Consider the following 114,200-nt stretch of genomic DNA (forward strand, 5'->3'; position numbering starts at 1 on the left):
TCGCGGTGGGTCATTCGCTGTTCGCGAGCGTATCGAACGCGTTCTCGCTGTTCGTGCACAAGGCGGGGATGAAGCTGGTGGCGGCTGCAGGCAAGGTGCGCATCGAGGCGCAGACCGACGGCATCGACATGAAAGCCAAGCAGTCGGTTGGCGTGATGAGCACCACCGACAGCATCGAGCTCCATGCCGCGAAGGAAATCGTGCTGCACGCGGGTAGCACGCAGATCCGCATCAGCGATCAGGGCTACACGGTCCATACCGCTGGCGAGCACACAATCCACGCCGGCAGCCACCAGACCGACGGGCCGCAGGGACAGGGCGGAGGCTTCCCGCCGTTTCCTAAATCCGGGCCCGGACAACTGGAAGTGCTGCGCCGCTACGTGACCGATGCACCGGTCGACAAGAACACCATTGCGGTGACGGACAGTCTTGGCGCGGTACACAAAGGGACGCTGGACGCATCCGGTCGAACCATCGTAAGCGGGTTGGCGCCCGGTGCGGTCACTGTGCAATACGGGCACGACCCGCACGACTCCTGGGCCATGTCCAGCTACTTGAAGCAGCCTCGCTGGAACCCGGCAGGCGCTGCCTGACGTTTATCGGCCAGTCTCCCAATCCATTTCACAGTCCGAACAAGATCATGGCTGACAAACAGCAGTCCCTTCCGTCTGTCGACGCGGCGATCGTCCCGCTCAACCAGGTTCACATTGCCGATCTCGAGGCCGGCGCTTCGCACTTCGACAGTTGGTTGCGCACCGCCAGCGGCGGATACGTGACGCTAGAGCGGATCAAGGAAGTCTCGGCTGCAATGCCCGTTCTCGGCAACATCATTGCGGCCGTCGACGTCTGCGGCGACATCTCGAAGCTGATCGAGCACCGAAACGTCCAACCGCGATCGGAGGCCGAGAAGCTCGACCGTATCCTCGATTGGGCAAACCTGGCGATCAACCTGATCGGGGTACTGCCGATTCCGCCGGGGACTACCGCGGCACGCATGTCGTTGCGTCCGACGTTGGGCCTGGTACGGCAAGCTGTCAAGCGCGGGGCAACGGATCTTGCGACTGCGTCGGTCGCCGTGATCGCAGGGCATTTCACGGCAACCTTGATGGGCGAACTCAAGCCGTTTGTTGAGGAAGCCAAGGCCCGATTGACCGAACTGCTGAAGGATGCTGGCAGTGAGGCCGAGAAACGGCTGAACCAATTGGCTGACGGATTCGACGCGTTGGCTTCCGGGAGGCTGACCGATCCAAATGCGAATCTGGCAGCCGCACGGAACAAGGCATCGCGTGTTTCGGCCGGCTCGCTGATCCACGATCCGACCAAAACGCTCGGAGATCTGTTCGGCGCCGTGTGGGAGGTATACAAGGCGGGCGCGAAGGCAGAGGTGAACTTCGTTCTTTCGCTTACACCCGACGAGGCGCGATCAACCATTCGGCGTCTGGCTGCCGACATTCGTACAAGCATTCCGGACGTCAAGAAGCGCATCCAGAGCTTGTCAAGCGATGATGTGGGTTCGGTGATGTACATGCTGAACATCCTGATTCGGGCGATTCAGGTGTACGAGGAGAAGAAGCATCATCTTGCTGCGACTGTCGACAGTAATAAGCGAAACCAGGCGAAGCGCAAGGAAGACGGGAAGCAAGTTACCAATGTCGGCAAGGAGGCCAAGACTCAGAAGCCGGGACCTGGTTGCGTCTGCGGAATTGGTCAGCCCCCAGCCCGAGTAGGCGGTTCGATCGGCCTGGGTCTGGGAGACGAGTCATTCACCCATACGGATTTTGTATTGCCCGGAATCGTTCCGGTCGAATGGGCGCGCACATATCGCTCGAACTTCGATGCCCATGATGAGCACGGGCCGCTCGGACCGCGATGGACAACACCGTATCACGTTGCGTTCGAGGCAAAGGGCGACGGGTTCGTCTATCACGACGCGTCCGGACGAAGCCTCACCTACCCGGCGCTGAAGCTGGGCCAGCCGCATCGCGATTCAATCGAGTCTTGCACGATCACTCGTGAATCGGACGATCGAATCCGGCTCGTCCGCGGCGAAACCCTGACCGAGACGTACGAGCGGTACGGGACACGCTTCGTGCTCGGGAAGATCGAGGACCGCTCTGGCAACGAGGTGGCGCTGGAATGGGTGGAAGGCTTGCTTGCCCGGATCGAGGTGGCGGACCTCGTCGCGGCGATAACGTACGACAACGTTGGCCGCATCATGCGCGTCGCGCTGGTCGACAGCGCAGGCACCGCTATCCGCACACTCGCGCGGTATCGCTATGACGAGGTGGGCGATCTGGTGGAAGCAAACGATGAGAATGCGGCGTCGTGGAGCTACGCGTACTCGCATCACCTCGTGACGCGCTACAGCGACCGCACCGGACGGGGGATGAATCTGGAATGGGACGGTACGCACCTCGACGCGAAAGCGATTCATGAATGGGCCGATGATGGATCTTTCGACACTCGTCTGACTTGGCACGATGATCTGCGCCTGACCTTCGTGACCGACGCGCTTGGCAATACGACGCAGCAATACTACGACATCGACGGGTACGTATATCGCACCGTCTATCCTGACCGCACCGAAGAATGGTTCATGCGCAACGCGGACAAGAATTTGACGCGGCATGTGTTTCCTGACGGAACCGAGGAATCGTTCACGTGGGACGACGCGGGGCAGATGACTTCGCATACGCAGCGCGATGGACGCATTGCGTACTACGTCTACGATCGGCACCACAATCTGACGGGATTGCAGGACCCGGAAGGTCATCGCTGGGAGCGCTACTACGACAGCAAAGGCAGGGTTACCGAGGCGATCGATCCGCTTGGCCACGTAACGAAGTACGAATACGATCGCGCGGGCCTGCCTGTCGCGATCACGGATCCGAAGGGCGGCACGACGAAGATCGCGTGGCGCCCAGACGGACAGATCGCGAGCTATACCGACTGTTCCGGCAAGACTGCCACGTGGAAGTACGATGAACGCGGGCGGCTTGTTCAGCAACAGAACGCAGCTGGCGAGATTACACGCTACGGCTACGAGGCTGGACAGCTTGCATGGGTGACGCGGCCCGCGGGCCTGCGTGACACTTTTGCACGCGATGCGGAGGGCCGGCTGCTCGAGCACGTCGATGCCCTGAATCGATCGACGCGTTATACCTACACGGCGGCCGGCCTGCTCGCCAAGCGGATCAATGCCCGCGGCGATTCACTCGAGTATGGCTGGAACCGACTCGGACAGATCACGGTGCTGCGCAACGAAAATGGCCGGGAATATCGGTTTGGCTACGACACGGTGGGGCGCCTCAACAGCGAATCCGACTTCGATGGACGCGAGACGCGGTACTACCGTGCGGCCGGCAGTGGGCTCGTGACGAACCGGTTGTACGGCGGCGTCATGCAGGCGTTCGAATACGATGCGATGGGTAGATTGGAATCCCGACGCGGCTGGCCGGCACAGTTCACCGACCGGGGGCACGTCTTCCTGGCTCCGCAAGGAGAGACGACGGTCGAGGCCGAGTCCTTCCAATATGACGGTCTGGGGCGGCTGCTGCAGGCGGTCAACGATCAGTCGCGGGTGCAGCGCTTCTACGATCCGGTCGGAAATCTGGCGCGTGAGCACGTGCACATGCGGGTCGAAGGCAAGGCATACGAGTTCGTATGGCGCCACGAATACGACGAGGTCGGTGCGCGGATTGCGACCACGCGGCCGGATGGTCATCGGTTGGAGTGGCTCACGTACGGATCCGGCCACGTGCATGGCGTCATGCTCGACGGGGTGACCATCGCGAACTTTGAACGCGACGATGCGCACCGTGAGACGCAGCGCGAGCTTGGTAACGGTCTGACGCAGACGACGCATTACGACGAGGCTGGCCGACTCGCGCGGCAGCTGCTGCAAGGCACTGGCGGCAAGGTGATGGAGCGCCGCTACCAGTACGACGCCGCAGGGCAGTTGACCCAGATTGCGGACTTGCGTCGCGGTGAGATCCAGTACGCGTACGATCCGATTGGCCGGCTGACACGTGCGCAGTCGTCGCTCGGTGTCGAGACCTTCGCGTTCGATCCGGCAAGCAACATTGTGGAATCGAAGGAGCGTGACGAGCACGGAATTGGCGTGCTGGGTGGGGCCCGGTCTGCCCCTCTGCTGGACAACCTGCTGAAGGATTATGCGAGTACCCACTTCGCTTACGACGAAATGGGTAACCTGAAGCAGCGCACGCGAAACGGCGAGCGCACTGACTTCGAGTGGAGCAGTCTGGGCCGGATGGTGTCGGCACGCGATCGGCACATGCAGGCGACGTACACGTACGACGCGCTCGGCAGGCGCATTGCGAAGCTGACGGATCCGGTGGTGCCGTATCTCGCAGGTGCTGGCAGTGGCTGGCGGGATGCGGAACGGCAACGTCTGAAGCAGGTACGTGGCTACGGCTTCACGTTGTACGGTTGGGATGGCGACACGCTGGCCTATGAGACAGCGTGGGAACGGCGCGAGACGACGCATTACGTGTACGAGCCGGGCAGCTTCGCGCCGCTAGCTCAGGCGACGGGGGCGGCGATGCTTCATGATGGCGCCGCCGAAGCCTCTCAATTTGCGGGCATCGCATACTACCACTGCGATCAGATTGGCACGCCGCAGGAGCTCTCTGACGAGGCGGGAGAGGTAGCCTGGTCCGCGCGCTACAAGGCGTGGGGCGAGGCGAGTGAGGTTATCAGTGAGGCGGCACGCAAGGCTGGTATCACGAACCCGCTGCGCTTCGCGGGTCAGTACTTCGATCATGAGACCGGTCTACACTATAACCGGCACCGGTACTACGATCCGAGTAGTGGACGGTTCGTTAGCAAAGACCCCATCGGGCTCGCCGGCGGCATTAACGTCTTCCAGTACGCGCCAAATCCGACGCTGTGGATCGATCCGCTTGGACTCGCAAGGTGTGGGGTAGACTTTGCCGGAAGTCCAGACCTGTACCCAGTCGGAGAAGGACAAAAGAACATCGTGCAAATTCAGATGCAGGGTAGCCGCACGCGCGACTTCACTCAGGCATATAAAGCCGCGGGTATCTCCCCAACGGACGCCGACGACTATACGTGGCATCACGTCGACGATTTCAATCCAAACACCGGCGCGAGTACGATGCAGCTTGTCAAAACTGAAGCGCACGAAGCTACTTTCCCGCACGTAGGTTCAGTCTCACAGTATGAAAAGCAATTCGGAGTTACCTATGGGTCCGCGGAGTCCGTGAAAATTGCTAATGAAAAGGGCTGGCTACAGGGTCGCAAGCCGAAATGTGGATAAGGAGGGATGCGAAAATGTACGGAAACGAATTTACGAAGGGTGGAGTGAGTCTATCGACGGCCGACTTCGCTCGCGCGGAAGCGCAGATGGGAAAGTCCCTGCCGGAGGGCCTGAAGGAGTTCCTTCTGTCCGTGAATGGTGGTGTGCCCGAAAGGACTTATTGGCCAATTGATGGGGGAGAGTTCTTGTGGGTGAAGCGCTTCCTTTCGCTGATCGACTCACTGGGGCGAGGGCCAACGATTGAGCAATCGTACCTCAATGGGCAGCAGAGGGCATTTCTTCCTTCAGACTTAATCCCATTTGCTATCGATCACGGCGGAAACTTCTTCTGCCTAGACGAAGCGGGCCGAGTATATTTCTACGCGGTTGATGCGTGGAGTCCTGATGCCACATTCGAAGCGAATGTTCAGCATGCTAAAAGCTATCTCACTGTTGAAATTCGAGCGTTTATTGAAGGTTTGGAGCCGGATGAGGCCTAATCTACATCGGTATTCAATTGACATGGGCATAGCTACACGTGGTCGTAGATGGTGCATCTGATTGCTATTCGACGCAGTGATAGCACTGAGAGAAGTACCCTCGACGCTGAAGCACCCGAGAGGCATTTCGATCTAACCATCGCCGGTGGGGTATGTCTGTCGCGCGCGAACAATGATGATGAGGCCGAGGATCCGGTGCTGACCGACTACTTGACACGCGCGTGGCTCGAGTTGACCAGTTCGTCGCCAACTCCGGTGCCGAGGTGCCCACATTGTGACGGGCTCCGTGTTCGATCACGTCAATTCGATGGTCCGAAAAAGCAGCTCCCCGGCTATTTTTGTCACGCGTGTCGGCGGAGCTTTAATCGCCTGACCGGCACGCCGTTCGCGCGCTTACGTAATCAGGCTAAGGTCGGTGGATTAATTCCGCTGCTTTCGCGTCAGACGACATTGACGCAGGTAACTGAGCGGGTTGGCATATCGTATGAAGGGATCCTTTCGTGGCTCTTGGCATTTCGGCGCTACGTGCTCGAGATCGATCCTTCGGGCGCGTGGGAAGCTCGTATTCGGCTTGGGATGCACGCGCTACCACATGCTCAGTGCGTACGCTGCGGCTTCGAGGGCGGCTTCTTTTCCGGGGGCTTCGATGCGCAGCGCCGTCGCCGCATCCGATGTCCGCAATGTGGCCGTCACCGGCTATTGGATGTGACCCAGCGCGAGGGGCAGGCGCTCGAAGCAGTTGTCGTGCGTGATTCAATTGTGCCGGCCGTGCGGCGGCGGAGAAAGCACCATCCGGACATGGCCATGCCGGCAGTTCAACGGGCGGCCCGGGTCGACGACGCGGCGCCGAATCTTGCTGTGCGGTCTTCGCGGAAGTTGGACGATGTCCATGTACCAATGAGGTGTCTTCCGCGGGGAGCGGTACAACGTTGTGAAGACACCGAGCTTTCAGTCTTTTTGCTCGCGCAGATCGACAAGGCACTGAATTCGGATCCAACTCCGGTTCCATGTCCGTGGTGTGGTGGCGACCGTACCAGTTACCACCCGTACCGGCGGCCAAGCGGACTTCCTGGTTTCCGATGCCAGTCCTGCCTTGCGTATTTCACTCGCGTGTCGAATACGCCATTGCTGCTTCCGCGTGCACGCGAACATGCGCGGCAGTTTGCAACCATGCTGGGATGGCGCGAGAGGTTCGACGCGGCCGCCAGAGAACTTGACGTTGGACATAAGGTGGTCAGGCGGTGGGTTCGGGCGTGGCGGCAATGGCTGATTCTGCTTGATCCAAGCGGAGAGATGGAAGCTCGCGTGCGGCTTGGAGTCCCGCCTCTGCCGCGGAGGCAAAAAATTTGACGGACATGCGATGAGGCATTCCGATGTCGCCGAACTTGCGCTGGCGCGTTCGGGATGATCGAAGTACTCTGGGCAAAATCTCGATTGGTTCGAGGAGGCGATTTGACTGATCATCGTTACGTCCAGATCTCGCCTGACGTCATTTTCTCGGCCGACGTCTTCACTTCCACGTACCTCGGGCTGCCGGTGACTCGACCGAGTAAGCGCGCGGAACAGGTTCCTGCCGACAAGCCCGGCATCGACCCGCGTCAGATTGATCTGTGGGCCGACGACGTCGATCATGCACCCGTGTAGCCTCGATGGAGGCGCATAGATCTTCGGTTTCGATTTAAATAGGAATGCAGAGTAAAGTTGACATAACCCCAATGAGCGAACTTTTAGATTAGATAGATTTTGTTGAAAAGAAGGTTGATCGCGGCTAGAGCACCGTGGGCAGGGCTCGTCGTGAGTTTCGTGTCGAGCCACGTCGAACGCACGCGCGCCTCAGGAACGAAGAGAAAGGTTAAAAACGGTTTCAGATTAATAAAATCTACTCGCTGGATACTCTTCATTTGAGAAGCAATAGCCCTTCCCGACTCGATATGGCGCGCAAAGTGGCGTGAGTCCATTCACTCGACACCTGTGACCTTTGCGAGGGGCCGAGCTACGTTCTATCGACTCAAACTTGACTTTTGTTTGGAACCAGTAAGGTAGTCGATACCAACGTCCCAACCACGAATGGAGAAAGCATGTCGACATACCACGAACTTCTTGCAAAACGCGCCGCACTCGAAGCGGAAATCGACGCCGCAAAAGGGGCTGCGCGGGAGACAGCTTTGAAGGAGGTGCGCCAGCTCGTCAGTGAATTCGATATCAGCGCCCGGGAGGTCTACGGGGCGCGCGCAACGGGCAAGCGCGGCCGCGTCCCCGCGAAGTATCGCCATCCCGAAACAGGCGCGACCTGGAGCGGTCGGGGCCGCCCGCCGTCGTGGATTGACGGCAAAGACCGCGCGCTCTTCGAGATCCAGCAAAGCGCCGCCCAGTCTTGAACTCCTGCGGATCACTGGTTACATTTTCAGTGTGCCAGGCGCGGCCGCCACTCGCGATCTGCGGAGCGGCCGGCCGTCGCTCTCTTTCTCCGTTTAATATGAACCACGCCCCGACAGTTGATTGCCACGATCCGGAGTTCGATCCGATTCGGTATGGCTTTGCGCTCGAGCTCGCAACGCAAGATCTGCGACGCACCGCGACTTCGCTCGCAGCACGCTATATCGATGCCGGCCTTGCTCACGCCTTGAGCTGGCCGCTCTTGCTCGAGATCGAAGAGCAGGCATTCTCCGATTTGGCCTTTCAGAGCCGCAACGATCCAGCGATCGTCGACGCGCTGCCGCGCATCGGGCCGGCAACGCTGCCGGGCGTCGATTTCTGCGGTCTCATCGACTGGAGTCAGTCTGATCCATCGCTGCCGATCGTCTATCGGTGCGTCCGCGAGCTTCTGATGGGCGCCCCCATGTTCGAGCGCAGTGAGGAAGCTGCGTGACTGACGTAATCCGTGAGCTCAACGAGCCGTGTACCGGCGTCCACGCGCAAATATGGACGAGGGGACGCCTCTCCCCTCTGCTGACAAAGGACGCGAATCGTAGATTCGCGTTATGCTTGGGGTAGGCAATATTCAGTATATAAGATCGAATGGACGAACCGACTCTCTGGCTGTCGGCACCGACCGAGGCCTATCAACAGTGGCAGCGCACGGAAGCCGCCGGCGCCGATCGGCGCGCGTTCTCGCCGCGGTCGATCGTCCAGCACGAAGCGATGTTCGAACGCTTCATGCGCCACCTCGCCGCCGCTCAGCTGTCGCTGGCCACCTTCGGGCCCGACCACCTCGAATCGTTCTTCGCTGATCTCGATCGCCGGTGCAAACCCGGCACCACGACCCGCCTGCGGTACCAGAAGCTCCTCGATCGGCTCGGCCGGCACCTCGTAGACGTCGGCGTGCGCAAGACCAATCCAGCGGCCGCCTACACACTGACGCAGACGTGGCCGGAGGACGAACCCGTCCCGGTGTACCTGCTCGAGGCCGACGATCTTCGACTGCAGGCGTCGATCCGGGGCATCGACGGGCTCGACGATCGCGCGTTGCGGAACCGCGCCATCGTTGGCTTATTGCTCTCGACCGGCATCACCGCGCAGGAAATCCGACAGGCGGCCGCCGTCGACCTCGACCTGTCGCCGGCGCGGCCGCACCTTCTTGTTCCGAAGCGCGGCCCACGCGAAGCACGTCGCATCAGCGTTGACGAGTTTGCGGAACCGGCGCTCGCGCGTTGGCGGAATCTCTCTGCCGCCGCAGACAGCCCACTGCTGTTCCCGTCTCCTCGTGCAGGCGGGCCGATGACCGACGAGATGCTCGGCCGCATCGTTCGAGACGAACTCCTCGCGATCGACGTTCGGCTCCCCGATATGAGCCCACGCACCCTGCGAAACACGTTCGCTAGGCGCCTGCTGCTCGCCGGCAGAAGCAACGACGACGTCATGCATCTCTTGGGCCTGACGAGCCAGCGCACGGTGATCCGCATTCGGGCAACGATCCCGACCCGGCCTCAAGCGGCACTCCAGACTTGACTTCCGCTCCGCCTCGATAGCCTGAAAAAGCCAGCAAGTTCGCTGGCTTTTCGCTATTGGAGCATTCATTATGGACTACGTATCGCGCTACACGGACCTCGTCTACTCCACCAACGGCGGCATCGCCGTCTGCCGCTACCGGCTGCTCGCGCTCGCGCCGGAACCGACGCAACTCGTCATTCAGGTCGAGAACCACGGCGGTAACAAGGACATCCTGATCACCGATCACATCGTCCGCGACGGAATCCTCAACCGAATCGCCGATCGCGAACTGACGGGCGTCCCGTTCGACATGCTTTGCGTCGCGTTGACCGAGGCCGGCAAACATCACATCGTCTTCGTCGAAGCCGATCTCGAGGACTACATTCATCGCGGATATCCGTATGAGCGATCCGCACAGCCGGCCGCACGTGGCCGGCATATTGAGCGCATCTCGATCAATTCCCGTGACCTGGTGGTCGGCCGGGCCCGCCTGCAGACCGCGCATGCGACTCCTACGCTCGCAGACGACAGTCTCGCGGCCATCCTCGACCGGCCGACGTCCGCGTAAGCGCCTAAGACGCGGGCGTGTAGCCACGGCTGGGCATCACGTACTGAGTCCTATCGCCAACAACAACGGAGGCGACAGGCAGAAAAAAACCCGGTGCAGACGCACCGGGTTGGGTTTCAAAGTGTCGGGCTTCAAGCCGCCTGCGAGAACAGATCGACAGGCGCCAGGTTCTGCATCGTGAGGTGCTCGGTGTTCGATATCGCGCGGTCGACGAGAAATCGATCAAGCTCCGCCGGCGTCAGGTTGTGCCGCTCGGCCAGATGCGCAAAGTATTGCCCGCGCTTGGCCATCTCCTGATACCGGCCCGCCATACCTGCCGGAAGCCGAAGAATGCCCTCGTTCAGCCAGAACCGCGCCGACTCCATCCCCGAGTGCTGCTGCGCCTTCACGGCCCAGCCAGCATCGAAGCTGCAGGTCACGAACGCACACGCTGCCTCGACGTCCACGTCGAACTGATCGCCCTCTTCGAAATAGACGATCTGCTCACCGGACCTCGTGCGCGCATATCGGCTTGGTCGCTCCGGATGGCGGTAGCGATTCCACTGTTCCGCGGCGTAATCGCGAAGTCCATCCGTGGGCACCTCGGCGTCGTACGCGCCGACAAAGAACCACCCATGATGCGGGATGTCGATCTTCGGCAGCGGGTCCACGACCGGCACGTGGTAGCGCCGTCCGAGCCGATGCACGTCGAACCAGACCGACAGCGCTGGAAACGCATGCGGCGCGTAGTGGTGCATCGAGAGATAAAAATCGATCGCCACCAGCTGCGCCGGCGTGATCATCTCGAACTGCACGTCGCAGAGCACCCGGTTCTCCGGCGTTTCAGGTATCTCGCCCGTGGCCAGCGCGGCCTCATGCCGCTCAGCGCGCTCGACCTCAAGCGCGTCAAGCGTCAGCAGGTACTGCAGCAATCGAACACGCTCCAGGTACGAAAGAACGTCCGGCTTGACCGCCAGATACCCGGCTTCGCTCAGCTTCCGGCCGACGAGCTCGCGACGGCCGAGATCCCATTGCACGGCCATCAGGTAGTTGCGGAAGCGATTCAGGCCGTCCAGATGACGGTGGCCAGCTTCCTTCACCATCGACTCCATCGAACGATCACGCTCGCCGGTCACGCAACAGAACGCGCACCCGAATCGAGAACCGCACGCGGCACGCGCGCCGCCCTCTCCCAGAATCACACCGCATGTCCCCTCGTTGCCAGCGCGGTATAGATCCGAGAGCCGCCGGATCGACTCGCTGGACACGGGCGACGGAAAGGGGCGACCTGCATCCTCCGCGAAGAGCGAAAGCATCGTCCAAACGCAGTCGGTGGACCACTCGGCGACCGGCGAAAACGTGAGAAATCCGTCCGCATTCCGGACGGGTCTCAGCGCATTCTCGTTGCGAGCGGCCATGGCCGTTGCGCGACTACCACTTTCCCCGAACCGGTTGCCGAGGATGGTGACGACTTCGCCACTTCCGCCAGCGGCCGCCGAGCGCTCGAGTGTGACGCGCAGGCGATTCTGCGGGTCGACCTTCCAGTCCGCGGCACAGGCACGTATGCGCTTTCCATTCTTCACCCCGTTTTCCGGGGTGCGGGGAAGCGTCCCGCGCCCGATCATCGCAACGACGAACTGAGACGCCAGTGATGGCTTCGCAACATGCACCGATACCGGTGCATCTGCGTGCGCATAACCGTCGCGGATCTCATCCAGCATGGCCTGAAGGTGCCAGTGCATACTCGGATTTTCGATTGTCGTGTCTGCGCTCGTCATGAAGTGCTCGCGCGACACGTCGGTGCCGGCACGCCTGACGGCTTCGAGCATCAGGATCGCCGTACACGTCGAATCCTTCCCACCGCTCAGGGCATTCGACAGGGTATAACCCTGCCGAATCAGCGCGACAAGTGCGTCGATCGCCGATTCCATCTTCACCAAGATTTCAGAAAACATATGCTGCTCCAGGTGCACGGAAACAGCCCCATGCGGGAGCCGTTCCCGCATGGGTTTAGGATAGATGCCGATCAGGGCGCGCGGTAGAGTTCGCCGCGCGCAGAGACCGATTCCCAGTTCTTCAGATAGACGTCGGCGATCCGCGCGTCGCCGCGCAGCACCACGACGTTCTCCGAGTTGTACCGGGCCGCCTGTTGCGAGTAGTTGTAGCTGCCGGTCTGAACCGTGACGTTGTCGATGACAATAATTTTCGAGTGCTGAGCCGCGTAGCTGCTCACGACACGAACCGGAATCCCGGCGTACGTGAGCGTTCCGAGCGCGGCACGTGCTCGGCCGCTGCGATCCTCGTCGAGGTTGCTGCGGGCATCGACCGTCACCGCGACGTCGACGCCTCGCCGTTTCGCGGTGATCAAGGCTCGAGTTACTGCCGGTGCGGTGAACGAGTAGGCCAACACGCGAATCGACTGGCGCGCTTCGCCGATCGTCCGCAACACCAGCGCCTCAGCGCCACCATCCGGCGAGAACGCAATTTCGACCCGCGGCAGAGGCTGCGCCTGCGCGCGGCCGCCCAGCGCGATCGCAACGCAACAGCACAGCCATGCCACCAGCACGGCCCAACCGATTTGCTTCTTCATAGAGGTATCTCCAAAGGAAAAGAAAGGCGCCGCCCCATTCCCGTGCGGGGCGTTGAGAGGCGGCATCGAAACGTTGTGACGAACGAATTAGCGGTTCGCCAATGCTTTCGCCACATCACGCGCGGTGACGGTCAAAAGCCACCGATCGCTGTCTTTCCGCGGCCACTTGGCGAACTCCGCGTACCCCTCTTTCTGCGGAACAGCTGAACTGCCAACCGCAACGAGAAAGTCGAAGCGATCGGCGGGAACGCGCAGTAGCGCGCAGCTGGTTTGGAGCGCGATCCGGACCGCCGAAAGCCCGACGTATGCCGGGGCGTCGATCACCGTCAGCGCATGCAGTGCAACATCACGCACCGACGAGTTCTCTGCTCGATCGGCGATGATCGATAGCGTCGCCAGACGCGCCCGAACCGACATCGAGTCGAACGAATCTCGCGCGCCTTCCGGCACGACACTCGACGCGAGCTGAACAAGATCAACGTTAAGGAGTGGCATATAGCGGCCTTAAAAAAAGGGCCCCACTCTCTTACGAGAGCGGGGCCGTTGGTCAACGGATTAGATGCAGGGCTTCGGGCGCCCTGCGGGAAAAGTGTGGACTTGGCCATCCTTGCAGATGACCGCATCCGTTTTCATCGGCGGCCGCCTATTCACGGCGTGCGAAGCCACCGCGTAGCGCAGGGCCGGCGCCGGCGGCTGCGAGCCGCCGTGCATCGCGATCAACAGCATCACCAGGTTCGTCATCCCGTCCATCGAACATTCCTCCGTCGGCGATTCAGGACACGACGACAGCCGTAGCGGCCACCGTCACCCAGCGCCCATCAATCAGCACGTCGCGCAGCCGCGAGCCGTTCAGCTCGTAGACGTGCTCCGTACCCATGCGGATGGGTTTCGGGCGAACCGAAACCGTCAGGCTTCGATGCAGAGCAACAGAGTTGGACTTCAGTTTCATTGCGTTCCTCGAAAAGAAAAAAGGCGAGGAACGCCCCTGTGGGGAACGGTCCCCACCAGGGTTAAAAATGTGTGCTGCACTACCTCGCGAGTGCGGCCACGTCGATGACCGCATCGGCCTCCGCAATCAGGTCGGGCGTTTGCGAGATGAAAAACTCTCGCGCATACCCGCCCTGACGCAGCACCTCGCGCTTCATACGCATGAACTGCACCTTGCGATCGGGATCAAGCGGACCGTCCGACTCGTCGCTAAAGAGCGTCTCGTACGGTTGTCCCGCGTTACCCGCGATATACAGGGCGACGCCGCGTGTCAGGCATTCGTTGATCCACACCTTCTGACCACCGGACATCACGCCGACCGCTTTGCTGCTGTCGCTCTCGGCGTCGTGCACGAGGATTTCAAATCCCTCGCGCGTGTCACCGTTGGCCAACGTACGCTGCGTCTGGATCTCGACCGTGAACCGCGTGCCGTAGCACGCAAGCAGCAGGTCGTTCACCGTCTGCGTCAGCGCCGGGCCCGCGTCGTCGATCGTCAGCGCGATCACGCCGTCATTGCCCAGCCCTTTCGCCAACAGCTTCCACTTCGCGATCTCGTCCGAGATGCGCTCGGCGAGTGCCTGCGTCGCTGAGAAGCCCTCAAGCTCGCGCTCGAGCGTCACCAGCGTCGTTTCTCCCGTAGCCTGACTCCTGATCAATGCTTCGATCCTGGCATCCAGCCCCGTGCAGGCCTCGCGTCGAGCGGCCAACTGGCGATCGACATCCGCAATCGCTTGCGCGACATCGACAGAAGCCAGACGCGACACCTCCGCCTCGACCTCCCGCAACAAGCCGTTTATCCGCGCCGTCTCGGTCTCCCGACGCTTCGACGCCTCGCCTCGCTCAACTTCGAGCGACGCAAGTTCCGCCTGGCCCTGTTGCATCCCGGTTTCAGCTGCATCGAGCAGCGGCTTTCGTGCGGCAAGTTCGGTTGCACGTTGCAGCGCCTGCCGGGCCGCCGCGATTTCCGAATTGACGCGCTGCAGTTCGGCGCGCTTCGCAGACAACGCCTCAACAGCCGGCGCCAGTTGATCCAGTTCCGCCTTATGGCCGCGGTACCGGGTCCGAAGGTCATTCAACGAGATGGTCTGGACGTCAACCTGCTGTGCCGCGCTCCTCGCCTGCGCGAGCAACGGGCACGTCACGTGAATGTCCATCCCCGCACACGGCACCGATCCGATGACCGCCGATTGCTCGGTCAGGGTCTTGATCAGGTCAGCTTTGGTCGTGCCCTCCGATTGCAGGCTGGAAAGCGTCGATCCGACCGTTGCTGCCCGCAGTCGCTTCGCGTCGAGCTCGTCGATCGCGCGCTGCAAAGGTTCGATCAGTACTTCGGCCTTGCCGAGCCGAAGCTGTGCATCGTCTCGATCCGCCGCGGCGCCAAGAATGGACTCACGCTGCCGAACAACGGCTGCATGGCCGGCGATCGTGTTACGAATCGTCGTCGCGCGCTGCAGCAACCGTTGCTGCTCCGCCTGCCCGTCACGCTCCAAGACATCAAGCGAAGTCCGCAGCTCGGTGCGACGCGCACCCAGTTCCCCGAGTCGCGCCGCCGCCCCTGCGTTCTCGCCTTGCTTGGCAACCAGCACGGCGTGCTGTTGCGTCAGCGTTGCGATCTCTGCCTGGGCTGCCGTACGCTGCTCGCGCGCGGTTGCGACCGCCGAAACGTCCATCGCGATCGCATTGCGCGTCTGATCGACCCGCTCACGCTTTCCAGAAAATGCCGTGAGGTCTTGCTGCACCACACCAAGTTGCCGGGCCAGCACCTTCGCGACCTCTGCAGCCTTCGTCGACAACGCACGGAGGTGATCGATCTTCAGCAGTTCAGCGAGCAGCGCCTTGATCTCGCTCGCTCCGTACGACGCGAGCGGCCGGCGGTTCTGCGCCGAAAACACGCTCGTGAAGAACGACTCGAGCGAACCGCAGATCGCGTCAACACATCGATCGTAGGTTTCGCCCTTGCCATCCGACACGGTTCCATCCGGCAGCGATACCGGCCGCCACTCGCCATCGGTCGAGCGATAGAACAGGAAGTAGTCCGCCTTGCCGGTCTTGCCGGGCTTGCGGAACGCGAAGGTCGACCGATAGCGCAGGCCATCGTGCTCCCATTCGAACTCCTTGCGCGCCTGCACCCCGCAGATGTGATCCCAGTACGAGAACGCATCGACCGAGAGCTTCGACGCGCGCGACGGCATGATCCGGTACGGATGGAGGTTGTCCATGATCGTCGTCTTGCCGGCGCCGTTCGGCCCCGTCAACGCGATCAGTCCGTTGGGCAGTGACTCCAGGTCGAGTTCGACGCTGTCGCGTTTCATCCCGTCCCGTACGCCATGGAACCCTTCGAGTAACAATTTCAGAGGTCGCATGACTGGATCTCCGCAAGCGTGATGGGCTGCAGATAGTCGTCAGGCAGGAACGGCACGTCATCGTCGTCGATCGTCAGCGTCGGCTCGGGCCGGGAAGCCGGCTTGCCCAACGTGCCATCGACGGCAGCTTGCACCGTCCCGCAGAGGCGACGGAACGCGTCCGACGTCTGCTTGAGCACCGCGTCCCAATCGGGACAACCCGTGAGGATCTGCAGCTCGCGCCCCGACCACTGACCCGAGTAGCCCGAGTCGAACGACCAGAGCAGGTTCTGCAGCTCGACGCCCGGAGTGACCACGATTTCAGCCTGGTCGGCTTCGATCACATGGGTCAGGACGAACAGGCCATCGCGTTGCGCAATGACAGCGCCGCGCTGAGCACCGAACGGTTGATGAAAGAGCGCTGCAGTGCACCCGCCATGGTCGACGAGACGCTTCTGCAACGACTTGGCGTCAGTAGACGCGGTATAGGTTTGCGCCCAACGGACGCCGGCAGGATAGAGACCAAACATGAGCACACTCCGGAATGAAGACGGAGTGCGCCCCTGACGGGGAACACGCCCCGTCAGGGTAGAAAGAAAATGGATGCAGCGATGCTGCGTTCGATGCGCCAACGGGCGCGGGGTGAACCTCGTTTCGATAGCCGCACGGGCTATCGGAACACGGCTAGTGTTCGAAAGTGACGGAATGCAAACCGTCCATGGGCAAAGCTACGCCGCAAACAGATCGTCGCCGAGCCAGGATGGTTCGTCAACGACCGGCGAGATAGTCGCCATTGTGGCCAGCGACAAAGCCGGCTCGACGATGGGCGTGCCGGACTGACCACCAGCGGGCTCATCAGCACTCGCTAAACGCGCCAGGATCGCTTGCGCGATCGCGTCGGGTTCGCTGGTCTCGAGCAGCTGCAGCCGATCAACCAGCGGGACAGCATCGACGTCGGCCAGCTCACACCATCGGGTTAACTTCGCGTCGACCGTCGGCGCCGTGCTGATCCCCTCTGCCCGGCTGCGCATGACAGGAAGCACGCGCGGCTCGAGCTTCACGCCGGCGGCCGTCGAGAACATCGCTTCGATCGCCTTGCGGTCGACCAGCTGCTTATGCTCTTCGTCGATCTGCCAGCGGATACGCACAAACTTCCCGGCGGATGCCGCCGCGAGCGTTTCAAGCTCGTTCGTGTCAGGCGGCCCGTCAAAAGCAACAGAGACCATTTCACGAGATGGCGTCGGAACCAGCGCCGCATGGGCTTCGGTCGCCGAGACTTCCCACGAAAGGTAACCCTTGTTGCCGAGCTCGCCGTAGTGGAAACGTCCGATCGAACCCGGATACCCCACGAGGCGGCCCTCGCGCTCCCACGTCTGGTACTTGTGGATGTGACCCAGCATGAACGCCGAGCACTCCGCACCAAACAGCGCACTCAGGCTGAATTCGTGGTCGAATCCTGCCATCGTGACACCCTGTTCCGTCTGACAACCGTTCACCGTGCCGTGCGACACTCCGATTGTCGGGACGCCTGCCGTTCGAAATGCCGCATTGATCCGGCCGGCAGCAGCGAGGAACCCCGCGAGGGTATCCGCGAGATCTGTCGACGCCGCCAGCGACCCGACGCGCAGCGCCAGCTCTGCTTTGTTCATCGTCGGAAGACAGGTAAAGACCGCTTCGGGCTCGCTGTACAGATGGTGTTGCACTTCGTCCTCGTCGAAGACCGGCCCACGCGAGAACCAGAAGTTTCCATTGTAGAGAGCAACCTGACAGACGCGGTCCGCAATGGCCACCGGATACCGCGCGCCCATCAGCGCGAAGTTGTCGAGAGTCCCGGGCGGCTCGTGCGAGAACGTGCCCTGCAGCATCAGCACCGGCATCGCTTGCGCAAGTCGGTGCACCTGAGTCGCGAGTGAGTTCAGCGCCGGCGCATGGGCGTCGAGCCGATGGTCGGTCGAATCACCGCTGATCACCGCCACCTGGGCCTCGCGCGCTATCGCATTACCTACCGCGTACGAGAAGCACCGGTCCGCCTCGTCGAGGTTTTCAGGCGCGTAATGCAGGTCAGAAAAATGCGCGATTTTCATCAACGCCTCCAGAAAATAAAAAGGCCACCCGAAGGCAGCCAGAGATAGGTCTGCGCCGGCATCCGGCGCAAGAAGGAAAGTTACGACCGAGAAAGCGCGTCCCGCACGTGCATGAGCGCCTTGCCGAGCAGGTTCAACCCCTGCCAAGCGGATGGATCAGCGATGCGAGGATCCTGTTCGCCGAGCCCGACGCCCCAGATCCGGTCATACGGGCTCGCCTCGACCAGGACCGACGTCCCCGTCGCACGCAGCGCGATCGCGAGCGCTTCGTTCTGTCGGAACTTCTCACGACAGCCGACGAACATGATCTTCTCGCGCGCCGTAATCCAACGAGCCTCGTCGAAACCGCGTACCGAACGGCCAAGCCGCTTCTGCTCGCGTGGCGATGTCGACGACAGGATTGCCTCCGCTGTTGCGTGGTCATCGAACAGCATGGCCTTCGCGTACATCATGAATTGTTCGCCACAGTTGAAGGTGACTTCGTGGAACGTGAAACTGCACGGGTGCCAATTGCTGAACACGTCGGCGGCGCCGAAAAACGCCGTGATGTTGCCGATCCGGCGCATGGGATCCTCCAGAGGGATGGGTCAAAAAGATAGCCGCTTGCGCGGACGATTTCGATGCGTGGAACACGCGGTCGAAAGCACTTGAGCAAATTGCTTTGCTGAAGGGCTCTCCGGATCGCGCTGTAGAAAAGGACACCGGCCCCAAAGGGCCGGTGAAAGGGGTGTCATTTACGTGCCGTGGTACGACTCGACCGCGGCTCCGATTTCACTTTGAAGTGAAGTCGGATTCTCCAGCGCCGTCGTCAGCCTCGCGATCATCTTGTCGACGTCGGTGGGCCGTTCCACCCAGCCGCGTCCGAATCGGAAGTGGCCGTAGATGCGAAAGGCCTTGCGCTGGTCTTCCTCAACGAAGCGAAGGCGCTGCAGCAGGTCCTGCATGCGATGGCGCTTTTCGTCCATCGATTCGGGTGGACCGTCGCCGGCTACAGCCTGATCAGCACGCATGGCGGGACTTTCTCCCTCCGACGGGTGAAGCTGAATCACCGTGCTGCCAGAGTCGGGCAGTGTGGGCTGCCCGGCGCCTTCGATCGCTGCCGTGGCGTCCTCGGCACCGTCGAGCAGTGCACCGATGTCGATATCCGCATCGAGCACGGTCAGCATCTGCATCTGACGCACCGCGTCGCCCGCCTCGTTGATACGCGTGATGTCGAATTCCCGCTTCGAGATCCAGAACTTCGTGCCCGTCAGCTTGCCGCGAGCCAGCTGGACCGTCTTCATCGCCGCGTATGCTTTCTGCAGGACGTAGATCGAGTTCGTCGGGAGTTCAATCAAACCCAGTCCCTTGATATCGGGAATGGCGAAGATGAACTGGGCACCGAGGTTGCATTGCCGGCTTTGGTACTGTGGGCATTGCTCGGGGTTGCAGATGCCATCGGGAATCGCATCATCCTGCCGGAAAATCACGTCGCGGCCGCCGAAATGGCGAGCCGCACGCTGCGCCCGCGGATCGCGCTCGACCTTCGCATACGTCTTGCAGTAGCGCAGACCATCGGGTCCGTACTGCGAGAAGTACTTCCGACCGCTCGAGCCCCACGCCGCCATCTCATTCGGGATGTTTTGCATCCAGTCGTTGAAGGCGAATAGCACGGGGAAGCGGTAGAGCCGGATGCCCTGCCCTCGATCCTCACCGTAGAGCCGGAGAATCTCGTCGGCGACGTCCGGATTGTTGAAGTCCGAGCGGCGGCACGTGAAGTAGTCGGTGTTGCGCGGCGCCAGCGCATGCTTGAGCCGACAACGGGATTCGATCGCTTTTCCGATCGTCTCGAACGAGTCGCCGGCAGCCACCATCTCCTCGTACAGCGCAACCGCATCCGGATTGCCCCGAGCGGCCGAGGTCAGGACCTTGATGCCGGGGCGGATCTTCCCGATCACGGGCGGCCGCATCGCCCGCTCTTCGACGACGCTCCGTACGGGGCCGCCGATCAAACTGACAACTGCATTCATGAAGGTTTCCTCGCAAGTTGGAAGATCGCCTGGGTGCGCAACGCGTCCGCCGATTGCTCGAGCGCGTTGGCGGCCGCCTCTCCGCGGCGGTGGGCGATACTGGACAGAAAAATCCGGCGGTCGGAGTCGGTGAACATCGCGACCTGGGCCACTTCGCAACGCTCCCGCCAGGCGGGTGTCGTCGTGTCGGTGGTCGACCTTTCCTCGGCGATCGTTTGACTGATCACGTCGGCAATCCGGGAATTGAGACGATTGGGAAGCACACGCACCTCCGGGACAGAAAAAAGACGAAAAAAAAGCGCGTTCCTCGGCAGAGGAACGCGCTTCGTGGATTCGGTTAAATGACCCAAGCACCACGTCCCTTCCGGGGACGTGGTGCTCAGGGAGCCGGTCGGCTCATAGAGAGGACGTTAGGTCGTCCTCGCACAGCATGGTCACGCTGTGCTACAGCCCATTTTCGGAAGTGCCATTCCGACGCAGGTTCACGGCTCAGTCGACTACAGTCGTTCTACCCAGACAGAGGCCTGGAGAGAGACACCCGATGTCCGGGGTCGAACGACGTCGCGGCGCAAATGAATGCGGCCAGCAACGAGTTTTATGACTGAAATGGGGAGCACGGGCGAGGCGCTCATCAGAAAGGAATTCCACACTGGTTGCCAACCAGTCGGAGCATGCCCATAGGCACGGCTTGTACAAAAGATGGACTTCGGCCAGCGAAGTCAAGGTCGATGCGTCAGGGACGCGAGAAGTAGAGTCAGTATCGCGAATATCTCCGCCCGCATTCCCCGAAAAGCTCACGAAAACAGGCTCGCTTTTGCCGGTACGCACATCGAGTGCCTCGCTCAGAATCATCGATGAGAGAGACCACCCGAAAAAATCATGTCTGCCGTTCTCGAACCACCGCACGAAGGGCGCGGGCAACCTGACACGCCCACGCAAAACACCCCGCCCACCGACGAGTCGCCGGTGCGCCTCGCCACGTCGACCGGATTGAAGCCAATCCAGCGTCTGACGAGCGACAGCCGTATCGACAAGATCGTGCCGGATTCCGACGCGGTCACGATCCTGCACTACAGCTCCGTCTTCGCACGCACGTTCATCCGTAGCGACTACAACTTCTGCGCGGCCAAGATCGCCGTTGCGCGCGGCGGCAAGGTACTGGCCGTCCAGACCGCCCTGCGGGAAACCGCCGACTGGATGCGGAAAGCCACCGCGTGGGTCGAACGGCACAACGCGCGCGCGCTCACTTTCCCGTACGAACAGATCGAATTGAAGGTGACGCGGCCGCTGGCCGGCCTGCTGGTCAGGTGCCTGACTCAATACGACCGCCTGTTCGTCGCGTCGATGGAGGCGCAGCTCGCGGAGAAGATCACGCCGCAGGACCGGGCCAACATCCTCAAGAACGCCGAGGGCCGGATCCTGCACGTGAGAACCGTGTGCATCCCGGACAACGACCGATACGACGCCGACGGCTCCGCACGCGACTGACGCGACAGCACCTGCAGCACGACCCCACCGGCTTGACATTGAAATCCGGTGAATAAGCTCGTCTTGAGCCTGCCGCGCCTTCAAACGCTGTCGCGGTATGCCGATCATCCACGGAGGAAATCTTGGACATTCGAGAGATCCAGGCGCTACATGCCCAATACTCGTCGCAACCGGTCGTCATCGACATCAACAGCCACGTCCGGGCGCTTCCTGCTCCTGACCGACAGGAATCGACGCGCGAGCGCGTCACCGCTCGACTCTCTTCTACCGGTCGAAAACTCGGCCGGCCGGCCGCGATCGTCCTTGCTGTCGTAGCGGGGGCGGGACTCACGGGCGTCAGCGCGGCGAAGCTCTGGTACGCGCTCCATCCGCCGCAGGCGGTCGTACATATTGAGCGGTCGACCACACAAACTCCGGTCACTCCGCCGGCGCCCTCAGCGGCCTCGACGACGCGCGGCTCCCAACGGCCGCTCACCAGTGCGGACTTTACCGAGCCGACCGCCGGCATGCCGGCCGACCGGCCCCGCGTCGACGTGCAAGCGCTGCGGACCGGGGACGCTGACGGATCGGCGCCATCGGCTAGCGCCGCTGCGCCCGTGACCGATTTGGAAAGGGCCGCCACGTCGCCGATCCGAGCCGCGCGCGCGGCCTCGAATCCGGCCGCAAGCCAGCGACAGGTCACAGCCGTTCAAACGCCCCCGCCGACACCGCCCGCAGCGACGTCAGCACCCGTCGCGGCACCGCCCACGGCGCAGCCGACTGAGCAGCCGAAACCCGCGCCGCGCAGGCTCCATCGTGCATCCGTTCGGCCGCGCCAGGAGCCGGCTACCACCGAGGCGACAGCCGCCACACCGCATAACGAACCCACGAAGACCGAGCACTCCCCGAAACCTTCGACGCCCGCCAAGACCGGCGACGTTCCACTGTTCTGAAAGAGGCACACCATGAAAGCGAAACCGAACAACGTGACGGTCCTCATGCCCGGCCTGGTCGTCGAAGGCAACATGATCCTCGACCATGGCCTGAGCGTATTCGCCCTCGCAAACGGCGACATCATTTCCACCGAGGGCCTGCTGCACGTCGGGGCCGGCGGTATCGTCAAGGGCAAGGTTCAGGGCGAAATCGTCCGGATCGATGGGCTCGTGGAGGGCGACGTCCATGCTCGCGACATGCTCGAAATCAACGGCCGTGTGCTCGGGAACGTGTTCTATTGCGGCACGATCCGGCTCGGCCAGCACGCCGCACTCAATGGCCAACTCCGTCGCGTATCTCGCGAGCTGGTGATCGAAAACACACCCACCGATCGCGAGGCCGCAGCCGAGCGTCTCGAATCCCGAGGTGCCGCTCAATGACGACGCTCCGCCGGCTTCATCGCGTTACTGACATCACTGTCGCATGTGTATGGACGATCCCGGTGATCATCTTCACGGGATACATCCTGTGGAGTCTCGTGCCCTTCTTCCAAGACGACGTGAGCTCGCAAATCGCCTGGGTCATACAAACCGCAGCGTACTTTTGCGTTCGAGCCGTCACCGGCGTATGGACCAGACAATGGGACTTTTTCCCGATCAGCTTCGATCAATGGGATCTCATCGAATGGGCATTGCTCTACTTCTATGGATTTGTCATCGATCTCGCTCTGGCGTCCGTGGTGCTTCAACTCGGTTCAGTGACAAGCCTTTACCTCAACCGCTGCGCGTTCGCTGTGGCGGTTCGGATCCGGCGCTCGAGACGTGAGAAGGTAAGAGTTTCGTAGCCACATCACGACCGCGGCCGACGCACCTCCCTCCCGGCCGACACCCGCGATTCCGTGCCGTATTCTCGTATCGGTAAACAAGGGCGAGTGACAGGTCTGAAATCGCCCCAGTCCGGCCGCCTCATGCGGCCGAATTCTGTTCGATCCCGGACTCAATCACAAAACGCGAGACGGGGTTCTTCTTGATCGACGAGATGGTCAGGCTATCGCGAGCGCGCGTCATCGCGACGTAGAAAAGGCGCCGCTCCTCCGATTCCGGGCTCTTTTCATCAGGCACCACGCCCTCCTCCGATCGGCTGATCCACACGTGGTCGTACTCGAGCCCCTTCGAGCTGTGCATCGTCGTCAGCACCAGGACGCCGTCGCCAGGCTTGTTGTTGTCGCGCTTCAGGAACTCGATACGCTCGGTAAAGGATCCGGTCAGGCGACTCACTATGTCGTAAATGCACTGGATCGCCCGAATCGCGACGTCACCCTTGGCATACGTCATCATCCATTCGTAGACGCCTTCCAAGGCGAGCGAGTGGAACGATCTCTGGCAGAGCACCTGCCACTCGCCCAGCCGCTTCATGAAGGCCCGATATGCCGTCGCGGTGTCATCGCGCAGCCCGAGGCCGACGAGCTCCTGTTTTTGCATCTGGACGAAGGCGGCGCCCATGCGCTTGTGCAACGCGCCGAGGTCGTAGGAGCTCATGCCCATGTAGCCCAGGACGGCGTCGATGCCGTTCTGCTTGTGGCCTTCGACCACCTGCAGCAGGTTGCACATCAGCGCGGCCTGCGGTTTGTTGAGCACCGATCCGCCCGATGCCCGGTAGTACGGCACGCCGTGCGATCGGCACACAGCCTCGATCGGATCGAGGATCCGGTTCGTTCGCGCGAGGATCGCGCAGCTTGCGCCGGCAGCGAGTCTCGGTTGAAGCGCCTCGACGGCGGCCACCGCGTCGCCATACTCATCGTCGAACCGCCGCGCCGCGATCGCCCCGCCAGCGCCCCGCGCGGCATGAAGGATCTTCGGCATCCGATCGACGTTGTTCTGGATCACCCGGTCGGCGGCCGCCAGGATCTCCGCGCGACAGCGATAGTTGCTACCCAGCACCACGCGTTGCGCCTCGAACGTGCTCGCAAAGCTCTCCATGCCGCGAAAGCCGAGTGCGGCCCGGAACCCGTAGATGCTCTGGTCGTCGTCGCCCACGACCGTGACGTGCGTGCCCGCGCGCGCGTGCAGCTCGACCCACCGGAACTGCAGCGGGTCCGTATCCTGGAACTCGTCGACGAGCAGATCGGTGAACCGATACGGCTTGATGTCCTCGCTCTGCATCCGCTCGACGGCGAGGCGCAACATGTCCTGGAAGTCGATCTTGCCGTTGCGTTCGAGCGCGTCCTGGTAAGCGGTGTAGAGCGTGGCCTCGGCCGAACCCTCATCAGCTCGACCGAAGTTCGTCTTGATCCGCTCGATGATCGGCACAGCCTCTTCGACCTTCCAGTCATACCCGAGCTCGGCAAGCACGCGCCCAAGCATCCCGAGGCGATCGCCTTCCGATGCGATGTCCGGCCGCCCGCGGCCGGGCCGTTGCAGCTGCTTGTACGCGAGCGAGTGGAAAGTGCCGGCGATCAGCCGGCGTTTCGCATCCTGCGGCGCCAGCGCGAGAATGCGCTCGCGAAGTTCGACGGCCGCATCCTTGCTGAAGGTGACGGCGCCAACCACCGCCGTCGGGTCCTGCAGCAAGAACGCGGCCTTCGTCGCACTCATCTTGGTCTTGCCCGCGCCCGGGCACGCGATCGCGAGGCAGTGGCGGCGCAGAAGTGCCACCTCGCGCTGTTGGGGATTCAACTCGTCGAGCATGGCACCGGTCTTCCCGATCAGTTACCGCGAACGGTGTTCATCAGCTTCAGGTGGGTCGTGTAGCCGCGCAGGCCGACCGGGTGGAACTTGCGCAGGAAGCGCGCGGTCTCGTCGTCGACGTCGGACTGGTCACGAATCCCGTTCCAGACGAGGAAATCGAAGTGATCCATCACCTGGTCGAACTTCAGGATCACGGAGAGCAGGCGCATCGAGAACCGCGAATATGCCTCGACTTCGATATCGAGCGACGGTTTCGTCACGGTCGGCGCGAAGACTGTCTCGCCGCGATCGCGCATCTCCGTTTCGGTCTTCACGCGGAAGCCCTGCGCGACGTCGAGCTGTTCGTTCACATAGGCTTCGAGCTGGTCGAGCTGCTTCTCGAACCACGTGCTGACGATCCCCTGCTCGTTCGCGCCGTACGTCGCGCGACCGAATCGCTGCATGTTGATCGTCATCCGGTTCAGATACGGCCACCACTGCTCGAACAGCGGCCGAAGGCGCGTGTGTTTCATCGTGACCCGCGCGGTCACGACTGCGGCGCCCGACAGTTGCTTGTTCATCAGCTCGCGACCGATCTCGCGACGCCGCTGGATGATTCGCGCGCGCTCTGCGGGCGACAGGTCGCGGAACAGCGTGCGGGTGCGCGCCACCTCTTCGAGCTTCTGCTTCGCTTCATCGATGCTGATCAGCCCTTCGCGCTGCAACACGTTGGCCGAATTCTCCATCTCGTCGAGTTCCCGCTCGACTTCACCATCGTCCGCGCCGTCAGTCGTCTGCCGGGCGTCACCCTCAACCAAGCTACCCTTGACTGCTGATACTTCGTCGCCCGCCGGCGGGAGTACGGCCACGTGGCCAGGTGCCACGTCCGCGGTATCGGTGCCGACGTGCGCTTCTTCGTTGATCGTGCTCATGTGGATCCTTTCTGGTTGACTAACCGCACGTGCGGCTTGCGTCTATTCTTGCGGGCCTATGCTGCGACGGACGTCCAAAACGTGAACGATTTCGCGCGGCTTTCGCGGCCGCCGCGAAACGCTGGACGAAAAAAAAGCCCCCTCACAAGGAGGGGGCCAGGCTGAAAGCTCTACGGGGAGTCGAGCTTTCTGAGGACCGTAGACCATTGACTTATTGTGGCGCGGCCGGGCCGCCCAGTTCGGTGCAAATCGTCAGGTATTTCGTCTGCCTTTTCCCGGTGCGCGGCGCGCAACCGGTTGTGGGCCTTTCGGCAGAAAGCTATACGAAAAGCTGGGGCTTTTCCGGGCTACTGGTATGAAGATGCCGCTTTCCAGAGCAACGCGCCGAGACATCCCGCGATCGCCAGCCAGTACGGTGCAAGGAGCGGCACCGGCGCGATCAACACCGTGAATGTCACACCGAATACCAGCAAGATCCCATGACCGGCGAGATGGAACGACAGCGGGCTGACGTAGCCGGCCGCCGCAGCCCTCACCTTGCGCCGGACCGTCCCGTCGATGAACATCGCGATGCCGAACACGAGCGCGCCGAGCAACCAGTACTTCATCACGGTGAGCCGATAGACCATCCGGTACACCAGCCGCCAAAAATTGTGAACCCACCGACTGGCGAAATTCGACATGCCACCATCCTCGATCTGCGAATCCTTCGTCGACTCCATCGACGCCTGCACCAGCCCCGTCTCGACGAAGTAGCGCTTGAACGTACGATTCGTCGCGTCGACAGCATCCGCGGTTCGCGCTTCTCCAAGGCTGGCCGCAACCGATTCCGCTTCGGCATCCGGGATCGCGAACAACGACGGGTCCGGCAGCGCTGGCATCAGCGCAACCGAGAGCAGCGGCACAAAGAAGAACCACATCTTGATGTGACCGACAAAGCGGCTACCGGCCATACAACTCTCCCACGAGGCCGCCGATGAGATAGCTCGGCAGGACGATCAGGCCGGCAAGGCCGACGTAGAATCGCGCCGGCCTGCGATCGATGAACATCGCCAGTGCGTACGCCATCGCGTTGCGGCCCTGCTGGAACTCCTGCGGCGGCCGTCCCGCCGGGTCGTCCTGCGCTGCTGCAGTCGTGATCGCGCGATGCACGGTTTGGTCATCGACCAGCGTCAGTGTCCGAATCAGAATATGCGTGAGCGACATCGTATTCCTCGAAGTACAGTCGGAAGGTTTCACCCGTCAGCGCGCGCGCCGCGAGCTGGAACGCCGCCGATCGCTGACTGATGTTCTCCGGGCAGCGCTCGTCGACCATTTCCGGCACATGCTTGTGGCGCGACTCGAACGCCGTCACCGGCTCGAACATCGGCGACCAGACGTGGCAGCGCTCGCCATCGCGCACGACAAAGCGCCGCGCGTACAGCATATGGGCGGACCCGAACAGGCCTTGCATGAACGCGACGTGCGGATCGCCGGTTTTGCGCACGCGCTTGAACGCAGCAAGGCCGTCCACGAACATCTCCTTGACGAGCGGCTCCGCCTTCCCGATGAAGTGCTCACCGACGAACTCCGCGACACGCGTGCACACCAGCTCCAGCTCAGGAGCAAGGGTGAACACCGGGGTCAGGTGGGCAGAGAGCTTGTGCTCGCGAATGATTTTTTTGAATACGGCAGACATGCTTGGTTGTTTAGCCTGTAAGAATTGGAATACGTCCCTGGTACACCGCGCCGCCGGAAATCCGCATGAAGTACTGCAGGTTCGGCAGGCTCTGGATCAGGCGAGTCGGAATCAACGGCACCGCCTCCAGCTGCTGCGACCGCGTTACCGATCCGGTGAACTCGCCGACATGGCCTTCACTCGCCTTGCTCGTGCTGCTGGAGACGATCAGGTTTCGAATCGCGGTATCCCCCACCTTTTTCGAGAACCACTCAGCCGTGTCGGTATCTTCCAAGCGTAAGATGATCTGGTTGTTCAGGTTCCCCAAAACCTGCAGCATTTTTGCGGCATTCCCCAACTTCGCCTCCAGGTCGGCGCGCGTCTGGAACGCCACGAACGCCTTGAAGCCGGCCCCACGACCCTTGTTCAGAATCTGGATCACCTGCTCGTTGATCGCCTCGGCGATCTCGTCGATGATCAGCACCACCTCAGGCGGCTTGTCGTAGAAGTTGTAGATCGAACCGCACACGGCCGACACGTCGGCCAGGATCATCGACGCGATCGCCTTCGCAACGATGCTGTTGGACAGCGAGTCGAGGCCGATGTGAAGGACCGCCTTCTGGCGAATCACCTTCTCGATCGTCCAGATCTCGCGTTCGTCCTCGAAGTCCTCGACCTTTGGCGCGAGCGTCAGACCGGTTTCTCCCGTGGCGAGCATCTGCAGCAGCGGCAGCGCGGACGCGATGATCCGCATGTAGTGCTCGCGATCGTGCACGTGCGTCGCGATCAGGCCGTCGATCGCCTCGTGTCCGCGATCATTCGCACCAAAGCGGGCCTGGTAGAGCGAGATCATCGAGTCGACGCGCGTGGAGCCCGGCTTGTTCGCGATCTTGACCGTATCGGCCGTGACCAACTCCTCCCAGTCGGTCAGTCCGCTTTCGATGAAGAAGCGCTTGAGCGCCTTCTCGAGCAGCGGGTCGATGCCCAGCTGCGCGTACTTCAGAATCGACCGCAGGTTCGGCTTGTCGCCGATGTACAGTTCGCCGTTCACCGAGCGGCTGATGAACAGGTACGCGAAATCCCGGAACGGCCCTTCCTCCATCAGCTGCGCAATGCGGTTCGGAATTTCGGACGGCTGCGACCAGCTGTCGAGCGGATCAAGACGAATCGACTCCGACGGCTTGGCCTGGTTGTAGTAGAGGAATTTCCGGCCGGCGCGCTCCGCCTCCCGCTTCGCACGCTCCTTCCATTCCTCGTCGTTCTTCGGGTCGATGTCGATCAGTACATCACCGCATCGGATGACCTGTGTCGTGATGACTTCGTATGTACGCGTCTTCCCAGAGCCGGTCGTGCCGCCCACGGCGGTATGACCGCCCATCGCCTTGTAATGGAACGGCACGTAGCCCTTGTTCGCCTCCAGGCCGTGAATCCATGACGCGCCTTGCGGTGTTCGATCCCGGATACTGTCCTTCGGGGCGAAAAGCTTCTCGACCATGTCCTCGAATGCGCGCCCCGCCTTGGTCTTCGGCAGCCACTTCGGCAGCCCGGGGATCTCCGTGCTCGGCATCCGTAAGATGTCGTGCGCCATCTGGCAATGCTTTTGTGTCCACTCGAAGCCGGTGCCGAGATACATTGCGTTGGCCTCGACCCGCATGCGCTCCTGAATCGATAGCAACACTGGTACCGCGAGCGTCGTCAACCATTTCGTCGACAGCCCCATCCGGAACTTCAGCGCGCGCCAGACCTGTCCCGAGCGGAACGTCCACAATGCAAGCGCCACGATCGCGAACGCCCAGCCGTAAGGCATGCCCGAGAACGGAAGAAATAGCAGCGCAACCAGCCACCCAAACGCAGCCCTGACCTCGTAGATCGGCCGAAAGTGGTTGATATAGCCTCTCATGCACCACGCTCCTGAATCAGCTCACCGATACGCGGCGCCAACGTGACTTCCGACGGCTCGTTGGCGAGCAGCAGGCTTCGGCGGCGCATGTGCTCGATCAGGGTGTCGCTCGCGACGCCATAGCTGCCGATGGTCCGTTTCGACAGGACGAGTCCCTGGTCGGTCCAGCGCACCTTCGCCTTCGCCGCCGCGACGTCCTGCTGCAGCGCCGAAAAGAAGTCTACGATCATGCGCGGTGCACCCTTCAGCACCTCATCGAAGTGGTTGCTGCTTGGCGCGGCAGCGGCCGGCTCGCGACGAATCTCGACCGGATTAACGGCGGCGGCCGGCGGCGGAAGCTCGAGCGCCATCTGCCGCGCATCCGGGCCCTTCGGGGCCGTGTGCGCAGCCGGCGCCGCTGGCGTCACCGCCGTCGTCGTACTTTCGAGGGTAGCAGTCGGCAGCGATCCTGAACCAGACGGTGCGCTACCGCCGGCTGCAACGGGCGCCGGCGCAAGATCGGCTGTCGCAGGCTGTGCCGGTGCCGGTGCCGGTGCCGGTGCCGGCGTTGGCGTGGCCGACGCTGCCTCGACCTTCGGCTCCAGTTCCGCCGCCACATGGATAGCAGAGGGAACAGCGAACGTCACCGGCTCGAAGACCGCCTGCTGCGCCTTCCGATCGAAATCCGCAGCCGTCGCGACCGCCTGCCGCACGACCTTGTGGGTCAGCGACTCGACACCCATCGGGCTCTGCGTCGGGTTGATGGCGCCGAATATCTCGGCCTGAACTTCGGAATCGAGTCCGCCGAGCAGCTCGGTGCCGACCAGCGCATGCGCCAGCATGCCGGTCCTCATCCGTTCGACGGGAAGTGGCGTAGCGCGACGCGCCACACGGTAGCTCGCGCCGGCAAGCCAGGGCCCGAGGGCACCGTGGACGGAGGGATTCCAGACCTGGCGGTCCGTCGCGCGCTCCACGTCGAAATGACGATACGGCTCGTCCAGGCCCGAGCAGATCGCCGCGAGGAACACTCCGTAGTTGTATTGCGGCTCGATCCGCCGACGGCGCTCCGACGACAGGTTCGTGCCAAACTTCAGCCCGCCCGACAGCCGCATCGCGTAGAACGCCGTTTCGACTGTCCACCGAAACGCGCCGGCCGGCTCCCGGTACAACTCCGGGCTGAACGGAACGGACGAAAACCAGTCCGCACACCGCCGAACTAGTACCATCCATTTCCGCTCGAACTCATCGCGTGACGACTCGTTCGCACATTGCGCGATGAGGTCGATGCGGCGCGCGTTGCGGGCTGTCAGCTCCGTGGCATCAACTGGCTCGAAAAGTCGTGCGTCCGTCATCAAGCCATACCCTTCGTTGCAAGCTTCGTCAGCCCCTTGATCGCCCCGCCGCTGGCATTCGCACCGCCGCCAAACATCGAAGCGAACTTCGGAATCTCAAACGAGAGGATCAGTACGAAGATCGAAAGATCGAGCGTCAAGGAGCCTGCATACGGCGTCGTCAAGCCTTTCGAGATCGTGTTACTGAATGACGTTGCCAATGTCGCCGTCATCAACCGCTGGAGAATCGCCGCCACCACCATGTACATGCCCGCGCTGACCGTGAAATCGAGCCAGCTCTTGAAATAGCCTCTCGAAAACTCGGACATGCCGAGCGCAAACGCGATTTTTCCCAAGACGATCGCCACCGCCATCTGGATCGTCCCAAGCGAGATGAAGAAGAGGAAGACCAAGGCGGCGACCATCAGCAACGCCCAGGAAATCAGCAATGGCAAAAGATTGATCAGCAGCGCCATGTAGTTCCACCAGTGCTCTGCTTTCAACGCTTCAATCACCGCGTCGAAGATGGCGCCCGCTGACTTCACCATCGCCATTGGCAACGACTCCGCGTCCGTCCCAGATACCGCGACCGCCATTTCATTGAACCACTTGTAGAAGCCAGGCGCCCACTTCCCGTACGACACGTATACCGCCGCAAAGATGCCGAGAATCGCGAGATCTTCGAATACGCTTCCCCAGGCCACGACCGGATCCCGGGTCGCTGCGAACCGAATCCAGGCCAACACGACAGTGATCACGGCGAGGCCGCCGGCCATCTTGTCCGAGTACTTGTCGAGCGTCTTGCTCAGCTCGACAGCGAGATCGATCAGGTCCTTCAGCAGCTTCGTGATCTCTTCGATCGCCGCGGTCGCGCCCTTCGCGACCTCGCCCTTGACATAGCTCGAGCTCCAGCCCGACGGCATCATGTTCTTCAGATCGTCCCAAGTCGACGCTTTCGCGCCGGTGGGCATCGAGACCGCAAGAAAGATCAAGCAACGAATGAGCCACGAACGAATTACGCGGGCACTCATTGTTCGGTGACTCCGTACGCGGCTCGCTCAGCCTGCTGCTTGGAAATGAATTTCTCCGCGTCAGCAGCCTTTTCCTTGTCGTCCTCAACCTGTTGCGCGTCCTTCTGAGCGTCCTTCTGGGCCTTCGCAGCATTCAGCTGCAGGATGTCCGCGTTCTGGCTCGTCACGATGTCGAGGTAGTGCGTGGTGATCTCGGCCGTTGCTTGTTGGGTCGGCGACATCGACAGCTCGGATTGCAGCTCCTGCCGACGCTTTGCCATCTCGTCGGTGTGCTGCATGATGTTCGAGCCCATCTGGAACAAGTTCCGCGCGACTTTGTCGTTTTGCTGGACCAACGTGTTCATGTCCGCGAACCATTGCGCGTTCGACTTGCCCGACCGGGTGACCAATCCCTGCACCTGGGTGACCCATTCACCGCCTTTCTTGAGGTCGCCGTAGAGCCCTTGCAGCGTGCCGACCAGCCCCTTCACCTTGTTGATATCGCCCGTGATCTGGTCATACGCAGCCTTCCACGCAGCCGGATTCAGGTTCTTCGCCTGCAGCAAGTCATTCACCATCATCTGGTACTGGTAGAGGATGTTGGTGTTCTGGTATATCTCGCCCTTGACAGCCTTAGCCGCCGTGATCACGTTCTGCGCAAAGTTCGTCGGGTCGAACACCGTCAGCTGCGCGAACGCGTGTTGGGTAAGGAACATCGAGGCCGCGAAGGCCGCGGCGCGAAGGGTCGGCAAAAGTTTCATCGTGGGCCTTTCAGTCGAGGAATTGAACCGCCGTACGAACGACGCACGGCATCGTGGTTGCGTCTTCCGGCTTTTGCCGGGGTGACGACGGCTGCTGGCCGGTCTGCGGCACCACCAGTCGCATGCGAACGGGCGTCCCGATGACGATGTTGTTGATTTCGTCTGCAGTGAGCGCGAAGAGATCGCGGTACAGCGACTGCACGTTGGGAGTCGGATTGAGCTTCATTCGGTTCCTGTCAGTCGACGGTGGCCATTTCTTGCAGATAGTCTTCGGCCCACGTCGGGGAGCCGGTGGCCAGGTGCTTGTCGAGCGTGCGCTGGGCCGCGCCGTCAGCGCGCAAGATCGCGAGTGCTTCCTTCGGGAATTTGGCCTGCAGCATCCGCGAGTGATCCGGCGTGACCCATAGGTAGTCGCGATTGGGAACGCCCTCGCTGATCATGTCGATCTGGTCGTCGGTCAGCCCAAACACGTCGCGATAGAGGCGCTTGTTGTTCCGGGCATCACGGTTCGGCAGGAAGAAGAAGTTTTGGATGTTCTCCTTCAAGATTTCGAAGTTCGGGACGCGCTCAAGCTGGCTTAGCGATTGAGTCGCCATGACAAGCGTGCCGTTCAGCCCGCGGATCGTCACAGCCCACATTTCCAGACGTGCATAGAAGCGCGGGTACCGGAAGAAGAAGCCGCACTCCTCGACCTCGATGATCGTGACGCGCTTGCCATCCAGCCATTGCGAGATGCGGTAGAAGGCATAGTCCATGAACAGCGCCGCTGCGACCGGGTAACTTTCGAACAGCTCGCCCATCTCGATCGCCAGATCGTCCGAAAGAGAGAACGCGTCTTCGACGTGATCGAAGAATCGGCCGTTCTTCTCTCCCTTCGTCCAGATCTGCAGGCGCTCGCGCAACTCGACGGGCAACAGCGTGGTCAGGAACGAGAGCGTCCAATACTCCCGTTCATAGCCTTGCGCAAGCGTGACGACCCGCTCGTAAATCGTGCGCTGCTGTTGCGGGGTGCAGATAAAGTCCTCGCCGTCGCCTTCGATTGCCATCTGGACCCAGTCCGACACGTACGTGTAGTGCCGAGGGTCGGCCAGCAGGGATAGCGGATTGACCTGTGTCGCGGCCGCAAACTTGCCGGTTGCATCGACGAACTTGCCGCCAGCAAACACCGTCGGGATGCGCGTCGAACGGTTCTTGTCGAACTTGATGCGGCGCGGTTGGAAGCGCCCCGTTTGTGAAACGAGAAAGTTGAGGAAGATGGTCTTGCCAGCGCCGATCGGGCCGACAATCAGCGTATGGGACTTCCCGCTCGGATCGTGCAACGTGACGCGCTGCAAGGTCCGATGACGCGTCGGAAGAAGCGTCAGTGGTCCGACCTTCTGTCCGAGCTGCTGAGTCAGCCATTGATTGACGTCACTCCCTTCCGCAACACCTCGCACGGGCGCAATGTCCGAAACCACCGGCGTTTCGACGAACTGCAGCCGTTTCTGCTGGTCCCACCGGCCGGGCAGCGTCGATGCCCATGCCGCGGCGAGGTTCCGCTTCTCGACGAGCACACCGAAGCCGGCGTTGCCGATGCGGCCGACGATCTCACGCGCGTTGTCGTCGCACTCATCGATCGTATCGCCGTAGACGATTACCGAGATGTTGACGAAGCCGTACTGCTGGCCATCGGCGATCAGGCGCGCCAGTGCGTTCTCCGCCTCCTCGGCGAGGATCTCGCGCCCTTTCTCGTTCTCCATGCTTTCCTTTTTCTCATCCTTCGAGAAAAAGCTCTTCAGCACCTTGACCGGACTGAACGCAGCGACCTTGTAGAACTTGCGCATCTTCTCGATGTAGGCCTGCGCCTTGCTGGTCGACAGGAATCGAAACATCACGCACACATCGAACTCGGCGTCGACGTCGGCGAGGACGTCGAGCGCGGCCTCCTGAAAGCCCATCCACTCTTTCACCGCGATGATCTTCGCGTACCGCGTGCCGTAGGCGGATTCGAACATGATGTGTTCTGCGCCGTACGTCACGAAGCTTTCCGTCAGGTGCGTGTCGAGCATCGTCACGGGGTAACGCACGCGCCGCGGGGGAACCGACGGATTGGCGGTCTGATGGAGGAAGGCGAGCGCGTTCTGCAGTTGGAGCCGCTTCATCTTGAGCCGCGCCACACCACCCTTGAACGCGTCCAGGATCCCTTCGAAGCGCTTGATGTCCGACGCGATCCGCTCCATGTCGAACACGAATGCACTGCGCGCGAACACCATATCCTTGATGGTCTCGAGCAACGCGATCGGGACCGACTTGCCGCCCACCGTGACGTGATAGGCGATCTTCTCGAACAGCTTGTTGATCCCCGTCTCAGGCGTATACGCGAGCGCGAGCGAGTGGGTGTTTCGGAAGTACTTTCCGCTTCCCACGCTCTTCTGGTTGATTGCGTCAACGTGCTGATCCATCGCCGACGCGAAGCGTCCACCGATCTCGCCCCGAACGCGGCGATGCGACATACGCCACCATGCGGTGATTCGATGATCGAAGTTCTTGCAAGCGTGGTCGAGGTTGTCGCGGGCCGCAGAAATCTCGTCAGTGTTCGGGCTGTCCGCATCCACGCCTTCGAACGTGTAAAGCGTCAACAGTGACCCGTCCTTGTTGAGAATATCTTCGGGAGTCACCATCGTCGCCCACGGGGCGATTTCCTGAATCGCTCGACGCTTCGGGTTCGCGCTCATAGCGGCAGCTCCTGATCAAATCCATACGGCCGCCGGAATCGGGCGGCGACATCGGCGGTAGGCAACGGCTCGTGCACATCGGGGTACCGGTTGTAGACGACCAGTACCTCTTTCCACCACGGATCGCTCGACGAAAGCCAACGCAGCACCCAGTGCACGACGATGCCGATCACCAGATAGATCGGCGACATGCTGCTGTAGCAGAGCAACGCCGTCAGCGTGCCGTTGGCGATTGCGAGGCCGCGATCAGCGCCGCCCATCTGGCGCGGCAGCGAAAGCGACCGGCTGACTTTTTTCGGTTCACGCACAGGTGTAGTTGATCTTCAGCTGGTTCTTCACGAGCGCGGTCGCACACGACGCAAAGCCGAGGCCAACGATCACTGTCGACAGCAGTTTCCCGAAATTGCTTTCCGAGTTGGCGATCAGGACGCCACCGACGATGATCAGCACGATGCCGATCCCGAACAGCCACGGCCCACTGACGTACGCTTGAATCAAGCAGATGAAGTTGGCGGCATTGCCCAGGTCGCCCAGGTCAACCGCTCTTGCGGGTAGCGCCACAAACGTGAGAACCAGTGCGATCAAAGTCGAGAGCCGCTGGCCTCGCCCGAACAGATAGCGGGCGGTGTCCACCGCCTTTTTCTTAATCAGCGAACACAACGTTTGAATGTGCTTCTTCATCGAAAAACCCCGTGTGGTTAGAAAACGCGTTCGAGGACGTAGTCCCCGTCTTTGAAACCTTTGATAGCCAGCACTTCGGACACATGGCGTAGCTCGCCCGTGCGACGAAGGTGGATGACGTAGTGGAAGCAATCGGCGATCGCCTTGCGCATGTCGGCGAGCTCCCACCGGCTACCGGGTGGGATGCCCAACATTGCGAGGCTCTCGAGGCGGCTCAGCCCCCCGCGCGCATCGTTCGAGTGAATCGAACCCATGCCGCCGTCATGGCCGGTGCTCAGCGCCTGGATGAAGTCGTACGCTTCCCCTCCGCGCACTTCGCCGACGATGATTCGGTCGGGCCGGAACCGTAGGCAAAGTGCGACGAGCACCTGCGCCGTCACGCCCTTATCCAGATTCGAGAGCAAGCGGACGAGGTTCGGAACCGTTAGCTTCAGTTCCTTCGTGTCTTCGATCGTGATGACACGCTCGTCATCCGGAATCGCGCCGTTGAGTGCGTTGAGGAACGTCGTTTTGCCGGTAGAGGTTCCACCCGCGACCAGGACGTTGGCGCGGCTCCTCACCATTTGGACGAATGCTTCTTCCAGCACCTCGTTCTCAGCGCCCTGGGGGAAGATTGCCCGCTCGGCCTCGCGTCTCGCGTGCACGCGAGAGAACGCCCCCAGCCGGGTGTAGTCGCCCAACGCCAGATTCGTTTCACGATGCCGACGTATCGCGAGCGCATCTCCGTCGATGGCCGTCGGTTTCATCACTGCGGCGATCCGGAGGTTGTCGTGCCCTGCGTTGATGATCCCCTGCGCGGTTCCCCGCAGCGCGGACTTCTCGACGGAGGCCGCGAGCGAATGGATGGCGCCAGTCAATGTCATCGGATTGAACTGGGCGTCCAGACGATGCATCACACCCCGCTCTTCGACCCAGATGTTGCCCGCGTTGTTGATCAACACTTCGGCGACGTTTGGGTTGTGTAGCGGTTCTTCGATCAGCTTCAACGACTCGAAGAACAGCTTCACAGCGTTCTCTTCGAGTCGTGCGACCTTCAGGAAGGGACTTTCGGCAATTTCAGACATGCAGCTATTGTTCAAGCTGGCACATCCGCCAATCGCCCGAAAGAATGGCTAAATTGAGCAGCTTTCGCGCGCCCGACGGACTGCGTCGGGACGCGCTCAATGCGCGGTACCGCGCGCAACCGGTTGAGGGGGCAAACCCGAAATGCTCCAGAAAAACGTATAGCTTTCTCCCCTTTCTAATCTGCACACCGATGGCATGCGTTTGCGAAGGACGAAAAAAAACCCGGTCACGAGGACCGGGTGTGTTTCAGGAAATAGCGCGCCATTGCAGCCGCTCAGCAGACGACTTCGATCGTCTCGCCGAACGGTGCCCGCCGCGCTCGCTTCAGCGATGTCGTCGACGCCCATAGAACCGGGTATGCCGGCTCTGCGGTGGGAAACGTACCCTCCATGTCGGTCAGGTACACGAGAAACGCCGGTTCGATGTCCTCGCCTGTGACCCGTTGAAACGGATCGATGAACGAGGTGCCACCACCGCCTTTCAGCGGCGCTAGCTCAACCGGTTCACCGCGCTCGAATATCTGAACCTGGGTCACGCGCTCGTCGCAATCCATCACGATCAGGCGCCGCGGGCGAACCGCATCGGCGACGGCCAGGATTTCGGCCGCAAATTGCGCCTGCGTTTCATCCCAGACGGAACCGCTGGCGTCGCGCACAAACACTGCGTCGCCAACTACCGGCTCGTTCAGCGACGGCAGATACATCCCGAGGTGCAAGTAGCGACGATTCGGCTGCGCCCACGTATAGTCGGTCGGCGCCGCGTCCTGCGCAAAGCGATGGAGAAGTGAACGCCAGTCGACCACCGCCGCGACAGATTGCTCGACAGCGGCCTGTAATCCGCCGCCGAGCTTGCCGCAGGCCTGCGCAGCCTTGGCCGCCTGCAGCACGGCCACCTTCCACTCCGCCGCTTTCGCCGCCTTGTCAGGCCCGGCATACTGCCGGACTTCACCGCACGACGCTGCCGGGCCACCCGCCTTGTCGTCGGAGGGTCCCGGCGGCTGCGAGCCGGGCGAACCTATCGGTTTGCCCGCCTTACCTCCCGACGGCGGCTCGCTTGCCTGCTTGCCGCCTGGCTGCTTCGCCACTCGGCGTTTCTCATGCGAGAGGATGCCGTACACCTCTTCGGCCGACATCCCCTTGAAGCGGTGATCAATGAGCGCGCCCGACGGAAGCTGCATCCCTGCAGCCTCCACCATCAGATTGACGACGTAATCGCACGCCTCGTTCCAGCCATCGGGGTCGCGATCACCTTGTCGCCAACAGTGCCCGCCGGCTACGTGCCATACCTCATGGGCGAGCACGCCACGGACCTCCAAGTCGTTCAGGCGCTCGGCATAGGTCGGGTTGTAGCCCAGCGTCTCTCCGTCCGTCCAGAACGTCTTGCAGCTCAGGTCTTCGCGGACTTTGAGCCGTAGCGCCAAGGTGCCGATGAACGGATGGTCGAGCACCAGCGCCGTGCGCTGCTTCGCGATGCGTGAGTCCATGACGACCTCATGCAGCGGCGAGGAACGACAGGCCCGTCTCCGACTGAACCGGAATCTGGTCAGTCAGCGGCGCCGCCGGCGCGCCGCCCATGAAGGCGGCCATCAAGCCCTCGATCTCGGTCGCCTTGCTGGCAACCTGCGACCGGAGCACTCGCGACTCCTTCAGATCCGCTCCGTTGTGCGCTGCGAGATGCTGCTTCGCCTCCGTGAGGATGTGCGCGAGCTTCGGGTCGTCGCTGAAATTCAGCTTCGGCAGCAGGTCGCACAACTCTCGCACATGGTTCGCGACGTCGAGACGGACGTTCCCGGTCGCGTACAGGCGAGACGCCATCGTCGAAACGGCCTCGTACAGCCGCCCGACCAAGTCGTTGTTCGCGGTCTGGATCGATGCCATCGCGTGCTCGTCGATCTCCGTGCGCAACGTGGTCAGGACATCGCTCGGCAAGTCAACGCCGAACTGGCTGGCGTCCGGGAATGGCAGCACAGAGAGCTTGACGCCGAACTTGCCCTTCAGCTCGGCCAGACTCGGGTAGTCCGCCTCGTTGTACAGGGTGTTCATCTCCGCCCTCGCCTGCTCCTTCAGGTCGAGGTAGTTCGTCAGGAAGATCGACACGGCGAGATCGAACTCGTCTTTCATCGCACGCAGCCGCTCGGCCAGCTCCATATAGATCATGGTCGGCAGCAGCCGCACGCCCAGCTGGTCGTACTTCAGCGTCCGGCTGTAGTAGTGCGAGCGGATCCGATTGCCGATCGACACCACTTCGGCGTAGCTCGGCGCGTACTCCGGCAGCAGGCGCTTGTTGAAGCGCCCGATGCCGCGCGCGTGATGGCTTTTCTCGACCTCTTCGGTGACCTTCCCGTCATAGCGACGGGCAACCCACGTAGAAATCGTGACCGACGAAAGCATGACCTTGGATTGCAGATCGGTAATGTTCATGAATAGCTCCAGACAGACAGAAAATGGCGAGACGAAAAAAAAGCCACGGACCGGAATCGGCCGTGGCAACAGGGAAAGGCACTACAGGGCTTGAAGGCGGCTATTCGCCGCGGATGATCTTGCCGATCTCACCGCCCTGCGCACGGATGAACGCATGATGGTTCTGCAGATCGGGCGTGCGCGCGATCGAGTCACGGACCAGCACCGCCGTGAACTCCCGTTTCCCCGTATCGGCGAGCCGGTCTGCATACTGCAGAACTCGCTCGAAGTTGCCATCGCTCGCCTTGTGCGCGAGCGCCGCAGTGAGGGCGTACAGGATGCTCGGCTCGTCCGGGATTGCGCCCCGGCTTGGGTCCAACAGGATCGCGTCGACCGACGGCAGAGCGCGGTAGATCGAAAGAAAGCTGATCAGCTCGGCACCGGCACCTTCGCCGACCGTCGCGCAAATTGCGTCAGGCAGCAAATCAGCCGAGACAGCCGGCATCGTCTTCGCGAGAAATCCCCACTTCCGGGGACTTGCCGACGCGACGATATCGCGGCTGCTGCGCGCCTCCCAGAGCAGGTCCGGTCGGAAGCGAAGGAACGCGATCAGCTCGGGCGGAACGTTCTGCCGTACCGCCCAAGTCGTCCAGTCATCGACAGTGGCTTCGAGCTCGACGACCGCCGCAAAACGCGAGATCAGCGGATCGAGGATCCCGCTGACACCCGCGTTGTCGCTGCGGCGATTCGTTGCCGCGACGAACGTGACGCAGTCGGGCAACTGGTGCTCACCGATGCGGCGTGCGAGCAGCAGCTGCATCTTGGCCGCCTGCACCGCCGGCGAAGCCTGCCCGAGATCGTCGAAGAACCAGACCAGTGGACGCGCCGCCGACAGCGCCCGCTCGAGGTCGCCAAAGGGCAAGAATCGGGCATGCGTGCCGTCGGCCGACGGAAACGGCAAACCCTTCGAGTCGGTCGGATCTTCGACAACCGGGTGACTGATGAGCAGGTCGTGCTCCGCCTCCTCGGTGGCAGCTTCGACGATGTCGGATTTGCCAATACCAGGCCGGCCGGTAATCAGCACCGGAAGGCGCTTCGGAATGTATGTGGCGAGCAGCTGGGTGAGGCGTGCGGGAGAGAGTTTCATGGGGACCTTGAATGAAAGAGCCCCACGGGAATCGCGCCCGGCAGGGACGTGACCCTGCGGGGCGATTGGAGATGCTGCGATGCGGCGATTCGATGCGTCCTGAGACGCGAGTTGATGCCTACGAACGAGCGCCGATGAGCGCTGCGGCCTGCGTCGACGTCAGCGATGATCGCGGAACGCACGTGGCGCGGTTCACGATCATGACACCGTAGACGTCGGCGAGAACCCGGGCCTCGGCACAGAGAACGATCAGCTCGTCGGGCCCGGTCGGCGCCGGCGAGCGGTTGCGCCATACATTGATCGCCACCTCGATCTCGGCGATCGACACGGCATCAGGTGGCAAAGGATTGGAAGTTTCAGATTGGTTCACGAGTGACCTCGGAAGTGTCGCCCCGTGAAAGACGCCCGGCGGGACGTGATTCCCTGGGGCTGGAAGTGGCCGCATTGCGGCGGATTCGATGCGTCGGTGACGCGGTGAGTAAAGCCAGTGTAGGAGCCGCCATCCTGCGTGCAGGCCGGAAAGATCGAGAAATTTACGGGGCTTAGAGACCATCCCGTTCCGAATGGACGAAAAAAAACCGGCGCACGTGGCGCCGGTTGTTCAATGTCGGGTGGCGAACCACCTCTTACGTCCCAAGCAGGTCGCCCTGAACGTTCACCATCGGAAGGACTGCATCACGGATCTCAGCGTCGCGCTCACGCATCCGTCGGGTTCGCTCCTCGCCGACACCGTTGTGCTTTTCGACCACATAGATGAAGTACAGTGGCGTTGCCGGTCCGCGCCACGCACTCCATTCGGCCATGATTCGCGCTCGGATCTCCGGCTCGCACGCGAAGTAGGACGCACGACCGGCGCGCCAATGTCTCGCGTCGAGATCGCGCATCACCTGCTCACTCTGGCGCGCTCTATCGATTCTCAGCGCCTTCTCCGCGTCGACGTCGGTCTCGGGTGCCGGCGCGAGCTGATCTGCGAACAGCGGGCAGTCACGCTCGAGCTTCCGAGCAATACGTTTGTGCCGATTGAGAAACGCCTGTTCCTTTCGGCGGGTCCAGACGTAGTCCCCGTACCGCACGGTTCGATCGAATCGCATGTTTCGCTCCTCGATCAAGCCGCGAGCAACGTGAGCCGCGACCGCGCATAGTCCAGCGTGCCGTTCTTCGCGTGGAGTGTCCGCCCTTCAGTCGAACCCGGCTTCGCCAACGCGTATCGCGTCGCCGCACCATGGCGAAAGCTCCGGATCTCCGAGTAGCCGTCGGCGATCGCCTGGTCAACGTGCTCGACGCCCGTGATCAGCACGTTGTCGTGCGTGCGGTACCGGGCGAGGCCTGCCTGTTTCTTCGCGTCGTTGGCGGTCTCTTCGGCGCGACGGTGCGCGCGGGCGGCGTCCTGCTTTGCCTCCCACTCGGCTTGTGCCGCCTCGTCATAGCCGCAGAACGCGAAGATCGCACGCCGCCGGCGCGTCGAGTTCAGGCCGCGCAATGAAACACCGAATTGCTCGCGCAATACACGCTTGCTCTGGTCGTTCCAGCCGGCCGCGTGGTCCAGGACTGACAGCAAAGCGCCAACGTTACGCGCCTCAACATCGGCGGCAAACCGGTTGGCCCCTTCGAACGTCATGCGGCCTCGCTCCAGCTTCGCCATCTCGACCTGCAGGTTGTACTGCCGCAGCGAGATCCGCCCCTTCTGTCGGTCGGCTCCGAGCCTGTCCAGCGACTTTTTCAGGACGGCGTCCCCGATCAGATCACGCAGGCGCTCGGCTACGGGCGACATCGCGGAGCCGACGTCCACCGGACGCTGGTACTGTTCGGGAAGATCCGGCTTGTCGACGAGGCCTGCGGCGAACAGCCGGTCGTCAACCTCCACGTAGGAGATACCGGCCGGCGCGGACTGCAGCGCGGCGACGATACCGGCACCGAGCTCGGCGTCGATCTGCCTTTTCTCGTGACGGTAGATCGCCACCGCGGACTGCATGACGTCGTACGGGAGCGTGTTGCGCAGAACAGGCACGTCCAGGAGAACGGGGAACCACTGCAGGTCGTACTGGAAGCGCTTAGCGTCGCCACGGTAGTCCGCCAGCACCGAATCAGGAATCGGCCGATCCAGAAACAGCGCATAGGCCACATGAACCTCGTGCCGGCCGTTTACCCCGCCTGAGAGCGGGAGTCGCGGCCCTTGCGACGTGAAGCCGAACAGCGCGTTTGCGACGCGCTCACAGACATCCGGCAGGTGGAAGCGCCGACCGGCGCCACGCGCGGCCTCGACTTCGGCCTCGAGTTGCTCGCCGGACAGCATCCATGCCGGTTTCGTCGCCAGCTCGAACATGAACTGGAAGACCTCCCAGCGCTTGCGCGTGACTTGCCAAGGCTGCAGTTGTCGCCCGTCCCGGCTAAACCAGCGGTTGCGGATCTCCTCGAAAAGCGCGGTGAAGATCGCTTCGGCCGTGCCTGGCTGCCGAACGGTCAAGATCCCGTTGTAGCGCAGGATCGGCAGCGGAGAGCCGCCGCACGTGAGTGAGATCTCGGTCGTTTCGTACGCGGATAACGCTGCGTCGTGAAAAAACACGTGGAATACGTGTGCGAGGGTGTCGACGTGGATCGAGGCGTCAGGAGTTTTGATCGTGTACATCAGTGGTTGTCCTTGCGAAAAGGGGCAACCACCCCATCCGGGCAGTTGCCCCGGATTGGGAAAAATTGAAGGTGACTCGTCAGTCGATGTTGAGCAGGTTCGATACCACCGCGGCAACGGCCCAGCCATGGGAACGCGTCAGCGTCTTGATGCGAATGAGCGGTTGAGTTCGCCAGTGGCTGACGCCCAACGCTGCATCGAGCCAAACTGTGTCGAGACGGACAATCCACCCTTCCGACTGACCCCGCTCGATCGACACGCAGCAACGCCGCTTATTCTCGCCAGCAGCCGGCCATTTGGACCATGGCTTTCGACCAAACACGGCCTCGTTTGCATACATAGACCGATTGGCAACGAACACCCATTCCGGCTCGAGCTCCGTAGCACGAAGAGAGTCCTCGATGTATCGAGCAACCTCCTCGACCGTCTTACCTTCGAGTTCAAACGCGTCCTGCGACCGCGATACCGGCCGCTCCAGTACTTCAGACATGGAAACCCTGAAAATAAAAAGGGCCACACCGAAAGGTGCAGCCCTTGATTGATAGGCGGCCGCCCAGATGGGCGACCGTCAGTTCGATTTAATGCGTGTGGTGCCGCAGAGAACGACGTTGGTCGCGCTCCGCCTTACGACCGCGTTCGCATGCGACGATGCCGTAGCCGCAGAACACCAGCGTCAGAAGCAGTGCAACAGGACCGAAGTACATATTCATTCTCCGTTCATGGAATCCATGCCTACGACATAAGTTACCACACCGATCACGACCAGTGCTGCAACGTTCATCGCCGCCCAGATCGAGAACTCCGAGATGGCGTGCACGTAGCCGACCACACCGACGATCGACGAGACCGTCAGCGTATGGCAGAACCGCCCGAACTGCTGCCGCTGGTCCTTGGACCAGGATGCGCGAACCAGTCGCGCGCCCAGCCGGGACCGCGGCGAGGCGGCCGGCGGCTCTACCGAGACGACAGCAAAGCTGTCGACCGTCGATTGAATGAGCTTTGCCTCATTCCCATCCCAGGATGCGGTGATCACCGGCGGCGATTCACTCTCATGCACGACCGCCAGGAAAGCACGAACACGGGCCGAAACATAGACCATGCCGAGTTCCGCGTCATAGGACCCGCGATCGATTATCGAGATCCCCGAGGGGTACTCGATGCAAACGTCGACGAATTGCATCCCGCCCCCTATCGCCGGTCGTTATCGAGACCATCCACGAGCCGCAGGCCGCCAAGCAACGCCTGGTAGCCCTCGTCCGTGTCGAGCTGCGTGAGCGGCACGACGTTGTCACCGCCGCCCGACAGGTCGCGGTGACCGCGCCGGGTGCGAAACGACACCGCGACATGCTGGCGCGATGTCGAATCCGCAATCTCAAGCATCATCCGACTGGTGCGCAGGGTGACGCGGCAGCCGCGGCCGGCCTTCGCCGGCTCGGCTACCACCTCGTGCTCACCTGCTCGCAACCGCAGATCGCGCGCAACACGATGCAGCATCCGCGTCGCATGGTGGGTCAGCGCAGCGTCGGACGCAACGCCACCCGCGCGCCGGTCCGCGTACAGAACTTTCGGTACCTTGAACATCTTGCCCTCGGAATAAAAAAAGCGAGGCCCCAAACGGGAACCTCGCTATGCAGGAAGAAGCCGGCCACTGCCGGCGAATGAACGGCTCAGCGCGTGATGCGCATGCCGGAAGAACTGCTGACGAGCATCACGCGATCGCCAGGGGCGAAGCGCTGCTCGTCGGACTGAACGACGACCAGCGTGCGGCCGGACACCGTGCGCACGACGACCTCAAGGCCAGCGTGGCGCGCGAGCGATTCCGACAGACGCTGCGACACGTAGGCAGCGCCGGCACCAGCAAGCGCGCCAGCGATGTATCGGCCGTTGCCGCCGCCGATCGTGCGGGAGCCGAGAAATGCGCTGACACCCGCGCTCAACAGTGATGCCAGACCGGAACGGTCCGACTCGTTGCTGATCGTGACGCCGCGCACGCTGACGACCGTGGCCGCCTCGATTTCTCCCGCGCGCTGAACGTCGTAGCGCTGGTAGACATCGGGCGAACCGAAGTCATACGAAGCGCACGCGGTCAACGAAGCGAGGAGCAGAACAGAGATGAGAAGCTTGAACATGACGATTGCCTCAAAAAAGAGGGCAATCGCCCGTCAGGGAAATTGCCCTGACTGGGAAGCCGACGTATGGTCGGTGAGAGAAATACGCACGGACAGAGCCGATGCGAAGGGGTCGATGCGCAGACGCGCGGGAAACAGGATCAGTGTAGGCCGGCGTGCCGCCATCACCCGCCGGAATCGTCGAGAAAACTGCCCCGCTTTCCTCTGGACGAAAAAAAAGCGCCTGCCCGATTACTCGGGAGGCGCTGGTATCAGAGAAATTCAGTTTGCCTAGATGTATCCTGCGGCCCGGCTGAAATCGAGATTGCCGGGCCCTTCGTAGATAATTTCGACGTCGATGGCAAGACATTGACCACCTGCAAAGTCGAACCTATCGCCCGCCTTGATCGCGGCTATTCGGTCCGCTGTCTTACCGTAAACGACGAACCCCCATCGCTCCCCCTCGGCCATGCTGAACCGTGGGAACTGAACCGCACGCTTGAAGCGTATCACCGCGTGCGGCAAATCAACGTCCCGCACGGTCTCGGTACCCGAGCGTCCCATAAGTAATGCTCCTCGAACTCGGGCAGCGCCCAACGGGCTACCACCCGTTGGATGAAAAAAAAGCCGCCTCGAAGCGAGGCGGCAAATTCAAACTGCTGCCGTCGCTTTCCGGCTCTTGCGAGCCTTCGGCTTTTTCGGCGGGGGCGCCTCGTAGCCGAAGCGCGCCCACGCGGCGGGATCAATCGATATCGGGCTTGTGCGACCTGTCTCCAGGTTCACAAAGCTGCCCGAATACTTCAGCGACCCCGTCCTGTAAAGCGTCCAGAGCAGGTTGTAGGCCTGTACCGAGATCGCCTGATTGATGACCAGGGACTGCTTGCGCAGCGCATCGGCCATCGAGCAGGACGGTGTGTCGTCGCCCCTGTCATTCTTGGCATTCAGCAGTTCCGGGAACAGATCGCCCACGTGGGGCAACCGGTCGTGCCGGGCCTTGCCGAACTCCCCGAGAATGACCTGACCACGATCCGTCTCATTGCCGCAGTCGAGGTAGTAACGACAACTCCCGCGCTTCGCTGCCTGCACGATGGCGTGCCGCGCGCGACGTGAGTCGACGCAACCCACCACGATGTCGGCGACGATCCGCACCGACGAATCGACACGCCGCGGCTCCGCAACCCAGTTGGTTCCCATCAGGTTGTTGAGCCGGTTCACGAGCAGCAACGCCTTGTAATGCCCGACGTCGTTGGGATAGAACCCCTGCCGCCCGACATTCGTCTCGCTGACAGTGTCGTCGTCGTACACCGTGCACTCGATCCCGCCAGGGTGGCCGAGCTCGATCATGGCGTGATGCAGCCGCGCGAGACTGGGAAGAAATGCGCTCCCGGTCCCGCCGGCTCCAACCACCACAACGCGCCACGGCCGGCGGAGCATGTCGGCGGGAATACTATGAGTGATCACCTCGCTCATCACACCCCCTCCATTGTCAGCGCCGCCGCCCACGTCTCGGGCGCGCGTTCGAACTTCTCGAAGATCCCCTTCGCGCAAAGCCGCAGCGCGACGGACGGCGTACGATCGCAATGGCCCAGCACGAGCGCAAACTTCACGTCATGCTTGTCATCCTGATTGTCCGTGCGCGAGAAGAACGCCGGGCTCGTGCCATGGGAATGGCAATCCACCACCAGCCATTCGCCGTCTGCCAGTCGCGGCCGCTCATAGACCAAATGGCCCGGCCCGTGCGACAGCGAAGGCAACGCAACGATACGGAACTCACTGATCACGCTGTTCCAGACAATCCACGCGCCGACCTCGTTTGGCAACGCCGCCCGGGCCATCGCATGAAACTCCGCGACGAGCGCGGCCGGAATCTGCCCGCACAAGAGCGCCGTCGTCTCTTCGACCTTCCCGTACGGGACAGCTGTCGAGACTGCGTACTGCGCGATGCGACGCACCACGTGGACCCAGGGGCGCAGGACTTCGAGATAGACGCCATCAGATGCGATGAGCAGGCGCTCACCCGAACGCGTCATCGGGACAACGGCCTCCCGCGACGGAACCATCACCGACGGGAAGGACTGCTGGAGAACGGTATCGAGCGGATTCATGCGCCCCTCCCGACTTGCCCGTTGACCAGCTGCTCGAGCGTCCGCTTCATCGGCACCAGCGCGTTGAGCGGAAACGTCTCGCCGAACTTGCCGTCGAGCATGTCGCGCCAGAACGCGTACTCGCCGTCCTTGTACTCGATCCGTTTGCCGCCGGCGTTCGGATGCGTGAAGGCCGAATCGAAGAACCCGGCTTCCCAGCCATCGATCGACGCCACATCCACACGCTTCGGAACCTGCGCACTGCCGATGCAGATCCGGCCCATGTCCCAGGTGTTGAAGTACGGCGGTTCGAACAACGGCGTCTCGCGAACGGGGCGATCGCTGCATGCCACCGCGAACACGCGAAAGCCCTGATTCGAGGCCTGGAACACCAGCCCCGGATGCGGAACAACGGCGCTTCGCTTACCAAGGTTCTCGCATTCGAAGAACACCCGGCGCATCGCTGGCGGACACCACCACGTGACTGCTTCAGGCGACACCCCGAGCACCGTCGCTGGCAAAAACTCCGCCCGCGGTGCGACGTGCTCGGCGAGCTGCTGAAGCGTTTGAACAAGCACCTTCCGGTCGAGCGGCCGACCGGCGCCAATGACGGGTCGGCCGCTTTTGCGGTCAGCGATGACAGCGTGGGCTGTCGCAAAATGCGCACCATCCTTGCCCGTATAGAGCAACAACGCTTGCGACAACGCGACATCCGAACCGGTTCTGCCGGCCGAGATTCCAGACATAACACACTCCTTTAAGTGGGTTGACTCACCAGCGCAAGAAGCCGGTCAAGGTGAGTGAGAATTCGAAACGCCAGTGCCAGGTCGGCGTACTGGCGGCGGATAGCCTTCGGGGTCGACGCCAAACGGGAAAATCCGCTGTAGGTCGTCGCATCACCGGATTGGGATTCATTGTCGAAATGACAATCGAGAAGGTCGCCGACAAACTGGTTGTCCTCAACGATCACCGAGCAAAGCGCGTAGGCAGGATTTGCGGCGTAGTTCACGTGAAGCAGATCTCGACTACGGCTGCGGCGCATCAGCGCGCGGAGCTTGAGCACCTCGGTGCAGACGCGCCTAGGCATGCCCCTGCTGCGAGCGCGAAGACGCATCAGCTCTGGGTCCGTCAGGGCGCTTCGATAACGCCACTTACCGCCGCTAAACACACACGGATCAGCGTCGTCCGGACAAAGCTGTGGCCGAACAACTGACGGCAGATACCCAGAACGGGTTTCGGTGTCGTCGTCGAACCGTTCCTTCAGCGCTTCGTCCGCATCCGTGTCTGAAATGTTCGGATCGCCGTCCCAGTACCAGCACGAAAATTCGTACATGAACCAGTCTGGCAGGCGGATGAACATCGTCCGGGCCGATGCGCGGTACAACGCGGCCATCATCGTCCGGAAGAGCAACGGGTGGGTCGACCGCAGTGTCTCGATCGCCCCTTCAAGCGAGTAAACCCACTCATCTTCAAGGCAGAACCCGAAGAACAGTGGTGTCGAGTCGTCATCGTTGTTCCCGTTACCGAGGCCATCGAGAACATCGCGAACTGCGTGCGCGTCGAACAGACGCGGCGCGAATCGGAGCCGGGAAAGAAGCCCATACTGGCGTCGCGTCCACGCATGAAACGCCTGCTGGAACGCGTCGCCGGCGTCGGCCGGATCCTGAACATCACCTGCGCGCAAAGGCCCATACTGGAAATGCTTCAGGACCAAATCCGACAGGTTCACGTCTTCACGCCACTTCAGCCGAACCGCCCCCGGCACCTCCGTCGAGAAGGACGGAAGCGTCAGAAGATCAGCGGCAAGTCGACGTCGGGCAGGGGCAGCGCGTGGCGGTTGCCAGCCCGCGGCCGAGCCAGCTGCGATGCTTGAATCAGGGAGTGCAGGATCGAAGAACATTTCCGCATTTCCTCGTCATATAAAAAAACCGGCCTTTCGGCCGGTTCCTGTTGGTTGAAGCCACCATCCGGATCGGACAGGGCTTTGAGCAGAACGCGTTTACGCATGGGCGCCCTTGGCACCCGCCGCGCGGACGAATTTGTAGTGCGCCACCCCGCCCTTCATTTCCGGGCCGTCGACCGCAGCGGTCGTCAGTTCGGGATACTGGGCGGTGTAGAGATCGCGTACCTGGTCAGGCGAGAACGTCGGACCGGGATCCAAAAGCGCCATGCCGTTGTAGGTGAACTCGCGAACCAATACTGCGATGCTGATCGACATGGTTCACCTCACAGGAGCAACGACGACAGATCCGTGCCGGCCGGCTTCTCGTCGGCCGGGGGCGTCACCCCGGGCGCGGCGGCGGTCGGTCCGGCCCCTTCCTCATCGGCATCAGCGTCTTCGTCCACAGCCGCATTTGCGGCCTCAGGCTTCGACGCTTTCGACAATGCCTTCTGGGCCTTCGTCGCCTGCGACTGCTGCTGGGCCTCGAGGATCGCATTGGTCGCCGCCACCTGATCGCCGAGCGACTGATGCGCAGCGGTAAAGCTGCTGATCGCCGCTGCGAAGCCCTCGTCGAGCTCTACGGCCGTCGCCCTCAGGATCAACGGCTGTCGCAGCATCGCGTCCTTGCCGCCTGCCGGCGTCAAGAACACGACGATGTTTTCGCCGTCCATCGTCAACGACAAGACGAGTTTTTCCGCGGAACGAAGTAGCGGTTCGAGTGCTTGAAACATTTGAATCTCCAAAAAAATATGCGCCGCTCGAGGCGGCGCAGAATGTCGATGCGACTCGGCCAGGGGCCGCCCGCTGCTTAGAACTTGAGAACCTTCAGGAGCTTGCCCTCGTAGGTGAAACCTTCGACGGCGAGCAGCGCCGTGATGACTTCGGCCTTCGACTTCGAGAAGACTTTCTTGAAGTTGTCGCCCATCGCCGCGCGCAGCCCGAGCTCGTCTGCGATCACCATCATCTCGGCCTTGGTGACGAGGTCCAGGAACTCCTTGTCGAGCTTCCAGTACTGCGTCAGGTCGAGGTTGTGGTGCTTACAGAGTTGCTTGAGATACGTGACGTCGAGACCTTCAATCGCCGCGACAAACATGCCGGTGACCAGCATCGCAGCCTGCTCATCCGACGTGGTACAAGCAAGAAGAAGAGCCTTCGGGAGATCGGCCGCAGGAGCCTTCTCGTCCGTCACCTTTTCGTAGACGGATCGGAAAACTTCGTCCTTGATCTGACGCGCATAGCCCGCGAGGACGATTGCGATCAGGTACTGTCGAGCGAGCGCCGCATTTTTGCCGACGTCGCGCCGAAGTGCCTTCCGCCACAGCGCCTCACGGTATTGCTTCACCCGGTCGGATTCGGCGACCACGGTTACCGCTGCCGGCGCGGAGGCATCGGAGCTCGATGCACTCTTGCCCGCTGCTTTAGTCGGAACAGACGAACCTTTGGCGTCAGAGGTCGCGGCTTTCGCCGCCGCTTTCTCAGCCGTGATCCGGTCCGCAACTTTGCGCATATTGCACACAGTGTCGAAGCACTGGCCGCGGAATGTCTTGCCGAGAGAATCCGGTAGCCCGCTGACCGCAACGCCGTAGTTCTGGCAGCCGTGGCACGCCTTCGCCTGCTCGGCTCCAACGCCGTTCACCCCGTCGACTGCGAGTTGAACCCGTGTGTGATTGTCGCCAGCACGCACGATGCGCACGGTCGGGAACTCGTCGCGCAAACCCGCGGCCGTGACCTCGAGCTGCTTGTCCGTCTTCCCGTTGTAGCACTGGCGATTCGTGCAGTTACCGGTCGCGATCGACTCGCCGAACATCTCGGATTGCATCGCCGAGTTGTGCGGGCACGCCGCGCAATCGGTCTTGTCGAAGATCGCGGCGGCCAAAGAGCATGCCGCACTCTCGACGAGCTTTCGGACGTCGGTCACGGACTTCTTCTCGGAGATGATCACCGGAAGCACGCGATCCTGATTTTCCTTGGACAGCGCGGCAAGCAGCTCCGCGTGACCCAGAAGGATCTGGCGCGTGTTCAGAGCGATGAGGACTTCGTTACTGCAGTTCAGCAACGCGAGACGGCTGTTGAGCGTGGGAAGGCTCCAGCCGATCCGCCTGGCAGCCTCTTCGCGATCCCCTTGACAGCGGCCGAGAAGGCGCGCCGCCTCGACTGCCTCGTCACCGGGGGACATGTCGTCACGCTGGATGTTCTCGGTGAAGGCGATTTCTTCCGCCTCAACCGGATCCACGTCTTTGACGTTCACCGGCATGTCGTAGTCATCGCCGCGCGTCTCGAGCGCGGCTTTGTACCGACGGCCGCCGGCGATGAGTTCGAAGAATCCGTCGTCGAGGGGACGGACGATAACCGGCGTATCAACACCGCGCGCCGAGATCGACGCCTTCATTTCGGCCATCTTGGCGTCATCGAAGTACGTGCGAGGGTTCCGGCCCAGCTTGATGCGTCCGAGCTTGATAGTAGGTTGCTGCAGAGGGGTTTGTTGCATGGCAGGTTCTCCGAAGAGGGAACCTGCCCCCGATCGGGAGTGGTTCCCGATGGGGTTGGAAAGGAATGCCGGCGGCGCCGGCTGAGTCGATGCGTCAGAGACGCGGTAGATGAAGAAAAGATACCGCTTGAATTTTCGGGAACTCGGCGGAAAGCCCGTAAGAACGCGCTAGCTTTCACCGGTTGCCGGTTGCGGCACCCGCAGGGACTGAAGGAAAAAAAAGCCCGATCGAACGATCGGGCCTTGGTGTAAGAGGATGTCGCGCTACCGCGCGTCTTAGAAGAGGGCCAGCTGATCGACGGCCGCAAAGATACTGGCCCTCGACTGCTCGACAGCGTCGTCGAAGAGATCGCAGAGGGTATCGGCAGGAGGCAATGCCGCGACCGCCGGCACTTCGACGGTCGTTGCCACGGCGACCTCACTATCGAACATCAGGTCATCGTCCGGTTCCTGCTTTGCGTCGGCGTCCGGAGCGACCGCGCTCCGGTCCAGCGCCAATACTTCGCGCAGAGCATCTGCCTGCCTGCGCTGCCGAAGCTTCGCCCGCCAACCGCCGAGAATATGCGCCGGGGTGTACCACATGCCCCACACTTCCCCGGTGAGTGCATTCCCATGCACGACAATCGCTGGGATATGCATCATCGACAGCTGCAGGTACGTCATATGGACGCAGCGTGCATCGATGTCGATGCACGTTGCATGCATGGTCTGCTGATAGTTCTGGCCGATCGACAGCAATGCATCTGCCGTCGCGATCACCATCCCACCAGCACCACATGCAGGCTCTTGCATCCGCATGAACCCCTCCTGCTCTATGACCTCGCTGCGGCTACCGATCGAGATGCCGGCCATCAACCGAGAGACGCAGTAGGGCGTGAAGAACTGTCCGGCCCGGTCGTTGCCGATGTCCAGCATCATGTACGTCTCGCCAAGCACGTCCGTCAGGTTTCCTGGGCACGGCAGCGCGCCCGGAGGAAGGCGGTCGTCGACGCCAAGCCGATGCTCGAACGAGAGTGTCAACTCCGCGAACATCCTGGCAAACAGTTGCAGCTCTTCGGCTTTGTATTTTCCGACTATCTCTAGGTAGCGCTTTTCCCGCGGTCCAAACTGCGGCCTGTCCACGCTGTTGCTCAATGCGATAGCGGATATCTCGACGAAATCCGCAAACACAGTATTGATCTGATGGGCATAGCCAAACTGCTTGAGCAGCTTCACGAGTTCAGCCTGATGGGGATCGGCTGCGCGTGCAAACTTTCTTTCCGCGCTCTTTCGGCTCATACGACGGCCTCCAGCGTACGGACGGTTGAAACGGACATGGTGCTCTCCAGATTGATGACGGGAGAGCACGCCCGACGGGAGTGATCCCGTAGGGGTGAAGTTGATGGGCCGCGCGCGGCCGTAGGTCGATGCGTCGTAGACGCGGTGGTTGGAACGGATGGTAAAGCGTGATGCCCAAACTGGGGGCCCGAAATGCCGTCAGGTTCGGGCACGCTTTCGCCACGGTGGCCAAGCAGCCGAGATACCCACAATTACGCTGCACAAGCTTGTGGATAAGTCGCGGCCGCCCAAGCCTAGCGGCGCTCGTAGCTCGATGCTCACTTTTTAAGCAGAACCTGGGCCGCGCAACCGGTTGAGCGGGGTAAGGCGAAAAGCTCCAGCAAACAGATGCGCTTTCGCAGTATTCGTAGCGTTCAGAGGGCTGCATGGTTGTAGTGGGCGCATCCGTCGCCCCCGTCAAACCAACCGGGCACCCGCACAATGACCAGTCAATCCATGCGCGCTCCTCTGGACCGCGCCCGCCATCTCGCCAGCCACACCTTGTTCGTGGGGAAATGGGCCTTCTACATTTTTTTCGTGTTTCCGAGCGTGATTCTTTGCGGCGCTCTCGCGCTGTACAGCAACTTCTCGTTTCAGACGATCCCACGAGAAATCCTGGAGTTCGCCGCACAGACAGCGAACAACCCACCCGCGCAGCCCGGCTCGCTTTCGATCCAGGTATGCAAGGACAAAATTCCCGACCATGCGCTTCCGGCGTCTCCGATCTGCCAGTCGAAAGGGTTCGAGCAGCGGCCGATCGCGGCACTGGCTCGGGATCTTGGCGAACGCCTCTGGTGGGCCTATGCGATTGTCGTGAGTGTTCCGGCAGCACTCGCGATAGGGCTCGGGCTCTTCGGCCGCGATCGCGCCGCGCTTCGCCGGCGACTCGCTAGCTGAAACCGGACGCTTCAGCTTTCGATCGTGTTCTCTTCGACCTTAGCGGCGCTGGCCGCAATCGCCACCGGACTGGTCACCCAGCTCGGCGGCGGCAGGGCCTGGTCATGCCTCGCGATCCTGGCAATAGCCGGGCTGCTTATTGCGGCCGCCAGTACCGTCCGACTCGTCATGGCCACCGTTCGGCACTACGAGCGCAGCCGCGCCGCGCGAATCATGCAGATGCGTCACCCGCACTGCCACGTGAAACGGCTCACCAACGGACAGTGGCTGCTGATCGACAAGGACACCGGAACGGTATACATCCCGCCGCGGCTCTCGCATCCCCCCATCAACGAATGGATATAGACCACGCATGACAACCATGAACGGCAATCCGTCAACGAGTGTCATAACACTCGGCCGCCTCGCAAGGCAACTCGAACGCGACTCACCGGCATATGCAGTTCGGATCGCCGGCATGATCACCACTGGCTTCGGCGTCCTGTCGCTGATCACGCTCTCTGGGCTCGGTCGGAGCACCACAATTGCGGCAGCACTCATTCCGGCCGGGATCGTCACATTTTCCATTGCGTCCCGTGCCGCATCCCGGATAGCGATCTACCGCAACACCCTCACCGATCGAATGCTCGGAGCGATTGCCGATAGCGATCTAATTCCAGAGTGGGCCAAGGAGGAAGTCGCGGTCGAGTATCTGGTCCGAGGCCATGTATCCATCGAGACCCTGACCAAGATCGATCTGCGCATCGTCGAGCAGCGCCGTACCGAACGTCCCGTGGTGAATTCGTCACCGGGCGCGGATCGACTGGTGGCCAGGTACGGCAATGCCGTCGGCAGCACCGCATCATCCGAACGGAGTGCCTGATGACGACCTACAAATCGCCGACCAAGGTCTCGTTCTCGGGCATCGCTGTCCCGGTCGATGACGTTCAGGAAAACCCCGCCGCCTTCGTCCGTCAGCTTGAGCGCGCGAAAATCAACCCTGGCTACGCGCAGTGCTTATGCCGCGGCGCGGCCTCGCCGCTGCGCCTCCAGATCCGCCGATACGGGAGCCTGTTCCATCTTGCCGGGTGGCCGGACGAGGGACCGTTGCACGACCGCCTGTCTTGTTCGTTCCACAAGGGTCCGAATGACGGGAGCAGCGAATCCGGAAAGGCCCTGCCAGGCATCGTGGCCACCGCAGTGGGCTTGCGCGCGACGCTCGACGTCGCCCTCACACAGCGCACCGTCGGTGCGGTATCAAAGGGCCCACGGCAAGCCGGCGCACCCACGACCTCGCGCCGCTCGGCGCCGCTCCTCGGCTTCTTGCAGACGCTCTGGCAAGTCGCCGGGCTCAATCGCTGGTCCGGTGTTGACCGCGCGCGGAACTGGGGCGTCTGCAATGCGCGTGTTCTCGCCGAGATCAGCGACGCGGTGATCAACGGCGAGCCCGCCGAGCAGGTTCTGCACGTCATGCGCAGGTTCCAGGAAGCAGATCGCACCGCCATCAACGCCGAGTTCGATGCTTTTCTCGCACGCGTTGTCCAGCGCGACGGCACGAACCATCGCGGCCTGGTCATCGGCGAGATCTCAGAAATTGGCGTGACCCCTTACGGGCGCTCGATCACATTGCGACAGAGCGCAAAGCGTTACTACTGCAATACCGAGCTGATCGCGCTTGCCGAAAAGCGATACAGCCACGCGATGCGCGCGTTCGGCGACCGCGACGCCCGGGTCGTCGCGATTCTCGTCATAGAGCGCACGCCGAAGGGCCATCACGTTGTAGTCGATCTGGCCGCGATGCTTTGCTCGTCCACGTACATCACATGCGATTCCATCCACGAAGTCGCTATGGCAAATCGGCTCGTTGCCGAAGGCCGCGCCTTCGACAAGCCGATCCGGCTAAATGAAGGCACCGACATGCTGCCGGACTTCGTCCTAACAGACACCGCGGAACCAACCCACATCGAGGTCTATGGCATGAATGGCATCGCCGAGTACGAGGCTCGCAAGCGGGAAAAGCAACGTCTCCGCATGGCGCGCGGAATCCACGCCGTGGAGTGGGATATCGATAGGTGTCAACTGGTCGATGTCCATTTCCCTCCTATTGCGCGACGAAGCGCCAGACCTTGACATCGCGACGACGCCGGCAAGATGAAGGCATCTTCTCAACCTGGACGCCTCCTATGCACGGCAAGTCGCTTTTCCTCCATCGCGCGGTCTCCCGCACCGATCAGTGGGGTCCGCAGTTTCCCGCCCTCTCCATGGCATGCGGTCACCCCGACTCTTTCTCCGGCGGACGGCAGCTCGCCGTCGCGGTGACGGACGCTCGCGGACTGCGGTGTGCAGTCTTCACGAGCTTCGGCGCCATCCTCGAGTTCCGCGCGTCGTGGGACGAACTGGAACGCGCCGGCACCTGGTGGCATTACGCGCGGGCATGGCATTTCTGGTTCGTCGACGATCTTCAATCCGCGCGACGGGTATTTCCTACCGATTCCGGCCAGATCGTCGTCGCATCGTCCGAATCAAGCGACACATCCAACACGTCCACCGACTCGCTCCTGTCCCTTATTCGCGTTGCGGAACTACGGGCTTCACGCGATTAATTCAGACGAGTAAGGAATTACCGGAAGGAATATTCGCGCTTTTCTCAGTTTTGCCGGCATGCAAAAACAGCAATAATGCCGGCGACGAGAAACTTACAACCTTCCGACAAATGATCGAACAGCTCTATCCATGTGAGCACTGTGGCGGCCGGCCGACCGTCGGCCGATCGCAACGACTCGTCGAGTGCGACGAGAATCGCCGATTCGATTTCAGCCAGTTCGGCCGTTTCGGCGGCCCCCCGAACATCGGTGACGTACTTCCCCGCCCGCCCGAGGCTCCGCTGACCGAACCATTGGTCTGCATCTATTGCACAGGTTGCGGCATGTCGACGCAGTGGGAAACGATCGGCGACGACGAAGCGGCCGCGAAAGACCGCTGCGCCGAAACATGGAACCGGCGCTTGAATCGACCGAAGGCAACGGATGAGGACCTGCGAAGGCTGATCGAGAGAGAGCTCGGCGCCTGCGATGCGCAGCAGGTTCTCGACATGCTGTCCCGCGTAGAAGGAGACTGGAACGAGATTGGTCCGGTCTTCAAGATGTTGGCGCAGCGCATCGTCGACGCGACCGTCGTCACCTTCGATACGTGGCCGATCGCACCGGTACTCGAAGACGCAGCACGATATCGAAAACTCGTCCAGTTGGCGAAGTGGATCGAAGTCGACGGCCAGGACTATGTCCAGTTCCCGAAAATCCACTCGCCGAGCGAGCATCGTGATTTTCTGTTTGAAGATCGGATCGCGATCGCGGTGGACGCCATGCCCGACCGAGATCGGTGGTAGCTGGTGAACGCCACAACACGTCGGGCGACCAGGCGCCGGACGGATATCATTACGAACTCGACCAACCAACTACAAAACCAGAACCATGCGAGGAACCATAAAGTGGTTCTCGAAGGATAAGGGCCACGGCTTTATCCACGGGGAAGCAGCCACCGACTATTTCTTTCACGTCAGCGACGTCATCGGGGCCGAGGCGCCACGCGACGGTGACATAGTCGAGTTCGACGCGACTTCAAACAATCGAGGTCCGCGCGCGGCCAAAGTGCGGATCGTCGAAAGACAATCGCGAGCGCCCGCCTCGCAACATCGCGATGATCGCGTCGAATGCATTGCATGCAAGAAGAAGATGGTCCCGCGGATCATCACGCATCGGGGGCGTCCGGAGCGCTCGGTATGTCCGTACTGCGCAGCCACCTACAAACGGTTCGGCATGTGCTTCATCGCGTCTGCAGTCTATGGCGACTACGACGCACCGGAAGTCCTTGCTCTCCGTGGATTCCGAGACAATGTCCTCCGGACCACGAAGCCGGGCCGATGGGCGATCCGGACGTACTACCGGGTATCGCCGCCGCTAGCGCGATTCCTCCATGCGCATCCGAAGCTCGCGCAACGCATCAAACCAGTTCTCGACGAAGTCGTTCGCAGTGTCCGGCAGCGCCCGCGCTGAACAAAAAAAAGCCGGCTTGCGCCGGCTTAACGAGGGTTCTAGCGATTTCCGAGGGCCAGTGCCAGAACCTGAGAGACACACTCAGTCTATCGAGTCGTGGCTCGACGCGATCCCCGTATCACGTCCGATTTTCAGGTGCATTCTGGCGAACCGATCATTGCGCTGGGATTCGCGCGTATCGCGGCCGCAGTTGCAGTCGCTCAATCCGCGCTTCCCTATCGCGCCCCAAGAATCCTATACAACGCTTGGCGCGAAATGCCCAACGCACCAGCAGCATGTGTCTTGTTCCCACTGGCCGCCTCGAGCGCAGCCTTCGCCTCATCGACGGTCGGCAACGCATTCTTCAGCTCGGCCTGCCGGGTGAAGGTCGACAGGTAGGCGTTCGCCTTCGACACCCGGCTATGCCCGGCAGCCTCGACCACCCGCCGCTTTGCCTCGTCGTGCGCGGCAGGATCGGGCCGCGACGACGAGCCCTTGATCGGCGCCGGCACCTCGGCCACCTGCTCATAGAGCGTCTGCAGATACTCGTGACGCAGTCCGTGACTCGTCACGCCGATGCCGCTTTTCGTCACGCCATGCTTGCCGAGCACGTAGTAGTACCAGTCGCGCCACTGCTTCAACGTCCGGCCGGCGGGAATCGTGGACCCAGTGACACCGTTGCTCAGGCGGGCCGCCTCTTCTAGGATCGCGATCTTCCGCTCAATCGGCACCTGCCGCGGCCGCCCACCCTTGGTTCCGCGAGTCACCGCAAGCATATGCGGATCCCGAACCGCTTCTACCGGGCGCAGCATGAAGCTCTCCTCGACACGCAGCCCGAACGCTGCCTGCAGTTTGAGCTGCACGGCGGTGTACGGACATGTCTGCGCGATCTCTGCGATCTTCGCGACCGCGTCAACCCCGTTCGCCACCCACGACTTATCCTCGGTCGCCACATAGCTGCGCTCGAGGCCCGCCTCACGGCGATCGACGTAGTCGCCGAGCGTGCCGACGAGGTTCGCCTTGCCAAGCCACTGCGCAAGCGCTCGCAAGTAGGTGAGCTTGTTCTCGATCGTGCCGCCCGACTGCTGATCCTTGACCCAACGGTCAACGAGGTACTCGACGTGCTTGGTCTTCAGCGACCACGGCGTTTGCAGCGCGAAACCACCCTCGCGCAATTCGACGAAGGCCTTGCAGATCGCCGTCGCCCGGTATTCCTGCGTCTTGATCGACAGCGATCGTTTGCTGATCCGCGTCGTGCTGTGGATCTCGGCGACATGCTGGTCGAACAACACCAGCAACGCGTCGCGAAACTCGGGCGACAGTCGATAGCGGCCCACAACAGCCCGAACGTTGAGGATCGCAGCCATCCTTCTACTCCTTGCGGTCAATGCCGCTTACACCTGGCGGAATTCACCCGCCATTTCCTATCTTCGATCGATCGTCTGAGCGCCCCGCTTTTCGCCGCGGCGGCAGCCGGCCAATTGCGCTTCGCGAAATCGTCCACCACGATCCCAAGGACCGACACAGACGCCATTCGCGAATCCATCGTACGATGCGCGGCCGTTCGGTCAAGAACCGCTTTGCGCTGCGCAGCGGTGCGCGGCCGATCCCGCTAACGCGATCGATCCGTAATCCGCCGGCGGCCATCGCTTCGCGCAAACGCTCCCCACATCAATCGGTGCGGGTCGGTCTGGAGCGCTCGTGGCGACCCCATAGACGTTCACCTTTACCGTCCGTTGCGCGTCCCTACCTGATGCGACAACGGCTACTTCTCTCGCCCTCGCTCGCGCGTATGGCTCTGCCGGTATCCGCCGGCGCGGTCTTGCTGCTTCCCGTCCTTTAGCGATTCCATCCGATCAGCCCGACGCATGGGAAGTACATGCGTTCCGACCGTCCATCCTGCTGCCATGACCGACGCGGCCCGCGCTTCGCGCAAACCGTCACCGATCATTCCGCGCCCGCTTGTCGGACGCGCTGCGCGGATTGCCTCCGCCCAGTCCAGCTTCGTGGCTACCCTGCCAGCCTGACGCTTGCGCGTCTCGGCGTCGACGAACCTCGCGGTCGCCGCGCCGGGCTACGTGCCGGGCAATTCCTGTTGCGCATTTGGGTTACGGCTGCGCCTACCGTTCGTTCTTCCAATCAGGGAATCGCGACGCCGGTCTCTCCGGTTCGCAAGACTTCCCCCGCCCCCAAGCACGTTCATGTCCGCCGCGGTGTATCGGGCTTCCTGAACGCACCCAGCTCGTTCGCTGAAAGGGCGTGAGTAGACGCAATCGAGGTTGCGTGGACTGTCCGGTGTCCGGTGTCCACATGTCCTCATTGCGTCCCATTGCGGCAAACCGCCGCCGATCGTATGGATATCGCACTGTCCAGGGGTCCTCAAGGTGGACCACTGTGTACTTGATTTGCTTCAGAAAAAGGCCGCGTCAATCTGCGGCCCGGACATTTCACTGCGTTGGAGGCCCAAAGCGGGCCGGAAGGAGAGGTGTGAGCGCTTGGCGCTCGGTTTCGATGCGTCGATGACGCGGTAGGTGATGCCCAGAATAGGCGGTTTTGTCACGCTCAGCCGCGCGAAAGCTGGCGGGAAGTGCGCCGCTTTCCAAAACTTGACTTTGCGTACCGCTCGATAGACTGAATCACGCAATCTCGGACTTTATCCGGGAGATTCAAGGGCTCGCCATTGCAATCTCCCACTTTATGTCCGACTTCGGTAACGGCCCGTTCTCAATGTCCGACTTTATCTAGGACTTTGGTGCAGTCGCTGTGCCGAAGTTCGACTCCGGGTTCGATGTTGCACTTGCCTTCCATGAACCAGTGACCAAAGGAGTCGCCCTTGAAAACTGCAGTCTTTGCTATCGACGTCGGCTACGGCAATACGAAATACGCACACCGTGCCGCGAACAACGCCGTGGCCTCCGGAATGTTTCCGTCGCTCGCGCCGCTTGCGGCGAGCCGTTCGATCGCCGGCTACGGAGACAGCGTGCTGACCACCCGCAAGGTAGCCACCATCGTGATCGACCAGGTCGAGTACGAGGTCGGCCCGGACGTTTCCCTGACTGCCGCATACGGCAATACCGGACGCGCGCTGGCGGACGATTACATTCTCACGAACAACTATGCCGCGTTGCTCCTCGGCGCGATCCACTTTTCCGGCGTAACCCATGTCGAACGCCTGGTGCTCGGCCTGCCGGTTCACAACCTGAAGAAGTACGCAGGTGCGTTGATGGAACGGTTCACCGGCACACTGGATTTCGGCGCGGGCCGCGTGAAGATCGACAAGGTGATGGTGATCCCGCAGCCGCTCGGCTCGCTCGTCCTCGCCTCCAGCAACCGGAAAGGCGGGTTTGGCCGCGACGTTGAACATCTCGTCGTCGACGTCGGCTACTTCACGACCGACTGGGTGTACGCGAGCGGCTTCGCGATGGACGACAAGCGCAGCGGTGGCATGCCGGGCGGCGCATCTCAGATCTATCAGCGCATCGCCCAGCTGATCGCACGCGACCAAGGCGACGCGGTCGAGGACATCGAGCGGATCGACAAAGCACTGCGCGAGCAGACGCCGTTCTTCTTCTACGGGAACGACATCGACCTCGCGCCCTATCTCGAGAAAGCGCAGCCGTTGATTTCGGGCGTCGTGAAGGAAATGCAAAACAACGTCGGCCGTCTGGCGAACGTTCGATCGATCATCCTGTCCGGCGGAGGCGCGGCACTCTACGCGTCCGTCATCCGACAAGCGTTCCCGCGGGTCGTCATCGAGGTGATCGACGCGCCGTGCCTCGCGAACGTTCGGGGGTTCCTGCTGGTCGGGGAATCGAGCGTCGCGCGCGAACGCCGGTAAGGAGGGGGCATGAGCGACAAGATCGAGATGACCATCACGATCAACGAGCTCGTGTCGCCGCTGCTGTTCGAGCGGTTGAGCGCGTGTCCGTCGGCCCGTCGCCGGGCCGCCGTCCTCAAGGCGTTGGCCGAATCAGCGCTTCGTCACGAATTGACCGGGCAGGCGCTCGTCGTAACGCCTGCAGTGGCCGCGCCGCTCGTCGCGCCCGCATCACCCCAGGCTACGCAAGCGCGCGCGACTGGCGCCGACGAGAGCGACGCGTTTCAGGTACTCAGCGTTGGCGATGGGAGTCTTGACGGCGCCGGCTTCGCTGACTCGCTTCACGATCAGCTCGGGGTATGGGCGTGACAGCCCATCGGTCGGTTTTTTCGCGGCTTGCTTTTTGTATAGACCTGAGAGAATTGCTGTACGAGGTAGGTGTTCAAAACGTGTGCCACGTCTTGCACCGATAGATAAGGAGAAGAAGATGCTGGAACTGATCGAGTGGATTCGCAACGGTGAACTGATTCACAAGCTCGCATCCCCCTACTTTTGGCTGGCGATCGCGGCGGCCGCGATTGCTGCCGAATACTGCGTCGAGGCATGGCACGCCCATATGGCCAATGCCAAGGACGAGCAATGAACTCCGTCGCCGGCACCGCGTCCACGGTCATCCGTGGATTCCGGGCCCTTCCGTTTGTCCTGCGTCGCCTCGTTCTGGTCTTGGTGTATTCGCTGATCTTCGTGGCCGGCGCCTTCATGCACAACCACGGCGCGGGCGACATCGCCGGTCTGTTTCTTCTTGTTGGCGCGATCGGCACATTTTGGGCCGCCGGGGCGTGGAGAGTATTCAAGCTCATCCTCCTTCTCGTCCTGGCTATCGTGGGCGACTAAGCAAAAAAAAAGCGACTTCCCGAGGGAAGTCGCTTGTCTTCAGGTTTAGTGAGCTCGGCTCTTCTCTTTTTCTTCGAGCCACGCCATGCAAAAATCGACAGCCGGCTGGAACGCTTCATCCCGGAGGATGTAGCGATCGTCGCCTTCGAGCAGCCGGTCGATCACGTCGAAGCGCGGACCTTCGGTGAAGTCCGCTGCCCCCTCTGAGGCCACCTTGGGCGGCACCTCGATCACTTCAAATTCATCCAGCACCAGTCGAAACGAGCCCATCATTCACCTCGTGATGTGGCCCGGCGCAATACGGCCCGGAGGGGACGTATCCCCACCGGGTAAGAAAAAAATGAATGCCGGCTACTGCCGGCACCAAAGTCACATTGCTGCGCACATTCCACTGGTGCGGATCCGCGTCAGGTTCCTTTTCCGCGTTTCCTCCCGCGCCAGTTGCCTAGCGCGCACATGGTCACGCTGTTGCGCCCGCCGTTGGTACTGCAACTTCCACACGTCACAGAAATCCACGCCCTCGACCACCGACTTCACGATCGAAACGCGCTTGCCGTGCGCACGAATGCGATCAGCAAGAAGCTGCGCATGGTGTTCACCCGGCCTGAAGCCGCGCCGGTGATCTACCTTGTCTCGATCGGCGTAGATGATCACGTGGTCGTAGTCGTTCCAGTTGATATCGGCATGCTCCAGGCCACCACAATTCAGCAGGCAGCGGACCTCGATGCGATTCTCGTACCGTGCGACGACCGCAAAACCAGTCTCGGCGCCCTCCACCAGCGCTAGCGTGCGAGAGCGCGTCGTATTGAGCCGCACCGACGAACCGAAACTGCCGGCCGGCGCGCTCATCTCCAGCTTCGCTCGCGGCTTCCCGTTCTTCGTGAGAAACGGAACCTTCTCGCCATCGGCCGTGAGGTAGGTGCGATGGACACGCCGCGGCTTCCCTGCTTGCGACCGCGCGCGCTGAAGCATCACGGGAAACTTTCCCTGCTTCTTGCCGAAGGCGTCGACGTACTCCAAGCCTGGGTGACAGCGCACGTCGCGCCCGATCCACTCGAGCCGTAGCCCGGGAATCCGCGTCGATAGGTATGTCCAGACAGGCGAATCAACCGTCACCGGAGCGGCGCCGTCCCACGCGGCCTGCATTTCACGACACTTCTGCTCGTCGCTTTTTTCAGGCCGGACCGGGACCGGCTTTGCCTTGCGGACCACCGCGACCGGAATACCACCGTTGTAGTTGCCGGTTCCGAGCTCGTAGTAGATCTCGCGATACGGTTTACCGGTCACTTCGTGAATCAGCTGTACGCCGGTACCGCCCTTCAAGCAGCGCGCACAATGCCAACCACCGCGGGGGTCCTTCTCGGCTGGATAGAGCCGGAAGGTCTCTTCCCCATCGCAAAGCGGGCACGACCACCAGCGCCCTTTTCCGTTCAAAAATCGACTGTCGATGTAGTGCGGAAAAACACTGGGCCAGTCGATGGCTGCGAGATTCAGCTTCTTCAGCTCTCCCATGATTCGTCCTCCGTTCGCACAACGGCGAAAACGCGTGCATTCGCCACCGGTCGGATAGCCAGCACAGATGGATCAACAAACCTTCCTACCGCCGCGGACTCCAACGGCACGTCGAATCGACGCGTCATGGAGAGCCCAGAGCGGGACGAAAGGCAGAAACACTTCACGTTCACGGATCTCTCCAGTTGGACTGCGGGTTTTTCGATGCCTGAGACAGGCGCGGAAACGCTTGCTCAACGAAGCCGCGCGCGGGCGCGTCGGCTTGGTTCAGCAACGTCAGCGGAACAGGGAATTGCGGGTGGGAAGGAAGACGGCGTGTGACGTGCCCGAAGGCACGTCGCACGCTATAGGTGAGAGAAAACGGGAGCGAGTAGCAGGATGGTGAGCTTTTCCGGGATCAGAGCGCGGCCCACGCTTTGCGCGGATACCACGATTCGAACGGAATATCGTCATCCATCTCATCGAAGCCGCCCCCACCGCCGTACGACCGCGTCTGGTCCGCCGGGGGTGCAGCACGCTGGGGACGGGGTGCTGCATTTGCAGGGGCTTGGCTCGGTGCAGAACGTCCGGCCGGTGCTGCTGCCTGCCGACGCGTGCCCTGTTCGAAGCCACCGTCGCCGGCATGATCGCCACCTTCGCCGCGACCACCACCGTTGCGACCGCCGAGCATCTGCATCTGATCGGCCACAATCTCGGTCGAGTAACGATCCTGCCCGTCCTGGCCTTGCCATTTGCGGGTGCGGATGCGACCTTCGACGTAGATCGAGCTACCCTTCTTCAGGTACTCGCTCACGATCTCGGCCAATCGGCCGAAGAACGAGATGCGATGCCACTCGGTCATTTCCTTGTAGTCGCCGCTCGCCTTGTCCTTATAGCGATCGGTTGTCGCCACTCGAGCGTTCGCGACCGCGTCGCCACTGGGCAGGTATCGCACTTCAGGATCGGCGCCAAGGTTGCCGACGATGATCACTTTGTTGACAGATGCCATCTAGAACTCCTTCACTTGGTAATTGACCACAGCCACTTGTCCCACATGACTTGCTGGCCATCTTTGTAAATAGGTGAACCGTCTTCCTTGCGGAACGCCGGCACCTTGATCTTGCGCAGGCGCTTGACCGATACGCGGTCGCCAACGCGGCAACCACACTCGCTGATCGCTTCCTTCAGGCCCTCGCCCTGCAATACCTGTTCGCCCCCTCTCGTCTGGAGGCGAAGGGCAAACGACCGATAGCTCCGAGATTTGCCTGGTCGACGGTCGGGGAAGGTTTCTTCGCCCCAGCCGTTAATCCGGCCTTCGACCGGAGCGGAACGGCCGGTTTCGGCATCGCTACCTCGACGTGAAGAACGGAACCCACCCGATTCACCCACAGTCGTCTGGCGACCGACTTCGCGCTCAACGTCGGCTGGCGTTTCCGCACCCTCCGACGAGCGTGCCGATCGAGCTTCCGAATCTGCGGTTGGCGATGCGATACCCATAGCGCCAGTGGCCGGTACGCTTGTGCGGCGGATCGCTGTCGCGATCGCGTCCTTCAGCGGGGCCGGGTGCTGCTGCAACATCGCCCAGTGCGGCGCGAGCGCCGGAAGGATCTTCGTGCCGAACATCGTGTCGCCAGGGGCGTCATCGAATGCCGGTACGAACTCGACGACACAGTCGCCCTCGTCGACGAACAGATGGACGATCCCCGCGATTGTCACGAGCGTCTCATTTTCGGCGCCAGTGCCAACAGGCTTCGCGCTGCCGCACGCTGACGAAGGCTGCTCGACCGTCGACGCCGATGCCCGCGGACTGCCGGGGAAGGCCTGAGCGAGCACGCGCGTGAAGAACATGGCTACACCGCCCATTGCGCCTCCAGCGACAGTTGACCGCTACACCAGCGGTTGAGTCGGTTGAAGTCATAGTTGAGCAACGGAACTTCGCGGATCGCGTCCTGCATCGCGCGCGGTCGGACACGGCCGAGTGCGCAGACGACCGAGTACGGAATCGCCCCCGTCCAAAGCTCCATGATCCAGCCGAGCGTCGCGTAGTAATCGACCTTGTCCACCGGTCGGTTGCACAGCCGTTGATGGAGCATTTCGGCGCAGTCGATCAACGCCTCGGGGACGTTGTCGCTATGCCGGCTGTCGAGGGCGAAGAAAACCACGGCCTCGGCGAGCTTTTCCCGCACGTGCGGCTCCCAGCGATCGGGATCCGGCAAAGGATCGGGTTTGGGTGGAGTGATGAGAATCGGCGAATCACCGCCGAACATGTCGAGCTGCCAACCAGCTACTTGCGGTTTCATGAGCGTGCTCCGGATATCAACCGGGCACCTCATTCCCCTTACCGGGAACTTGGTTCCCGGTGGGAGATGGGGCGCCTGCGCGAATTGCTTCGCGCGGGCGGACAGGGGCGACTTACTTCGTGCCCGTTTTCAGGTGTTGGGCATTCGTCCGGTTCGACGAAGCCTTGATGGGGATGACAACAGCGGATTTCGCATACTGACGTTGCGGGACTGCCGGTGCCTGAGCTTCGGCTTTCGCCGTCGTGACAGGGCCGCTCTTCGCGTGCCGCGGACTTTCGTCAACATCGTGGCGATCCGCGGTGTCACGATCCGACTGACGCGGGGCACCCTTCGCGCTGCTCTTGAAGTGGTGAACTGCAGCAATAGCCATAAAAACGAAAACGATGATCGAGTGCGCGGCGATATAGGCCGCCAAGCACAGAGCGAGGAACTTGACAGGCGATTTGAACGCACTGCTGAACAGGGACTTCAACATGTTTCTCTCCAGAGAAAATCGAACAAGGGGATGTCCGGACAACGCCCGGTGGTTTCGATGCTCGGAACGAGCAAGGAAATCGGCGCGAAGCGCTTTCGTCCGCGACCTCGTTGGTCAGCGCACGAAATCACTCAGGGCCGATTGCAGGGAAGGCGCGGGCAAGCCGCGAAACGGCAGAGCCGATTGGCTCAGGTAGGTCGATGCGTCGGAAACGCGTGATAGAGGTAGGGTAAGCCGCACCAATGCGCGGCGCACGCGGAATGCTCGCCAATCGCGTACAGCTTTGGCTGCATTGTCCGAACGCAACCAGTTGTGGGGCAAAACCGAGAATGCTCCAGAAAATCGTATAGCTTTCTCCGGAACTTGACTTCGAAAAATCCGAGACAAACTGGACGCGTCACTTCATCAACCGAGGCGCATCCCAATGTTCTGGATTCTCATCCTTGTAGCTGGTGTCTGGGCACTGGCCAAGCACTACGCGAAGGCCCGTCCCCGTCGCCAATCGACTCCCCCGGTTACCCGCAGCCAGGCATCGGGCGATGCTGGCGAGGCGCGCGTGCTCGGCGAGTTGCGCCGCGTCCTGTCACAACTCTGCGGCAATGACTTCTACGTCCACCCCACGGCGCTGTTGTTGCTACACGCGCCTGGCACCGAGTTCCCGACCGCCGAAGTCGACCATCTCGTCGTCACGCCGTTTGGCATCTTCGTGATCGAGACCAAGAACTGGGCCGGCGCCATCGCGCCTGGCAGCAGCGCCGATACGGTCGTGTGCCACCTGCCGAGCGGCAAGCTCGAGGAGCGTCGCTCGCCGATCAGCCAAAACCGGGCGAAGGTTGCCTTCCTCCGCGGCACGTTGCCTTCCGTCTGGAACGTCCAGGGCCTCGGCGTCTTCGCGAACGACACGTGCTCGCTCTCCCCCGACCTCCCGCTTGCCCTCGTCACCCTGCGCGATCTGGGCTACTGGTTGCGTACCCAACGGGATCGACACGCGAAGTCGGGAAATCCGAACATCAACGTGCAGGCTGCGTGGGGCGTCGTGCGCCGCCTGAGCGTGGACGACCCGACCGGATCGGCGCTATCGGCTCACCGCCATAAAGTTGCCGGAGATTCATCCGTAAACAACTGACCACCTCCTTACATTTTCTAACAAACTGAAACAATCCGTTTCATTTTGTCGGCGTGCGCGATTTGGCGAAAGACACATTGTTTCGTGCAGCTTTCGCCCCTTGGCGCCGAAAAGCGCCGCGTAAGCTGGTGCAGGCCGCCAGGTCTCATTTCCGTCGGTCGGGCCTCCCCGATCCGACTAGTCGCCTAACCCGTGCCAGGGAAGGCATCCTCCAACGGAGAACACCTTGTCCAAGAAACCGCCTAAGAAACCCGAAGACGACGAGAACTTCAACCCTACCGTTCCCGACAATGCCACGCCGGCGGACGGCGATCTCGAACTGAAAGCCACGTTCGCGCATGTGCCGGACCAGCTTGAACTCACCACCGCCGCCCGCGAGATGTTCACCGGTCTGCCGGACGGTCTGATTAGAACAATCATTCAGGAAAGTGAGGAAGTCGCCCACTCGACGCGAAAGATCCTGCAGGAACACATGCGGATCGGCGGCAATTTTGCGCACATCCATGCATCCGTCATTGGCCACTTCGTCAGCACCCAAGGCGACAATCAGAAGGTCAAGAACCGGGCGGCCGAGCTCGTCTACTCCTTCCTCACCAAGGTTTTCCAGAAGTCGAAGTCGTCGGTCAGCCTGTACATCCGTGTCTACAACAAGTTCTCGAGCAACATCGGCGCGGTCGAGATGTTGACGTACAGCGATATGTCTCTGCTGGTGCACAACCACATTGGCGACGACATCATCGAGAAGGTCATCGAAGCCAAGCGTGATGACCCGACGCTCACGAAGAGCGAAGTCAAACAGCTCATCGCGACGCTGGAAGACCAGATCGCCGGAAAGGACAACAGCATCGAGGAGGCAACTTCGCAGCTGCATGCCACCATCGGCCGGCTGGACGACGCTCAGAAAGAGATCGACCGCCTGTCGTCCGAACTCACCAACGTGCGGCAGGAGCAAGCCCGGGAGAAAGAGAAAGCGCAGGAAACTCAGGTTTCGCTCGCCTCGACCGGCAAGCAGGTCAGCACACTGCAGCACACGATCGCGACCAAGGAACGTGAAGTCGAGCAGCTCACTGCCGAAATCGTCAAGCTCAAAGCGAACCCGGTGAAGACCGAGGTCCCGGTGCCGACGCTGCCGGAATCCTACGCGACCCTGCAAGAGGCAATGAAGGACAAGCTGGCCGAATTCGAGGCCGCCAGCGCGCAGCTGGAACAAGCGCAAGCCCAACTGTCCGAGCTTGAGGCGCGTGCGCAGGAACACCGTGCGTCGATCGAAGCGAGCGAGGTGCTCGAAAAGCGGATTCGCGGGCTGATCGATACCTTCAGTTCCTTCGTTCAGGACTATCACAGTGCGCAGTTGCTCGCGACAGCCGACGGAAACCCTGCCCGCTTCAAACCGCTGTTCCAGGCCTTCAGTGACCTGATCGGCAAGTTCCACGGTGAGGTGACGGCGGCCGCACGCGCCTGATTTTGCACGGGCCACGCTTTATTGTTGTGCAGTAGAAGAGAGACTCAGAAAAATGGACAAGAAAAACTCGCGCGAGACCTACCGTTCGATCGAGCGACTGTACGTACCCAACTGGTTGGCCGAGCGCATCCAGGTGACAAACTTCGACCTCGTCGATCAAATGAAGTGGCTGCTCGAAATGAATGGGGATTTCAACGACATTCTCGCCGTCGAGCGCAAAGAGATCGACCACGTCAAACATAACGAAGAGTCGCTGCGCAACCTCCTGCGCACGCCGTTCCTGATGGTCGCGCCGACCCTTGAGTCGGTCGAGGACTGGCGCTGCTTCGTCGACGACACCCCCACAACCGTCGCGGTCGACCAGCTGATTCGCAAGCTTCCGCCGCTGGACGCGCTCGCGAAGTTCTCGGTCGAACAGCACAACCGCGTCTTCCTCGACCTGGTCACGAGCGTCATTCACCTCAGCGTACTGGCCGCTCCGCTTCTCGGGGTGACGACCGAAGTGGTCGCCTACCTCGCGTCCGTGCCGACCTACAAGCTGCGTATCGCACTCGGTCGAATGAACGGATTGCCGCTGTTTCGCTGGCGCTTCAACACGCCGACGTTCTGGTATCAGTTCACCGCCAGCGATCTGACCGACGAGATGGTGGCGCACCAGATCATGGCGACGTCGCCGATCAGGATGAACAGCGCGCCCGGCAAGGCCGGCTGGAGCGAACTGCGCTTGCCGCGCGAGAAGAACGAGACGTACGCACATGCCCTGATGGCATACGGTTGCCGCGCGTCGACGGCCGCCAGCCTGTTTCGCCTGAATCAAAACGCGATGCGCCAACGGTATGTCGAGATGCACGGCACCAGCTCACCATGCGGCAACACGCCCAACTCGCTCAACTGGTTTGTCGAGACGCCGACCAATCGCCTGCACGGCACGATCTTCACCTGGCTGTACCGCGCTGCGCTCGCATCCGGCGCCAACGCACCGCAAGCGCTGATCGCAACCAACGACGTCTACCAGCAGATCTTCGGCGGGCAGCACGCGATCTCCGTCGACCGCGGCTGCAACCTGACGCGGGCGATGGCCGCCGACAACCGGCTCACGATCGCACCGTGCCGGACCTGCCGTACGGAATACATCGTCAGCAACAACGATACCAAGATTGAGATGCACCATAGCTTCGACTGCCCGGCCTGCACCGGGCAGCTTGGCGCGAAGCGGCGGAGCACGAAGGCGAGGTTGCGAAATGGCGACTAACGACGAACGCGTGGCACTGCATGCCCTTCCGGAGCTACCGGCGAGCCTGATTGTGATTAACAGCGATCGCCGACCGCAGTTCGCTTGGTATGACGCCGAAACCGAGCAGTACTACTCCGAGGCAGACGGCCGGGTCATCGTCGACGTCCGAGCCGCGCTGCCGTGGGCAGCAGCCTACGTTCACTAGAGGACACATGGACGACCTCGCCTACCTGGTCGCAGAAAGCAACGCCGCCTGGCTCGACGGCCGCGGCGACGGCCGATTCGAGCGATATGAACGGTTCTATCAGGCGCAGCGGGAGACACGGGCGGAGTCGTTCGAACTCGAGCAGGTCAACGAAGCCTATCCCGATTGGGTTGGCAGTCAGCCGCCGCAGGTACTTGGAATGCTGGCCACGCCTTGGTTCGGCAAGGTGCTGGTCGCACTCACCTGCATGTACGTCGGTGCGGCAGCCGTCCCCGCCATGTCTTCGGCCATTCCGTACAAATCGACCGTATTGCTGGGCGTGGCCTTCATCGGGCTGCGCGTGTTCCACTGGAAGCGACACAAATCCGGATGACCTTCAGACCTTGACCCCCGCCCGATGGCGGGATTTTTTTGCCGATTCACCATTAAGTCTGACGAAATCGAACCGTAATCTAGAATTGGCGGTTTTTGGCTCGCCCAAGCCATTTCAAAAAATGGGCCGCCGGCCGCGCGAACTTGACTTCGCCGCCGGGTCGGTAGGATGAAATTAAGGGTTCGCAGGGTGCGCGCCCAACAACAAGACGAGGACTCCAAGCAATGAAGAAGCTCACGACCATCAGCCTTTCCGCACTCGCAGCGGCATCGCTGCTCGCGCTCGCAGCCTGCGGTGGCGGAGGTGGCGATAGTGGCAGCACGAACACGGGATCGAACGGCAACAACCCGTCCAACCCTGGCACCCCGTCGACGACGGTCCCGGGCACGGTCGATAGCGCTCAATACCCGGCCGGCAGCGCCCAACTGGCCGCACTGAACCTGCTGAATCAGTACCGCACGCAATGCGGGTTCCCGGCACTCAAGCAGAACACCGTGCTGGATCAAGCAGCGCAGAATCATGCGAAGTACATGGGTCTCAATGGTGCTGTAACCGATACGGAAGTGTCGACGAATCAGGGATTTACTGGTGCAACGTATGTCGACCGTGCTGCAGCCGCTAAATTTCCTGCAGGAGCCATCGGCCTCGGGGTAAGCGTCGGTGTCGCAACGGGTACTGGCAGTTTCAGCGACACGCAGTACGGTCAGCAAGCGGTCTACTCGCTCGTTGGCGGCGTATATCACTCTGACGTCGCAACGTTCCCGATCGACACTGTTGGCATCGGTGAGTACCAGACGCAAGCCAGCAGTGGTACCTACCAGTTCACGAGCTCTTGGCTGTCCATGAGCCTCTTGAACATCGCGAGCAAAAGTGCCTCGAACGCACCTGCAACCTTCCCGTGCGACGGTGTGACGGGCGTACCGTACAAGGAAACCAGTGAAATCCCGATGCCGCCGAACGTATCGAACACTGGATGGGGAACCCCGATTAGCGTAATGGGCAACCTTTCCGATGTGATCATCCTGCAATCTGCATCGATTACCGGGCCGTCGGGTGCCGTCGCTGTCCAGGTACTCAATTCCGACACTGATCCGAACAAGCTGCTCGGTAAGTATCAGGCCGTTGCCTATCCGACTTCGCCGTTGCAGCCGAACACTGCGTATAGCGTGACGATCAACGGGACGGCGAACGGCACCGCGTTCTCACGGAACTTTAGCTTTACGACTGGTAACGTCGTCGGCTGATTATTCAAGCCGACAGAGCACAAAAGCGCCCATCATGGGCGCTTTTTTTATCCGCCTTGATATCCGGAGATCGGGGTTGCGTAGAATTGGTAGATCGTCCCGTCGTCGATTCGAACGGCACAAAGAAATTCGTAATCCGTCCCTTGGTAGTCACCGTTTACGTAGTATGGCCCGCTACCCCAGTGGCTGCCTATCATTGTCACCACACCAGTCCCAAACTGGTATTGGTGGAAATCTCCCGCCTGAAATGTGACCTTGAACCTACCGCCCGCATATGTCCGGACCGCCGCGTTGCAGATACTCGCCCAATCACGCGTAGAAGGATCTTGCGCGGGCGCCGTGCAAACTGGCGCGGTCCAGTATGTACCGGTCCACGTCGCGGGACTCGCCGTACCCCAACCACTCGGACAACCCGGGGGAGGGGCGGCGTAATTGCACTGCGGATCAGACCATCTCGACCCTTGCCAAACGGACGCTGATACGGTTGTCCAGCCAGCGCTGGTTTGGCACTGTGGCTGCGGGATCGCGCCGTTACGCAACGGAGCCGCGCACGTCGAATCCTGATAGCCCGGGGTGCACGGGATCGGCGCGCAAGCCTGCCGCATCCCGATATACGCGCCGGCCTTGTCGTAGAACGGATACGACCGAAGACCGAACCCCGGCTGGCACGATCCATCCGCAAATGCGCTGCTCGCAGCAACCGACATCAGCGCTGCCAATGCCCATTTCATCCAGCTTTTCACTCACTCTCCCTCAATATGAACAATAGGTTTCGACAACGGCGGTACCGCTGATGCCGTTACCGTTGCCGTCAGTAATGAACACGGTCCACGGGCCGCTGCCCGATGCCGACACGTTGACCGTCGCCGTCGGATTCACGTAGAAGCTCACCGGACTGAAGACGATCTGCGGCGTCCCTCCTGTCGCACAGTTCGGCGCAGGAACGCCCCAACCGTTCTGAACCATGAAGTAGCCGTGCCGTAGGGCCGGCCCGCCGACCGGCAGCCATGCGTGGTCTTGACAGGACAGCAGCTGGCCGCGCCCATCGCTGTTTTGTGCGACCGCCCCGTTCTCTGGGCACCACGCGCGCGGCGTCGCGATCGCACCTGGTGTAATCGATTGGGTCACATGCAGTTGTCCGGTGACCGTGCTGTCCCCTGTCGAGATCGGGGCCGGCGCCGTGCCCGCGGCATTCTGGACAACAAGAGTTCCGGGCGTCCGAACGGCGTTGCTCACCGCGACGTTGGATGCGGCCAACGTAGGCGCCGCGATCGTTCCGGTCGCGTCTATATTGCCCACGTTATGCAGATCGACACCGTTGACGTCCTGACTCCCCGTCCACTTCAATGAGCCATCACGCCGGATAAACACCGAGTTTCCGTCCGACGACGGACCGTTCGTTGCCATCACAATCGCTGCGGGCGCACCAGGCACCGGGTTGACCGCCTGCCATGCTCCGTTCAGCCCCTTGATCGTCGCGGGATTCTGGCTGGTCGAGAACCCGAAGTCGTTGCCGGCTGCTTGTGCCACGACGCCAGCGCCGGACACGTCCGGCTGCCCGAGTCGAGTCACGGGTTGCGACGAATAGAAGACGTAGGACACCTGGCACGAGCCGGATCCGGTCGAACAGTTGTCCGGGCCGACGCTCATCTGAATCATGTAGCTACCGCCCCAGATCGGTCCGGTGGCATAGTCCGCCTTCAGATATCCGCCGGCGCGCAAATCCGCGAACGTCGGCGGAGTGACCGCCGTCGCTTTCGAGCCGACCATCTGCCCCACCAATGACGCGTACTTATCGGTCACCCATTTCGACAGTGCGGCATTGATTACCGCCTGATTCTTCCCCTCGACGCTCAGCACGTCTTGCCGGCGTTTTTCGACGTCGTGCTGGATACCCTGCAACGTCATGAGCGCAGTTGCGACCAGCACGATCACGGCTTCAATGATGCTGAGCATCGTCGTTCCTTAGTTGCCCTTGGTCGCGTACATGATCACGCTCGCGGTCGCGCCTGCAGACGCACACGCCGTGGCAGCAGCGCCCGAGCTGAACGTCGTCGACGGCCCGGAGATCGTGGTGTTGTTCACCTTCACCTGCGTATAGGCCTGCGAAATCGAATCGGCCGACAGTGCGCACACGGTGGCCGGGATCGGATACGTCACCGCGATCGCGTCGTTCGTAGCCGTCACGGTGGCCGGCGCTGCCGTCACCGCGCCCCCAAAGATGCCCGTCAGCGCACCCGAGGTTTTGTTCAGGCGACGTCCGGCCGTGTCGAACGCACGGTTTTGCGTAAGCGACAGCATGGTGACGCTCGAGAAGTCGATCTCACCCGCCGTCGCATCTTGAATGCCGCTCACGAAGTACTGCGCTTCGCTCTTGAATTGCATCGCGTGGATCCGGTCCATCACGTAACCCCGCCCCATGTACACAACGAGCGCAATCAGCGCAGCCGCGGCCATCACGCCCGCCGCTTCGACCAGGGAAAGCTCGCCCTTTTGCTTGCGGCGCCCTTTGCCGATGTACAGTCGTTTGCCCGTGTTCATTTTGTTGGTCTTGTTCATGTCGCTTGCTCCTAGAATTTTTGATTGAGGGAAGTGGACGCACCATCGAATGCGACCGCGCCGGTTGCGAAGTACGAGCCGAGGCCGAACACAAGGAACAGCAGCACCGCTCCACCCAACAGCACGTAGTGCGTGATTTTTGCGTTCCGTTTTACTGCCTCGACCACGCGGGACAGGGAGTGCTGACCAAGTTCCTTGATTGACTCAACGAACTGATCACGGCCAGCCGCGTCGGTCATGATGTCGATGGTGGTCTCCGAGAAGATCCCGGTATCGAGTGCCTGCATTGGTTTGTCTGGATTCGCGGTCAATCTGGTGCTCATCCGCCGTAGGTGCCAACTCATCCACGGGTCAGCCGCCTTCGTCAGCCGGTCCAGCGCCGCGCGCAGCGTCAGCCCCGAGTCAAACAATCCAGCCAGCGATACGATCAGCAGCGCGGCACGAAGGTCGCGCCGATTGCGCCACATCAGTGGCATCGCATCGACCTTGTTTCGCCGCTCACCCGTCCAGCGCTTGAGCGTATAGAAATAGCCCGCCACCAGCCCCGCGACGATGCAGCTCGTCAGCCACCAGTAGTTCGCACAGAAGGTGTCGAAGGCGTAGACGAATTGCCCGAACGCCGACCACTTCTCGAGAGGTTGCACGTCTAGCGTCGCCGGCAGGATCTCGGACCCGAACAGCACGCAAAACGCGTACAGGTAGACGATCAGAAACGCGGGATAGGCGATCTGCATCGACGTTGTCGCCGACAGCACACCCTTCGCATGCGCCGCCATCTCGGCAAGCTCCAGGCCGCGGATCGCGGCGTCGTCGCGCGGCGATTGGCCTGCCAGTTCAAGCAGCACGAACTCGTCGGTGGGGACGAACGGCTTCATCGCCGTTGCGAAATCATCGCCAGCGCGCATGCGCTGCGCGATCTTCTGGAACGCCGGCCACGACAGGTTCTTGCGAGAGCGATGGCGCTGCTCGAGTGTCGTCAATCGTTCGAGCAGCGTTTCGCTGTTCCGCAGCCCTTTTTTCGCCACGTCGAGTCGCGTTTCGCGATAGAACATTTCGCGCAACGCGCGGAACCTCCAGGTCGCAACACGCATGCGTTCCGTCGCCGGGAGCGCCATGACGATCCAATAGACAAGGGCTTTGATCACGATGGAATTACCCCATCCGAATCGGGAAAGACGCGGTAAGCGTCGAACGCGCACATCGACTCATCGATGAAGCGAGGATCGATCAGGCCTTGCGACGCCTTGTACAGCGCGTGCTCATAGACCGTCTTGCCCGTCATGTCAGCGTCCGAGAAATCCGTCTTCCGGCCCGTGCGCCAGACCTGCTCCGCACCTCGCCAGTCGCGCTCTGCGACGCGCTCGAGGAACTCTGGGGTCGGGCGATACAGTTCCATCGCGAGCGTCTGTCCCTTGACGCCGGCGGCTACTTTTCCGGACCGCGTGAACAATCCCGGGCGTCGGCAATGCTCGCACCCGTCCTCATCTCGACATGCCATGGTCGACGGGTCGAGTCCGAACTTCTGCTCGAGCGTTCCAATCTGCTGCGGCGTCAAGACGTCACGTGCCGAGCGCTTGCAATGCGGGCAAAGCTTCGGAATCAGCTTCTGGTTGCCGACAGCGTTCAGGAAACTGCCCGACGCCACTTCGTCCATCGGCAGCTTCAGGCGGCCGCCGACCAGCCGCATCACCGCACCGAGAATGCTGTTGCCGTGAAGCGTCGCGCGAACCGGGTGTCCGGTCAGCGCCAGTTCTGCAACGAGGCCTGCGAGCACGGCATCCCGTACCTCCCCGATCGTCAGGTCGTCGGGGTCCATGCGCATCAGCGTGCGGATCACTTCGACAATCTTCCGGTTCGCGTCCTCTTCGGTCTCGCCCGGTCGGCGCTGAATCGAAATGTCGGACAGCCACGGAGCGGGCACTTCGGACGGCTCATTGACGGCGAACTGCTTGATGCGATCGCGATTCGGGACGAGGTAGGACATCGCGCGCAGAAGCGTGGTCTTCGCCGAGCCGGTCTCCCCGGTCAGGAAAGTGGCGCCGCCCGTGACTTTGCCCAGGCTTTCGATGATCGCCAGCTGGCTCGACTCAAGCCCCATCTCGTGCGGCAGCAACACGTTCACATGCTTGAAGTTGCCGTCGAGCAACCGCAGCGCGACGTCGAATCCACCGACGAGCGGCGCGCTCTGCCAGCGGATATTGACGATATCCATGTGTGCGACGAGCGGGATCATCGCGGACTGCGGCGCAGTCGGCTGGAAAGTCTCGCCCGAGTTGGTATTTCGCTGGACGAGGTCCTGATAGGCGGCCGACAACGAACGGCGCACAAGTGCCTTCGGCATCTGCCGATACGAGTACAGGTCGCCGTCGACACGCAGCCGGAGCTCAACGTCCTCTGCGAAGTCTCGGTATTCCCAGTGCACATCGCCGGCACCATATGCCTTGGCAGCCTCAATCACATCTCGGAAAACCCCAATCGCGCGGGAAGCCTCCGGGACGAACGCAGACGCGCGCTGCTTCTCCATGGCATAGAGGGCCGCAATCACGCCCTCGTCCGCAACCATTTCTTCGTGAATCGAGATATCCGCGCGCGCGAGGTCCTTCAGATAGGTCGCATAGAGCTGGCCGTCGTGGAATCGCTGCGTCGCGACCACGATCGAGATACCGGCCTGCAGCTCGACTGCGATGAACTCGCGCCGAGCCGCATCGCTCACGGCGAGCGCGGCATTCGGGTCGCGCTGGCACAACACGCGTTTGAACGTCAGGGATTCGGCAGACACAAGCCGTGGGCGCCCCGTCTCGATCGCCATTTCCGGCCCCTCGGCGAGATCCATTCCGATGCGCCGAACGGTCGGCGGTTCGTCGTAGCCGCCGCCCTGCAGCATGGTGGCTTCGTCTGCGGATACCTCCTCAACCGGAATGCGCGTCGATTCCTCCGGCACGGCGGACGCGCCCTTGGCAGTTTCAGCACCTGGTTCAATCGCTTCGTCGGGAGCCGGTTCTTGACCGGTTTGGACATTGGACGACGAGGCTGCAAAGTCGCCATTCGCTTCCGAAGCCTGTGCCGCCGCTTCCCGAGCCATTGCGCCACTCTGCATCGCGGCCGCCGCCCCTTCAGAGGGCGACGTACCAACGTTCTCACCCAGAACCTCGACGTCTTCGATTTCCTGTTGTGCCCGGCGCAACATCATGCCCATCGTCATCGGCTGGCTATGATTTGCCTGTCGTGGATTGACTGGCTTGCTCGCGGTCTTGAAACGCGGCTCACGCGGATCCTGCACGGGTGCCGACTCACCATCATCGGTCGGCTCCCGTCCGACGATGGGCATCGCCGCCGCCGAACTATCCACGAAACCCGGCTTCAGCGCCTTGAGGCGGCCGAAGAAGCCGCGCTTGGTCGGCTCCGGCGTTTCCATTTCCGAGAAGAAGCTCATCGGGTGCCTCCAAGGGGGATACCCGGCAGCGGTGCGCCTGGGGGCAATGGCGAGCTCAAGTCCACCAGCGAGCGAACTGCGGCCGTCGCCGGCGACATCTGGACTGGCGCTTCGCCACGAATCGGCTCTTTCCACGTCCGCTTGCCTTCCGCCACGGTAACTGCGTAGCCGTCAACAGCCTTGACGCTCCAGCCGTTGAGCAGCGTCGCACCGACGCGTGCGGGATAGATCGCATCGCGATACGAGTACAGGACATGTGGGCCCGCTTCATCGTTGAATGCGCCGAGAAATGAAACCGGCTCAGCATGGGCTCGAGTCGGCCGCATCGGTTTTTCGACGGGCTTCGGTGATTCGTTAGCGGCAACGCCGCTAGCGGCGATGCCCGGTTGCGGTTGAGACATCGCACCTGGCGGTAACATCCCGGCACCCGGCGCGGTCCCACCCAGACTACGAACAACGTTGGCTCGCGCCAGTTGGTCGATGTCGTCGATCGAGAGCTTGGCGCCGACGGGGTCGGCATGTGCGGACACGGCGAAACCGGCGGCCGCCGCCGCGATGAGGACGTGCTTAATCAAAGACATAGTATTTTCCCTTCGCGGTGAAGTGGACGCCGTACGGCGAATCGCCGGTATCGCTACTGGTCGTCGGCCCGACGCCTTCTTTGAGACGCAACTCCACCTTCAACGACTCGAGCGCCATGTTGGCGGGCAGCTTTTCCAGGAGCGGCGACTGCCAGCGGAAGCCTTCGATCGTCCAGTCGCCCTGTTTGATCAGACGGCCGATATGGGCGCCGGCGCCGGACATCGCAATCAGCGGACGAGCCTCGCCAAGCGAAACGGTGTATCCGTACGAACGCAGCTCATACGGCTGCGCCGACATCCGTTGCGGTGGCGTCTGCAACTGGTCGATGAATGCTTGTGCGGAGGGCCATTTAGTGGATTCGCTTTGTGTCAACGACGCGACAGCAGGCACCGCCGCGCCGCGCGAAGTGAGTGTCAGGCCATCACGCGCAAATGCCACCGGACGCATGCCTGCGGTTGCGGCCTGATCGAAGCCGGAGAAAGTGCCGCCATGACGGCGGAACGTGACCGTGCAATACCCCGCCGTCTGACAGTTCGCTTCCTGAAACAGCCATCCCTTGATGACGGTCTCCGATCCGCCCACGGCTGCCAGTAACGCCGGCGCAAGCGCCGACGCACGTGGTTGCGGCTTAGCGAACGTCTCCTGCACGGCCGCTGCGTACTGTTCAGCGAACGTTGGTGCGCGAGGTGGCGGCGGCGGAGGCGAAAGCACGTCCATCAGCTTCGGGACACCGAGGAATGCACCCGCTACGATCGCCGCGACCGGGAGTATGGTCGGGACCGACACGGGCAGCTTCGAGATGCGACCGAGCTTCCGGCTTGCGAGCAGCTCGCTTGCCTGAAACGGTTCATCAACGTCGCCGATCCTGTCGCCGATGCCGAGCGACACAAGCGACAGGTTGCCCTTCAGGCATTCCTGCTCGATCTCGAGACGGCGCGACTGCGCGGCCTCTGGTGTCAGTACCTCATCGCTGCGCACCGCACCACGCACCACAAACACCGTGTAGACGCGCTGGCCATCCTGCAGCAGGACCAACGCCGCGGCTCGGTTCTTGATGCGATCGTGCAGCGCGACGCGCGCAGCACCCGAGTACAAATGAGCGCCCTTCAACTCCGACATGTCCGGCATCGCGAAGCCGCCAATTTGCTCGGTGCCGACCTTGAATTCGACATAGTGCGTTGCACCGAACGCATCGGCATAGCGTCGACGCTCGGCCTTGCCGCCCTTCACCGGGTAGGCCCGCCAGTCGATGCCGAATACAAGGCGTGCGCGCTTGTCGGTCGGCATGGGTTCCGTGATGTGCATCATCGTCATCACATCGACGGAACGACCGTCGCCTTCAGCATGATGATCTGGAACGTCTTCGCCTTGTTCCAGCTACCCGTGATGCCGGCGATGCCAGTGTTCGTCGTACTGTCGGCCTGATCGGTGATCGCGCCATAGAGCACGATGGTCTGCCCGTCCGACAGTGCGATCGTCTGGTCGTCCTTCGTGCCGATCGTGTGTGCCAGCTGGATCTGCTGCTGGGTCTGACCAGACCCGGCGCCCGCGCTCGTGAACGGGCCGTTGAGTTTCGAACTATCCGCCCAGTACGCGAGGACGATCTGGTTGTGATCGTTGACCGCAGGCAGGACGTTCACGAAATCGCCCGTCGTGATCGTGCCCGGCGTCAGGCCCGGCACACCGCCGGACGTCGCCGTCAGTGAGCCGGACGACGGCGTGGTCGAGCGCAGGTAGTCGTCGCTCTTGAACGACGCCACCGACACCGGCAGGCCGTTGAGCGTCATTTTGGTCATCGTGTTGTCCTGGACCGTGCGACCGTACTGGTTCAGCGCATTGACGACCGCATTGGTGCCGGAGAACGGCGCATCGGGACGCAACACCGACACACCGACTGAGCCGCCACCCGTGGCAAGCGACGTCGGCGACGTGAAGCTGATTGCGTAGCGCGCGAGGCCGGCGTGCATCGCGTTAAACACAACGTCCGCGTTCATGCCCGCCTGGCTGCCCCTGTTCAGCGCAATCTGGATCGTGCGGACCGTGATGGCCACCTGACGCGTCGAGATCGCGTTCTCGTGCTTGAGCAGCTTGCCGATGTTGTCCGCCGCTTCCTTCGTGTCGTACACCATCACGAGTCGGCTCTGCGGGTTCACGCTCACGCGACCCATGGGCGACTTCAACTTGTCGATTTCCGCCGTGATCGCCGCGATCTGATCGAAGTCGCCTTCGCGGCCGGTCGACGTCTGCGCCGAGAACGATCCCGTATTGCCGCCCGAGCTGCCACCACCGCCGCTGCCCGACTGATTGCCGGTCGACGTGTCCATGCCCTTGCTCATCGTCGATTTGATCGACACCTTGCCCGGAATCGCCGCGATCTGGTACATGCGCGTGACGAACCGATTCACGTTGATCGTGCTGCCGTCGAAGGACCAATCGAGGCCGAGATCGGTCGTCATGTTCTTCATGTACATCCCGGCTCGACCGGTAAACGCCTGCCGGTAGATCGGCTCCTCGGATCGCGCGGCGCTGTTCTGGCCTTTCGACTCGGTTTGCCCCGGCACCAGCGAATCGCGCGGCACGAACACGTCCGGGCTTAGGTGCACGGGATAGCCCGTCGCGGTGGAAATCAGCGTGGCGATCTGCTTGATACCGAGGTTCGCCGGAAGGGTGACCGTCTTGTCGCGGAACACCGCGGGCAGCGTCGCCTCATAGGCGAGCGGCACCAGCCGGTCACCGAGGAAAGCGGTCGGCACGTCCTCGACGAGCGCCATCGGCGTCGGACCTTTCCCGAGCGCATCTGAGATCGTGCGGTGTGCGGCGTCGTAGCTGTCGTTGACGTCCTGCTGCGTCACCGCGCAGCCGACGGCCATCAGGGCGGCTGCGATCGCGATCGTGGATTTCAAAAGGTGAACGCGCATGGTTCTCAGTCCTGGCAGTTGCCCGCGCGTGCGATCACGCGGATGACGTTGTTCGAATGGCGGCAAGCGCGCGTCGGCGTACGCATATGATTCGTCGCCTTCATCACCTGCTGTAGTACGGAGGTGAAGTCGCCCGTGAATGACGCGTTGAATTCAAGGGGCAAGTCGTCGTCGATCTTCCATGCCAGTTGCCAGCCCTGCTGCTGCAGCCAGCGGTCAAGCGCGTCGCGAAGATTGACGTCCGCCGGTGTCACGGAGAACGTGAGCGTGCCGCTCGCGGCTGGCGCACTGGCACCCGGCAACTCGACTGCAGCAACGTCGGTCGACGACGCGGGCGCATTCGTGCTCGCCGGCATCGCCTGCGCCCGCTTCGGGCTTTCGGCGGCCGCCGATGGCGCTTTCGGCGCCGATGCCAGTACCTGCCAGCCGTCCGCATCAATCGAGCTCGTCGCTGCTTGAGGTGCCGCAGTCGCCGCGGCGCTGAGCGCGACCAGTGCTACAGCTACGATCGCGCGTGCTCGCGCCTGATTCGAATGTGTCTTCTGCATGGTTACCGACCCTGTTGCATAAAGCGGCGATAGATCGCGCTGGCGTAGACGAGCTGCTTGGACGGCGTCACCGCGTTATAGGCGCCGACCGCCTTCCAGTTCGGCCCGAAGCGGCGCACGTTCGACGCGAGGATCCACGCACCGACATACGCGCTCACGCAGCCATTGAAGAGGTGTTCGCGACGGATGCCATAGCGGGACAGCGTCGGCAGCCACGACGTGTTGATCTGCATGAGCCCGATGTCTTCGCTGCCGTTCGTGTTCCGATTCACGGCATTGGCGCGCATGCCCGACTCGTGTTGCGCAATGACGCGCAGCAGCCTTGGATTGACGCGATGAAATGCGGCCGCGTCATCCAGGCAATCTGCGCGCGCCGGCACCGCGGCGACCACCATCACGGCGGCGGCGATCGAGACGATGTGCTTCACGACGTTGGCCCTCCGCTCGCCTGCAGCGTTGCGTCCGGCGTTTCGCGATAGATGACTTCCTTGCGGCGCTTGACGCGGATCGTGTTGCCGTCGGCCGTCACGGTGAACAGATCGGACGTGCCCTCGAACATGAAGTAGCGCCCCTTCTGCTCGCCGATGCCCAAGTTCCGCACATCCGTCACGCCGACCCGCACGACCGATTCCGCGAACTTGAAGTACGTGCGGCCCTCGCGATCGAACACGGCTTCGAGCTTTGCCGGGTTCGGCTGATCGAAGTCGTAGACCGTCTTCGCGTCGCGCGTCACGTCGACGCGGCTTGTCGCGTCGGCCACGGTGAAACGTTCCGCGCGGTCGATCGTCATCACGCTCTTGATCTCATCCCAGCTGGTGCGCAACGCCTTCCCATCCGGCGTCGTGAACGTGACGGTCTTTGCCGGTTTCGCCGTAAAGCGGATCTGCATATGCGTGTCGTCGCCATCACGGATCGCCTGCGCGCCAAAGCGCTCGGCCAGCCGGGACACCGGTGCAGGCTCCGCGGTGACACGCGCGACGACGCTGTTCAAACCGGCCTCGTCGGCATCGCGGCCGGACGACGCGTAGTTCAGTGCGGCGGACTTCGGCGGATCGCGATGCAACCGCACATGCCGCCCGCCGAAATCGACGTCCGCATACAGCCCGGTTTGCGTCATCAAGCGATCGAGCGCCTGCATCCAGTTCTCGCCATCGCGCGTGGCGAATAACTCCGAAGTCGTCAGGTCGACGTCCTTCTGCGCCGACCCTGTCCACCCCTGCGGAACGAGCGATTTAACGACGTTGCCGACCGGCATCGATGCATGAAGCGCGCGAACCGGCGCGAGCGCGGAGCGCGTGCCGATCAGCACCAGTCGGTTCGTGAAGCCATCGAATCCAGCCGGTTGATCGTCCTTCATTGCAGCGAGTGCGCCGGTGCCGCCGATGAAGGTGTTCGCCTTCTTCCATCGGGCCGTGGCCGAATGGGCACCGACTTTGTACGTGATCGACGCCGGTGTGCCTTCGACGACGACATACGGACCTTCGGTATGGCCGCCTTCGGCGACAATGACTTGTCCTGCGCGAGGCTGGATATAGGTCTTCGCGCCATCGTTGAAGATCAGCGCTGGCCGCTCGGAGATGCTGCCGAGGATGTCGTAGTCGAAATCGAACGGGTCCGTGTTCGCCGCCGATGCGGCCGCGCACACGATCGCCGACGCGGCGCACGCGAGAATCTTGGTCGTGTGCTTCACAGGCCTGCCTCGATCAGGGAAAGGTGTCGAACGAACCGCGTGAGGTACGAACGACCGGGATTGGGATTCGCGCTGTGGTAGTAGGCGATCGCCTTCGCGACCGAGTCGGTTCGCGCAAAGTTCTCGGTGAGGATCGCTTCGGCTACCGCAACGTTGGACGCGGGTGCGAGGGCGTCCCACGCTGACGCGAAGCGCTTGCCGTGATACCGCCAGTTCACCTGCATGAGGCCGACATCGAAATCCGACCGCCCGCGAGCGAGCAGCGCCTCGACCGCCTTGTAGGCTTCCTCGCGTGACTCGAAGAAGAAGCCCTGACCCGCGACGTTCAACGTCCACGGCCACGCGCGGCCACGGTAGTTCGATTCGTTCAGGGCGATACCGGCGAGGATCTTCGGATCGACGTTGGTGTGCAGCAGCTCGAACGGCACGACAGCCCGGGAGCACGCCCATCCACCTCGCCGCTCGGCGAGGGCAGCTTGGGCGCCGTCATCCAGCACGAGTGGCTGCAGCCAGCCCCGGTCGATGAACAGGTCGTCGAGGGCGACGTCACGCCCGTCGATCGAGACAGTGATACCGGCTTCACGTGAGTTGCGCACGGTCTGGCCAATCAGCGGCGACGCCCACTCGATGAAAGCGTCGAGGCCGCAGTAATAGACCGGCTTGCCCGGCAGCATCGCGACCTGGCGCGTCGCGCCGTCTTGAATCACGATGCTCACCGGGCTGATCACCCGCGCGATCACGGCTGACTGAGCATAGGTGCTCGCCAACGCGATCGCCGCAAAGAGAGCCATGCGCTTGATCATCGCGCCCCCCGGTACGGCTCGAGCACCACGTCGCGATTGATCTTCATCATGAAGTGCCGTTCACCCGGCTTCGAGGTGATGGTCGGTGGGATGTTTTTGTAGCGGTCGAGCACCGACTGCGCCGTTTGCGCCGCGATCTGACCAGCCGTGCCGCCTACTTGAGTGACACCAAGCGGGCCCGTCGTCGTGCTCTGATCGCTATTGCTGAACGTGCGAACCAGAATCGCCGTCAAGAACGAGGTCGAGTAGATCTTCAGGAAGTGGTTGTTCACGTCACCACTGAAGCCGGCCGTGCCATCACCGTTAGCACCTTGCGCGCCGTACAGCGGGACGTGTTTGCCGTTCGGCAGTCGCATCTCCGCGCCGGCGACGAGAATGGACTCCTGCCCCGGCTGAATGTCCGAGCTGTAGGGCGCAACGATCGTGGTGCCCCACGGAATCACCAGGCAACGCCCATCGCCATTGTTTGCGTACACGTCGCTTTCGACGATCAGCGATGCGGTGCCGGGACGATCCGAGTTGAGCGCCTCGTTCGAGAGAACCGGGATCTTCGCCGGCGGCGACAGCGTGCAGCCGTGCGACTGGCCAACAAAGCCGGTTCGCGCAAAGTCTTTGTCGCCCTCGCTCAGCTGTGCGACGTCGCGCATGAACGCGTTGTCGCGCTGTTGAGTCGTCACCGGTCCGGCAGCCTGGCCGCCGCGCGAAGCAAGTGCAGCAGCCTGCGCCATCGCTTCTTTCGTTGCTGCGTCTTGAGCGGCCGCCTGCTGGAGCAGCATCTGTTGCGGCGAGATGATGCCGTTCGGCAGTTGCGGCTGCTGCGGCTGGGCGTCCTTCACCTTGACACCCGGGCGGAAGATCGGCGAGACATAGATCGTGTCCTGGTCATTCGCCGCTTTGAGCTCGCCGGTGCTTACGCTCGGCAGGACCGCGTCCGCCGACAAGGTCGGCTTCTTCGCATTCGTGGCAGCAGCGGCGCTTGCGGCCGCTGCTGCTTCCGCAGCGCGCCGACGGGCTTCGGCCTGTTGTTGCTCGATGATCTTGTCGACGTCAGCTTTGTCGGCGTTGCTTTTGTCGACCGCTTCGGCCGCTCGTTCACGCTTTGCCTTCAGCGCTTCTGCCTCTGCCTTGTTGGCTTCGAGCGTCTGCGTGTAGAAGCCCAGCGAGCCGATTGCAACGGCGGCAATTGCGCCGATGGCAATCATGACGTTGCGCGGCACCTTGCCCTTGAACAAGGCTTTCTCTTCCGGGCTGCTCGGGTCGATCTGTTTTGCCATGCCGACCTCAGAACCCGAACAAACCGCGGCGGCCGCGCGTGATCGTGACTTCCTCGCCCGGTCGCGTTAGCTTCACTTCGTCTGCCAGTCGCTGGATAACGATGTACGGGCCGCGGCGGATAAAGTTCGGGCTGACGATGTCGCCGCCGTCCTTGATGGTCGGCACGGCGAACGGCGTGCGCGGCGGCATCCTGATCCAGATAAACGTACCATCGTCGAAAACCGTCTCCGGTTTGAGCGAGCTCGTGCCGGACACGGTGTATTCAAAGTTCAGCTTGTCGGGCGGAACGCCAATCGGCCCGGAATCGGATTGACCAGCATGGTCCGCATCGCGGTCGTCGTCGGGAGCGTTTCCGCGCGTGCGCACCTTCGCCATCAGCGAATTCGGGTAGTTGAAGCGCACGTTCTGGTAGAACAGCCCGCCAAGCGGCGACGAGACGAGCGTCAGCTCGTACTCGCGCTTGTTCGTGCTCAGGTGCAGCGTGTTGACGAGGCCGGGCTTCGTCGGCTTGACGTACACGTGGTTTGCACCGTCCGTGTCGATGACCCATTGCACCGAGTCACCCATTGCCGGCTCGCTGATCAGGCTCTCGCCGCGCTCCAGTTCAATCGTCGTGAGTTTCAGCGGTGCCGTCATCACGCGGTAGATTTGGTCGCGGCTATACGGGAACACCGCCATGCGTGCGTCGCCGGGCATCGTGATGGGATCGGCGCCAGAGTTGTACGGGTTCACCGGGCTCATCGCGTCGCCGATGATGCTGCCGACATCAAACCCCGGGATCGGCGAGACAGGACTCGCGGCAGTCTTTGCGGCGAACGCATTGGCCGACGCCGCGATCAACGCGAGCGCGCCCCAGGTCAGGAGGGAACGTGGTCGTTTCATGCGCCGGTTTTTTGGAGAGTGAAGAACGGGTAATAGAGACCGTACGGATTCGTGCCGAGTACGTCCTCTGCGGTCGGAGGAATGATCTGGTAGCGCATCGTCAGCGCGAAGCGGACATCGACGGGCTTGTCGGTGGGCGATTGCCGGGTCGAGGTCGTAAATTCGACGACGACGGTCGAATCCTCCAGCAGCGAGACGTTGGTGACCTTCGGCTCGCGGACCAGCTTCGGATTGGTCGTGATCTGGTCGAACGGCTTGTCCTCGCTGATCCACGACGCGAACTGGTTCTTCGCGTTGCCGACCATCTTGGCTTTGACGGCGTTGATGTTCTTGGCGAGGCGTGAAGTTCGAATGTCGTCGGTGAGGACCGGCTCGATCGTGAACCAGTGCTCGACGTCCTGTTTGATCGCCGTGCGCTTCGCCTGGTCGTCCGGGTTGTACGCCGCTAGCTGTTTGACCAACGGGTTGCCGCCGGCATCCGACGAAACGCCATAGGCTTTCACGACCGACGGCGGCGGTTGCCGGGTGTACACGGCACCACCGGCGATGATCGCGAGGACGAAACAGAAGGTCTTCCAGTGATTGGCTTCGATCCGCAGACGCGTCCCCTGATCGAAGATGATCTTTTCGGGATCCTCGTTCGAGTAGTGGCCGGGCGCCGGCGACAGGGCGACCTGCTTCTTGCTACGGGGAAAAAGTCTGGGGAGTCGCATCACGGAGTTCCAATTGGGACGGATCAATTGGAACAGCCGAGGCGACAACGGCACTTGGGAAAAGGACCGTGATTTCAGGGGCCTTTTCGCGACGCCGAGAAACGCTGGCCATCGGTGCTACTGCGCGCAACCGGTTGAGGGGTGTACGGCAAAAAGCCCTATGGAAATCGTGAGCTTTTCACCCGATCAAGATTGCGGTTCGGAGATATCGTCTGAGCTCGATGTACCTTTGCGGCTTGCACGTATTGCACGCGATAAATTCACCGTTTTGTCACCGGTGCCTCACGACAGGCACACGCCGCTCCCTGCAAATACAAGGGCTTACGCACGGTTTGAGCGGGAGCGGCGGTGCCCTGGCCTCCCGCCCCCCCCTCAACCGGTTGAGGGTCTTTTTGCCAATTTCGTAACAATTCCGGAGCATAAGGCCGCCTTTTCTCAGATTAAGTTTTCTTTTCGAATCAATATGCAAGCAATTCGTCGCGAACGGTAAAATATCCCGGATTCAATGATAATTTATTTCAGCAAGGATTTTTGCTAGTATTGCGCATATATCCTAGCAACACTACCAGGGACACGTTCCACCTCTTCCCGAACCGAGGCGACCAATTGCCGGGCAAGACATTCAAAGTACAAGCGGCTGCACAACTCTTGGGAACGACCGTCGATACGGTACGACGCATGGCGGATCGGTTTGAAGTCGCCGTGGCTCGAGAAGCAGCCGGCACCAAAACGCGGCTCTTCTCTCTCGAGAACATCTTCGAGATCGCACACCACCGCGCGGCAAGTCGAGCGAAAGTAGCTCGAAGAGGGCCAATCGTCGTCACGACCTACGCCACGAGAACAGGCGTCGGTTCGACTACCCTCGCATCAAACTTCGGAACGGTTCTCGCGCTTCGTGGATTTCGGACGTTGTTGGTTGATTTAGATAGCGGCGCAGGCCTTACCCGCAGTTTCGGCTATCACCCTGACATGTCGGATGCGGACCTCGCAGGAACAAACCTCGACAAATCGATGATTGTCGATCATCACTTCGGAGACCTACTTTTCCAGGGTCAGACGAACCCCGTAGCTCTTACGGATGTGCTTAAGTTTCCGTACGGAAACTTTGGTCCTCACCTTGTTCCCGCAGATCTGCGGCTCTTTCAGCTCGATGCTTTGCAGATCGAAGAGGAGCGCGGCCACCACGATAGCCGACATCAAATTCGGACGTTCATCGAAAGAGGTCGATACGGCAAGAATCCGCTCTTCGATATCTCCAACTACGATGTCGTTCTCTTTGATACGTCTCCGGCCATTTCCGGTGCGACGCTCGGCGTTCTCGACGCTACTGACTACCTCGTTTCTTCGGTGTCGGTGGAGGGGTACGTCGGGAAGGCGTTGCAACTGTTGTCTAGACTCCTTGAAGGTCAACGAGAAAGCCATAGCCGGAGTCCCGAGCTTACGCTTATTGCGAATCGCTTCAGCCTGCAGCGCATGCACGCGATCAGTAGTTTGGCGTCGGTGCCAGACGGTCTTGCACGGGCGTGGCTCAAGGGCGGTATTCCCTACCTAAACGTCTTGCATGATAGCCAGTTTGCAAGCGCCGGCCTGCCGCTAGTCCTCTACGCTCCTGCAGAATCCGGAGCGTTAGATTTGACTACGTGCGTCGAATTGCTCCTCGAGCGTTTCCGTTTGGGCCCGTAGTACGTCCCCTGTTCAGCCATCCTCCGTCCCGTTGAATTTGACAAATAGTGCGCACCGGTATGCTGTTTGTGTCGCCTGACAGTCCACTGCGACGCTCGGTGTAGCCACTCCTCCCAGCGCACGGCCATTGAAAGTGTGCGGCCCTGGACGAGCGGCCCGCTCTATCTACGACACTCCAACGAAATCGATTCGATGACACAAAGTTTCTCTTCTCGTGAAGTGCCGAACAAACGAACTGCAATCTCGCTCCATCGACAGATGCGTGCGGAAGGGGCCTCGATCGTTCGACTAGGCGAGCTTTACATCGCAGTGATCGAACGCGGTCTGTGGCCAAGTCAGGCATCGATGGCTGTCGACTTCTCCGTGTCTCCATCGAACGTGTCCCGGTCCATCACTGCGGCTCGACTTCCGAGATCGCTAGTAGATGCGGTCGGCGGTGACGGGAAACTCACGTTTTCATTAGCAGAACGATTGGATTTCTTTGTCGCTCAGTTAGGCGCCTCTGTCGTATCTGATCGCGCGAGCCAGCTTCCGAGTAGTTTGTCGATTCCCGAGATTGAGCATGCGCTGCTAACCGGTGCTCCACCGCGGCCCGACGAGGTTACGGTCTCGTTATCGGCAAACAGGAATCACCTCATCGTCGAGTCGGCTAGGCTGCCGGCCATCCTTCGCGAGGCGCCGAATATCGCTCAGCTCATCAATTCCATTCTGCGTGCGAAATGAAGCCACGTTTTTCGGTTCCTAAACGGGTGGACGACAAGATTCGCTACCTTAGTCGATACGCGGAGGCGGTTCGATCGAAGCTTGGTCCGGTGGTGATCGGCGAGATCTTCTGCCAAGCCATTGGAGACGGGGTTTGGCAGTCGAGTAGCGAGATTGCTGACGAGATTGGCACACAAGAGCCAACGGTACAAGGCGCGATCGATGCCTACAGATCCGCGGGCGGGTGTTCAGCCAGCGGGTTGAATGCGCGAGTGATGCAATACAAAGTGAGGCGCGATTCCCTGTCGCTCGTCGCGCTCGGATCGGAGATTCTCCGCGCGCGATCATTAGGGTATGCCGCTTCGGTGCCAGCGATCGCCAAGAAAGTGGGACTACCGGTCGACGAAGCGAAGTTTGCGGCGGCATTCGCATCGCTTCCAGCGTACGTGATGGGCTGTGCCCTGATCCTCAGTGATGTCCAACCGTCGGACCTGAAGCGTATTGAGTCGTTGGCGGACCGAGATGGATGGGCGGTATTGGACGCACGAGCGAAGACCTTCGTGATGCAACGGCCAAGCGGGCGGCTATCGAAGGCTGGCGTCTTTCGTCTACTTGGGACAGGCAGGTTTTAAGCGGGAGCCGGCGGTTCGGGATTGGTTGAAGACTCAGTGTCGCGGTCCTATAGCAAACGAAGGTATCGAGCTTTCGGTCAACGTTTATGGTTCACCAGCTCCCGCGAGGTGAATGTCTATGGTTCACCCCTGCTCCTAGCCTGCTTGGGCAGTCCATAGCGTTGTTGCTCCTCGGCCGGACAGTCAGGTGAACGCCTATGGTTCGCTCGGCTAGTTTTAATGGGCTTGCTCTAGCACGGTGATTGTGATGGCCAGGGGGCGGTTTTCTGGTGTTGCTTAAAGCCGACGCTCGTTTACGTGTTTACCTCAACACTTTTAACACCTTTAACTACGTTTACGTGTCTGCAGAGCCTTGCTGGATAAGGCTTTGAAGGATGTTAGGTGCATGGCTATGGTTCAAATGGTGAATGCCTCTGGTTCTAAGGGTGAAGGGATATGGTTCAGATGGTGCACACCCGTGGTTCGTTAGGTACATGGATATGGGGCAAGAGTGAATGTCTGTGGTTCCGGGCTGGGCGGGAGAAAGGTGAAGGTCTATGGGTACTGCTGAAGGTGAACGCCTATGGTTCTAAAGGCACACTCGCCTATCTGAGATTTTGCTTGAATTTCTTGCAACAACTATTTGATTATAAAAAAGATTGCGCTTTTGATACCCTGCCCAATTTGGGACGATTAGGAGAAGAGGTTCAAAGGTGAACGTTTATGGTTCTCTTTGACTGGCGACGGCGGGCTCTCCGGGAAAGGTACCGAAAAGTGAACGTCTATGGTTCCGCGCTCCGGGAAAGAGATATCGAATCCACCCAGCTTTCGTCTGGCGAGGGTGAACGTCTATGGTTCCGAGATTTCAGCGCGTTGCCGGTGACCATGACTCATAATCCCTTGAAATAGAACGTGAAATGGCAAAAGAGCCCACCGAAAGTGACCGGTTGCGTCATTGGTGAATGTCTATGGTTCTCCAAGTGGCTGGCAGCCGCGGTTCCGGCCGTCGACGTCGCGCCTATCCTTGAAGGTGAACAAAGTACAGTGTATTGTTACCGTTCATCTCCATTCGAGCGTATCCCTTCGTGGCAACGAAAAAAGACACGGGTCGCGAACCCATGCAAATCGCCCTCTTCCAAATGCCGGAGATGCCGGATCCATTTCGGAAGGCGGTGCCGGCGATCCACATGGCGCCGAAGACCGGACCGATCTCACTGCAGCAGGCGAAGACTTGGAACGCCTTGATCAAGAACGCGATCGAGCAGCGCAAGGAAGGTGAACGAACATGGTTCGAGTATTCGATCGGGGATCTGATCTCTGACGTCGGGCTGAACTCGAAAAATCGCGAGTACGTCAAGGCAACGATCAACTCGTTGGTTGGCTTTGTAGTCAACTGGGACCAGTTGGCCGCGAAGTCTGAGTGGAACGCTAGCGCGCTGCTTGCCGGCGCGAAGTTATCCGGCGGAACCTTAAAGTATCAGTTCTCCGACAACATCAGCGAGCTGCTACTCAGCCCCGAAGTGTATGCGAGCATCGATATGCGGATCGCCAGGGTGTTCAAGCGCGGTTACGCGCTGACCCTCTGGGAGAACGTCGTGCGCTACGAAGGTGTTGGCCAGACGGGAAAAATGAAGGTCAATACCCTTCGCGATCTTTTGCTGGGCATGGACTGGGCGCAAGGTTCATACGCTGAGTACAAGATTTTCAAGAGCCGAATTTTGGTGCCGGCCCTTAAGGAGATCAACGACATTTCTGATCATGAGTTTGTCTTGAAGGAGCATAAGACCGGTCGCGCCGTTACGGAGGTCCAATTCTTCATCACGCCAAAGCGAAAATCTGAGGCAACGTCCGAAGAAGACCTCGACGTTCTTTCCGCGATGACGAAACTCTCGGTCCCTTTGTCCGAGGCGCGGAAGCTGTTGGGCCACCATGGGCCCGAGGCGGTGCGCCAAGCGCTTGCGTACACCGAGGTCCGGGTGAAGAAGAAAAATGCCCAGCCGTTGGACAATGTCGCATCGTATTTTCGGAAAGCGCTGGCAAACGGCTACCAGCTGGAAAGCGGACGGGGCAAACCGGACAGCAACGTCGTGTCGATCGCCTCTTCGTCGGAGCAAGCGGAGGACAAACTCTTGTCTAAGCTCCTCGCAGATCGAGCCGAGCAAGCTCGTGGGTATTTCAACGAGCTAGATTCTGGCGAGCAAGGGGATTGTGTTAATCGCTATAACGAGAATCAGGTGGCGCCACAGCTGAAGCTCGCGGCGAACAAGAAGCCGAAGAAGGCGGCCGAGCAAGCGTTCTTCTACTGGCTGGCTGAGGACGTTTGGGGCAAGCCGACAGACCGCGATCTCCTGAATTTCGTGCTCGCTGGAAGCGGCGCAAGTTCTCGGTAGTCCTTGCGTTCGTCGGGACTACGCGCTGCCGTGAGCGGCGAACACGGCCAATCCGACAATCAAGAGTATTGATGTGCCGCTCAAGCGAATTGGCCTGAGCGGCTTGAACGCGGGCCGCGCGTTTACGCGTCGGTGTTCAGTGTTCGCGTCGGCGCGTCGACATCGTCTTCACTCAGATCGCGAGCCCAGGATTGCACGACCTCGGTCAGTTTGTCGATCAACCGTTCTTGTGCAACTCCCTTCACTCCCTTGAGGTTCAACTCGGCTCTACCGTCAGCGAACGCCTTCAGTTCGCCGAGTTCGAATCCCCGCGGCGAAGCAAATTTAACTCTGGACTCGTAGTGAGTTCTCTTCGCACCACGGGCGGTCGTCTTGTCACTGGTCGCAATCTGCTCAAGCTTGCGGACCGAAGCCTGTCCGGCGATCACCTGGTCAAGCCAGTGCTCTGCTACCGCGTCGCCTACTTTGTCGCATATGAGCTTGATGTTGTAGGCGTGAGACAGCTTCACCTTGTCGGCGTTGTCGACCATGCGTTGAAGCAGCGTCATCGGTAAGGTGTTGAGCAAGAGGACCTTGTTGACCACACCTTTGTCTTCACCTACCGCTGCGGCCAACTCAATCTGATCGCGATAAACGTTCTCGCTGAGCAAACGCTTCCAGGCGACCGCATCGTCGAAAACAGTCTGATCGTCGCGCTCCTTGTTCGCGCGATACGCTAGAAGGAACAAGGCTTGCGACGATAGGTTCGGTCGATACATACCCTTGATCGTTAGCCGCCCCAATGTCTTCAAGGCCCGCAGACGGCGCTCACCGTCGACAATGATGTTTTTACCGGGATATTCTGGTAAATGCGTAAAAAGAATAGGTTGGAGTTGACCTTCCTTGTCTAGGGTTGCCGCAAGCCCGTCAATGCTCTGGGGACTGTAGAAGGCCCGCGGGTTGTAAGGGTTGGAGATGCAATCGTCGAGCCGAAGGATGTGAAACCGTTCCTCGTCTTCCAGCGATTCACTCGGGGCGATCGCGTCCTGCACGGCATTCTCGTCCAGAACTGCACGCGAGTCCGGATCGAGTATATGAGCAGCTTCGGCCTGGGCGGCCCTCACAACTCCGGACGTGTTCAGTCGCGCATCGACGTCGGAACGTTCGGCGGCCATGCCGGTGCGCACTTTGCTTTTGAGGTCGAGTTTTTTACTCATTCTCACTGTCCTCAGTGTTGTAGAAGGCGATCAGCTCATCCAGAAGCGCGGCCACTTCTTCGCGGGCAGGTTTCACTGCTCTTAGCCCTTTCGCGTCAAATACCGTTCGCCCCAATGCGGCCGCAAGTTTGTAGACTTCCCGGTGCTTAATGGTTGTCTTCAATAGATGCACCTTGCTCTCGGAGAGGAGTTCTCGCATCTGTCCATGGAGCATGGTTTTCGGATTTGCTTTGTTGAGAAGAATCGCGTATTTCCCGTTTGGCTGGATCGCGCGGGTTTGTTCGACCAGACGCATCATCCCCTCGCTGCTCCATAGGTCCAATGGGGACGAGTCGGTCGGGATGATCGTTGCGTCGGCGACCATCAGCACCCTCGCCGTAATTGGGGACTCAATGCTGGGAGGACAATCCACCAGGACGATTTCTGAATCTTCGGCTAATTGGGTAATGACGTTCCCAATCTGCTTACCGTGACCCGCAACACTGACTATCTTGAATGGAAGAGGATTGTCATCGTCAGCAACAGCGTTCCAGCGGAGACAAGAGTTTTGCGCGTCTGCATCTGCCACTAGTGGTTTGTAGCCAGCGGCATGAAACGCTCCGGCGAGGTTGATCGTTGTCGTTGTTTTGCCGGTACCACCTTTTTGATTTGCAACAGCGAACACTAGGCCCATTTCGTCTCCCGCCAATAGCAGTGCATTCAGTTGAGCACCCGGAATCTCCACGTGGAGATCCGAGATGGAGGTGTGCCTGATCTCCACGTGGAGATCGAACGCCTGCAGTATAGCCAACGAATCATGGAATTCAAGAATTATGTTTCGAAAATATCTCCTGCCCGGCGAAAAATCAATGTCTTCGCGATCTCCACGTGGAGACTCGGTGTGGTTGCTGAATGACGGTCAGGATGTCTCGCGCCGGAATGATTTTGCTCGGTGCATGGACAGCTACATCGCGATCAACGGGCCTTCGATCTCCACGTGGAGATTGGGCGTGGGCGACAACGGAAGTTGGTCAAAGCGTGACCGCTGAATTTTCAGTGTTTGGTCTGGCGGGAATCTTATATACCGAATTTCGGTCGACCACTCGAAAGTCGGATGCGCTCTCGACCGAAGTCGGAGATTATCTGGGAGATCTTTTGGAGGGCAAGCTCGAAGTGGTAGTTTGTCTGGGACTTTGTTGGAATTGGCGTGACAAACCCCGACCTAATCTTGGAGTTTCAGTAGGTCAATGTGGCTCACGGGCTTGTGGTCGGCTGATGGCCGAACTGCCGCAAATGTCTGATCGGATCACTTTATTGATGACCCAGCGGGATGCTCGGGTGCGTACGCATGCGAGTCGAAAAATGGCTGTCGAGTTGCAATTTCGCACTATCGCGCGCCGTTTTTAAGGAAGTTCTCCGCCTCTCTGTACTGGCGACCCAGTTCCGCCGTGGCGTAGATCGACGTCGTATCAAGGGAGTCGTGGCCGGCAAAATTTCGCGCGCTCTCGAGACTCATGCCATTGGCCAGCGCATGCGACACGAACGTGTGTCGCAGCCAGTGCGGACTGGCTGCGCTGAAAGCGCGTGCGTGTGGCGAGTCCTCACGTAGTGCCGCGGCAGTTGCCATCGCGAAAAACTGCCTAACCGCCTTATAAAGTTGAATCGGATGGATCGGCCCGGTTTGCCGCGCGCGCGCAGCGAGGTCGGGCGCCGGATCTGTTTTGTTTGCCTTCGCCGCGCGCCGGATTCGACCGATCTCGGCATTCGACAGCAGTGCCGGGATCAACGGAGTGGCGGCAGGGCAGGCGAGGGGATCGCGCGGCAGGCCGCGCGATTCCAGATAGTCGCCCATCATTTCCAGCACCGCCGGCACCAGCGGCACGAAGCGCTCCTTCGCGCGCTTGCCGACCACGCGCAGCAATCGGATGGTTCCCAACTCGGGGCCGGCGTAGCGCTCCTGCACGTCGTCCGTGAAGGCGCCGCACAGCTCGGCACGCCGTAGCCCGGTGCTGTACGCAAAGCTCAGTACAAAACGCATGCGTGTCGCGGCGGCCGTGTCCGGCATCGCGTCGAGGACGCGCATCGCAAAACGCCAGGCATCGGCGGTCAAACCGCGCTCGATCAGCAGGCGCGACTTCGCGGCCACGCGTCGTTCATTGCCGGCGGCGTCGTGGGTCGACCCGGTGAACACGCGCACCTTCGCGAAGGCGTTGTGATCCAGGTACTGCGCGTCGACCAGCTCGCCAAAAAACTTCTTCAGCGCGGACAGCGCGTCTTGCCGGCTCTTGACCGATAACGGCCCGCGGAACGGCCGCCAGCCCAGATCACCGCGATGCGCGGTGCCCGTCATGACCCATTGGCTCGCAGGCTGCGGATCGGTCAGGAAGCCGTTGATGTAGTCGCGCGCATCATCGGTGTCGAGGCTCGACAGCGCCTTGCGCTTCACGAAGATCGCCCAGAGCAGCAGCCGCTCGGCTTCGGTGCGGTAGCGCTGGCGCGTATGCGGGTTCTCGTAGTCGGCGAGCCAGAAATCAATCGCCTCGCGGTCGTTGTTGGCGCGGCTGTTGTTCCTGACGAGATTGCGGTGCGTGCCGTGCGAGCCGTCCAGCTCGGGCGGCAGCAAGAAGCGCTCGAGCGGCACGATCGCGGTGACGGGGCCGGCCGCGGCCAGCGGCGGGCCCGCCAGCGTGTGCTCGGACGGGTGGGTTTGCACGCCGGCGGCCAGTTGCAGGCCGGCGACATCGCCGTAGTGCCCCAGCCACGCGGTGATGCGGCGCGCGCCGACTTCGCCCAGACGCGGCACGCGTCGGTACCAGCGGTAGCCGAGCGCGTTGATGATCTCGACCAGCTTGCCGATCGTGGTGAGGCCGACGTCGGCCAGACGCAGCGCGACGGCGGTTTCGAACCAGCCGAGCACGTGGTGTTCGGGGCGTGGATCCTCGACCACCAGGCGCGCGAGTGCCTCGAGCGCCGCCATCTGCCGCGCGCGCAGGCGGGCGTTGCGCTGCTGTCGACGCAGGGCCGCGCCGGCGTCGGTGTCCGCGCCGGCATGCCGGGCGGCGAACAGGTCGAGCAGCTCTTTCTCGGTATAGAAGCCGTCCGGGTCGTGCTCGGCGGCGAAGTCCTCCAGCGACGGAATGGCCCGCGCCGGGGCGTCGACCGCAGGTGTCGCGGCGAGGGCGGCAGGCCGGATCGCGAGGAGGCGCGCGGTCGCAAAGTCCTGGCGCTTGCGCGCGGCGGCGACGAAGGCGGTGACCAGCCAGGTGCGGGTCGCAGCGGCCTTGCGCGCGTCGCGGCCGAATTCGAGGTACTGATCGGCCAGCTCGGCGAGATCCAGTCCTTCCAGATAGCCTCGGAAGAAGGCGAGGTGCTGCAGGCCGATGCGGCGCTCGGCGGCGGCCTCGCGGCGGGCTGCGCGCGAGCGCGACTTGCGGCGCGCGGCCGGCGTGGTCGCGCGGCGCGGCGTGGCCGGCAGCTCGCGGAACTCGACGTCGAGCACGTCTGGATCGTCGGCGGTCGTCATGGGCGGCTTCAAGGGAATACGGAAACTGTGTTGTTTGATACGCGTCCTGCGGCGCAGCGGCGTCCGCTCGCCTTTGACTTCGTCGGAGGAGGACGGACGGCGAGGGCAACACCGCGTCCCCGGTGGTCGTCGACCGGCCGGCGAGCCTTGCCGGGCAAGCATGAGCGGCAGGCTCGCTCAGAAAATGCGTGAATTTGCCAATAAAGTGAAGGGTAACATAGTAAGGGCTATGTTACCCTTCATTTCGGGACAATATCCCCTGCGTGCGATGCGCGCACCGCTTACACAACTAAATTTGTTACTAGTTTTCAACTAATTTTGTTACCACCGGTCATCGGTAGGGCGCCGATAACCTGTTGTTCAACCTCCTCGCCCACAAAAATGCGGACAGTTTCTGACGGCACAGGAACCTCTACGCATCACGGTTCAGCACGTACTACCTGCGCCTGCGCGAGACGATAGCAACGTGCCGCCTCGGCTAGCTTGCTCGCGTCGTCCCAGAACCCTCGCGCGCCCCGCACACATTCGACGAAAAACCGATAGTCGGCCGCCGATCGTGCCGTGAGCGGCTCGGGCACAACAAGCGGTACCGACGCCGCGGGCGGCAACGCAACTTGGCAGATCCGGCGATAGTCCGTCGCACAACGTCGGAGCGTCATGATCGCTGCGGTGGGCGTGGCTGCCAGCACCTGCAACCGGGCACCGTCCACGCGCGCGACAAAGCGGCCGTCGGCGGACCGATAGAGCCAGCACGAAGGGCGTCCAGCAGGCAGCCCCAATAGTCTGCGCCGCCGCAGATCGCCATCGGCTGGAGCGATGGCGTCGATCACGTGCCATCCAACGTCGTCGGACCAGGTCAGGCACGCGCCCCGGCTGGCCGCCCACATCGTGTCTCGACGCACCTGTCGGCGGGCCGCATCGGTCGCCTGACGCGTCGCTTTGTCGACATGGTTCGCTGCTGCCCAGTTCGCCTGGCTTGAGGAGACGAAGGCAAGCCCGGCGGGCGTCACGCGCGCAAGCCAAGCGCTGTCGCGCCAGGACGTGATGGATGCGGTGGCCGACCAGTCGGCCACACCGGATCGCGCAGTAGCCGTCGCGCGCGCTTGCGCGTCGCGCCAAGCGGCACCGAGGCTCACGCGCGCGGCATGGCAAGCGAGCCAGTGTCGGGCCGCGGCCTCGACATCCGCCGCGCCTCGGATTAGGCAATCGGCTGCCACCGGCTCGACGAAATTCGCTCTAACCCCCTCCGGCGGCGGCCGATCGGGCCAGCGCCGCTGTTCGATGCCGGACTCGGTCGCACGCCCCCAGAGCAACTCGACAAAGGCTTGACGCGCGTGGTGGCTACCGGCCACCTGCTCTGCAATCACCAGCGAATCGCAGGCGTCGATGAAACCAGCCACCCAGCGCGCGCTGCCGGGTGCCAGATGTCGTCGGACGTGGCGGGCGAGCGCTCGGTAAACCGTGATGGCGGGCGTCGCCGGCCAATACGACGTCCGCTCATAGTTTCGTGCGACGGTTTCCTGCGACACGGGACGACGCAACGGTACTGCGGGAACCCGGGTGCCGTACGCTACTGCCGCGGCACGGATCGAGGGAATCGTCCGGAAACACGCGGGAAACGGCACGCCGAGTGTGTCGGCAGCGGCGGCCAGCCATGCGATGCTGTCGGCCGTTGGTTGACGCAAGGCCTCCTCTAGTCGAGCGGGGCGGATCAGGCTCGACATCGCTTCCAGCCAAGCGGCAACTGGATCGAGACAGCGGGTCGCGGCCGGGGTGAGCACGGGCTGACGGCAAGTGTCGCGGGTAAAAAAGTGCAGTCGACCGCATCGGCAACTGCCTGCCGTCCCGTAGTCGGTCAGCGAGCGTAACCTCGCAGGAAATGGCGCTCCACAGTGGCAGCGATCGACGAGTGGTACACCGTGAATCGGGCACGTATCGAGCAGCGCGATGGAAAACAGCGCGGCATGGTAGCCAGCCGCCAGACAGGCCAGGCACAGTCGCGGCCGCGGCACAACGAGCGCGCAATCCAGCCAAGGTGGGAGCGCACCGAGGGACGACCACCGAAAGGCAGTCGGCGACTCGCCAAGTGCGAGCGCGAATGCCGTCTCGTCAACATGACCGCGGTTCTCGATCAACTCTACGTTAGCGGGCGGGCGAGCCAGGCACGACGGTAAGTCGCGCGGATGCAGCGCATTGAGTGCACAGGCGCGTAGCACCGTGTGCCAGAGCGACGCGTACGGCAGCACACTACCGGTGTGCCACGTCAAGCGGACCTCAGGCATGGCCGGATTCTCGGCGACCTGCGCCGCGCAGTGCCGCGGTCGCCGACACCAGCGCCATCAGCGTGCGGTGGCCACCATTCTCGACGGCGGCTTGCCAGGCCGGGGCCGATGTCTCTGAGTCAACGTCCGCGCCGCTGGCGACGCGCAGCAACACGTGCCGGCACGCGTGCGCGACGGTTTTCATCGGGAAATCGACCGGTCCCGCGTACCGCGGCGGCAAGGCGTCCTGCATCGCCAGCATCAGCGCCTCGGCCTGATCTGCCATCCGGAACCCGCCGGCCCACGGACGTGGCGCCAGGCCTGCTGTGAACGAGCAACCGGAACCGGCCGGCCATTCACTACCCTCGTCGTAGCCGCGCATTACATAGGCGAGTTCGTCTACCGTGCGCACGCCGTGAAACGGTGCGGACGCCAGCCGCGTAAAAGCGTCCCACGGCCGTTGCGCTGCCTGAGTCCGTATGGCTCCAGACGACGAGCGGCACATAACCGCCGTAGCGCTCAGACAGCAGCCGCTGCAGCCAGTGGTCGACGGCGCTCGACTTGCCGAAGCGCGACGGCCCGAAAATAGTCGCGCCGTCGATCTGGTCGTCCAGCCAGGTGCCGATACGCTCGACCATGTCGTGAATCGCGACCGTGAACAACGAATAGTCGCGCGTGACGACCGGGTGATCGCGTGGCACATGGGCGGCTACGAGCGGTTCCGCAGGCCCGGGAAACGTCACCATTGCTGCGCTCTCCGCATCGGTGGCAACGGCGCGGGAGGACGCGGCTCCTGCGCCGCGGGTGCTGTGGCGACGGCAGCCTCCTCGGGGCGTTTGGCGAGGCTCACCATCGATTGCCCGGCGAGCCGCTCCGCGTGCTGCTGCAGGATGCGCCGCGCCTCAAGATAGGCGGGGTGTACCGGCAGTTTGCCGGCAGGCGCCGCTTCCGCGTACCGGATCAACGCCTCGACTGCGTCGCCGTGGTTCGCCAGATGCAGCAGCCGGCGTTTTTCGAGCGCGCGAATTGCCTCGCGCACGTACAGCGAATGCGGCGTGCGGTGCCATGGGGGTGCAGCGCGCACCACGCCCACGAACTGCCCACGCTGGGTCGACACGGCGGCATAGCGCGCATCGTCCTCATTGTCGAGTTGCAACCAGAAAGCCTGGCCTAGCAGATCGGTACGCAGGCACAGCCACTCGGCCGAGTAGCGGGCGTTGGCGAAGTTGAAATGCGGGCGGCGGCCGGTCTTGACGCCGCCGAGCAGCGTACAGAGCTTGCGCACGCCGACTATGCGGCGGACCGCCTCCGGATCAGCCACGCGGGGCGTCCACGCGCGCTCGGCCATCAATCGTTCGAGCTGCTCGAGCGGGCTGCGGTATCCCAGTCCCGAATGCGGCGTGGCGTTGTAGTTGGCGATCAGCGTGTCGAGCAGTTCCTGCGCGTACTCGAGCTGGAACTGCGTGGCGAGCGCGGCCGCGTCGGGATTGGCGCCGCGTTTGTCGGCATGCAAACTGCCGGTCGTGGTTGCGAGCCGGTGAAAGCCGCCGGCGGCCAGATGCCCGAAGAAAGATTCCACGAACGGACGGTCGTCCTTGCTGCGTCGGCGGCTGTAGCTCGCCGGATCTTGCGGCTTGACGAGCGTCGCGCCCACCACGTCGCGCAGCACGCCCTCGACGCGCGCGCAGATGTTGGCCAGCGCGCCGTCGACGCTGAATTCGTTCCAGCACGCGCCGGCTAGCGGAGGAAGACGATACGACGGCAAGCCAGCACCCGGCACATAGGCGTCGTCGCTGAACTGCAGGTCGCGCGGCATCCACGGTACGAGCGCGCAACGCACGGCGCGCAGCACGTCCTCGGCTGCGCACTCGCGCCGCAGACTCAGGTGGTAGCCTAGCACCGCGCGCGAGGCGACCTCGATTAACACCACAACCCACAGGCGGTGGATCAGGCGCGGCTCGGTGCCGCCATGCGGTGACGGCACCAGTACTGTCATACGGGCGTCGAGCTTGTGCGCATCACACTCGACGCGGTCGAACGGCGCCAGCGGTGGCCGGCGCGTACCGTCGCCGGCGCGCGCCTTGCGCACCGCCTCGGCTCCGCCGGCCAATTGGCGCGCCCGAGAGGGGTGCTCGGCAAGCACGCGATCAATGTAGCGGGCGAGCGTGACGTAGCCGCGTTTCTCGACATTGAACGGCCACTCGCCGCGACGCTCGAAACCGCGTGCACGCAGCTCGGCCAGAAACCAGCGGAACACCGCCATGCGCGGCCGACGCGAGGCTTCTAGGTCACTACGTTTGCCGAGTATCCGCTCACGCAGGCGCTCTTCGAGGCCATGCCCCGCAGGCGACTCGAACACCCACTGCAAGGCTCCCACGGCTCCGCCGCTCCAAGCGTTGAGCTTGAGCGGTGCAGTTCGTTCGTAGGATTTGACGCGGGTATATGGCAGGAGGCCTCGCCAGCCGTTGACGCGGCCATCCGGGTGCGTTTTGAGGCAGCGCTCGGTCAGCAGCCGGTACGTCTGGACGCGGCCCAGGCTGCAGGCCGCTTGGATTTGGCGGTCGGTCGCGCCGTTTAGGTACAGGCGGATCGCGCGCTCGCGTCGCCGATAGAGCGCGCGTCGCTCGGCGGAAAGCGCGAGCTCGTCGATCGACGGCCAAGCGGCAAGATCGACGTCGTTCAATCCCGTGCCGTCGTTCAAGGAACCGCCTGCCCGTAAGCGTGAGCGTCGTGCCATCGGTCGCCTCCGCCAGCGCGTCGACCATTACGACACAAGATTAGTTGAAATCGCGCAGTACGTTACAAATTTAGTTGACGTCGCGGACGCGATAGCTACAGATTTAGTTGAAATCGCATCCGGCCGCTTCGCCTTGTAGATCAAGGGATTGCCGGAAATGCTGCGCCGCACCGGATTGGTTACAGATTTAGTTGTGCAAGCGTCGTGGGGCTCACACAACTGAAGTTGAGTCTAGGCCCGGCTGCCGGTGGCGGGCAGAGGGGAGGCCGGAGACGCGGCACGAACCGATGCCGTAGTCCGCGCAGGTCGGCCGGGCAGATTCGGCTGGAGAAACAGTCAGGTTGTGTGACACCGGAAGCCGGACCACGTCGTCAGCGCGAGTGATGACACCCGCACCGGCGCGCTAGTTGTATGAGCGCTGGCCGGGCGGAAAACGTTCGCGATCGCTCTTGGCGAGCGGGGCGCGACAGGTGTAAGCCGGAATTCATCGGTGGGCTGCCCGCCGCAGGCAGTGGTGGGGCGGAGGCCAGCGATTTGCGTGCGTGCGGCGGGATGAGGTAGGGTGCAGCTTTGACTTTGTTGCCGAGGCTGTTCATGAAGAAGCACGAACTCATTGACGCGGTCGCAGCGGGCGCGGGCGTCAGCAAAACCGACGCGAGCAAGACCGTCCAGGCGGTCCTGGACGCGATCACGGACGCGGTGAGTCGCGGCGAATCGGTACAGCTGATCGGTTTCGGCGCGTTTTCGCAGGGGCAGCGCACTGCCCGCACGGGACGTAATCCGACGACGGGCGCGGAGATTGCCATCCCGGCCGCGAGTACTGTGAAGTTCACCGCCGGCAAGGCGTTCAAGGACGTGGTGAACGCACTGTGACGCAGCGTGATGTCGGGCGGGCCGCTTATGCGGGACTGCACCGTGAAATTGCCGATGTAGTCGCGTCGGCGCGCGAGGCGACGGCTCGCACGGTGAACGCCCTGATGACGGCGACCTATTGGGAGATCGGGCGACGAATCGTTGAGTTCGAGCAGGGCGGGGAGGGGCGGGCCGCTTATGGCGAGGCGGTGATCCGCCGTTTGGGCGCCGATCTGTCAGAGCGATTCGGTCGCGGCTTCGGATGGCGCAATCTCGCACAGATGCGCGCCTTTTACTTGACGTGGCCTGCGGATCGGATTGTGCAGACACTGTCTGCACAATCCACGCCCGCCCGGATTGTCCCGACAGCGTCTGCAAAATCAACCGAGGCCGCTGTGAAGGCGTCGACGGGCGTGGCGTTTGAGCTGAATGCTATCGCTCAGGCTTTTCCGCTGCCCTGGTCCGCCTACGTTCGCCTCCTCGCGGTGAAAGCGCAAGCTGCTCGAGACTTTTACGAGGCTGAAGCGTTGCGTGAGGGCTGGTCTGTGCGACAGCTTGACCGTCAGATCAGCAGTCAGCTCTATGAGCGGCTGGTGCTGTCACGCAACAAGGCGTCCTTGCTCGGAAAGGCGGCTGTAGCGCAACCCGGCGATCTTCTCTCGCCTGAGGAAGCGATCCGCGATCCGTTTGTCCTCGAATTTCTTGACATGAAGGACGAATATTCGGAGTCGGATCTCGAAGCGGCCTTGATCCAGCACTTGGCGGACTTTCTCCTCGAGCTCGGCGATGACTTTGCGTTCATAGGTCGGCAACGGCGTCTACGGATCGATGACACCTGGTTTCGAGTCGATCTCGTGTTTTTTCACCGGCGCTTGCGATGCCTGCTCATTATCGATTTGAAGGTCGGGCGCTTCAGCTATGCGGACGCGGGGCAGATGCATCTTTACCTCAACTACGCGCGTGAACATTGGATGAAGCCCGGCGAGAACCCTCCGGTTGGCTTGATTCTGTGTGCTGAAAAAGGCGCGGCAGAGGCGCATTATGCACTCGACAATCTACCGAACAAGATACTCGCAGCGGAGTATCAGATGGTCCTGCCGGATGAGGCCACGTTTGCTCGAGAATTGGAGCGAACCACGACCGAACTGGAGCGCCGTGGCCGCAAGGCGTGACCTCCCGTCCGAGGTTCCGAGGTGCTTAGGCACCTTCCTCGCGCATCATGCCCATGATGCTGCGACTGCCAGCAGAGCTTCGACTCTCGATGAACAGCTCGTGTACCCGGCTACGCAGTGCCATGCGCTCGGCATCAACGCGTCGGGCTCGCCCTCGGTGGGCATACAGGCAGGACCGCGACACGTCGAATACCGCGCAGATCAGTTCGACCGATTCGCTTGCGCCAATCTGATCAATTACTTCGTACGTTCGATGCCTTCCGACATCAAGAGCGCGGTAGCCTTTTTTAAAATGGCCTTCTCACGCTCGAGGCGTTCGATACGCGCCTCGAGTTCCTGAATACGCTGTTGATCCGGCGTGATTGCCTTGCCCTGCGGCGTGACGCCCTGGCGTTCCATCTGAAGTTGCTGCACCCAGCGGCGCAGCACCGTCTCGCCGACGCCGACCGAGCGGCTTGCTTCCATATGGCTATAACCCTGGTCGAGCACCAGACAGGCGGCTTGCTGTTTGAACTCCGGGGAAAACGTACGTCGTTGCTTGCTCATCAGACACCTCTTCATGGCGACCATTCTCGCCTAAATCAGTGTCCGGATTCATTAGACCACTACAGTTTGGCTATGCCCATCAGATCAATACTGTGTTTGCGGATTTCGTCGTTCTCGGGTGGCCTGTCGGCCCGTTCGTCCGCCTACGCGCTGACCGTACTTTCAGCGCTGTTTCGCTGGTTGATCGAGCAGCGATACGTGCTGGCGAATCCGTTCGCCGGAGTTAAGGTGCGTGGCCACGTGTTGCGTCCAGCCCTCGATACTACGCGCGGCTTCACTGAAGGTGAGTGGCTGCTGCTACGCACGATCGCGGACGGCCTGGAGTGGTCATATGGCTGGTCCGAGCCGGCTGCACAGCGACTGCGCTTCCTGCTCGACTTCGGTTACGCGACGGGCCTGCGCGCCAACGAGCTGGTTGGGGCGACGCTTGGCGACGTGCACGTTGACGAGCACGGCGACCAATGGCTACACGTGATTGGCAAGGGAGGCAAGCGCGCCCGTGTGGCACTGCCACCGCTCGCGCGCGACGCACTCGACCAATGTCTCGTACAGCGCCAATTGCCAGCACGCCTACACAGCGGAATCCCCGGGCGTCATTGGTAGCCAACCTCGGTGAGGATGGCGACGCCAGTATTGTCGGCGCGCGGCTGTGGCACATCATGCGCCGGTTCTTTCTGCAGGCCGCCGATATCCTCAAATCAGCGCATCCCGCGCTCGCCGAGAAGTTACAGCGGGCAAGCCCCCACTGGATGCACCATAGCCATGCCAGCCACGCCCTTGCTCGTGGTGCCGGATTGACGACGGTTCGCGATACCCATGCGCCATGCGTCAATCGCAACGACCTCAATGTACCTGCACGGCGACGATATCCTACGCGCCCGAGAAATCAATCAGGCGTTCGGAAGACGGTAGCGTCGAGTCCGGCCGACCTTAGCGTGCAATATTTTCAGTTTTCTGAAGTCGCCCCTTGTAGTTTCGATAGAAAAATAGCGGGTTTCTACCTAAGGGAATCCACTTATCTGGTGAAACCAAAAGTCTAATTATTGGTAACGATTTTATCTAGATGCTCGCAGCCCCATTGATGCGCAAACGTTTCACTGATGCTTGATGATTTATATGATGTGTCTGAATGTTAAAGATGGTTAATGTGGTTTAACTAATCTAAATCATGCTGGACAAAATTGGTTCTTTGTATAAAATTGCAAAAAAAAGAATCCAGTGCCAAGCACAGGCCCGTCGCATCAAGCGGTTTCGTTCCGTCCGATAATTGGACAAAACCGACCCTTTTTGTCACGGAACGAGAATCGCCTGATTTGGAAACCAGACGGCTGCATCAGCGTGGGAGCGCTGGGCAAGCGGATCAGGCCTCTGGGTTCGGCGATAGGGCTGCTACATAAAGGGAGACTCAAGATGCAACGGGGAATCGCAAAAGACTCGGGCCGAGGGCGTGTCACCTCGTTGTGGGTTCAGCGAAGCCAGGACTCGCATGGCGACATCCTGCTTGTGCAACTCAGCGAACTATTTCGCACGCAGGCTACGTGCAGTTTGAGGCTGTCGATTGGCACTGCCAAGCAAGCGGCGCATGTCTTACGCGACGGGGTCTGTGTCGTGCTGAATATCTTGTTGAAGGAAAAGGCGGATCTGGAAGCTATTCGGGCTTACGAGACATCGCTAATGAATTCGATGGCAATGTTCGAGACCAAATTGCCGCTAGCGGTAACGACCAAATCGGCTGACGACACCATCCATTCGGGTTCCGACGAAACGGGCGACGAGTTCGATCGCATCCTGACAGTGATCGGGCGGCTAGGTCACCAGCACGGTGCGTGGATCTGCCAATCGCAGGCGGTGGTGTGAATTAAAGAGGCTACCCGTGAATATGTAATCGAAAAAGCGCAGAAAAGTCCGGAATTTTTGATCAGTTCATCAATACGGCTGATCACGACAGACAGTGCCGCTGCATTTTGCGATTCACGGTGCAAGGTGGCGGTGATAGGCGCTACCTCAATCTATCGAATTTTTTAGCACTTGGTTGCCAAGCGCCAGGAGGGCTATTTATCTGTTGGGAGGGGGTAGATTAACATTAAATATATCGATTTAAATTAATTCGCGTCGCGCATCAGCTTGTCGCATTTTCAAAAAAAGTCAGAAACGGATTGGGGCAGACGGGCAAGATAGACGCGAGAAGCAAGGCGACGCATCCCATTTGCTGCATTCGCAGTCGTTTGAACTCTATGTCTTGATGTCGCTAAATCAAAGATTCAAAATTGATGCTCCATATTATTTATTATGAATACCGCTTATAAAGCAATCTGGAACGAAGCGCTGGGCGCTTGGGTGGCAACTTCCGAAATCGCGTCTGCCCGCGGCAAGAAGTCGCGTGCGGGCCGCAAGACTGACGCGGCGTTGAAGACATTGACCGCTGTTGCATTGGCTAGCCTGATGGGAGTGTCCCAGGTGGCCATGGCCGACGTTGTAGTGGGCGACACCTCGGCAGATTGTGTCAACCCCTACAATCTGACAGGGCCCAACACAATATCGGTCAACATCGGCTGCCGTGTGAATACGTCTGGCGTCCCGGGGCAGACCTCCGTGGGCATTGGTACTGACGTCGTGGCGACGGGCAATCAATCCGTGGCGATTGGCGCGGGGGCAGCATCCCCTACGTTTTACGGCATTGCCATTGGCGCTGGTGCGCAAGCCATCGGCTACCCCCACTACGGCGCCATTGCAATTGGCTGGGGAGCCATTTCCTCAGATGGCTACTCCGTGGCCCTTGGCGCTAACTCCCAAGCCGCCGGGGCTGGGGCTTTCGCGGGCGGCTTGGGGGCCAGAGCCCAAGCTCATTGGGCCACCGCGATTGGGACGTATTCCCAAGCTGCAGGTTTGTACTCCACTGCAGTAGGCTACGGTGCTGTGGTCGGTGGCGATAACGCAGTGGCGATGGGGCAGAGTTTCGCCGGAGGGGTGGGTTCCACCGCGGTGGGCTGGCAAAACTACGTGACGGGTGCAAGCTCCACCGCTGTCGGCGTGGGCAACCAGGTCACAGGGAACGGCTCGGGCGCTTTCGGTGATCCGAACATCATCAGCGGCAACGGCAGCTACGCGCTCGGCAACAACAACACCATCGCGCAGAACAACACGTTCGTTGTCGGTAATGGCGTAACGACTACGCAGGCCAACAGCGTGGTACTGGGTAATGCATCGGCAGATCGCGCCGCCACGACGGTGACGAGCGCAACCATAGGCGGGCAAACTTACACGTTTGCCGGCCCGGGCTCCGTAGCCAATGGCGTGGTGAGCGTGGGTGCTCCTGGGGCTGAGCGCCAAGTCATCAACGTGGCTGCTGGCAGTGTTTCGGCCACCAGTACCGATGCCATCAACGGTTCTCAACTGTACGCGACGAATCAGGCGGTCGACGCGGTAAGCGCGGAGCTGACGAACATCAATAACGGCTCGGGCATCAAGTACTTCCACGCGAATTCGACGCTGGCGGATTCGAATCCGACGGGTGCGAATGCGGTAGCGATCGGGCCGGTGGCAGTGGCAAGCGGTGTCGATAGTATCGCGACGGGCAACGGTGCGTCGGCAGGCGCGACGGGTTCGATTGCGCTGGGCGCGGGTGCGGTCGCGAGTTCGAATGCGGGCGATGTGGCGCTGGGAGCCGGTTCGACCACCGCACCGGTTGTTGCAACGACCAGCACGACAATTGCCGGCACGACATACAACTATGCAGGCACGGTGCCGACGAGCACGGTGAGCGTAGGTGCGCCGGGCGCGGAGCGGACGATCACGAACGTGGCGGCTGGGCGGGTGAGCGGGACGTCGACGGATGCGGTCAACGGTTCGCAGCTGTACGCCACGAATCAGGCAGTTGATGCGGTCAATGCGACGGTGATGAACATCAACAATGGCGCGGGCATCAAGTACTTTCACGCTAACTCGACGCTGGCGGACTCGACTCCGACGGGGGCGAATGCGGTGGCGATCGGGCCGGTGGCGGTGGCGAGCGGTGCCGACAGTATCGCGGCGGGCAATGGTGCGTCGTCCGTGGTGGCCGGTAGCGTAGCGTTGGGCGCGGGCTCGATCGCGGATCGTGCGGCCGGCACGTATCTTGATCCGATCACCGGCGCAAGCTTCTCGACGCTGATGGGAGCAGTGTCGGTCGGCTCGACCGGCTCGCTGCGTCAGATCACGAACGTTGCGCCCGGCACGCAGCTTACGGATGCAGTCAACCTCGGCCAGCTCGAGGGGGCGGTGTCGTCGCTGAACCAGGTAATCCAGACCATTACGACGACTCCGACGAATCCGGGTGGTGGCTCCGGGTCCGGACCGACCTACATTACGGGCAATCCGACCACCTACACGCCGCCAGTTGCATCGGGGAAGGATGGTACGGCAGCAGGCAGCGGCGCTGTCGCGTCCGGTACCGGCAGTACCGCTATCGGCAACAAGGCGGTGGCAATCGGATCCAATTCGGTTGCGATCGGTGCTAATTCGGTGGCGAGTGCGCCGGATACGGTATCGGTCGGCTCGGTTGGCAACGAACGGACGATCAGCAACGTCAGGCCGGGCGTGAACGGAACGGATGCGGTGAACGTCAACCAGCTCACCAATGGGCTGGGCAACTTGCAGAACCAGATATCGCAGAACCGGGACGCCGCCTATGCGGGGACGGCCGCTGCCATCGCGATTTCCGGGCTGCGTTATGACGATCGGCCCGGCAAGATTTCCGGTGCCGCGGCTACCGGGTATTACCACGGCCAGGTCGGGCTTGCGCTTGGGCTGGGCGGGACGTCGGAGAACGGGCGCTGGCGCGTCAATGGCGGCTTGACGGTGACGCCGACATTGCATACGCCGGATTTCGGCGCGGTGGTCGGCGTATCGCACACATTCAACTGACAGGCATCGAGATTCCGCCACACCCGTGGCGGAATCTCGCGCGAAGCTGCGCCCGTGTCGGACGCAATGTCGCGTTTCAACCTAAATGGCTTCGAGACCAATTATGAAACTCAAGACGATGCAATTGTTTGCAGCCGTTCTGCTGAGCGGTGCGCTGCTTGCCGGCTGCGGAACGACTGCGCGGTTCAATGCAGACGGGACGCCTGAATTTCCGGATCGCAGCAGCGCGTGGATCAAGGAGGGCACCTTTCCCAATGTCAATAACCTTCGACAGGTGATACCGGGTTTGAGCAAGAATCAGGTCTACGCGCTGATCCAGGAGCCCCACTTCAGTGAGGGGGTGTTCGGCGTGCATGTCTGGAATTACATCTTCAATTTCCGGACCGGACGTGGCAACGATTTCGTGACGTGCCAGTATCAGGTGCAGTATGACGACCAGTCGCGCGTCAAGGCGACTTACTGGAAGGAGCCGGAGTGCGCGCAATACCTCACGGAGAAACCGGCGGCTGTCGCCGCGGTTGCGCCCGCGCCTGCCCCCGAGCGCTTCGATCTCGACTTCGGCGTGCTGTTTCCGTTCGACAAGGGGGCGTTCGGTGATTTGCGCCCCGAGGGCCGGGCGAAACTCGACGACATCGTGTCGACGCTGAGCGCGCGATATCGGCAGATCGACTCGATCAAGATAACCGGATACACCGACCGGATCGGTACGGACGATTACAACGACAAGCTGTCGTTGCAGCGCGCGCAAACCGTGCGCACGTATCTCGCGCAGCGCGGCGTGCCGGACTCGGCGATGTCCGCAGCAGGACTCGGAAAGGCGTCGCCGGTGACGACGAATTGCCCGGACGGTGTTTCTCAAGCCACGATCCGGTGCCTTGCCCCCGATCGGCGCGTGACCATCGAGGTGGTCGGCGACAAGCGCTAAATGGAATGCACGCGTAGCGCCGCCTGGGATACGGATTCCCGGGTGGTGTTACGCTGAATCGCAACGATGGCCATGCCTGAAACGGTCCAGCTGACGTCTGGTCGAAGCAGATCGCTGAATCGCTGACCCGAGGCCATCTTTCTGTTTGTAGGATCTGGATATGAGTGCATATGCTGAATTGCTCCAACGGTTCGGAGACCTGAAAGATGAGGTCGAGGCAGCCCGCAAGCTTGAGGTTCACCAGTTTATTGGCGAGGTCGTCAACATGCTGGCTAAACGAGGAATCGGATTGGACGACCTCATCAGCTATCGACGTGCCTACACCGAGAAACGGCCGAATCGTAGGGCTAGGCCGAAGTATTACGACGCGGAAACCGGAAAAACCTGGAGCGGCCGGGGAAGAGAGCCGCACTGGATCAAAGGCAAGGACCGGAGGCGGTTCGAGATCGGCGAACAGGACATGTAGATGGGCAGGGCTGTTACCTGTTGCCGGCAACGATACGGCGTCGGGGTAATGGCTCTGGATTCTGCAATGAAACATATTCGGGGGTGTCCGTCGTGGACGCATTCGGGCGACCGAATGAACGACGGCATGACGGCTGATTGCTGGCTGTACCCGTATCGAGGTTTTGACTAGCACACCATCCATTCGCGTTTCGGGCAGCAGTTTCGCCTGCCTACCCTTGCGAATCAATCGCAGCATGTATTGTTGAATCCCGATTGAAGTCCCGGTTCCGCGATGGGGTGCTCCAGATGCCGGGGCGAAAAGCTACTCGGCGGGATGTCGTTGTTCCTCCGGTAAGCATTACGACCGATCGTAAGGGGCCGGCACTCATTGCTCTGTGAGCGACTGCGAGGGACCGATTCGAGGGGCACTTTGCGTTGTTATCAGTCGTGATTCCAGCAGGTGGGTGTGAAAGCGATACTTGACTTGGCGCAGTTTCCGATGCAGTCGTCTCTCGGCGTGTCGGACGGGCCGTCCGCATTGGCAGGGAATAGCAAGGGGCTTCCGAATCTGGGAGCAATGCAACTGGAATCACCGACCGCCGAAGCCGTCAAGGGTGTGCTCGCGGAGTTGGCGTCGAAGATGAAAGCGGATATCACGTCTTCGGAATCTACTCCATTAGCAGACGCGCTGCCGGCGGGCCTCGAACTCGACGGCCTCGACGTGCCGCTCGTGAAACCCGCCGATGTCACGCATGAGCTCGACGTCGTGATCGAGATGGGCGCGCAGTTGCCGGCGGAATGGATGCGGCACGTGAAGGTGCTCGGCACGAAGCTCGTCGCGTGCTACGTCGGCCATACTTATAGCGGTCTCGCCGAAAACCCGATTTTCGATAAGCCGTCGGGTCACATCTTCAACGGCACGCAGTTCGACGAAGTGTGGGTGCTCGAGAAGTCGCAGAAGGTCGACGTGCCGCTCTTGCGCACGCTGACGCGCGCGCCGGTCTATACGATTCCGCATCTATGGTTGCCGTACTTCCTCGATCGCCGCATAGCCGCGCTGGCGAACGAAGGCGTGACGTTCGGCTATCGGCCCGGCCGCCGCCCATGGCATCTCGCGACGCTCGAGCCAAACATCTCGGTCGTGAAGTCCTGCCACTACCCGATGCTCGTGTGCGACGAGTTCTACCGTGCACGGCCTGACGCGGTGCGGCACCTGTTCGTCGTCAACGCGATGCAAATGAAGTCGCACCCGACCTTCGTACACTTCGCGAACAGCCTCGATCTGGTGCGCCAACACAAGGCGACGTTCGAGCCTCGCATGGACCTGCCAGGCTTCATGGCGCGTCACGCGGATGCGGTCGTGTCGCACCACTGGGAAAACCCGCAGAACTACCTCTATTACGACGTGCTGTACGGCGGCTATCCGCTGGTCCACAACTCGACGCTGCTCGGCGATGCCGGCTACTACTACCCGGACTTCGATTCCGTTGGAGGTGCCCACGCGCTACACGATGCGTGGCTGCATCACGACGAGCGGTTCGACGACTATCGCGCGAAAGCCGATCGGCTGCTGCAGTCGGTCTCGGTCGACAACCCCGCGAACCTGGACGCGTTCGTCGCGCGCCTCGTCGCCTGAACCGGAGCACGTGCATGTCGAACTCCAAGGCCAGTCAAGCACCCGGTGAGGCAGGCAGATCGTCATCATTCGGCAGTAGGGTGGGGAGCATGAGTTACTGCGTAAGAGCACTGATGCAACCCGCTTTCGATCAAGATGCGAGGCTTCACGCGGATTCGGACATGAGGGCAGCCGGCATGGTGCTGGCGGCGATTGCTCGGGACCGGGTGATGCTGTGTGCGCAACCGATTTTG

The 114,200-nt window shown here is 61.6% G+C and carries 114 protein-coding genes and 2 pseudogenes (1 of these 116 running past the window's edge); 43 read left to right on the plus strand and 73 right to left on the minus strand.

All coding sequences use genetic code 11. The features are described from left to right. The 9 genes from DIE08_RS13415 to DIE08_RS13455 all read left to right on the plus strand — a co-directional run. Positions 1 to 593: DUF2345 domain-containing protein (locus DIE08_RS13415; RefSeq protein WP_148096082.1), on the plus strand; the 593-nt coding region annotated here is incomplete at its 5' end. Positions 594 to 640: 47 nt separating this feature from the next. Continuing rightward, positions 641 to 5,299 (plus strand): RHS repeat-associated core domain-containing protein, encoded by a 4,659-nt coding sequence (locus tag DIE08_RS13420; RefSeq protein WP_124902134.1) that lies wholly within the window; start codon positions 641 to 643, stop codon positions 5,297 to 5,299. 14 nt (positions 5,300 to 5,313) lie between these two features. Next, a complete protein-coding gene (locus DIE08_RS13425) occupies positions 5,314 to 5,778 on the plus strand; it encodes an SMI1/KNR4 family protein (RefSeq protein WP_260436518.1) in 465 nt (154 codons plus the stop codon). A gap of 48 nt (positions 5,779 to 5,826) precedes the next feature. Then, positions 5,827 to 7,128 carry a DUF746 domain-containing protein gene (locus tag DIE08_RS13430; protein WP_124902136.1) on the plus strand — a complete coding sequence of 434 codons (1,302 nt, stop codon included), beginning with the start codon at positions 5,827 to 5,829 and terminating at the stop codon, positions 7,126 to 7,128. A gap of 54 nt (positions 7,129 to 7,182) precedes the next feature. Further along, positions 7,183 to 7,422, plus strand: coding sequence for a hypothetical protein (locus DIE08_RS13435; RefSeq protein WP_124902137.1), 240 nt, complete (start codon positions 7,183 to 7,185; stop codon positions 7,420 to 7,422). Positions 7,423 to 7,856: 434 nt separating this feature from the next. After that, complete coding sequence (locus tag DIE08_RS13440) at positions 7,857 to 8,156, plus strand: H-NS family nucleoid-associated regulatory protein (RefSeq protein WP_124902138.1); 300 nt, start codon at positions 7,857 to 7,859, stop codon at positions 8,154 to 8,156. A gap of 98 nt (positions 8,157 to 8,254) precedes the next feature. Then, complete coding sequence (locus DIE08_RS13445; protein WP_124902139.1) at positions 8,255 to 8,647, plus strand: DUF2471 family protein; 393 nt, start codon at positions 8,255 to 8,257, stop codon at positions 8,645 to 8,647. 149 nt (positions 8,648 to 8,796) lie between these two features. Beyond that, a complete protein-coding gene (locus tag DIE08_RS13450) occupies positions 8,797 to 9,726 on the plus strand; it encodes a tyrosine-type recombinase/integrase (RefSeq protein ID WP_124902140.1) in 930 nt (309 codons plus the stop codon). Positions 9,727 to 9,796: 70 nt separating this feature from the next. Further along, the gene (locus tag DIE08_RS13455; RefSeq protein ID WP_124902141.1) at positions 9,797 to 10,276 is read left to right on the plus strand and encodes a hypothetical protein; all 480 of its coding nucleotides are present in this window, start codon (positions 9,797 to 9,799) and stop codon (positions 10,274 to 10,276) included. A gap of 131 nt (positions 10,277 to 10,407) precedes the next feature. Here DIE08_RS13455 and DIE08_RS13460 read toward each other — a convergent pair whose 3' ends face one another. From DIE08_RS13460 to DIE08_RS13505, 11 genes are all read right to left on the minus strand, one after another. Continuing rightward, entirely contained in the window at positions 10,408 to 12,210 is a 1,803-nt protein-coding gene (locus tag DIE08_RS13460) for a hypothetical protein (protein WP_124902142.1), read from the minus strand. A gap of 71 nt (positions 12,211 to 12,281) precedes the next feature. Beyond that, positions 12,282 to 12,845, minus strand: a complete 564-nt coding sequence (locus tag DIE08_RS13465; protein ID WP_124902143.1) for a phospholipase D family protein — start codon at positions 12,843 to 12,845, stop codon at positions 12,282 to 12,284. Positions 12,846 to 12,932: 87 nt separating this feature from the next. Continuing rightward, on the minus strand, positions 12,933 to 13,340 hold the full coding sequence (locus DIE08_RS13470) for a hypothetical protein (protein WP_124902144.1): 408 nt from the start codon (positions 13,338 to 13,340) through the stop codon (positions 12,933 to 12,935). 60 nt (positions 13,341 to 13,400) lie between these two features. After that, positions 13,401 to 13,595 (minus strand): hypothetical protein, encoded by a 195-nt coding sequence (locus DIE08_RS13475; RefSeq protein ID WP_096506487.1) that lies wholly within the window; start codon positions 13,593 to 13,595, stop codon positions 13,401 to 13,403. A gap of 22 nt (positions 13,596 to 13,617) precedes the next feature. Next, on the minus strand, positions 13,618 to 13,794 hold the full coding sequence (locus DIE08_RS35640) for a hypothetical protein (RefSeq protein WP_179952331.1): 177 nt from the start codon (positions 13,792 to 13,794) through the stop codon (positions 13,618 to 13,620). 79 nt (positions 13,795 to 13,873) lie between these two features. Continuing rightward, complete coding sequence (locus DIE08_RS13480) at positions 13,874 to 16,195, minus strand: SMC family ATPase (protein ID WP_124902145.1); 2,322 nt, start codon at positions 16,193 to 16,195, stop codon at positions 13,874 to 13,876. Then, positions 16,183 to 16,704: a hypothetical protein gene (locus tag DIE08_RS13485; RefSeq protein WP_059448604.1), complete on the minus strand. Its 522-nt coding sequence runs from the start codon at positions 16,702 to 16,704 to the stop codon at positions 16,183 to 16,185. The genes DIE08_RS13480 and DIE08_RS13485 overlap by 13 nt, the downstream gene beginning before the upstream one ends. Positions 16,705 to 16,902: 198 nt before the next feature. Further along, the gene (locus DIE08_RS13490) at positions 16,903 to 18,258 is read right to left on the minus strand and encodes a metallophosphoesterase family protein (RefSeq protein WP_124902146.1); all 1,356 of its coding nucleotides are present in this window, start codon (positions 18,256 to 18,258) and stop codon (positions 16,903 to 16,905) included. 80 nt (positions 18,259 to 18,338) lie between these two features. Next, on the minus strand, positions 18,339 to 18,824 hold the full coding sequence (locus tag DIE08_RS13495; protein ID WP_124902147.1) for an NADAR family protein: 486 nt from the start codon (positions 18,822 to 18,824) through the stop codon (positions 18,339 to 18,341). A gap of 168 nt (positions 18,825 to 18,992) precedes the next feature. Continuing rightward, a complete protein-coding gene (locus DIE08_RS13500; RefSeq protein WP_124902148.1) occupies positions 18,993 to 20,267 on the minus strand; it encodes a hypothetical protein in 1,275 nt (424 codons plus the stop codon). Next, complete coding sequence (locus DIE08_RS13505; protein ID WP_059448600.1) at positions 20,264 to 20,530, minus strand: hypothetical protein; 267 nt, start codon at positions 20,528 to 20,530, stop codon at positions 20,264 to 20,266. The genes DIE08_RS13500 and DIE08_RS13505 overlap by 4 nt, the downstream gene beginning before the upstream one ends. Positions 20,531 to 21,146: 616 nt before the next feature. Between DIE08_RS13505 and DIE08_RS13510 the strand changes: the two genes are divergently transcribed. From DIE08_RS13510 to DIE08_RS13525, 3 genes are all read left to right on the plus strand, one after another. After that, positions 21,147 to 21,755: a DUF1845 domain-containing protein gene (locus DIE08_RS13510; protein WP_124902149.1), complete on the plus strand. Its 609-nt coding sequence runs from the start codon at positions 21,147 to 21,149 to the stop codon at positions 21,753 to 21,755. A gap of 944 nt (positions 21,756 to 22,699) precedes the next feature. Further along, positions 22,700 to 23,107 (plus strand): polymer-forming cytoskeletal protein, encoded by a 408-nt coding sequence (locus DIE08_RS13520; RefSeq protein WP_124902151.1) that lies wholly within the window; start codon positions 22,700 to 22,702, stop codon positions 23,105 to 23,107. After that, positions 23,104 to 23,511 carry a hypothetical protein gene (locus tag DIE08_RS13525; RefSeq protein WP_124902152.1) on the plus strand — a complete coding sequence of 136 codons (408 nt, stop codon included), beginning with the start codon at positions 23,104 to 23,106 and terminating at the stop codon, positions 23,509 to 23,511. Before DIE08_RS13520 ends, DIE08_RS13525 begins: the two co-directional genes overlap by 4 nt. Before the next feature lie 121 nt (positions 23,512 to 23,632). Here the strand turns inward: DIE08_RS13525 and DIE08_RS13530 are convergent, their stop codons facing one another. The 33 genes from DIE08_RS13530 to DIE08_RS13690 form a co-directional block, all read right to left on the minus strand. After that, the gene (locus DIE08_RS13530) at positions 23,633 to 25,354 is read right to left on the minus strand and encodes an ATP-dependent helicase (protein ID WP_124902153.1); all 1,722 of its coding nucleotides are present in this window, start codon (positions 25,352 to 25,354) and stop codon (positions 23,633 to 23,635) included. A gap of 17 nt (positions 25,355 to 25,371) precedes the next feature. Further along, positions 25,372 to 26,265 carry an ATPase gene (locus DIE08_RS13535; RefSeq protein ID WP_124902154.1) on the minus strand — a complete coding sequence of 298 codons (894 nt, stop codon included), beginning with the start codon at positions 26,263 to 26,265 and terminating at the stop codon, positions 25,372 to 25,374. Between the two features lie 347 nt (positions 26,266 to 26,612). Further along, on the minus strand, positions 26,613 to 27,218 hold the full coding sequence (locus DIE08_RS13540; RefSeq protein WP_124902155.1) for a DUF4400 domain-containing protein: 606 nt from the start codon (positions 27,216 to 27,218) through the stop codon (positions 26,613 to 26,615). Continuing rightward, on the minus strand, positions 27,208 to 27,471 hold the full coding sequence (locus DIE08_RS13545) for a hypothetical protein (RefSeq protein ID WP_124902156.1): 264 nt from the start codon (positions 27,469 to 27,471) through the stop codon (positions 27,208 to 27,210). Before DIE08_RS13545 ends, DIE08_RS13540 begins: the two co-directional genes overlap by 11 nt. After that, positions 27,425 to 27,943 (minus strand): hypothetical protein, encoded by a 519-nt coding sequence (locus DIE08_RS13550; RefSeq protein ID WP_124902157.1) that lies wholly within the window; start codon positions 27,941 to 27,943, stop codon positions 27,425 to 27,427. The genes DIE08_RS13545 and DIE08_RS13550 overlap by 47 nt, the downstream gene beginning before the upstream one ends. Positions 27,944 to 27,953: 10 nt before the next feature. Further along, complete coding sequence (traD, locus tag DIE08_RS13555; protein WP_124902158.1) at positions 27,954 to 29,822, minus strand: conjugative transfer system coupling protein TraD; 1,869 nt, start codon at positions 29,820 to 29,822, stop codon at positions 27,954 to 27,956. Beyond that, positions 29,819 to 31,153, minus strand: a complete 1,335-nt coding sequence (locus DIE08_RS13560) for a TraI domain-containing protein (protein WP_124902159.1) — start codon at positions 31,151 to 31,153, stop codon at positions 29,819 to 29,821. Before DIE08_RS13560 ends, traD begins: the two co-directional genes overlap by 4 nt. Beyond that, positions 31,153 to 32,163, minus strand: coding sequence for a type IV secretion system protein (locus DIE08_RS13565; RefSeq protein WP_124902160.1), 1,011 nt, complete (start codon positions 32,161 to 32,163; stop codon positions 31,153 to 31,155). Before DIE08_RS13565 ends, DIE08_RS13560 begins: the two co-directional genes overlap by 1 nt. Then, positions 32,160 to 32,903, minus strand: coding sequence for a DUF4141 domain-containing protein (locus DIE08_RS13570; RefSeq protein ID WP_124902161.1), 744 nt, complete (start codon positions 32,901 to 32,903; stop codon positions 32,160 to 32,162). The genes DIE08_RS13565 and DIE08_RS13570 overlap by 4 nt, the downstream gene beginning before the upstream one ends. 10 nt (positions 32,904 to 32,913) lie before the next feature. Next, entirely contained in the window at positions 32,914 to 33,129 is a 216-nt protein-coding gene (locus DIE08_RS13575) for a hypothetical protein (RefSeq protein WP_124902162.1), read from the minus strand. A 10-nt stretch (positions 33,130 to 33,139) separates the two neighbouring features. Next, complete coding sequence (locus DIE08_RS13580) at positions 33,140 to 35,617, minus strand: VirB4 family type IV secretion system protein (protein ID WP_124902163.1); 2,478 nt, start codon at positions 35,615 to 35,617, stop codon at positions 33,140 to 33,142. Next, positions 35,614 to 35,925, minus strand: a complete 312-nt coding sequence (locus tag DIE08_RS13585; protein ID WP_076889324.1) for a VirB3 family type IV secretion system protein — start codon at positions 35,923 to 35,925, stop codon at positions 35,614 to 35,616. Before DIE08_RS13585 ends, DIE08_RS13580 begins: the two co-directional genes overlap by 4 nt. Continuing rightward, entirely contained in the window at positions 35,918 to 36,298 is a 381-nt protein-coding gene (locus tag DIE08_RS13590) for a TrbC/VirB2 family protein (protein ID WP_124902164.1), read from the minus strand. Before DIE08_RS13590 ends, DIE08_RS13585 begins: the two co-directional genes overlap by 8 nt. A gap of 17 nt (positions 36,299 to 36,315) precedes the next feature. Beyond that, positions 36,316 to 37,362 (minus strand): CpaF family protein, encoded by a 1,047-nt coding sequence (locus DIE08_RS13595; protein WP_060340564.1) that lies wholly within the window; start codon positions 37,360 to 37,362, stop codon positions 36,316 to 36,318. 275 nt (positions 37,363 to 37,637) lie between these two features. Further along, positions 37,638 to 38,846, minus strand: a complete 1,209-nt coding sequence (locus tag DIE08_RS13600) for a DUF2201 family putative metallopeptidase (protein WP_124902165.1) — start codon at positions 38,844 to 38,846, stop codon at positions 37,638 to 37,640. A 7-nt stretch (positions 38,847 to 38,853) separates the two neighbouring features. Continuing rightward, positions 38,854 to 39,783 carry a hypothetical protein gene (locus DIE08_RS13605; RefSeq protein ID WP_124902166.1) on the minus strand — a complete coding sequence of 310 codons (930 nt, stop codon included), beginning with the start codon at positions 39,781 to 39,783 and terminating at the stop codon, positions 38,854 to 38,856. Positions 39,784 to 39,883: 100 nt separating this feature from the next. Beyond that, positions 39,884 to 40,909, minus strand: a complete 1,026-nt coding sequence (locus DIE08_RS13610) for an ATP-binding protein (RefSeq protein WP_124902167.1) — start codon at positions 40,907 to 40,909, stop codon at positions 39,884 to 39,886. A 118-nt stretch (positions 40,910 to 41,027) separates the two neighbouring features. Next, the gene (locus tag DIE08_RS13615; protein ID WP_124902168.1) at positions 41,028 to 41,279 is read right to left on the minus strand and encodes a DUF3717 domain-containing protein; all 252 of its coding nucleotides are present in this window, start codon (positions 41,277 to 41,279) and stop codon (positions 41,028 to 41,030) included. Between the two features lie 256 nt (positions 41,280 to 41,535). Next, entirely contained in the window at positions 41,536 to 42,000 is a 465-nt protein-coding gene (locus DIE08_RS13620) for a hypothetical protein (protein ID WP_124902169.1), read from the minus strand. A gap of 14 nt (positions 42,001 to 42,014) precedes the next feature. After that, positions 42,015 to 43,535, minus strand: coding sequence for a hypothetical protein (locus DIE08_RS13625; protein WP_124902170.1), 1,521 nt, complete (start codon positions 43,533 to 43,535; stop codon positions 42,015 to 42,017). A gap of 79 nt (positions 43,536 to 43,614) precedes the next feature. After that, positions 43,615 to 44,025 carry a hypothetical protein gene (locus tag DIE08_RS13630; RefSeq protein ID WP_124902171.1) on the minus strand — a complete coding sequence of 137 codons (411 nt, stop codon included), beginning with the start codon at positions 44,023 to 44,025 and terminating at the stop codon, positions 43,615 to 43,617. Between the two features lie 216 nt (positions 44,026 to 44,241). After that, positions 44,242 to 44,715, minus strand: coding sequence for a hypothetical protein (locus DIE08_RS13635; RefSeq protein WP_124902172.1), 474 nt, complete (start codon positions 44,713 to 44,715; stop codon positions 44,242 to 44,244). A gap of 8 nt (positions 44,716 to 44,723) precedes the next feature. After that, complete coding sequence (locus DIE08_RS13640; protein WP_124902173.1) at positions 44,724 to 45,116, minus strand: hypothetical protein; 393 nt, start codon at positions 45,114 to 45,116, stop codon at positions 44,724 to 44,726. Between the two features lie 86 nt (positions 45,117 to 45,202). Continuing rightward, entirely contained in the window at positions 45,203 to 45,664 is a 462-nt protein-coding gene (locus DIE08_RS13645) for a hypothetical protein (protein WP_059848450.1), read from the minus strand. 270 nt (positions 45,665 to 45,934) lie between these two features. Beyond that, positions 45,935 to 46,207, minus strand: a complete 273-nt coding sequence (locus DIE08_RS13650; RefSeq protein WP_124902174.1) for a hypothetical protein — start codon at positions 46,205 to 46,207, stop codon at positions 45,935 to 45,937. A gap of 87 nt (positions 46,208 to 46,294) precedes the next feature. Then, entirely contained in the window at positions 46,295 to 47,113 is an 819-nt protein-coding gene (locus tag DIE08_RS13655; RefSeq protein WP_124902175.1) for a PRTRC system ThiF family protein, read from the minus strand. Further along, entirely contained in the window at positions 47,113 to 47,748 is a 636-nt protein-coding gene (locus tag DIE08_RS13660) for a PRTRC system protein A (RefSeq protein ID WP_124902176.1), read from the minus strand. Before DIE08_RS13660 ends, DIE08_RS13655 begins: the two co-directional genes overlap by 1 nt. Then, a complete protein-coding gene (locus DIE08_RS13665) occupies positions 47,745 to 48,473 on the minus strand; it encodes a PRTRC system protein B (protein WP_124902177.1) in 729 nt (242 codons plus the stop codon). Before DIE08_RS13665 ends, DIE08_RS13660 begins: the two co-directional genes overlap by 4 nt. Before the next feature lie 11 nt (positions 48,474 to 48,484). Beyond that, complete coding sequence (locus DIE08_RS13670) at positions 48,485 to 49,627, minus strand: PRTRC system protein F (RefSeq protein WP_124902178.1); 1,143 nt, start codon at positions 49,625 to 49,627, stop codon at positions 48,485 to 48,487. Between the two features lie 99 nt (positions 49,628 to 49,726). Further along, positions 49,727 to 49,945, minus strand: coding sequence for a PRTRC system protein C (locus DIE08_RS13675; RefSeq protein WP_124902179.1), 219 nt, complete (start codon positions 49,943 to 49,945; stop codon positions 49,727 to 49,729). A gap of 8 nt (positions 49,946 to 49,953) precedes the next feature. After that, positions 49,954 to 50,400: a PRTRC system protein E gene (locus DIE08_RS13680; RefSeq protein ID WP_124902180.1), complete on the minus strand. Its 447-nt coding sequence runs from the start codon at positions 50,398 to 50,400 to the stop codon at positions 49,954 to 49,956. A 77-nt stretch (positions 50,401 to 50,477) separates the two neighbouring features. Beyond that, positions 50,478 to 52,157, minus strand: coding sequence for a PRTRC system ParB family protein (locus DIE08_RS13685; protein ID WP_124902181.1), 1,680 nt, complete (start codon positions 52,155 to 52,157; stop codon positions 50,478 to 50,480). A 276-nt stretch (positions 52,158 to 52,433) separates the two neighbouring features. Then, positions 52,434 to 53,435 (minus strand): N-6 DNA methylase, encoded by a 1,002-nt coding sequence (locus DIE08_RS13690; protein ID WP_124902182.1) that lies wholly within the window; start codon positions 53,433 to 53,435, stop codon positions 52,434 to 52,436. Positions 53,436 to 53,930: 495 nt separating this feature from the next. On the opposite strand from DIE08_RS13690, the gene DIE08_RS13695 reads away from it, so the two are divergent. From DIE08_RS13695 to DIE08_RS13725, 7 genes are all read left to right on the plus strand, one after another. Further along, a complete protein-coding gene (locus DIE08_RS13695) occupies positions 53,931 to 54,371 on the plus strand; it encodes a hypothetical protein (protein ID WP_257129902.1) in 441 nt (146 codons plus the stop codon). A 24-nt stretch (positions 54,372 to 54,395) separates the two neighbouring features. Beyond that, the gene (locus DIE08_RS13700; protein WP_124902183.1) at positions 54,396 to 54,716 is read left to right on the plus strand and encodes a hypothetical protein; all 321 of its coding nucleotides are present in this window, start codon (positions 54,396 to 54,398) and stop codon (positions 54,714 to 54,716) included. A 7-nt stretch (positions 54,717 to 54,723) separates the two neighbouring features. Beyond that, entirely contained in the window at positions 54,724 to 55,233 is a 510-nt protein-coding gene (locus DIE08_RS13705) for a hypothetical protein (RefSeq protein WP_124902184.1), read from the plus strand. Next, entirely contained in the window at positions 55,233 to 56,480 is a 1,248-nt protein-coding gene (locus DIE08_RS13710; RefSeq protein WP_124902185.1) for a DUF1173 family protein, read from the plus strand. The genes DIE08_RS13705 and DIE08_RS13710 overlap by 1 nt, the downstream gene beginning before the upstream one ends. Before the next feature lie 53 nt (positions 56,481 to 56,533). Then, positions 56,534 to 56,953: a hypothetical protein gene (locus DIE08_RS13715; RefSeq protein WP_124902186.1), complete on the plus strand. Its 420-nt coding sequence runs from the start codon at positions 56,534 to 56,536 to the stop codon at positions 56,951 to 56,953. A gap of 110 nt (positions 56,954 to 57,063) precedes the next feature. Continuing rightward, the gene (locus DIE08_RS13720) at positions 57,064 to 57,735 is read left to right on the plus strand and encodes a Lar family restriction alleviation protein (RefSeq protein WP_124902187.1); all 672 of its coding nucleotides are present in this window, start codon (positions 57,064 to 57,066) and stop codon (positions 57,733 to 57,735) included. An 85-nt stretch (positions 57,736 to 57,820) separates the two neighbouring features. Continuing rightward, entirely contained in the window at positions 57,821 to 58,402 is a 582-nt protein-coding gene (locus DIE08_RS13725; protein ID WP_124902188.1) for a cold shock domain-containing protein, read from the plus strand. A gap of 215 nt (positions 58,403 to 58,617) precedes the next feature. Here the strand turns inward: DIE08_RS13725 and DIE08_RS13730 are convergent, their stop codons facing one another. Continuing rightward, positions 58,618 to 59,748 (minus strand): integrase domain-containing protein, encoded by a 1,131-nt coding sequence (locus tag DIE08_RS13730; RefSeq protein WP_124902189.1) that lies wholly within the window; start codon positions 59,746 to 59,748, stop codon positions 58,618 to 58,620. A gap of 1,466 nt (positions 59,749 to 61,214) precedes the next feature. Here DIE08_RS13730 and DIE08_RS13735 point away from each other — a divergent pair. The 4 genes from DIE08_RS13735 to DIE08_RS13745 all read left to right on the plus strand — a co-directional run bounded on the left by DIE08_RS13735 (position 61,215) and on the right by DIE08_RS13745 (position 63,092). Then, entirely contained in the window at positions 61,215 to 62,219 is a 1,005-nt protein-coding gene (locus DIE08_RS13735) for a PRTRC system protein D (RefSeq protein ID WP_059703045.1), read from the plus strand. A gap of 9 nt (positions 62,220 to 62,228) precedes the next feature. Then, positions 62,229 to 62,567 carry a hypothetical protein gene (locus DIE08_RS13740; protein ID WP_059913757.1) on the plus strand — a complete coding sequence of 113 codons (339 nt, stop codon included), beginning with the start codon at positions 62,229 to 62,231 and terminating at the stop codon, positions 62,565 to 62,567. A gap of 118 nt (positions 62,568 to 62,685) precedes the next feature. Beyond that, positions 62,686 to 62,841 carry a hypothetical protein gene (locus tag DIE08_RS35645; RefSeq protein WP_172441916.1) on the plus strand — a complete coding sequence of 52 codons (156 nt, stop codon included), beginning with the start codon at positions 62,686 to 62,688 and terminating at the stop codon, positions 62,839 to 62,841. Then, entirely contained in the window at positions 62,838 to 63,092 is a 255-nt protein-coding gene (locus tag DIE08_RS13745) for a hypothetical protein (protein WP_124902190.1), read from the plus strand. Before DIE08_RS35645 ends, DIE08_RS13745 begins: the two co-directional genes overlap by 4 nt. A gap of 45 nt (positions 63,093 to 63,137) precedes the next feature. On the opposite strand, the gene DIE08_RS13750 is transcribed toward DIE08_RS13745, so the two are convergent. From DIE08_RS13750 to DIE08_RS13780, 6 genes are all read right to left on the minus strand, one after another. Then, positions 63,138 to 63,365 (minus strand): hypothetical protein, encoded by a 228-nt coding sequence (locus tag DIE08_RS13750; protein WP_260436519.1) that lies wholly within the window; start codon positions 63,363 to 63,365, stop codon positions 63,138 to 63,140. A gap of 96 nt (positions 63,366 to 63,461) precedes the next feature. Further along, positions 63,462 to 64,604: a toprim domain-containing protein gene (locus tag DIE08_RS13755; protein ID WP_124902191.1), complete on the minus strand. Its 1,143-nt coding sequence runs from the start codon at positions 64,602 to 64,604 to the stop codon at positions 63,462 to 63,464. Between the two features lie 397 nt (positions 64,605 to 65,001). Further along, entirely contained in the window at positions 65,002 to 65,592 is a 591-nt protein-coding gene (locus DIE08_RS13765; RefSeq protein ID WP_124902192.1) for a single-stranded DNA-binding protein, read from the minus strand. Between the two features lie 11 nt (positions 65,593 to 65,603). Further along, entirely contained in the window at positions 65,604 to 66,446 is an 843-nt protein-coding gene (locus tag DIE08_RS13770; RefSeq protein WP_124902193.1) for a hypothetical protein, read from the minus strand. Then, entirely contained in the window at positions 66,434 to 66,883 is a 450-nt protein-coding gene (locus DIE08_RS13775) for a hypothetical protein (protein WP_124902194.1), read from the minus strand. The genes DIE08_RS13770 and DIE08_RS13775 overlap by 13 nt, the downstream gene beginning before the upstream one ends. A 112-nt stretch (positions 66,884 to 66,995) precedes the next feature. Continuing rightward, positions 66,996 to 67,358, minus strand: coding sequence for a hypothetical protein (locus tag DIE08_RS13780; RefSeq protein WP_124902195.1), 363 nt, complete (start codon positions 67,356 to 67,358; stop codon positions 66,996 to 66,998). 424 nt (positions 67,359 to 67,782) lie between these two features. Here DIE08_RS13780 and DIE08_RS13785 point away from each other — a divergent pair, with 424 nt between their 5' ends. From DIE08_RS13785 to DIE08_RS13810, 6 genes are all read left to right on the plus strand, one after another. Beyond that, the gene (locus DIE08_RS13785) at positions 67,783 to 68,484 is read left to right on the plus strand and encodes a nuclease-related domain-containing protein (protein WP_124902196.1); all 702 of its coding nucleotides are present in this window, start codon (positions 67,783 to 67,785) and stop codon (positions 68,482 to 68,484) included. A gap of 226 nt (positions 68,485 to 68,710) precedes the next feature. Continuing rightward, the gene (locus DIE08_RS13790) at positions 68,711 to 69,946 is read left to right on the plus strand and encodes a hypothetical protein (RefSeq protein WP_059702686.1); all 1,236 of its coding nucleotides are present in this window, start codon (positions 68,711 to 68,713) and stop codon (positions 69,944 to 69,946) included. Between the two features lie 52 nt (positions 69,947 to 69,998). Then, positions 69,999 to 71,198, plus strand: a complete 1,200-nt coding sequence (locus tag DIE08_RS13795; protein ID WP_059534549.1) for a FlhC family transcriptional regulator — start codon at positions 69,999 to 70,001, stop codon at positions 71,196 to 71,198. Beyond that, positions 71,188 to 71,385 (plus strand): hypothetical protein, encoded by a 198-nt coding sequence (locus DIE08_RS13800; RefSeq protein WP_124902197.1) that lies wholly within the window; start codon positions 71,188 to 71,190, stop codon positions 71,383 to 71,385. Before DIE08_RS13795 ends, DIE08_RS13800 begins: the two co-directional genes overlap by 11 nt. 7 nt (positions 71,386 to 71,392) lie before the next feature. Beyond that, a complete protein-coding gene (locus tag DIE08_RS13805) occupies positions 71,393 to 71,758 on the plus strand; it encodes a hypothetical protein (protein WP_124902198.1) in 366 nt (121 codons plus the stop codon). Positions 71,759 to 71,982: 224 nt separating this feature from the next. Next, the gene (locus DIE08_RS13810; RefSeq protein WP_059534543.1) at positions 71,983 to 73,002 is read left to right on the plus strand and encodes a CAP domain-containing protein; all 1,020 of its coding nucleotides are present in this window, start codon (positions 71,983 to 71,985) and stop codon (positions 73,000 to 73,002) included. Positions 73,003 to 73,755: 753 nt separating this feature from the next. On the opposite strand, the gene DIE08_RS13820 is transcribed toward DIE08_RS13810, so the two are convergent. Genes DIE08_RS13820 through DIE08_RS13885 form a run of 14 tightly spaced genes read right to left on the minus strand, consistent with a single transcriptional unit; the run spans position 73,756 to position 88,405 of the window. Then, the gene (locus DIE08_RS13820) at positions 73,756 to 74,958 is read right to left on the minus strand and encodes a hypothetical protein (RefSeq protein WP_124902200.1); all 1,203 of its coding nucleotides are present in this window, start codon (positions 74,956 to 74,958) and stop codon (positions 73,756 to 73,758) included. A 9-nt stretch (positions 74,959 to 74,967) separates the two neighbouring features. Beyond that, positions 74,968 to 75,561 carry a type 4 pilus major pilin gene (locus tag DIE08_RS13825; protein WP_124902201.1) on the minus strand — a complete coding sequence of 198 codons (594 nt, stop codon included), beginning with the start codon at positions 75,559 to 75,561 and terminating at the stop codon, positions 74,968 to 74,970. Between the two features lie 11 nt (positions 75,562 to 75,572). Then, complete coding sequence (locus DIE08_RS13830; protein WP_409360397.1) at positions 75,573 to 76,676, minus strand: type II secretion system protein; 1,104 nt, start codon at positions 76,674 to 76,676, stop codon at positions 75,573 to 75,575. A 26-nt stretch (positions 76,677 to 76,702) separates the two neighbouring features. Then, the gene (locus DIE08_RS13835; RefSeq protein ID WP_124902203.1) at positions 76,703 to 78,994 is read right to left on the minus strand and encodes an ATPase, T2SS/T4P/T4SS family; all 2,292 of its coding nucleotides are present in this window, start codon (positions 78,992 to 78,994) and stop codon (positions 76,703 to 76,705) included. After that, the gene (locus tag DIE08_RS13840) at positions 78,991 to 79,575 is read right to left on the minus strand and encodes a hypothetical protein (protein ID WP_107937961.1); all 585 of its coding nucleotides are present in this window, start codon (positions 79,573 to 79,575) and stop codon (positions 78,991 to 78,993) included. The genes DIE08_RS13835 and DIE08_RS13840 overlap by 4 nt, the downstream gene beginning before the upstream one ends. Continuing rightward, entirely contained in the window at positions 79,562 to 80,884 is a 1,323-nt protein-coding gene (locus DIE08_RS13845) for a type 4b pilus protein PilO2 (RefSeq protein WP_124902204.1), read from the minus strand. The genes DIE08_RS13840 and DIE08_RS13845 overlap by 14 nt, the downstream gene beginning before the upstream one ends. Positions 80,885 to 80,889: 5 nt before the next feature. Continuing rightward, positions 80,890 to 82,494: a type II secretory pathway protein gene (locus DIE08_RS13850; RefSeq protein ID WP_124902205.1), complete on the minus strand. Its 1,605-nt coding sequence runs from the start codon at positions 82,492 to 82,494 to the stop codon at positions 80,890 to 80,892. A 5-nt stretch (positions 82,495 to 82,499) separates the two neighbouring features. After that, a complete protein-coding gene (locus DIE08_RS13855) occupies positions 82,500 to 83,042 on the minus strand; it encodes a toxin co-regulated pilus biosynthesis Q family protein (protein WP_124902206.1) in 543 nt (180 codons plus the stop codon). Positions 83,043 to 83,044: 2 nt separating this feature from the next. Further along, positions 83,045 to 83,437: a lytic transglycosylase domain-containing protein gene (locus DIE08_RS13860; RefSeq protein ID WP_124902282.1), complete on the minus strand. Its 393-nt coding sequence runs from the start codon at positions 83,435 to 83,437 to the stop codon at positions 83,045 to 83,047. Between the two features lie 29 nt (positions 83,438 to 83,466). Next, entirely contained in the window at positions 83,467 to 84,732 is a 1,266-nt protein-coding gene (locus tag DIE08_RS13865) for a TrbG/VirB9 family P-type conjugative transfer protein (RefSeq protein WP_124902207.1), read from the minus strand. Further along, positions 84,729 to 85,535: a transglycosylase SLT domain-containing protein gene (locus tag DIE08_RS13870; protein WP_124902208.1), complete on the minus strand. Its 807-nt coding sequence runs from the start codon at positions 85,533 to 85,535 to the stop codon at positions 84,729 to 84,731. Before DIE08_RS13870 ends, DIE08_RS13865 begins: the two co-directional genes overlap by 4 nt. Continuing rightward, positions 85,532 to 86,809, minus strand: a complete 1,278-nt coding sequence (locus DIE08_RS13875) for a TrbI/VirB10 family protein (protein WP_124902209.1) — start codon at positions 86,807 to 86,809, stop codon at positions 85,532 to 85,534. Before DIE08_RS13875 ends, DIE08_RS13870 begins: the two co-directional genes overlap by 4 nt. Before the next feature lie 7 nt (positions 86,810 to 86,816). Next, entirely contained in the window at positions 86,817 to 87,692 is an 876-nt protein-coding gene (locus DIE08_RS13880; protein WP_107937967.1) for a TrbG/VirB9 family P-type conjugative transfer protein, read from the minus strand. Continuing rightward, the gene (locus DIE08_RS13885; RefSeq protein ID WP_124902283.1) at positions 87,689 to 88,405 is read right to left on the minus strand and encodes a type IV secretion system protein; all 717 of its coding nucleotides are present in this window, start codon (positions 88,403 to 88,405) and stop codon (positions 87,689 to 87,691) included. Before DIE08_RS13885 ends, DIE08_RS13880 begins: the two co-directional genes overlap by 4 nt. A gap of 606 nt (positions 88,406 to 89,011) precedes the next feature. Here DIE08_RS13885 and DIE08_RS13890 point away from each other — a divergent pair. From DIE08_RS13890 to DIE08_RS13910, 5 genes are all read left to right on the plus strand, one after another. After that, the gene (locus DIE08_RS13890) at positions 89,012 to 90,088 is read left to right on the plus strand and encodes a ParA family protein (protein ID WP_124902210.1); all 1,077 of its coding nucleotides are present in this window, start codon (positions 89,012 to 89,014) and stop codon (positions 90,086 to 90,088) included. 192 nt (positions 90,089 to 90,280) lie between these two features. Continuing rightward, positions 90,281 to 90,811, plus strand: coding sequence for a hypothetical protein (locus DIE08_RS13895; RefSeq protein WP_124902211.1), 531 nt, complete (start codon positions 90,281 to 90,283; stop codon positions 90,809 to 90,811). Continuing rightward, positions 90,808 to 91,422, plus strand: a complete 615-nt coding sequence (locus DIE08_RS13900) for a hypothetical protein (protein WP_124902212.1) — start codon at positions 90,808 to 90,810, stop codon at positions 91,420 to 91,422. The genes DIE08_RS13895 and DIE08_RS13900 overlap by 4 nt, the downstream gene beginning before the upstream one ends. 444 nt (positions 91,423 to 91,866) lie before the next feature. Next, positions 91,867 to 92,118 carry a hypothetical protein gene (locus DIE08_RS13905; protein ID WP_124902213.1) on the plus strand — a complete coding sequence of 84 codons (252 nt, stop codon included), beginning with the start codon at positions 91,867 to 91,869 and terminating at the stop codon, positions 92,116 to 92,118. 401 nt (positions 92,119 to 92,519) lie between these two features. Then, a complete protein-coding gene (locus tag DIE08_RS13910) occupies positions 92,520 to 93,791 on the plus strand; it encodes a replication initiation protein (protein ID WP_124902214.1) in 1,272 nt (423 codons plus the stop codon). Positions 93,792 to 93,913: 122 nt separating this feature from the next. Here DIE08_RS13910 and DIE08_RS13915 read toward each other — a convergent pair whose 3' ends face one another. The 7 genes from DIE08_RS13915 to DIE08_RS36205 form a co-directional block, all read right to left on the minus strand. Further along, on the minus strand, positions 93,914 to 94,987 hold the full coding sequence (locus tag DIE08_RS13915) for a ParB/RepB/Spo0J family partition protein (protein ID WP_124902215.1): 1,074 nt from the start codon (positions 94,985 to 94,987) through the stop codon (positions 93,914 to 93,916). After that, entirely contained in the window at positions 94,980 to 95,711 is a 732-nt protein-coding gene (gene parA / locus DIE08_RS13920) for a ParA family partition ATPase (RefSeq protein WP_258170711.1), read from the minus strand. The genes DIE08_RS13915 and parA overlap by 8 nt, the downstream gene beginning before the upstream one ends. A 642-nt stretch (positions 95,712 to 96,353) precedes the next feature. Continuing rightward, positions 96,354 to 98,489, minus strand: a complete 2,136-nt coding sequence (locus tag DIE08_RS13925; protein WP_124902216.1) for a phage integrase family protein — start codon at positions 98,487 to 98,489, stop codon at positions 96,354 to 96,356. Positions 98,490 to 98,908: 419 nt separating this feature from the next. Next, positions 98,909 to 100,213 (minus strand): hypothetical protein, encoded by a 1,305-nt coding sequence (locus DIE08_RS35650; protein ID WP_175753924.1) that lies wholly within the window; start codon positions 100,211 to 100,213, stop codon positions 98,909 to 98,911. A gap of 550 nt (positions 100,214 to 100,763) precedes the next feature. Beyond that, on the minus strand, positions 100,764 to 101,036 hold the full coding sequence (locus DIE08_RS35655) for a hypothetical protein (RefSeq protein ID WP_175753925.1): 273 nt from the start codon (positions 101,034 to 101,036) through the stop codon (positions 100,764 to 100,766). A 73-nt stretch (positions 101,037 to 101,109) separates the two neighbouring features. Beyond that, positions 101,110 to 101,496: a hypothetical protein gene (locus tag DIE08_RS13940; protein WP_124902218.1), complete on the minus strand. Its 387-nt coding sequence runs from the start codon at positions 101,494 to 101,496 to the stop codon at positions 101,110 to 101,112. Further along, positions 101,490 to 103,451 (minus strand): hypothetical protein, encoded by a 1,962-nt coding sequence (locus DIE08_RS36205; RefSeq protein ID WP_244102004.1) that lies wholly within the window; start codon positions 103,449 to 103,451, stop codon positions 101,490 to 101,492. The genes DIE08_RS13940 and DIE08_RS36205 overlap by 7 nt, the downstream gene beginning before the upstream one ends. 630 nt (positions 103,452 to 104,081) lie before the next feature. Here DIE08_RS36205 and DIE08_RS13950 point away from each other — a divergent pair. Then, positions 104,082 to 104,360, plus strand: a complete 279-nt coding sequence (locus DIE08_RS13950; RefSeq protein WP_124902219.1) for an HU family DNA-binding protein — start codon at positions 104,082 to 104,084, stop codon at positions 104,358 to 104,360. Continuing rightward, entirely contained in the window at positions 104,357 to 105,511 is a 1,155-nt protein-coding gene (locus DIE08_RS13955; protein ID WP_124902220.1) for a YhcG family protein, read from the plus strand. The genes DIE08_RS13950 and DIE08_RS13955 overlap by 4 nt, the downstream gene beginning before the upstream one ends. Positions 105,512 to 105,542: 31 nt before the next feature. Here the strand turns inward: DIE08_RS13955 and DIE08_RS13960 are convergent. After that, positions 105,543 to 106,057 (minus strand): annotated as a pseudogene (locus tag DIE08_RS13960) (transposase); the annotation flags it as partial. 111 nt (positions 106,058 to 106,168) lie between these two features. On the opposite strand from DIE08_RS13960, the pseudogene DIE08_RS13965 reads away from it, so the two are divergent. From DIE08_RS13965 to DIE08_RS13995, 7 genes and pseudogenes are all read left to right on the plus strand, one after another. Further along, positions 106,169 to 106,969, plus strand: a pseudogene (locus tag DIE08_RS13965) (tyrosine-type recombinase/integrase); the annotation flags it as partial. Positions 106,970 to 107,467: 498 nt separating this feature from the next. Then, positions 107,468 to 107,914 carry a hypothetical protein gene (locus tag DIE08_RS13970; protein WP_124902221.1) on the plus strand — a complete coding sequence of 149 codons (447 nt, stop codon included), beginning with the start codon at positions 107,468 to 107,470 and terminating at the stop codon, positions 107,912 to 107,914. A 432-nt stretch (positions 107,915 to 108,346) separates the two neighbouring features. After that, positions 108,347 to 110,959 carry an ESPR-type extended signal peptide-containing protein gene (locus tag DIE08_RS13975; RefSeq protein ID WP_124902222.1) on the plus strand — a complete coding sequence of 871 codons (2,613 nt, stop codon included), beginning with the start codon at positions 108,347 to 108,349 and terminating at the stop codon, positions 110,957 to 110,959. Positions 110,960 to 111,062: 103 nt separating this feature from the next. Beyond that, complete coding sequence (locus DIE08_RS13980) at positions 111,063 to 111,884, plus strand: OmpA family protein (protein WP_038785474.1); 822 nt, start codon at positions 111,063 to 111,065, stop codon at positions 111,882 to 111,884. 160 nt (positions 111,885 to 112,044) lie between these two features. Beyond that, a complete protein-coding gene (locus DIE08_RS13985) occupies positions 112,045 to 112,350 on the plus strand; it encodes an H-NS family nucleoid-associated regulatory protein (RefSeq protein WP_038785476.1) in 306 nt (101 codons plus the stop codon). A 621-nt stretch (positions 112,351 to 112,971) separates the two neighbouring features. Continuing rightward, positions 112,972 to 113,967, plus strand: coding sequence for a DUF2827 domain-containing protein (locus DIE08_RS13990; protein WP_244102012.1), 996 nt, complete (start codon positions 112,972 to 112,974; stop codon positions 113,965 to 113,967). 113 nt (positions 113,968 to 114,080) lie between these two features. Beyond that, positions 114,081 to 114,200: the start of an EAL domain-containing protein gene (locus tag DIE08_RS13995; protein WP_175753926.1), read on the plus strand. 969 nt of this gene lie beyond the right edge of the window; only the first 120 of its 1,089 coding nucleotides appear in the window; its start codon is at positions 114,081 to 114,083; the stop codon falls past the right edge of the window.

Source organism: Burkholderia sp. Bp9004 (genome assembly GCF_003858025.1).
GTDB lineage: Bacteria > Pseudomonadota > Gammaproteobacteria > Burkholderiales > Burkholderiaceae > Burkholderia > Burkholderia diffusa.

Coding starts and splice junctions, on each gene's coding strand:
- DIE08_RS13610 (WP_124902167.1), bottom strand. CDS start 40,909: ATGAAACTCTCTCCCGCACGCCTCACCCAGCTGCTCGCCACATACATT.
- DIE08_RS13825 (WP_124902201.1), bottom strand. CDS start 75,561: ATGAACAAGACCAACAAAATGAACACGGGCAAACGACTGTACATCGGC.
- DIE08_RS13685 (WP_124902181.1), bottom strand. CDS start 52,157: ATGCAACAAACCCCTCTGCAGCAACCTACTATCAAGCTCGGACGCATC.
- DIE08_RS13470 (WP_124902144.1), bottom strand. CDS start 13,340: ATGCCACTCCTTAACGTTGATCTTGTTCAGCTCGCGTCGAGTGTCGTG.
- DIE08_RS13775 (WP_124902194.1), bottom strand. CDS start 66,883: ATGAAACCGCAAGTAGCTGGTTGGCAGCTCGACATGTTCGGCGGTGAT.
- DIE08_RS13665 (WP_124902177.1), bottom strand. CDS start 48,473: ATGTCTGGAATCTCGGCCGGCAGAACCGGTTCGGATGTCGCGTTGTCG.
- DIE08_RS13705 (WP_124902184.1), top strand. CDS start 54,724: ATGACAACCATGAACGGCAATCCGTCAACGAGTGTCATAACACTCGGC.
- DIE08_RS13430 (WP_124902136.1), top strand. CDS start 5,827: ATGGTGCATCTGATTGCTATTCGACGCAGTGATAGCACTGAGAGAAGT.
- DIE08_RS13490 (WP_124902146.1), bottom strand. CDS start 18,258: ATGAAAATCGCGCATTTTTCTGACCTGCATTACGCGCCTGAAAACCTC.
- DIE08_RS13805 (WP_124902198.1), top strand. CDS start 71,393: ATGGACGACCTCGCCTACCTGGTCGCAGAAAGCAACGCCGCCTGGCTC.
- DIE08_RS13475 (WP_096506487.1), bottom strand. CDS start 13,595: ATGGACGGGATGACGAACCTGGTGATGCTGTTGATCGCGATGCACGGC.
- DIE08_RS35650 (WP_175753924.1), bottom strand. CDS start 100,213: ATGTCGAGCCTGATCCGCCCCGCTCGACTAGAGGAGGCCTTGCGTCAA.
- DIE08_RS13480 (WP_124902145.1), bottom strand. CDS start 16,195: ATGCGACCTCTGAAATTGTTACTCGAAGGGTTCCATGGCGTACGGGAC.
- DIE08_RS13605 (WP_124902166.1), bottom strand. CDS start 39,783: ATGAACATTACCGATCTGCAATCCAAGGTCATGCTTTCGTCGGTCACG.
- DIE08_RS13895 (WP_124902211.1), top strand. CDS start 90,281: ATGACACAAAGTTTCTCTTCTCGTGAAGTGCCGAACAAACGAACTGCA.
- DIE08_RS13455 (WP_124902141.1), top strand. CDS start 9,797: ATGGACTACGTATCGCGCTACACGGACCTCGTCTACTCCACCAACGGC.
- DIE08_RS13495 (WP_124902147.1), bottom strand. CDS start 18,824: ATGCGCCGGATCGGCAACATCACGGCGTTTTTCGGCGCCGCCGACGTG.
- DIE08_RS13545 (WP_124902156.1), bottom strand. CDS start 27,471: ATGTCGCTCACGCATATTCTGATTCGGACACTGACGCTGGTCGATGAC.
- DIE08_RS13625 (WP_124902170.1), bottom strand. CDS start 43,535: ATGTACACGATCAAAACTCCTGACGCCTCGATCCACGTCGACACCCTC.
- DIE08_RS35640 (WP_179952331.1), bottom strand. CDS start 13,794: ATGAAACTGAAGTCCAACTCTGTTGCTCTGCATCGAAGCCTGACGGTT.
- DIE08_RS13755 (WP_124902191.1), bottom strand. CDS start 64,604: ATGGGAGAGCTGAAGAAGCTGAATCTCGCAGCCATCGACTGGCCCAGT.
- traD (WP_124902158.1), bottom strand. CDS start 29,822: ATGAGAGGCTATATCAACCACTTTCGGCCGATCTACGAGGTCAGGGCT.
- DIE08_RS13835 (WP_124902203.1), bottom strand. CDS start 78,994: ATGAGCTTCTTCTCGGAAATGGAAACGCCGGAGCCGACCAAGCGCGGC.
- DIE08_RS13635 (WP_124902172.1), bottom strand. CDS start 44,715: ATGCAATTCGTCGACGTTTGCATCGAGTACCCCTCGGGGATCTCGATA.
- DIE08_RS13795 (WP_059534549.1), top strand. CDS start 69,999: ATGGACAAGAAAAACTCGCGCGAGACCTACCGTTCGATCGAGCGACTG.
- DIE08_RS13465 (WP_124902143.1), bottom strand. CDS start 12,845: ATGAAGAAGCAAATCGGTTGGGCCGTGCTGGTGGCATGGCTGTGCTGT.
- DIE08_RS13550 (WP_124902157.1), bottom strand. CDS start 27,943: ATGTCTGCCGTATTCAAAAAAATCATTCGCGAGCACAAGCTCTCTGCC.
- DIE08_RS13570 (WP_124902161.1), bottom strand. CDS start 32,903: ATGAAACTTTTGCCGACCCTTCGCGCCGCGGCCTTCGCGGCCTCGATG.
- DIE08_RS13525 (WP_124902152.1), top strand. CDS start 23,104: ATGACGACGCTCCGCCGGCTTCATCGCGTTACTGACATCACTGTCGCA.
- DIE08_RS35655 (WP_175753925.1), bottom strand. CDS start 101,036: ATGGCAGATCAGGCCGAGGCGCTGATGCTGGCGATGCAGGACGCCTTG.
- DIE08_RS13905 (WP_124902213.1), top strand. CDS start 91,867: ATGGTGCACACCCGTGGTTCGTTAGGTACATGGATATGGGGCAAGAGT.
- DIE08_RS35645 (WP_172441916.1), top strand. CDS start 62,686: ATGCTGGAACTGATCGAGTGGATTCGCAACGGTGAACTGATTCACAAG.
- DIE08_RS13485 (WP_059448604.1), bottom strand. CDS start 16,704: ATGTTTGGTCTCTATCCTGCCGGCGTCCGTTGGGCGCAAACCTATACC.
- DIE08_RS13770 (WP_124902193.1), bottom strand. CDS start 66,446: ATGGGCGGTGTAGCCATGTTCTTCACGCGCGTGCTCGCTCAGGCCTTC.
- DIE08_RS13660 (WP_124902176.1), bottom strand. CDS start 47,748: ATGAATCCGCTCGATACCGTTCTCCAGCAGTCCTTCCCGTCGGTGATG.
- DIE08_RS13765 (WP_124902192.1), bottom strand. CDS start 65,592: ATGGCATCTGTCAACAAAGTGATCATCGTCGGCAACCTTGGCGCCGAT.
- DIE08_RS13975 (WP_124902222.1), top strand. CDS start 108,347: ATGAATACCGCTTATAAAGCAATCTGGAACGAAGCGCTGGGCGCTTGG.
- DIE08_RS13860 (WP_124902282.1), bottom strand. CDS start 83,437: ATGGTGGTCGCCGCGGTGCCGGCGCGCGCAGATTGCCTGGATGACGCG.
- DIE08_RS13620 (WP_124902169.1), bottom strand. CDS start 42,000: ATGCGATTCGATCGAACCGTGCGGTACGGGGACTACGTCTGGACCCGC.
- DIE08_RS13600 (WP_124902165.1), bottom strand. CDS start 38,846: ATGGACTCACGCATCGCGAAGCAGCGCACGGCGCTGGTGCTCGACCAT.
- DIE08_RS13940 (WP_124902218.1), bottom strand. CDS start 101,496: ATGGTGACGTTTCCCGGGCCTGCGGAACCGCTCGTAGCCGCCCATGTG.
- DIE08_RS13985 (WP_038785476.1), top strand. CDS start 112,045: ATGAGTGCATATGCTGAATTGCTCCAACGGTTCGGAGACCTGAAAGAT.
- DIE08_RS13580 (WP_124902163.1), bottom strand. CDS start 35,617: ATGAGCGCGAACCCGAAGCGTCGAGCGATTCAGGAAATCGCCCCGTGG.
- DIE08_RS13915 (WP_124902215.1), bottom strand. CDS start 94,987: ATGAGTAAAAAACTCGACCTCAAAAGCAAAGTGCGCACCGGCATGGCC.
- DIE08_RS13520 (WP_124902151.1), top strand. CDS start 22,700: ATGAAAGCGAAACCGAACAACGTGACGGTCCTCATGCCCGGCCTGGTC.
- DIE08_RS13450 (WP_124902140.1), top strand. CDS start 8,797: ATGGACGAACCGACTCTCTGGCTGTCGGCACCGACCGAGGCCTATCAA.
- DIE08_RS13640 (WP_124902173.1), bottom strand. CDS start 45,116: ATGTTCAAGGTACCGAAAGTTCTGTACGCGGACCGGCGCGCGGGTGGC.
- DIE08_RS13745 (WP_124902190.1), top strand. CDS start 62,838: ATGAACTCCGTCGCCGGCACCGCGTCCACGGTCATCCGTGGATTCCGG.
- DIE08_RS13460 (WP_124902142.1), bottom strand. CDS start 12,210: ATGTTTTCTGAAATCTTGGTGAAGATGGAATCGGCGATCGACGCACTT.
- DIE08_RS13445 (WP_124902139.1), top strand. CDS start 8,255: ATGAACCACGCCCCGACAGTTGATTGCCACGATCCGGAGTTCGATCCG.
- DIE08_RS13440 (WP_124902138.1), top strand. CDS start 7,857: ATGTCGACATACCACGAACTTCTTGCAAAACGCGCCGCACTCGAAGCG.
- DIE08_RS13810 (WP_059534543.1), top strand. CDS start 71,983: ATGAAGAAGCTCACGACCATCAGCCTTTCCGCACTCGCAGCGGCATCG.
- DIE08_RS13420 (WP_124902134.1), top strand. CDS start 641: ATGGCTGACAAACAGCAGTCCCTTCCGTCTGTCGACGCGGCGATCGTC.
- DIE08_RS13870 (WP_124902208.1), bottom strand. CDS start 85,535: ATGATCAAGCGCATGGCTCTCTTTGCGGCGATCGCGTTGGCGAGCACC.
- DIE08_RS13630 (WP_124902171.1), bottom strand. CDS start 44,025: ATGTCTGAAGTACTGGAGCGGCCGGTATCGCGGTCGCAGGACGCGTTT.
- DIE08_RS13590 (WP_124902164.1), bottom strand. CDS start 36,298: ATGAAGAAGCACATTCAAACGTTGTGTTCGCTGATTAAGAAAAAGGCG.
- DIE08_RS13785 (WP_124902196.1), top strand. CDS start 67,783: ATGTTCTGGATTCTCATCCTTGTAGCTGGTGTCTGGGCACTGGCCAAG.
- DIE08_RS13650 (WP_124902174.1), bottom strand. CDS start 46,207: ATGGGACGCTCGGGTACCGAGACCGTGCGGGACGTTGATTTGCCGCAC.
- DIE08_RS13880 (WP_107937967.1), bottom strand. CDS start 87,692: ATGAAACGACCACGTTCCCTCCTGACCTGGGGCGCGCTCGCGTTGATC.
- DIE08_RS13675 (WP_124902179.1), bottom strand. CDS start 49,945: ATGTCGATCAGCATCGCAGTATTGGTTCGCGAGTTCACCTACAACGGC.
- DIE08_RS13730 (WP_124902189.1), bottom strand. CDS start 59,748: ATGGCTGCGATCCTCAACGTTCGGGCTGTTGTGGGCCGCTATCGACTG.
- DIE08_RS13800 (WP_124902197.1), top strand. CDS start 71,188: ATGGCGACTAACGACGAACGCGTGGCACTGCATGCCCTTCCGGAGCTA.
- DIE08_RS13715 (WP_124902186.1), top strand. CDS start 56,534: ATGCACGGCAAGTCGCTTTTCCTCCATCGCGCGGTCTCCCGCACCGAT.
- DIE08_RS13560 (WP_124902159.1), bottom strand. CDS start 31,153: ATGACGGACGCACGACTTTTCGAGCCAGTTGATGCCACGGAGCTGACA.
- DIE08_RS13840 (WP_107937961.1), bottom strand. CDS start 79,575: ATGTCTTTGATTAAGCACGTCCTCATCGCGGCGGCGGCCGCCGGTTTC.
- DIE08_RS13780 (WP_124902195.1), bottom strand. CDS start 67,358: ATGTTGAAGTCCCTGTTCAGCAGTGCGTTCAAATCGCCTGTCAAGTTC.
- DIE08_RS13900 (WP_124902212.1), top strand. CDS start 90,808: ATGAAGCCACGTTTTTCGGTTCCTAAACGGGTGGACGACAAGATTCGC.
- DIE08_RS13855 (WP_124902206.1), bottom strand. CDS start 83,042: ATGCAGAAGACACATTCGAATCAGGCGCGAGCACGCGCGATCGTAGCT.
- DIE08_RS13910 (WP_124902214.1), top strand. CDS start 92,520: ATGCAAATCGCCCTCTTCCAAATGCCGGAGATGCCGGATCCATTTCGG.
- DIE08_RS13875 (WP_124902209.1), bottom strand. CDS start 86,809: ATGGCAAAACAGATCGACCCGAGCAGCCCGGAAGAGAAAGCCTTGTTC.
- DIE08_RS13500 (WP_124902148.1), bottom strand. CDS start 20,267: ATGAATGCAGTTGTCAGTTTGATCGGCGGCCCCGTACGGAGCGTCGTC.
- DIE08_RS13980 (WP_038785474.1), top strand. CDS start 111,063: ATGAAACTCAAGACGATGCAATTGTTTGCAGCCGTTCTGCTGAGCGGT.
- DIE08_RS13645 (WP_059848450.1), bottom strand. CDS start 45,664: ATGTTCAAGCTTCTCATCTCTGTTCTGCTCCTCGCTTCGTTGACCGCG.
- DIE08_RS13950 (WP_124902219.1), top strand. CDS start 104,082: ATGAAGAAGCACGAACTCATTGACGCGGTCGCAGCGGGCGCGGGCGTC.
- DIE08_RS13435 (WP_124902137.1), top strand. CDS start 7,183: ATGATCGAAGTACTCTGGGCAAAATCTCGATTGGTTCGAGGAGGCGAT.
- DIE08_RS13575 (WP_124902162.1), bottom strand. CDS start 33,129: ATGAAGCTCAATCCGACTCCCAACGTGCAGTCGCTGTACCGCGATCTC.
- DIE08_RS13750 (WP_260436519.1), bottom strand. CDS start 63,365: ATGATGGGCTCGTTTCGACTGGTGCTGGATGAATTTGAAGTGATCGAG.
- DIE08_RS13740 (WP_059913757.1), top strand. CDS start 62,229: ATGAGCGACAAGATCGAGATGACCATCACGATCAACGAGCTCGTGTCG.
- DIE08_RS13535 (WP_124902154.1), bottom strand. CDS start 26,265: ATGAGCACGATCAACGAAGAAGCGCACGTCGGCACCGATACCGCGGAC.
- DIE08_RS13540 (WP_124902155.1), bottom strand. CDS start 27,218: ATGGCCGGTAGCCGCTTTGTCGGTCACATCAAGATGTGGTTCTTCTTT.
- DIE08_RS13710 (WP_124902185.1), top strand. CDS start 55,233: ATGACGACCTACAAATCGCCGACCAAGGTCTCGTTCTCGGGCATCGCT.
- DIE08_RS13655 (WP_124902175.1), bottom strand. CDS start 47,113: ATGAGCGAGGTGATCACTCATAGTATTCCCGCCGACATGCTCCGCCGG.
- DIE08_RS13830 (WP_409360397.1), bottom strand. CDS start 76,676: ATGGCGCTCCCGGCGACGGAACGCATGCGTGTTGCGACCTGGAGGTTC.
- DIE08_RS13925 (WP_124902216.1), bottom strand. CDS start 98,489: ATGACGACCGCCGACGATCCAGACGTGCTCGACGTCGAGTTCCGCGAG.
- DIE08_RS13565 (WP_124902160.1), bottom strand. CDS start 32,163: ATGAGTGCCCGCGTAATTCGTTCGTGGCTCATTCGTTGCTTGATCTTT.
- DIE08_RS13850 (WP_124902205.1), bottom strand. CDS start 82,494: ATGCGCGTTCACCTTTTGAAATCCACGATCGCGATCGCAGCCGCCCTG.
- DIE08_RS13970 (WP_124902221.1), top strand. CDS start 107,468: ATGCAACGGGGAATCGCAAAAGACTCGGGCCGAGGGCGTGTCACCTCG.
- DIE08_RS13720 (WP_124902187.1), top strand. CDS start 57,064: ATGATCGAACAGCTCTATCCATGTGAGCACTGTGGCGGCCGGCCGACC.
- DIE08_RS13990 (WP_244102012.1), top strand. CDS start 112,972: ATGAAAGCGGATATCACGTCTTCGGAATCTACTCCATTAGCAGACGCG.
- DIE08_RS13845 (WP_124902204.1), bottom strand. CDS start 80,884: ATGATGCACATCACGGAACCCATGCCGACCGACAAGCGCGCACGCCTT.
- DIE08_RS13530 (WP_124902153.1), bottom strand. CDS start 25,354: ATGCTCGACGAGTTGAATCCCCAACAGCGCGAGGTGGCACTTCTGCGC.
- DIE08_RS13595 (WP_060340564.1), bottom strand. CDS start 37,362: ATGTCTGAAATTGCCGAAAGTCCCTTCCTGAAGGTCGCACGACTCGAA.
- DIE08_RS13885 (WP_124902283.1), bottom strand. CDS start 88,405: ATGCGACTCCCCAGACTTTTTCCCCGTAGCAAGAAGCAGGTCGCCCTG.
- DIE08_RS13670 (WP_124902178.1), bottom strand. CDS start 49,627: ATGTTCTTCGATCCTGCACTCCCTGATTCAAGCATCGCAGCTGGCTCG.
- DIE08_RS13725 (WP_124902188.1), top strand. CDS start 57,821: ATGCGAGGAACCATAAAGTGGTTCTCGAAGGATAAGGGCCACGGCTTT.
- DIE08_RS13680 (WP_124902180.1), bottom strand. CDS start 50,400: ATGTTTCAAGCACTCGAACCGCTACTTCGTTCCGCGGAAAAACTCGTC.
- DIE08_RS13510 (WP_124902149.1), top strand. CDS start 21,147: ATGTCTGCCGTTCTCGAACCACCGCACGAAGGGCGCGGGCAACCTGAC.
- DIE08_RS13425 (WP_260436518.1), top strand. CDS start 5,314: ATGTACGGAAACGAATTTACGAAGGGTGGAGTGAGTCTATCGACGGCC.
- DIE08_RS13820 (WP_124902200.1), bottom strand. CDS start 74,958: ATGCTCAGCATCATTGAAGCCGTGATCGTGCTGGTCGCAACTGCGCTC.
- DIE08_RS13690 (WP_124902182.1), bottom strand. CDS start 53,435: ATGAGCCGAAAGAGCGCGGAAAGAAAGTTTGCACGCGCAGCCGATCCC.
- DIE08_RS13695 (WP_257129902.1), top strand. CDS start 53,931: ATGCGCGCTCCTCTGGACCGCGCCCGCCATCTCGCCAGCCACACCTTG.